This window comes from Pseudomonas sp. SWRI77 (genome assembly GCF_014269105.1).
Taxonomy (GTDB): domain Bacteria; phylum Pseudomonadota; class Gammaproteobacteria; order Pseudomonadales; family Pseudomonadaceae; genus Aquipseudomonas; species Aquipseudomonas capeferrum.
The window spans coordinates 1-115,343 of the sequence record NZ_JABWRV010000018.1 but is presented as its reverse complement, the minus strand read 5'-3'; the positions used below and the strand labels follow the sequence as shown (position 1 = coordinate 115,343).

Below are 115,343 nucleotides of genomic sequence, written 5' to 3'. Positions count from 1 at the left end.
TCAGCGCGTCGAACTCTTCGACTTCCAGCAGACGCAGCACAGCCGGGATCTTCTGGTCGGCATGCACCATCAGGTGAGCCTGGTCGATCGCGGTAACGGTCTGGGTCTTGCTCTGGATCTTGACGTGCTTGGGTTCACGCAGGTGACGCTCGGCGATCGAACGGATCGACGACGGCAGGGTTGCGGAGAACAGTACGGTCTGACGGCTGGCCGGGATGGCATCGAAGATCACTTCGAGGTCGTCCATGAAGCCCAGCTTGAGCATCTCGTCGGCTTCGTCCAGTACCAGGTACTGTACGGTCGACAGGACTTTTTCGTCACGACGCAGGTGGTCGCACAGACGGCCCGGGGTAGCAACGACGATTTGTGCGCCGTTACGGATGGCACGCAGCTGTGGGCCCATCGGGGCACCACCGTAAACAGCGACCACGTTAACGCCCGGCATCTGCTTGGCGTAGGTTTCGAAAGCGGTAGCAACTTGCAGCGCCAACTCACGGGTTGGCGCCAGGATCAGGGCTTGCGGTTCGCGCTTGCTCACGTCGATCTTGTTGAGGATCGGCAGGGCGAAGGCAGCGGTCTTGCCGGTGCCAGTCTGCGCCTGGCCGATCATGTCGTGACCGGCGAGGATGATCGGGATCGACTGATGCTGGATGGCGGACGGCTCTTCATAGCCGGTAGCCAGCACAGCAGCAACAATATTCGGATTGAGTTCGAGAGCGGCGAATCCGCCGGTTTCCTGGGTCATGGGTCTGCCTCTAGGTGCATCCGCAAAGACCCATGCTCCAAAGCTGCACATGCCTTGAAAGACCAGAAGGTCACCCAGGCAGCTTTGGCGGCGGGGATTTGCGAAAACGATTGAAAAAGAAAAACTTGGGAAGGTCCGCCTAGCGGACGAACAGCCGAAGCTGGACTCGGAGGATTTGCACCACCTGATTTTGAGGTCCGCTAAAAGACCGGCGCGTACTATACCCGAATTAACGGGTTACGTGAGGAAAATTTTCGGGGGCAAGGGCCAGTATCGCGCCATCAGCCAACCGCAGGCTGAATCGATTCCTGCCTACCCTACGCTACCGGCCTTCAGGTCGCCGGCCGGATCTCACGGATCAGGCTGGCCAGGCTATACCCCAACTGCGGCGCCAGCGCCTCGGCCCGCGCCCGCAAACCGTCCAGGTCCAGCATCTGTTCCAAGTCCGCCGGCACCAGCAGGATCACATTACCCTCCTTCACCGGCAGCTCCCAGTAATGGCGGTGGTACAACCCGCGCAACAGCGCCGCGCCCAGCGGCTTGCCGTCATCGCTGGCCCATTGGTTGATCACCAGCCAACCGCCTGGGTTGAGCTGCTTCTGGCAGTTTTCCAGGAATGTCCAGGCCAGGTGCCCGACACCCGGGCCGTGGTCGGTATAGAGGTCGACGAAAACCAGGTCGGCCTTTTCGGCGCTGGGCAGCAGTTCGAGGGCATCTCCCACCCGCACGTAAAGGCGCGGGTCATCGTCCAGGCCCAGGTATTCCATGGCCAGGCGCGGCACGTCCGCGCGCAGCTCGATGGCCTCGATGTCCTCCAGCGGCAGGAACTTCATGCACGCCTGCGTCAGCGTACCCGCGCCAAGGCCCAGAAACAGCGCACTCTCTGGCTGCTCGTGGCACAGCGCACCGACCAGCATGGCGCGGGTGTAGTCATATTCCAGCCAGCTCGGGTCGGCGGTGAACACGCAGCTCTGCTCGATGGCATCGCCGAACTCGAGAAAACGGTAGTCGTCCACCTCGTACACGCTGATGACGCCAAAGGCATCTTCGACCCGTGCCAGTAGCCGCTCTTCCCGTTCCGCCGTCATGTTCGCCACTCGCCCGTGCAAAAACGCGCATTGTCCGCCAACACCCCCGATGCAACAAGCACGACGGCAGCTGTTACCATGGCCAAAAGCCTATAACCGACAACATCGAGCCCGAGATGAACGCACCGTGGAGCCCTGACAGCTGGCGTGCCCTGCCGATCCAGCAGCAACCGACCTACCCCGACGCCGCGCACTTGCTCAAGGTCGAGCAGACCCTGGCCAGCTACCCGCCACTGGTGTTCGCAGGCGAGGCCCGCGAGCTGCGCCGGCAGTTCGCCGAGGTGACCGAAGGCCGCGCCTTCCTGCTGCAGGGCGGCGACTGCGCCGAGAGCTTTGCCGAGTTTTCGGCGGCGAAGATCCGCGACACCTTCAAGGTGCTGCTGCAGATGGCCATTGTCATGACCTTTGCTGCCGGCTGCCCGGTAGTCAAGGTCGGGCGCATGGCCGGGCAATTTGCCAAGCCACGCTCATCGGGCGACGAAACCATTGGCAACGTCACCCTGCCCGCCTACCGTGGCGACATCGTCAACGGCATCGGTTTCGACGAAAAAAGCCGCATCCCCGACCCGGACCGCCTGCTGCAGGCCTACCACCAGGCCACCGCCAGCCTCAACCTGTTACGCGCCTTTGCCCAGGGCGGCTTTGCCGACCTGCACCAGGTGCACAAATGGAACCTGGACTTCATCGCCAACTCGGCGCTGGCCGACAAGTACCATCAGCTGGCCAACCGCATCGACGAGACCCTGGCCTTCATGCGGGCCTGCGGGCTGGACAGCGCGCCGCAACTGCGCGAGACCAGCTTCTTCACCGCCCACGAAGCGTTGCTGCTCAATTATGAGGAAGCGTTCGTGCGTCAGGACAGCCTGACCGGCGACTACTACGACTGCTCGGCGCACATGCTGTGGATCGGCGACCGCACGCGCCAGCTCGATGGCGCCCATGTGGAGTTCCTGCGTGGCGTGCATAACCCGATCGGGGTCAAGGTTGGCCCAAGCATGAACCCCGAGGAGTTGATCCGCCTGATCGACACCCTCAACCCAAGCAATGACCCTGGCCGCCTGAACCTGATCGTGCGCATGGGGGCCAACAAGGTTGGCGACCATCTGCCAGGGCTGATCCGCACCGTCGAGCGCGAAGGCCGCAAGGTGCTGTGGAGCTCCGACCCGATGCACGGCAACACCATCAAGGCCAGCAGCGGCTACAAGACTCGCGACTTTGCGCAGATTCTCGATGAGGTGAAGCAGTTCTTCCAGGTGCACCAGGCCGAAGGCAGCCATGCCGGCGGTATCCATATCGAAATGACCGGGCAGAACGTCACCGAGTGCATCGGTGGTGCCCGGCCGATTACCGAGGATGGCTTGTCGGACCGCTACCATACCCATTGCGATCCGCGGATGAACGCCGACCAGTCGTTGGAATTGGCGTTTCTGATTGCCGAAACCCTCAAGCAGGTTCGGCGCTGAGGTTCGGGCGCCGTCATTTACGCAGCGGATCATCCCAGAAATGCCGTTCGGCCTCTTGCTGGATATCCGCCCGGCTCAACCCCAGATCGTGCAATGTCGCATCGCTGAGCCGGGCCAGTTCCCGACGCTGACGGTACAGCTCGAACCAGCGCGCCGGGCGCTGCAGCGCTGCATGCCACAGGTGGTTCAGTGAGACGACTGGTTGCTGAATGCTGCTGACATGACCTTTCATCGTGAAGCCCTCCGTGTTGATGGCTCCAGTCTCACGCCGGGCTTAAGATCAATCCAACGAATGTTTCTGATGCCATGCATCTCGGAGATTGATGCTATGTCCCAGTATCAAAGTCTCGATGCCGACGTGTTGCGCACTTTCGTCGCCATTGCCGAACAAGGCGGCTTCACGCGCGCCGGCGAGGTGGTCAACCGCACCCAGTCGGCGGTGAGCATGCAGATGAAACGCCTGGAGGAAGATATCCTGCAGCGCCAGCTGTTCGAGCGCGATGGTCGCCAGGTGCGCCTTACCGCCGAGGGGCAGGTACTGCTCGGCTACGCCAGGCGCATCCTCAAGCTGCACGGGGAAGTGTTCAATACCTTGCGCATGCCGCACATGGTCGGGGTAGTGCGCATCGGCACGCCGGACGACTACGCCATGCGCTTTCTGCCGACCATCCTGTCGAGTTTTGCCCAGGCCTACCCGCTGGTGCAGGTGGAGGTGCATTGCGACTCGTCGAAGCAGTTGATGCTGCGCCAGGACCTGGACCTGACCATCGTCACCCGCGAGCCGGGCAACGAAGTTGGCCAGTTGCTGCGCCAGGAGCGCCTGGTGTGGGCTGCGGCCGAAGGTTTTTGCCCACAGGAGCAACGGCCCATGCCGGTGGCGCTGTTCAATACCGACTGCTTTTGCCGCGCCTGGACCTGCAATGCGCTGGAGGCACAGGGCATCGACTACCGCATTGCCTATACCAGCCCCAGCCTGGCGGCGATCTTTGCCATCGTCACGGCCGGGCTGGCAGTAACGGCGCAGTTGCAGAGCCTGGTGGGCGGCAATATCCGGATTCTCGGCGATAACGATGGGTTGCCGCAGTTACCGGTGGCCAATGTGATGTTGGTGCGCAGTACGCAGAACCCTTCGCCGATCACCGATTGCATGGCCGACTACATCGTCGAAGGCTTCAAGTAGGAGCGGCCTTGCGTCGCGAAAGGGCCGCACCGCGGCCCCCAAAGCTCAAAGCTCAAAGCTCAAAGCTCAAAGCTCAAAGCTCAAACCCCAGCATCACCGCACACACCACCAGAAACACACAAAACATCGCCCGCAACACTTTCTCTGGCAAGGCATGCGCCAACCTCACGCCCCAGCTGATGCTGAGCAACCCACCCACCGCCAAGGGTATTCCCACCGCCCAATCGACACTCTGGTGCACGCCATACGTCAGCAGAGTCACCGCCGTACTGGGCGCCGCCAATGCCAGCGAGAGCCCTTGCGCCACCACCTGCGTGGTGCCGAACACACTGGTCAGTATCGGCGTCGCAACCACCGCGCCCCCCACCCCGAACAGCCCACCCATGGTTCCGGCAAAGCTGCCCAGCACCCCCAGCCATGGCCAGGCATAGCGCATTTCAGGGCTTGGCGGCGCAACCCTCAAGAACATCCGCGCCACGTTCCAGATGGCCAGCGCCACCAGAAAACCGACAAACCCCAGGCGCATGGCCTGGGCATCGATGCCCACCGCCCAGATCGAACCCAGCCAGGCGCACAGCAAACTGCACAACGCCAACGGCAGCGCATGGCGCAGTTCGATGCGATTGCGCTGGTGGTAGCGCCACAGCGCCAGCAACACATTCGGTACCACCATGACCAACGCAGTGCCCTGCGCCAGCTGTTGGTCCAGCCCGAACAACACGCCCAGCGCCGGGATGGCAATCAGCCCACCGCCGATGCCGAACAAACCGCCCATGGTGCCCAGGGCTGCGCCCAGCACGCTATACAACAACCACTCGATCATCAGGGCCTCTTGTGCCGTTCTTTAGCAATGGGCGCATGCTACCGAGTCGGGGCTGGTGGGGAAACGCACAGCAGCGCACAATGGCTGTGCGTTTTCTGCAAAGCCGAGCCGCCATGAGCCCTGACATCCTTACCGACCAACTCAGCCTGTTCCTCGATGTGCTGGAAACCGGCAGTTTTTCCGCCGCCGCTCGGCGCCACCCGCTGACGCCCTCGGCCGTGGCCCGGCGCATCGACAACCTGGAAAACGCGGTGGGCAGCCGCCTGTTCACCCGCAGCACTCACGCGGTGCGTGCCACACCGGCAGGCAATGCCTTTGCCGAGCGCGCACGGCGTATCATCGAGGAACTACGCCTGGCCCGCGCCGAAGCCGTGTCATTGAGCAGCGCCCCGGAAGGCTTGATCCGCATCGACGCCCCCGCCGCGTTCGGCCGCCGCCACCTGGCCCCGGCCATCGCCGACTTTCTGGTGGCGTACCCGGGGCTGGACGTGCACCTGCGTCTGATCGACAGCTTCGTCGACCTGCACGGCAGCCACCTGGGCGAGGTCGACCTGGTGTTGCGCGCAGGTCCCCTGGCCGACACCCGCCTGGTGGCCACGCCGCTGGCGTACATGGTGCGCATCGCCTGCGCCAGCCCAGCCTACTTGGCCAGCCGTGGCGTACCGGCGTGCCCCAGCGAACTGCCTGAACATGACGGCCTGGACTGGGACGGCCTGGCACCGCCTTTCGCCTGGCGCTTCAACGTGGCGGGCCAGGCCCGACTGTATCGGCCAACACGCATGCGCATGGCCGCCAACAACGCCGAAACCTTGCTGTTTGGCGCCCTGGCCGGTTTAGGCGTCGCCCACCTGCCCACCTGGCTGATCAGCGAATACCTGCTGCGCGGCGAACTGATTGCGCTGTTCTGCGACGGCGGCCTGCCGGCAGCAGAGAGCAGCGGTATTTATGCGCTGCGCCTTGCACATGAAACGAACTCTCGCAGCCGTTTGCTGCTCGAATTTCTCAAGAGCCGTTTCAGCCCCATTCCACCCTGGGACCTGGCGCTGCGCAGTGAACTGCGCTGGCAGTGAACGCACTGATGATCAGCGTGCTAGATTTTCCCATTGATGATTCCAAGGACCTGCATGAACGCCGACACCCAAGCCTCCTGTGACGAGCTGCTGCTGGACAACCAGGTCTGCTTCGCCCTGCATTCAACCTCGTTGCTGATGACCAAGGTCTACAAACCGCTGCTGCAGGCGCTGGGCCTGACCTACCCGCAATACTTGGCGATGCTGGTGCTATGGGAGCGGGACGGCCTGACCGTGGGCGAGATCAGCCAGCACCTGCTCACCGACCCTGGCTCGCTGACCCCGCTGCTCAAGCGCCTGGAAAGCGAAGGCCTGCTCAAGCGCACCCGCAGCCGCGAGGACGAACGGGTGGTATTGGTGCAGTTGACCGACAAGGGCCGCGACCTGCAGCAACAGGCCAAACAGGTGCCACCGTGCATCCTCAAGGCCAGCGGGCGCAGCTTGCAGCGCCTGCAACAGCTGCAAGCCGACCTGCTGGACCTGCGCGAAAACCTGCAGAAAAACCTCTGAGCGCTATGCTGTGAGATGGCCGTTCGGATGAGCGGTGAATATTTATCTTGCGCGCAAACTAATTGCGCGCTAATTTAAATCCCACACCCACCCAGCGCCACCTCACCCCAGGTCGCGCACAGCACGTTAGCGAGGCTCAAGATGCAAAAGGTCACTCCGCTGTACATCGCCGAAGCCACCTCCACCGGCGGGCGCGACGGCAAATCCCGCTCCAGCGACGGCAAGCTGGAGGTCAAGCTGAGCACCCCCAAGGAATTGGGCGGCGCGGGGGGTGAAGGCACCAACCCAGAGCAGATGTTCGCTGCCGGCTACTCGGCCTGCTTCATCGGTGCCCTGAAGTTTGTTGCCGGGCAAGAGAAGAAAGCCCTGCCAGCAGATGCCTCGATCACTGCCAAGGTGGGCATTGGCCAGATTGAGGGTGGTTTCGGCCTGGACATCGACCTGCACATCAACCTGCCAGGCCTGGCCCAGGCCGATGCCGAAGGGCTGGTGGAGAAGGCGCACAAGGTCTGCCCTTACTCCAATGCCACCCGCGGCAATGTGGATGTAAGGCTGCATGTGACGGTCTGAACACAGGTATAAAAAAACCCGGCCGAGGCCGGGTTTTTTGCTGCATCTCAAGAACACTTACTTCTTGGCGCGGCCTTTGTACGAACCGCCTTCGCGGGTATCGATCTCGATCAGGTCGCCGATTTCGATGAAGTCAGCAACGCTGAGCTCAGTACCGTTCTTCAGCTTGGCAGGTTTCATGACCTTGCCCGAAGTGTCGCCGCGAGCGGAACCTTCGGTGTAGTCAACCTGGCGCACGATGGTGGTCGGCAGTTCTACCGACACCAGGCGGCCTTCGAAGAAGACGGCTTCGCAGATGTCTTCCATGCCTTCTTCGATGAACGGCAGAACGGCTTCGATATCCTCGGCGTTCAGCTCGTACATGGAATAGTCGGTGGTGTCCATGAAGGTGTACGTGTCACCGCTGATGAACGACAGGGTCGCTTCTTTGCGATCCAGGATCACATCGTCCAGCTTGTCGTCCGCACCGTATACGGTTTCGGTCTTGTAGCCGGTCAGCAGGTTCTTCAGCTTGGTCTTCATGATCGCGCTGTTACGGCCCGATTTGGTGAACTCAGCTTTTTGCACCAGCCACGGGTCGTTGTCGATCCGCAGTACGGTACCGGGTTTCAGTTCTTTACCAGTTTTCATTGCGAAGTATCCGAATCTGGATGGATTTATAAAAATCGAGGCCGCATATCATAGCCAATTTCGGTAAAACTGTACCAGCGCCATGGCAAGGTCTGGCCGAGTGGCCTGACGGGCCGCCCAATCACGGGCATGCTGTTGCAGTTCTGGCCAGTGTTGCTGGGCCGCTTGCCACGCCTGGCCGACGTCACGGTCCATGTTCCAGGCACGCCACAATGCCACCAGGGCGGCAGAGGCATCGGCTGACAGGCCGTGTCGATAATGCTCAAGGAACGCTTCGAGCTTTTCCCAATGGGCGTTCTCGTCCTGCACGTAGATGTGCCACAGCATCGGGCGACCGGCCCATTGCGCGCGCACGAAGGAGTCTTCGCCGCGCACGGCATTGAAATCGCAGCTCCACAGCAACCGATCATAATCGTCCTGGCTGACGAACGGCAAAATCTGCACGGTCAGCGCCCCACGGACGCGCACATCACCCACCTCCAGCCGGACCAGGCCCAACCAGCTGCCGACGTCAGCCAGAATGCGCCCTTGCGGCACCAGCAGGTGGGTCGGCTGGCTATCTGCCGCCAACGCATCCAGCCAATTGCCCAGCTGGGTGTTTTCATAGGCGAACAGCGAGATCAGCCGCGTCTGCACCTCGGGGTACACACCAAGCCGTTGCAAGAACGCCTGGCGGGCCTCGGCGGACTGTTCGAAGGCCTGGCGCCGCGCCAGCAGCGTGGCCTCGCGCAACAGGCCGCCGGTCTTCTCGGTAAAGCCGGGGAAGAAGAACACCTTGCGCAAGCCGTTGGCCTGGGGGGACGGCAAGCCGTGGCAGCCTTCCACCCAGTGCTCGGCGCTGAGGTATTCGAGGTTCAGCCACAGCGGCGGCTTCGCCCGGGCGCGCATGGCCTCGACATAGTGCGCCGGCAACTGGCAGGCGAAGGCGCCGATCACCACATCTGCGGGCTCAATCGGCACCCATTCGGCCGGCCACTGGCGCACATCGACGCCCTGCTGCCACTGCTGCAACGCTGCGGCATCGGCCCCGGGGCACATCGGCACGAAGGCATTCAGGTCGTCCACCCACAGGCGCACTGCGATTTCGTGCTCGTCCACCAGTTGCCGCGCCAGGCGCCAGGTCACGCCGATATCGCCATAATTGTCGACGACGGTGCAAAAGATGTCCCAGGTGGCCTTCATGTGCCCTCCCCCTCATGGTGCGGAAAACCGCGGATTCTGCGGATAAATTGTCGTCGACAAAAGCACCTGCGGGTAAAATTCGCCAGCAGCGTGCGACAATGCACGCCGCCCCACCCTGCCAGGAGGCCGCCATGCCCCGCCACCGCGAACTGAAGATCACCCTCAAGCCTTTGCAGCTGACCCTGTGCGTGGCCATTGGCCTGTGGCTGGGCGCCGTGGCCATCGCCGTGAGCCTATGGCTGGCAGTGCAACTGTGGCCCGAGCAGGTGCAGCCGGTTGCCCAGGCCCTGGCCCCTGCCCTCGGCCAACCCGCCGCGCCCCCGGTGGATGCGCAGGGTGAGATGTTCGAGCGCTACAAGGGCATCCTGCAACAACAGGAACGGCAACAGGCCGCCGAGGCCGCCCAGGGTAACCCGCGCAACCTCAACAGCCCCAAGTGCCAGTTCTGGCTGCAGCAGAACCGCACCGCACCTACCGATAAAAGCCAGGCCAATGTGCTGGAGTTCTGTTACTGAAGATGGACAAGCCCCTGCTTCTCACGCGCATCGTCGCGACCCTCGAACATGACGTGGACGTGCTGAGCCGCGCGGCGCAGACCGCGTACGAAGCTGCCACCGCCGAAGAGAACATCGCCGAGAACAAGTACGACACGCTAGGCCTGGAAGCCTCGTACCTCGCCACCGGCCAGGCGCGCCGCACGGCCGAGATCCGCCAGGCGCTGCAGATCTACCAGCAACTGCTGCTGCGCGACTACGACCCGCTGCGGGGTATACAAGTGAGCAATCTGGTGACCCTTGAGGATGAGGATGGCCAGCAGCGCCGGCTGTTTCTCGGGCCCGAGGCGGCGGGGTTGAAGATTGGCGACGGCGACGAGCTGGTGACGGTGATTACACCACGCTCGCCGCTGGGGCAACAGCTGATGGGCAAGCGGGTCGATGATGAGGTGAGCCTGGGGGCACAGGTACTGTTCATTAGTGAGGTCGTCTGAGCTGGCCTCTTCGCGGGGCAAGCCCGCTCCCACAAGATCATCTTCACTTAACCCAAGACTTGTGCGGTACCTGTGGGCGCGGGCTTGCCCCGCGAAAAGGCCGGGCTAGGCAACATTCATCTAAAGGCGCTGCAACGCATCGAATTGCCCCGCCAACCCCTGCTGCGCAAACTGCTCCACGACAAAATCGATGAACGCCCGCGTCTTCCTCGGCAAGAGTTTGTGCTCGGCGTAATACAAGCTGATATGCCCATCGTCCACATACCAGTCCGGCAACACCCGCTGCAGTCGCCCTGCCTGCAGGTAAGGTACCGCAAACGGCAAACTGACCAATGCGATGCCCAAACCCTGCTGCGCAACCGCACAAGCCGCATCCGAATCACTCATGGTCATCGCCTGACGCAGCAGCAACGGCTGCTGCTCCTGCCAGCGGCTGGTCAGCGGCCAGGAGCGCACCCGTCCGGTCTGGGGTGAGCGAATCAGGATTCCGTCATGGCGCTGCAACGCCTGCGGGCCATCGATGGGTGGGCGCTGGTCCAGATAGCCAGGCGCCGCCACCAGCACCCGATGGGCGGGGGTCAACTTGCGCGCCACCACGCCCAGTGGCAGCTCGAAACCACCCCCAATGGCCGCATCGAAACCCTGGCCGATCAAATCGACCTGGCGATTGTCGAAATGCCAGTCTGGGGTAATAGCGGGGTAACGACGCAAAAACTCCCCCAGCAGCGGCAACACATAGAGCCGCCCGAACACCGTGCCCATGCTCACCCGCAGCAACCCGGCCGGCTGGCCTTCGGCACTGGCCAGGTTGGCCACGGCATACTGGATGGTGCGAAAGCTGTCACTCACCTCCCCCAGAAAGCGCTGGCCCGCTTCGGTCAGGGTCAGCTTGCGGGTACTACGCTGGAACAGGCGCACGCCCAACCGGGCCTCCAGTTGGGCCACATGCTTGCCGACTGCGGCAGGCGTGAGGCTCAGACGGCGGGCAGCCTCGGCAAAACTGCCAACCTCGGCGCTACGGATAAAGCACTCGAGGGCGTTGAAAGACTCCATGGCCATGATTCACAACCAAAGGTTTACTCTGCTGATAGTGATTGCCATCTTATCAGCAGGTAATTAGCCACCGATACTGCGCCCATCCAAGGCATTCGGCCTTGCTTCCCAGCAGGAGATCAGCATGTCCAAACAACTTCCCCTCGACGGTAAAGTAGCCCTGGTCCAAGGCGGTTCCCGTGGCATTGGCGCGGCCATCGTCCGCCGCCTGGCCCGCGAAGGCGCTCGGGTTGCCTTCACCTACGTGAGCTCGGCCGGCCCGGCCGAACAGCTGGCCCAGGAAATCATCGGCAATGGCGGCCAGGCCCTGGCCCTGCGGGCCGACAGCGCCGACGCGGCAGCCGTGCAGTTGGCGGTGGATGACACCGCCAAGGCCTTCGGTGGGCTCGACATCCTGGTCAACAACGCCGGTGTGCTGACCGTGGCCCCGATTGCCGAGTTCGACCTGGCCGATTTCGACCGCATGCTGGCGGTGAACGTGCGCAGTGTGTTCGTCGCCAGCCAGGCAGCCGTGCGCTACATGGGCCAGGGTGGGCGCATCATCAATATCGGTAGCACCAACGCCGAGCGGATGCCGTTTGCCGGTGGCGCACCCTATGCCATGAGCAAGTCGGCACTGGTGGGGCTGACCCGGGGCATGGCCCGCGACCTTGGCCCGCAGGGCATTACCGTCAACAACGTGCAGCCCGGCCCGGTGGACACCGACATGAACCCGGCCAGCGGCGAGTTTGCCGAAAGCCTGATACCGCTGATGGCGATCGGGCGTTATGGGCAGGTGGATGAGATTGCCAGTTTTGTGGCTTACCTGGCGGGGCCGGAGGCGGGGTATATCACCGGGGCCAGTTTGACGGCCGATGGTGGCTTTGCGGCTTGATGTGGTGAAGGCGGCGGGGTGCAGGGCACTAAAACTCAACTGCCCTACCCCTACCGGCCCTAGAATAAAGCCCCCTGCCCTCGAGATCCCCATGAACACCCCAACCCTCAGTCGCGCCCTGATTCTGCTGATGGCCACCGCCACCGGCCTGGCCGTGGCCAGCAACTACTATGCCCAGCCGTTGCTGCACAGCATCGCCCAGCAATTCGGGCTGAGTACCGCCAGCGCCGGCAGCATCGTCATCGCCGCCCAGCTCAGCTACGGCGCCGGCCTGCTGTTGCTGGCACCGCTGGGCGACCTGTTCGAACAGCGCCGCCTGATCACTGTGATGACCGCCATCGCCACCCTCGGCCTGGTCATCAGCGCCTGCGCGCCGAACCTGCCGTGGTTGCTGCTAGGCACCGCGCTGACCGGCCTGTTCTCGGTGGTGGCGCAGATCCTGGTACCCATGGCCGCGACCTTGAGTGAGCCGCATCAGCGCGGGCGAGCGATCGGCACCCTGATGAGCGGCTTGTTGCTGGGTATCCTGCTGGCCCGCACGGCGGCCGGCTTCATGGCTGAACTGGGGGGCTGGCGCAGTATCTACGTACTGGCCGCCGTGCTGATGGCCATCACTGCCTTTGCCCTGTACCGCAGCTTGCCGCAGCATCACAACCCTGCCGGGCTGAAATACCCGGCGCTGATCGGCTCGGTATTCCGCCTGTTCTTCGAAGAACCGGTGCTGCGCCTGCGGGCGTTGCTCGGCCTGTTGGCGTTCAGCCTGTTCGCGCTGTTCTGGACACCGCTGGCATTTTTGCTGGCACAAGAGCCTTACTTTTACTCGGATGCGGTAATCGGCCTGTTCGGCCTGGCCGGCGCGGCGGGGGCACTGTCGGCCAACTGGGCCGGGCGCCTGGCTGACCGCGGCAAGGGCTCGCTGGGCACCACGGTGGGGTTGGTGGTACTGCTGCTGTCGTGGGTGCCGCTGGGCTTTGCCGAATACTCGCTGCCGGCCCTGCTGCTGGGGGTGCTGATGCTCGACCTGGCAGTGCAACTGGTGCACGTCAGCAACCAGAATGCGGTGATCGCGCTGCGGCCTGAGGCACGCACGCGGCTCAATGCCGGCTACATCACCTGTTACTTCATCGGCGGTGCGCTGGGGTCGCTGCTGGGCACGCAACTGTTCCAGCGCCAAGGCTGGATCGGCATCGTCGTTGCCGGACTGGTGATCGGTACAGTGGCGCTGCTGGCCTGGGCGCTGGCCGAGCGCAAGCGCTTGGGCCGCGACACTGCAACGCACTACCCTCCGTCGCTTGGCCGTTGACTTGCCAGGGCGGGCAGCGCTCAGTAGGCGCTGGACAATGCCCTTCTGACAGGAAGACCCAATGACAAGACTCACGGTGCAATCCGGCGATTTCTTGCAAGGTGAAGGCGAGTATCGCAACGGATCGCTCACACTCAAGACCCCGCGCAGCCCTTCGCCGGGCGAGCGGATCTCCCTCACGCGCATCAGCGACCTCAGGTTGGCCAGCCTGGAGTCCAGCCGCAGCCTGGGCACTGCCCTCGGCTGGGGTGTGGCGGGCGCCCTGGTGGCCGGCCCGGTGGGGTTGCTGGCCGGGCTCTGGCTGGGCGGCAAGGAGCAAGAAGCCACCTTCCTTGCCACCTTCAAGGATGGGCGCAAACTGTTGGCCGTCACCGATGGCAAGACCTGGTCGAAGATCGACGACAGTTGGCGCCAGCACAAGCGCCCGGCCAGCAACCACTGAATATCGCGAGGCCCTGATCGTTTCAGGGTGAAGGCGGCTGTTAAGATGCCGCCTTTTTCACGGCCCGTACCGGCCTTCAGGAGCCCCGCATGCCCCCGCTTCGCCCCCGCCTGCCCCTGAGCTTGCTCAGCCTGGGCCTAGCCTTGCATTGCCCTCATGGTCTTGCCGAAGACAGCGTCATGCTGGAGCCACTGCGGGTTTCCGACCGCTATGGCGACGACGGCTACCAGGTACGCGAAGCGTCGGTAGCAGGCTTGCAGGCCGCGCCACTGCTCGACACCCCGGCCTCGGTCAGCGTGTTCAGCCAGCAACTGCTGGAGGACCGCCAGGTGCGCAAGCTCAGCGAAGTGCTGCAAAGCGATGCCTCGGTGGGTGAAAGCTACGCGCCCATCGGCTATTACGAAAACTTCAACGTACGTGGCTTCGCGCTCAATGCCGCCAGCAGCTACCGGATCAATGGCCAGACCCTCGCTGGCGAGCAGAACGTGGCCCTGGAAAACAAGCAGCAAGTGGAGCTGCTCAAGGGCTTGTCCGGCCTGCAGAGTGGCGTTTCGGAGCCTGGCGGGCTGATCAACTACGTGACCAAGCGCGCCGAAGACGTGCGTAGCGTGACGGTGTCGACCAACGAACAGGGCGAGCGCTACCTGGCCACCGACCTGGGCGGCTGGTTCGGCAGTGAGCGGCAGTTCGGCCTGCGCGCCAACCTGGCCCATGAGGACATCCGCAGCTATGTCGACCATGCCGACGGCAAGCGCGACTTCGCCTCGCTGGCCTTTGACTGGCAGATCAACCCGGATGCTACCTTGCAGCTGGACGCCGAGTACCAGCACCGGGAGCAACGCTCGGTTCCCGGTTACCAGTTGCTCGGCGGCACGCAGGTGCCCCACGGTATCGACCCGGATGATCGCCTGGCCTACCAACAGTGGGCCAAGCCGGTGCAGAACGATTCGCTGAACCTGGGCGGGCGCTTCGAATACCGCTTCAGCGAGGCATGGACCGGGACGTTGAGCGCGTCGCGCAGCAAGGTGGTGATCGACGATTACAGCGCGTTTGCGTGGGGCTCGAGCGAGGGCGCGTTCTTCGCCAGCAATGGCGACTACGACATCTATGACTACCGCAGCCCGGATGACACGCGCCGCACCGATGAGGCACAAGCCACGCTCAATGGCCGCTTCGATGCCTTGGGCGTGGGGCACGACCTGACAGTCGGTAGCAGCGCCCAACGCCGTACCGTGGATCAACGGCCCTATTACAACGAGTGGCTGGGCACCGGCAACATCTACACCGGCGCGCCAGCCCTCGCCCCCTCCGACAAGCCGATCGGCTCAAGCGAGCGACGCCTGGACAGCCGCCAGTACGGTCTGTTCGTCAATGATCGCATCAGCTTCAACGAGCAGTGGCAGACCGTGATCGGCGCTCGCGAAGTGCGCCTGGACGAAAAAACCTGGGACGAAACCGGTGTTGCCGGGCGCCATACCCGTCAGTACCAATTGCTTCCTAACGCTGCGCTCATCTACAAACCAAGCCCGGACACCACGCTGTACGCAAGCTACTCAAAAGGCTTGTCGGCCGGTGGCACCGCCCCCTGGTTTGCCAGCAACGCTGCCGAAATCCTCGCCCCGACCTTGTCTCGCCAACTGGAGCTGGGCATCAAGCGTGACTGGCAGGGCTTAAGCTTCACTGCCGCGCTGTTCCAGATCCGCCAGGCGTACCAATACGCACGCCCGGATGGCGAGGGTAACTTCACCTACGTCCAGCAAGGCCAACAGAAGAACACCGGCCTGGAGCTGGGTGCCAGCGGTTGGGTGACCTCGAACCTGCAGGTTCAGACCAGCGCCGCCGCCATCCGCGCGCGGGTAAAAAACAGCGGGACCGATGCTTACGAAGGCCACCAGGCCATCAACGTGCCCAAGCTGCGTGCGGCCCTGCAGGCCGAATACAGCCTGCCGGTACCGGGCCTGGCGTTACTCGGAGGTGCGCGCTACAGCGCCAGCAAATATGCCAGCCAGGCGGGCAATGTCGAGGTGGGAGGTTATACCGTCTTTGATGTGGGTAGCCGTTACCGCACGCGCATCGGGGGGTATGACACGGTGCTGCGGTTGACTGTGGATAACGTGTTCGACAAACGCTACTGGCGCGATGTGGGGGATTACCTGGGGGACAACTACCTGTTCCAGGGCGCGCCGCGCACGGCACGCTTGTCGGCATCCGTGAGCTTCTGATCAACCGCCTGTGGGGGTGGGGTTACTCGCCCCCACAGGGTGGCAAGGGGCCACGCAGCAGCGCCATTAGCGCTGTGAAAACAAAAAGCCCCCGCGCTTTTCAGCGCGGGGGCTTTTTGTAGAATGTGGCGGTGAAGAAGGGATTTGAACCCTTGATACGATTTCTCGTATACACACTTTCCAGGCGTGCTCCTTCGACCACTCGGACACTTCACCGTTTCTCTTCAAGCCTTTCAGCCTGTCGAGGCGCGCTAATTTAGTGGAAGAGCTTTTCTTTGGCAAGCATTTTTTTCAGAAATTTCATGCGTTTATGCAAATTCACTGAAAACCCGAGGCCGCCAGGGCAATGCTGCCATTCTCGCCTGTGCTTTTACCGCCTGCACACACCCTGCCCCGGCGCGCCAAGGCATGCCGGGCAAACGCTGACCAGCCAGTCAGCCTTGCTGCTTTACCTGGCAGGCAGTGCTGGGTAACGTCGCAAGCACGCCACCCAAAGGACTCTGCCATGAGCGAGCTGATTACCTACCACGCCGAAGACGGCATCGCCACCCTGACCCTGAGCAACGGCAAGGTCAACGCCATCTCGCCGGATGTCATCATCGCCTTCAACGCCGCCCTCGACCGCGCCGAGCAGGAACGTGCAGTGGTCATCATCACCGGGCAACCGGGCATACTCTCTGGGGGCTACGACCTCAAGGTCATGACCGCCGGCCCCAAAGAAGCGATCAGCCTGGTCACCGCCGGCTCCACCCTCGCCCGCCGCCTGTTGTCGCACCCGTTCCCGGTGATCGTCGCCTGCCCTGGCAATGCCGTGGCCAAAGGTGCCTTCCTGCTGCTGTCGGCCGACTACCGCATCGGCGTCGAAGGGCCGTACAAGGTGTGCCTGAACGAAGTGCAGATCGGCATGACCATGCACCATGCCGGCATCGAGCTGGCCCGTGACCGCCTGCGCCGCTCGGCCTTCCACCGCTCGGTGATCAATGCCGAGATCTTCGACCCGCAAGGGGCGCTGGACGCCGGCTTCCTCGACAAGGTGGTGCCGGCCGAGCAACTGCACGAAGCGGCGCTGGCCGCTGCCCGTGAATTGAAGAAGCTGAACATGCTGGCGCACAAGAACACCAAGCTCAAGGTGCGCAAGGGCCTGCTCGATGCCCTGGATAAAGCCATCGAGCTGGACCAGAACCCGATGGGTTAAGCCAAAGACCCACCCCGACATTTGCCTCTTCCAGTGTACAGTCGTACACTGGAATTCGACTGTCTGGTGTGAGTCTCGTCATGCTTTATTCGTTGCGCATGCTCCTGTTAGGCCTGCATTTTCTGCTGGTGGGCGGCATAGGCCTGGTGATCGGCCTGTGCCGCCCCTTCAACCCCGACAACAGCCGGCTCTTTGCCCGGCTCTATAGCGTGCCGGCCACCTGGCTGATGCGTATCCGGCTAAAGGCCGAAGTCGGCCCGCTGTTCGATCACCCTCCCGGGTGCGTCATCGTCGCCAACCACCAGTCCAATTTCGACCTGTTCGTCATTGGCCAGGTGGTGCCGAAGCGCACCGTGGCCATCGGCAAGAAGAGCCTGGGCTGGATCCCGTTGTTCGGCCAGCTGTTCTGGCTGGGCGGCAACGTATTGGTCGACCGCAAGAACCCCTACCAGGCGCGCAAGGCACTGCAAAAGACCACCCACGTTCTGCACAACGACACCTCGATCTGGATCTTCCCGGAGGGCACCCGCAACCCGGACGAACACCTGCTGGCGTTCAAGAAAGGCGCCTTTCACATGGCCATCGAAGCCGGCGTGCCGATCGTGCCAGTGTGCGTCAGCCGTTATGCCCGGCGCCTGAGCCTGAACAGCTGGCGGCGGCGAACGGTGATCGTGCGCTCGCTGCCACCGATTGCCACGGCAGGCTTGAGCCAGCGGGACATCCCCGCACTGATCGAGCAGTGCCGCAGCCAGATGCAGCAGTGCATCGACCGCATGGAAGCTGAACTGGCGAGCCACTAGGTTGCCCTCAAGCGCCTTACAGCCCAAGCTGTAAACCGTGTTCAACCGAATAAGTGGACAACCATGGGTCGAGTCGTGGCATCGGCGGTGTACAGCGCCGGCAGAAAAGTCACCAATATCAGCATCGACGAAGGCAGCGAATGGGCGTGCAAGCCTGGCCACTTCGTCTGGATCGGCCTGGAGGAGCCCAACGCCGAGGAGTTGGCCACCCTGCAGCGCCAGTTCAACCTGCACGAGCTGGCCATCGAAGATGCCCTGGAAAAACACAGCCGGCCCAAGCTTGAAACTTTTGGCGACGCGCTGTTCATCGTCACTTATTCGCCGGTGCGTCATGAGGGCAAGCTGGAGTTCATCGAAACCCATATCTTCGCCGGCAATGGCTACATCATCACCTGCCGCAACGGCCACTCCAAATCCTATGCCCTGGTGCGCCAACGCTGCGAGGCGCGGCCTTTGCTGCTGGAACACGGCGAGGACTTCGTGCTGTACGCGCTATTGGATTTTGTGACCGAGAACTACCAACCGGTCAGCGAAGCCATTCATGGCGAGATCGAGGAGTTGGAGCAGAGCGTGCTCGGTGGCTCGCTGCAGGAGGATGACATCCGCCGCCTGCACAGCCTGCGCCGCGATATTCTGCGCTTACGCCGCTACGTGGCGCCGATGGTGGAGGTGAGCGAGGAACTGCAGCGTTTGAGCTTCCCGTTCATCGACAAGAACATGCGCCCGTACTTTCGCGACGTACAGATTCACGTTACGCGACAGATGGAAGACTTGGCCGGCATTCGCGATATCGCCAGCCAGACCATCGAGATCGGCATGTTGCTGGAGTCGTCGCGCCAGAGCATCGTGCAGCGCAAGTTCGCGGCCTGGGCAGCGATACTGGCCTTCCCCACGGCGATTGCCGGGATCTATGGGATGAACTTTCAGAACATGCCAGAACTGGGGTGGCAGTACGGGTATTTTGGCGTGCTGGGGGTGATTGGGCTGGGCTGCACGGGGTTGTATGCCAGCTTCAAGAAATCGGGTTGGTTGTGAGGTTGCCGGGGCCGCTTGGCGACCCCAAACCCTCACGCCAGATTACCCTTGTTCACCGGCTGCTCAATAAACCGCAACATCCACTCCCCCACCAGGTCGCCCTGATGCTCGGTGGCCAGGCTGGCCACGGCCTTGTGGTAAACCTCATCACCCAGATACGCCTGGCGCGCATCCAGTAACGCTTTGGAGTAGTCGTGCACGAACTCCGGATGCCCCTGGAAGCACAGCACCTGGTCACCAATGTGGTAGGCGGCGTTCGGGCAGAAGTCGCTGGAGGCAATTACGGTAGCGCCTTCCGGCAACTCGGTCACCTGGTCCTGGTGGCTGATCAGCAAGGTCAGCTCGGACACCTGCGGGTCCATCCACGGCGCATGTGCCGCCAGTGAGTAACGGTGGATACCCACCCCCCAGCCCTGCTCCGCCCGTTCAGCCTTGCCACCCAGGGTCAGCGCCAGCAGTTGATGGCCGAAACAGACGCCCAGCAGCTTCTCGCCGCGTGCGTAAAGCTTCAACAGGTAGGCCTTGAGTTGCTGGATCCACGGATCGGCACCGAACGAATCGGCCTTGCTGCCGGTCACCAGATAGGCATCGAACACTTCATCGTCGGCGGGGTAGTCGCCGTTCATCACGTTGTACACACGAAACTCGGCGGCGATCGACTGACGCGAGAACAACTGCTCGAACATCCTGCCATAGCCGTGGTACTGCGCCGTCAACTCCGGTCGCAGGACATCGGTTTCCAGGATGCAGATGCGTAACGACATAGGGATAGTCCTGAACGACATGGGTGGGAATCTGCTGTAGAGACTGCCGCGAAAGGCACGTACAAGCAAGTAGGCCGCACTGACGAACGGTCATATTTTGCCGGCGTATCGTTGGCGCCAACGCAGCGGTCTAGTGAGAGCATGCCAGCCAGCTGGCAATTGGCCTCATAACGCAATGAAATTAACTGACCTTACAATTAGAACAAAGGGTTCTCAAACATGGATGCCACACACCCTACTGTTGGTTGTATATGCACGTTCAAGAGGCAAGCAGACCAGGCGACAACAGACGCCACTGTGATCGACCCGAGACGCGACAAGGAAGCCAACGGGTATTCAGGAATAACAACAAGAAGGCGGTCCGCCATGTTCAGACAATCAAAAATACGCCAAGCGGGGCTCATTGTCTTTGCCACGACTTTACTGCTGATCCTGCCGAACCTGACACGTTTGTTCGGCTGACGGCGGCTGTGGCGCCAACAGGCAACGCACAGGTAACCTGCCGGCCTTGATGGTCGGAGATTAACCATGCGCCAATGCCTTGCCCTACTCGCCTTGCTACTCAGCCTGCCACTGTCGGCGGCGCAGCTGCACCTGGAGCTGGGTGCACACTCGCGCCAGTGGAGCAGCGCTGAACTGCTTGGCCACCCGCTGGCCCAGGACATCCGCATCGAGCAGGACGTTTCCTATAAGCGCCCCATGCACTATCGGGCCGTCCCCCTGTCTGCGCTGCTGCAGGGGGTAGCTGCCAGGGACCACCTGCAAGCCGTGGCCTTGGATGGTTTTGCTGCCGAAATGCCCGCAGCCCCGCTGCTGCAGGAAGGGCCGGCACGTGCCTGGCTGGCGATCGAAGACCCCGCCAAACCGTGGCCAGGGCTAGGCAAAGGCAAACCGAGTGCCGGGCCGTTCTACCTGGTATGGACGGCACCGCAAGCCAGTGGCATACGCCCGGAACAGTGGCCGTTTCAGATCGCCACCATCCGCCGCCTGGCCTCGGTTGAACAGCGTTTCCCCGCGCTATTGCCAGACCCGAAGCTGCCAGCCGAGCACCCGGTGCGCCAGGGCTTTGCGCTGTTTCAGCAAAATTGCCTGGCCTGCCACCGCCTCAATGGTGCAGGTGACGCCCAGCTGGGGCCGGACCTGAACCTGCCGCACAACCCTACCGAGTACTTCCAACCGGCGTTTCTGCGCCAGCTGATACGTGACCCACAGAGCCTGCGGCGCTGGCCACAGGCGAAGATGCCGGGGTTTACAGAGGGTGTGCTGAGCGACCAGGAGCTGGATGCGCTATTGGCTTATCTGGGGCATATGGCTGGGCGCAAGCCCTGAGATGCTGGGGCTGCTTGGCAGCCCCCGGTCCATGAGTGTCAGGCGCACAACCGCTCGTGCTTGACACCCCACCCTTCGACTTCGCCGCCGTAGGGTGACACGAGCTGCTCGAACGTATCTTCGAAGTCGCCAATCCCTCCATAAGTGGCATACATGACCTTGCTCAGTTCAAGGTGCCAGGCGCCGTCTTTCATTTCGCGCACCTGGGCGTTGAGGGACTCGCCACGAAATTGCCCGGCTGCACGACGTGCGCCGGCTTCGTCTGGGAATACTGCGTAGAACTCGATGGGATGGATACGGGTGAAATCGAAACCGCCAGCTTTCATCTGGCGCAGGACATTGCTGCTGATATCGTCGTTCTGGCTGCTCATGAATCGTCCTCCTGCAAAGCAATGGATAGACTTTCCGGGCACTACGTACCTGCCGGCGGTGCCGGGCAGATCGAGTTGTATAGAGCTGATGCAAGACACGAATTGAAAGGTGCCGGCCCGCAGAAAAGGCTGACACCTGGCTCCAGCGTAGTGCCTGGGCAGGCACCACGTCAACGCACGGATCAGGGCGCTTCGTGAATATCGGTGATGGTCACGCCAGTTTGCTCTTTGAGCCAGCGTGCCGTGGGGGATACTGCGCGGTCCTGGAAGTCGTTGAGGTCCAGCTCATCCATGACCGGAAACAGCTGCGAGCGAATAGCACGGGCCGCGTCTTCTTCGCTGGGGCACTGCTCGGCCCGCAGCTTCAATGACGTCGGTTCGCCTTTCTGGTCGGCAAAGATGACTTCCCACTCTTTCATTGGACGAGCCCTCTCAATCAAACAACGCCGGGTGTGTGACGTCTGTATAGCTTGACCTTGGGCGGGGGCAATTGTTCAGTTGGCAGGATTCTGTGGTGGCGTTCGGGCCGCTTCCACACTGGCCGACGAGGGGCCGCACGGCGGCCCCTGTTGCAGCGTTACTTCGGTGTGCCGTGCACGACACCTGCGGTGTTGTCCAACAGGCTCTTGGTTGCGGTCTGGATGTACGCTTCCAGCTTTTTCAGCATTTCCGGCTGGTCCGGGCTTTCGATCAGCTCGGCCTTGAACTCGCTGCCCAGCTGGTAGCGGTACATGCGCGGGCTCATGTCCTTGGACTCGATGAGGATGCGGTCACCCTGCACCAGGCCAACGATCTGCTCGCTGCCCGACGGCTTGATCATGCCAACGCCCTGGTCGCCCTCAGGCAGGTTGAGCAGGTCGCGGCCCCAGCACTGATGGCGGGTCTGGCCACCCAGGCGGCCCATGATGGTCGGCACGATGTCGACCTGGGTACCGACCGTGTGGTCGACCGCACCGAACTTCTCCTGGATGCCCGGGGCAATCAGCAGCAGCGGCACGTTGAAGCGGCCTAGGTCCAGTTCGGTGACCTGCTGGTGGTTGCCGAAGCCGTGGTCACCGACGATGACGAACAGCGTCTCCTTGAAGTACGGCTGTTTGCGCGCCTTCTCGAAGAACTGGCCCAGGGCCCAGTCGGAGTAACGCATGGCGGTCAGGTGCTCGTCCAGGCGGCCCTGGCCGGTGACCGGCTCTACCGGCAGGTCCTTGGGCAGCGCGTACGGGGTGTGGTTGGACAGGGTCTGCAGCAGCGCATAGATCGGCTTCTTGCCGTCGTGCTTGGCCAGTTCTTCGGCGCCACGGTCGAACATGTCCTGGTCGGACACACCCCAGGTCGGGTCGGAGAACACCGGGTTGACGAAGTCGTTACGGCCAATGAAGGTGGTCATGCCCTGGTTGCCGAAGAAACCGGACTGGTTGTCCCAGGCGAAGTCACCGTTGTAGACGTACACATCGTCGTAGTCGCGGGCGCTGAGCAGTGCCGGCAGGCCAGACAGCTTGTGGCCGCCTTCCGGGGTCTGCATCAGGTATTCGAAGCCTGGCAGGTTGGGGAAGCAAGCCATGGTGGCGAACATGCCCTGGTGGGTATGGGTGCCGTTGGAGAAGAAGCGGTCGAACAACAACCCTTCTTTGGCCAGCTTGTCAAAGTACGGGGTGATGTTGTTGGGGCTGCCCAGGGCGCCTACCGAGTGGCCGGCGAAGCTCTCCATGAGGATCACCACGACGTTCTTGATCGGCAGGGTGCGCTCGGCTGGCGGTACGAAGTCACGGCGGATCGCAGCCTCGTCGGCGTCGACCAGGGTATCGTGGGCGGTCAGCAGTTGCTCGCGCACGGTCTGCGTGGCCAGCGGCTGGTCCAGCACAGGCTTCCAGATATTGGCGCGGTCTTCGCCGAAGCGGCTTTTGGCTGCGTCGATCAGGGTCAGGGTGCCGTTCAGGCCAAGCTGGTTGACGAAGTTGGAGTCGGTGGTAAAGGCATCACCCCAACGCATCGGCGGGCCCTGGCGCAGGGTGCCACGGGCAGCAACCACGGCCACCAGCAGGATCACCATGAACACCGCCAGGCGGTTGTACCACTTTGCTGCAGGGCGCTGCAGGGTAGCGCCGGCCGACTGGCCGCCACGGGTCATGCGGTCGACGCCCTTGAACAGCAGGCTCAGCAGCCAGGTACCAACGAGCCAGGCCAGCAGGTAGCGGACCACCGGGAAGCCGTACCAGAGCATGCTCATGACGGTCTTGGGGTCTTCCTTGATGTACTGGAACACCAGCCCGTTGAGGCGCTGGTGGAACTCGCGGTAGAAGTCCAGCTCCATCAGGCCGAGGAACATCACCACGCTCGAGGCGATGGTCAGCCACAGCCGGAACACGCCACGGCGGGCCATGGCCCAGGGGCTGAGAATGGCCAGCAGCAGCGGAATGCTGATGTACACCACCACCCGCAGGTCGAAGCGCAACCCGTTGAGGAAGCCTTCGGCGACGGTCGCATAGGGCGTATCGCCGATCATGTCGCTGTTGTAGACCAACAGCGCCAGGCGCACGAGGCTGAGCATCAGCATGATGACCAGGGCGCTGAGCAGCGTGTAGGCCAGGTGGGATTTCAGGGTCGGCGCGAACGACGCTCGCGCGCCCTGTCTCAAGGCATCCGTGTTAGCCATGAATGGGAAGGTCCTAGGATTGCGGGTTTGCGGAGATGGCGCTGGCTTATACCAACGCAGCATTGTGCGGGTGCGGATTCTGTTTAAACCAATGTGAAAATTTTGTCACGGCCGCATTTCTGCTTATTTCACAACCGTTGCCTGTGTGTGTGTGTGTGTGTAGGAGCGGCCTTGTGTCGCGAACGGGCTGCGCAGCGGCCCCTCGATTTCGGCGGTGCCGCACATATCAGGGGCCGCTGCGCGACCCGTTCGCGACGCAAGGCCGCTCCTACACACAGGGCGTCAGATGCGTATATTGCCCCTGGGCCCGGCAATCGCCCAGATCACCAGCCCGATCACCGGCAGCAGCGCGATCAGCAAAATCCACAGCACCTTGACCCCCACTTCGCTGCCGCTCTTGATCACATTGAGGATCGCCCAGATATCCAGCGCCAGAATGATCAGCCCAACCAGGCCATTGAATGTGGACCCCATGCCCGTTACTCCCCTGCAAAGACGTTGCAGCACAGCATAGCCAGCTATCACGTCGATAGAAGGGAATCCTTGGCCGATTGCGCGGGTCCTTGCTTAGACTGCCTGTATTCACTGATTCGAGGTTCGCATGCCACCCGCCCATACCGAAACGGCCACGTCCCCTTCGTTGCTGAGCGCCTGGCGACAACAGGTGGTGAACACCCCCTGGCTCAGCGCCGGCCTGGGCTTGAGCCTGCTAGCGGTCGTCGTGCTGCTGGCGGCGAGCCTGTGGAACGCGGTCAGCGGTGACCATGCCGACAACCTGCACCTGGCGTTGCTGGGCGGCCTGTCCGGTTTTGCTGCCACCGCCCTGGGGGCAGTCCTGGCCGTGGTGCTGCGCGATGTCAGCGCGCGCACCCAGGATGTGATGCTCGGTTTTGCTGCGGGCATGATGCTGGCAGCCAGTTCATTCTCGCTGATTCTGCCGGGCCTGGACGCCGCCCGCGAGATCACCGGCAACGGCCCGGCGGCGGCCTTCACCGTGGTACTGGGCATGGGCCTGGGCGTGCTGCTGATGCTGGGCCTGGACCGCTTCACCCCGCACGAACATGAAAGCACCGGCCGATGCGGCCCAGAGGCAGAACGCATCAACCGGGTGTGGCTGTTCGTGCTGGCGATTACCCTGCACAACCTGCCCGAAGGCATGGCCATTGGTGTGAGCTTCGCCAATGGCGACATGAACATCGGCCTGCCGCTGACCAGCGCAATCGCCATCCAGGACATCCCAGAAGGCCTGGCCGTGGCGTTGGCGCTGCGTGCCACGGGGCTGTCGAACATGAAGGCGGCGCTGGTGGCGATCGGTTCGGGCTTGATGGAGCCGCTGGGCGCAGTCATCGGCCTGGGCATTTCCACCGGCTTCGCCTTGGCCTACCCGATTAGCATGGGGTTGGCGGCGGGGGCGATGATCTTCGTGGTGTCCCACGAGGTGATTCCAGAAACCCACCGCAACGGCCACCAGACGGCGGCGACCCTGGGGTTGATGGGCGGGTTCGGGGTGATGATGTTCCTGGATACCGCGCTGGGCTAAAGAGGCCAGTGCAGCAACCGATCAGGTCAAACGTGAACCGCGACCTTCAGGGCTTCCAAAGCCGGCTCAACCTTGATCCCGACGTCGGCACCCAGCTCCAGCACCCGCGCCAGGTCGTGCTGGCCCACCATCACCATCTGCAACTCATCATCCAGCAACTGGCTGAAATTGAGCAGCACATAACCCCCAGCCTCCTTGTTCAAGGCCCCCATCTGCACCTGGATACGATTGAGTGCGGTCAACGGCTCGGTGCGCGCCAGCTGCTTGGCTTTGAGGGTGAATGGCACGCTCTTGTCGAACGAATCGGTGATGTTCTGGAACAGCTCTTGGTAGCTGTCTGCTTGGAACAACACGGTGTCCGGCAGGCTGCCGAGCACGACCCACTCACCCAAGGCAATGGGGAAGCTGTCGTCATAGTTGATGTCCGGATTGGCCGCCAGGAAGGCGGCTGGGTCGGCGTAGGCCTGGGCGGCCTCGTCGGCGATGCGCTCGATGTCTTCCTCGCGCATGCAACCGGCGCCAATGAGGGTGATGAGTTCGAGCAACTGGTTTTTCATGTAGGGGGCCTGCGGCGGGTGAAAAGTCGCCAAGGATAGCCGCAAACGCCCCCTCAGGGTTAGCCGGCCAGCGTTTGCAAGCGCGCTACCGCATCGACTGCGCCCATGGTTTGCGCGGCCATCAGCGCGGTGGCGCCACGGGCATCCTGGCGCGCCGGGTCGGCACCTTGGGCCAGCAAGTAGTCGATGATCTCGCGGCGGTTGAACATGGCCGCCAGCATCAACGCGGTGCGCCCGTCCTGGGCGGCGGCATCCACCGGCACGCCGTGCTCCAGCAGCAGACGGATCATCGCCAGGTCGCCTTTGAACGCAGCGCCGGCAATCGGCAGTTGCCCATTGTCATTGGCAAGCAGCGGGTCGGCGCTGTGTTCCAGCAGCACGCGAACCGCGTCGAGGTGGCCGTGATAGCTGGCCAACATCAGCAGGGTGTCACCCTTGTGATTGCGCAGGTTGGCCGGCAGACCGCTGGCAAGCAAGCGCCCGAGCATGTCGGCATCGCCTTGGCGGGCACGCTCGAAGACCTGCTCGGCAAAGGCCGCTGTTTCGTCATCGGTCATGGCGGCGGGCGCGGGTTGGGTGGACATGTTGAACCTCCTGGCAGAAATGATTGCCTAATTTTTTGTCAGGCAAGCCCGGCGGGTCAAAGGTTCAGATTCTATCGAGCCGATAGTTAACTCAGGGCTCGTGCAAAATGCACTGTGCAAAATGCACGACCATGCAGGTTGCACGAGACAGCCCTGGCGAAATAATCTCAAAACATTGATTTTAAAGGACTTTTAGGTAGAAAGTTTTTTGGCACGGTCGCTGCAACCATCAACTCACGTCTGCCACACAACAGTCAGGAGTTGATATGGACCTCATCCAGGAAAAGTTCGTCTCGGTGTTTTCGGCCTACCAGGTCGCTACCCAGCCCCGCCCCGATGGTGGTGTCTTGCTGACCCTGCGTGCCGCTGATGGCAAGGTTACCCGCCGCGTGTTGACCTACGGGCAACTGCACAGCGCCGAGCAGCTGTCCTGGGCGATCAGCGCCATTCGCCGTGACCTGGCTGAACAGGCGAGCGAACTGCCCGTCATTACCATGCTGCAGAGCCAGCAACGGTTTGCATTGCCGACCTATCGCTGATTCTTTTGCCGGTTTCTTCGCGGGGCAGACTTGCTCCGCGAAGAAACCGGCACACGTATCACAGCTCGTCGATGCCCAAGAACGCTCGGGCAGTCTCGTCCCCGGTAAGCCTCGCCTGCATCCCCTGCTCACTGCCAAACAACCGCAACGCCACGCAGAACGGCGTCTCCCCCAGCTCTACCCAGCGCCGCGTGCCGGCCGGGACCACCAGCTGGTCACCCTTCTCGCACAGCACCGAATACACGAACCCACCCAGGCGCAAGCCCACCTGCGCCCGCCCGCTGACGACCGCAAACACCTCTTCGGCGTCATGCACGTGTTCATCACGCACATCGGCCTGCAGCGGGTCTGCGCCGTCACGGTTGAGTACCGCGAAGACCGTACTGCCATGGCCGGTCATCAGTTGATCGAGGTAGTCGCCGCACGCGGCCATGACCTCGTCTGCGGCGCTGCCGGGGCGAACCCGTAGCTCAAGCGGGCGGTGGACGAAACGCACGCCCTGCTCGGCCAGCGTGGCCTGTATATCATCGTGGTGGGTCAGCAGCTTGTTCGGCAGCTCCGGGCTGGACGGGTGGAAAACGCTGAGGATACTCATCAGTGGCGGGTCCTGGTCGATTGCGAACAAAGGGCAATGATAACGGCTGCGGCCAAGGCTGCGGCACTGGCCATACCAAAGGTGAAGGCTGGCCCCAGCAGGTTCCAGCTGTAGCCCGAGTACAAGGCGCCGAGCGCACCGCCGGTGCCCGACAGCGCCGCGTATAACGCCTGGCCCTGGCCTTGCTGGCGCGCGCCGAAGCTGGCCTGGACGAACGCAATGCAAGCGGCATGAAAGCAACCGAAAGTAGCCGCGTGCATCACCTGGGCCAGCACCAGCACTGCCGGGTCATCCGCCAGGTTGCCAAGCAACAGCCAGCGCACGGCGGCCAACAGGAAGCTGGCCAGCAGCACCCGCTGCACGGAAAACCGCGCGAAGAGCCGGCTCATGGCCATGAACACCAGCACCTCGGCCACCACCCCCAGCGCCCACAACAGGCCGATGGCGCCACGGCTGTAGCCCAGGTGCTCCAGGTGCAGGGTGAGGAAGGTGTAGTACGGCCCGTGGCTGAGCTGCATCAGCGCCACGCATACATAGAACGCGATAACCCCAGGCGCCCGTAGCTGCTGCACGAAGCCCCCCGCGCCGCTGCGCTCGCCCTGCTCTACCGGCTGGGCATTGGGCACCCACAGGCTGGCGGCGACGATGCCGGCCATGATCGTGACGAGGGCTACCGGGTAGATGTCCAGGCTCAGCCACTCGAACAACCGGCCCAAGCCGACCACGGTCAGGATGAAACCGATCGAGCCCCACAGGCGTACCTGGCTGTAGCGGGACGTTTGCCCGTGCAGGTGGGCCAGGGTGATGACCTCGAACTGCGGCAGCACCGCGTGCCAGAAAAACGCATGCAAGGCCATGACCAGCGCCAGCCAGGCGTAGCTCTTGCCGAAGAAGATCAGGGCAAAGCTGGCCAGGGTGGACAACGCCCCCAGGCGCACGATCAGCAGGCGCTGGCCGGTACGGTCGCCCAGCCAGCCCCACAGGTTGGGGGCGATGCAGCGCATCAGCATGGGGATGGCCACCAGCTCGCCGATGCGCGCCGGGGAGAAACCCAGGTGGTCGAAGTACAACGCCAGGAAGGGGGCGGTGGAGCCCAGCAGGGCGAAGTAGAAGAGGTAGAAGCTGGACAGGCGCCAGTAGGGAATCGGGGGCATGGTGGCTCAGCCAGTTTTGTTGTTGCCTTTACCAGCCTCTTCGCGGCTAAACCCGCGAAGAGGCTGGTACCGACGAATCAGAGCTGGCCCAGCACCGGGGTACTGACCTTCACCTCGGCATTCTGCGCACGGTGACGCAGCAGGTGGTCCATCAGCGCAATGGCCATCATCGCCTCGGCGATCGGCGTGGCGCGGATGCCGACACACGGGTCATGACGCCCCTTGGTGATCACTTCGACCGGATTACCATTCACATCGATCGAGCGGCCCGGCACCGTGATGCTCGACGTCGGTTTCAGCGCCAGGTGCGCAACGATAGGCTGCCCCGAGGAAATACCGCCAAGAATGCCGCCAGCGTTGTTGCTGAGGAAACCTTCCGGGGTCATTTCATCACGGTGCTCGGTACCGCGCTGGGCGACACTGGCAAAGCCCGCGCCGATTTCCACACCCTTGACCGCGTTGATGCTCATCAGCGCATGGGCAAGTTCCGCGTCGAGGCGGTCGAAGATGGGCTCGCCCAGGCCCGGCATCACCCCTTCGGCGACCACGGTGATCTTGGCCCCAACCGAATCCTGGTCGCGGCGCAGCTGGTCCATGTAGGCCTCGAGCTCCGGCACCTTGTCCGGGTCGGGGCTGAAGAAGGCGTTCTGCTCTACCGATGCCCAGGTCTTGAACGGGATCTCGATCGGGCCGAGCTGGCTCATGTAGCCGCGCACGGTGATGCCCTGGGTGGCCAGGTACTTCTTGGCGATGGCCCCCGCCGCCACGCGCATGGCGGTTTCGCGGGCCGAGCTGCGCCCGCCGCCGCGGTAATCACGTTCACCGTACTTGTGGTGGTAGGTGTAATCGGCGTGCGCCGGGCGGAACAGGTCCTTGATCGCCGAATAGTCCTTGGACTTCTGGTCGGTGTTACGGATCAGCAGGCCGATCGAGCAGCCCGTGGTGCGCCCTTCGAACACGCCGGAGAGGATTTCCACCTCGTCCGGCTCTTGGCGCTGGGTGGTGTGCCGGCTGGTGCCGGGCTTGCGCCGGTCGAGGTCATGCTGCAGGTCGGCCAGGGAGATCTCCAGGCCCGGTGGGCATCCATCGACAATGGCGACCAACGCCGGGCCATGGCTTTCGCCAGCGGTGGTGACAGTGAACAGCTTGCCGTAGGTATTGCCGGACATGGACGCTCCGCGAGTCTGCCTGAGATGAACGAAAGCGGCAGTATACGGAAAATTTCAACAGGAATGGTCGTCTGTACTGGCCTTGCGAACCTTCACGCAAACATTAGGTCATATTCATCACCTCCCCACCGTAGTACCCCATGATGCCGCGCCTCGTCGCCTTGCTTTTCATGCTCTGCGCCAGCCTCGCCCAGGCCGCCTCCCCCACCGTCCTGCAACGCCCCATCGACCTGGACACCGGCCAGGGGGTGCTGCACGGCAGCCTGCTGTTGCCGCAGCAGGCCACCCCACCCCCCGTGGTGTTGATCATCGCTGGTTCCGGCCCGACGGACCGCGACGGCAACAACCCGGCCTCGGGGCGTATCGACAACCTCAAGCGGCTGGCCCTGTTGCTGGCTGGCGACCACATTGCCAGCGTGCGCTTCGACAAACGTGGCGTGGCCGCCAGCCAACCGGCCACGCCCGATGAACGTGACCTCAGCGTCGAGCGCTATGTCGCCGATGTGGTGGCCTGGAGCCGCAAGCTCAAGGCCGACCCGCGCTTCGGCCCACTGATTCTGGTCGGCCACAGCGAAGGCGCGCTGATCGCCAGCCTGGCTGCCGAGCAGGCCGGCGCCAGCGCGGTGATCACCCTGGCCGGCAGCGGCCGGCCGCTGGCTGAGGTGCTGCGCGAACAGCTGGCCCAGCGCCTGCCGCCCGCCCAACTGGCCCGTGGCAGTGCCTTGCTCGACCGCCTGCAGGCTGGGCAGACCAGCCTGGACGTACCCGCTCCGCTGCGCCAGGTGTTCCGTCCCAGCGTGCAGCCCTACCTGATTTCGCTGTTCCGGCAGAACCCGGCGGCGGCGTTCGCGCAACTGCCGATGCCGGCGCTGATTGTCCAGGGCCGTAATGACGTGCAGGTAGACGTGACCGATGCCGAGCGCCTGAAGGCAGCTAAACCTGATGCGCAACTGGTCTTGATCGATGGCATGAACCACATGCTGCGCATCAGCCCCAAGGGCATGAGCCAGCAACGTGACAGCTACCTCAACCCAGAGCTGCCTCTGGCTCGCGAACTGGGAGAGCGAATCGTGACGTTCATCCAGCATTTGCCATCGGCCTGACCCTCAGGTCTTGAACGCCGCTGCCGATAACGTGGGTGGTGGCGAGAATCCGGGGCCGCTGCGCAGCCCTTTCGCGACGCAAGGCCGCTCCTACAAAAAAGCACGCGATGCCCTGTAGGGGTGGCCTTGCGTCGCGAAAGGGGCACGCAGTGCCCCCTCAGGCTGCCAGCACGTACATAAGGACAGCCCTGATGACCATTGCCCCTACCGCCGTAGACCCGGCCGAACAGCCACAACCCGAGGACGGCGCCACGCTGCCTTGGGCAGACCTTGCCGTCGAACACTTCCAGCTGTTGCGCCTGGCGCCCCTGCCCACCGACCGCGCCACGGGCGCCCGCCCGCTACGGTTCGTGCAGTTCGGCTATGCCGAGCGCCACGACAAGGCGCACAGCCTGCTGCGTATGGAAATCCAGCTGCCTGGGCAAAAAGTGCGCAAGGAGCAGAACCACCTGGATATCCGCGTCGACCACGCCGAGCGCCGGGTGCGCATTGGCAGCGAACAGGGCCTGCAACTGGAACCGCTGAACCGCGGCATCGGCCGCTTCATGCTGGCCCAGGCCGTGCAATGGTTGCAGCGCAAGTGGTCGCATTACCAGGTCGAAGGCATGGCACTGCCGAACAAGGATGCCCTGAGCGAGGATTCACGCCTGCGCCGCGACCAGTTCCTGCATGGGGTTGGCATCAAGGTCGAATATGAAGACCCTCAGCACCTGAAAGGCCGCACCGTGGAAATCACGGTGGGCCAGCTCAAGGCCGCCTGGAGCAACGAGCGGCTGCAGCGGGTCGAGATTCTCGACGCGGCCAACCTGCTGCAGCAGGCCGACCAGCAGTTGCAAGAGAAGGAAGGCCAACTGCGTGAGCGGGATGAGCGGGTGGCCAAGTACCGGCGCGAAGACGGCGGGTTGCGCTTTACCATCACCTGCCTGGTGGCCTTTGCGGTATTTCAGGCCGGGTTGCTGATCTGGATTGCAACCCGCTGAAAGGGTGGCTGCGGCCCCAAGTCAAACGCGGGCTTTGAACAGCTCCTGATGCTGGCGGCACTGCTCGGCCGTCAGCATGAACACCCCATGCCCGCCACGCTCGAACTCCAGCCAGGCAAAATCCACCTCGGGGTACAGCGACTCGACGTGCACCTGGCTGTTACCCACTTCGACGATCAGCAAACCCTTGTCGTTGAGGTGGTCTGCCGCCTCGGCAAGCATGCGCCGCACCAGGTCCAGGCCATCGTTACCGCAGGCCAGGCCCAGCTCGGGCTCGTGGTGATACTCGGCCGGCATGTCATCGAAGTCTTCGGCGTCGACGTACGGCGGGTTGGACAGAATCAGGTCGAAACGCTGCCCTGGCAGGCCATCGAAGCCGTCGCCCTGCACGGTGTAGACGCGCATGTCCAGGCCATGCCGTTCGATGTTCTGGTTCGCCACCTCAAGGGCATCGAACGACAGGTCACCCAGCACCACTTCGGCCTCGGGGAACACTTCGGCCGCCACGATGCCGATGCAACCGGAGCCTGTGCACAGGTCGAGAATGCGCGCAGGCTCTGACGCCAGCCACGGCTCGAAACGTTTTTCAATCAGCTCGCCAATGGGCGAACGGGGCACCAGCACCCGCTCGTCGACGATGAACGACATGCCGCAGAACCACGCCTCGCCCAACAAGTAGGCGGTGGGCACACGCTCTTCGATGCGCCGCTTCAACAGGTGCTGCAGGCGCACGCGCTCGTCGTCCTCGAGCATGCAGTCCAGGTAGCTGTCGGCCACCTCCCATGGCAGGTGCACGGCGCCCAGCACCAGCAAACGGGCTTCGTCCCAGGCGTTGTCGGCACCGTGGCCGAAGAACAGCTCGCGCTCGTGGAAGCGGCTGACCGCCCAGCGGATGTAGTCGCGCAGCGTGCGCAGACGGGATGTGATCACGGGGTACTCCTAATTCAGACCGTACAAAAGTCTAACAGCCCAACCCGCACAAATGTTCCTTCGGGTCGCTCAAAGGCTAGCCACAGGCCAGTAACTACGCCGCTTGTGATGTCAACCATTCCCATTGACGCCAAGGCAAGGGACAATAGGTATACAAAAGCCCTTCCAAGGAGCCCTTGATGTCCGTTCCAACCACGATGTTCCGCCTCACTGGCCGCGACTACCCGCCGGCCAAGTTGAGCCACGCCAGCCTGATCATCATCGATGCGCAGAAGGAGTACCTGAGTGGTCCCCTGGCGCTGTCGGGCATGGACGAGGCCGTGGCCAACATCGCCCGGTTGCTCGACGCTGCGCGCAAGAGCGGCCGCCCGATCATCCACGTCCGCCACCTGGGCACTGTCGGTGGCCGCTTCGACCCACAAGGCAGCGGCGGCCAGTTCATCCCCGGGCTGGAGCCGCACGATGGCGAAATCGTCATTGAAAAGCGCATGCCCAACGCGTTCAAGAACACCAAGCTGCACGACACTTTGCAGGAGCTTGGCCACCTGGACCTGATCGTCTGCGGTTTCATGAGCCATTCCAGCGTCAGCACCACCGTGCGCCGCGCCAAGGACTATGGTTATCGGTGCACCCTGGTGGAAGACGCCTCGGCGACCCGCGACTTGGCGTTCAAGGACGGGGTGATCCCGGCCGCGCAGATCCACCAGTGTGAAATGGCCGTGATGGCCGACAACTTCGCCTGTGTCGCCCCTACCACCAGCCTGATCTGATCCAATGGCCGGTAATTACCGCCCGGCAGCCGGGCGGAACCCAACGGGCGAGCGCAGGTCGAATTCCGGATATCCACAGAGGAAATCGGAATGAAGCTCAAAGGCAGTTTCGACGCCAAGCGCCTGCGCCCGCGCGAACCACGCAACTGGGGCGCTCGCCTGGCCGCCGGCCTGTCGGCCCTGCTGGCAACGCTGGGTGTACTGCTGGCCATGGCCGGCATCGCCGGCCTGCTGGGCAATTACCCGGCCCTGGCCGAACTCAATGCCAACCGGCCGCTGTCGGCCACCTTCACGGCAGGGGGGTTGTTATTGCTGTGGCTGGGCGTGAGGTTTTGGCGGCGTAGCCGCATTCGCCTGCGCCGTGGGCGTGAGTTGAACCTGTCGCCGCACTTGATGAAAAAGCACGACTGACGTTTCCACTGATGCCGCGAAGAAACCCGCGCAGACTACACATGGCTGCACAGCCGCCCACAGTCGCGTAAACTACGCCGCCCACGTGGAGGCATCATGCAAGACAACGACTTTTCCCTGTTCCATGCCGAAGTGCGCGGCGTCAAGCCGATCAAGCACGACCGTGCCGAGGTCGGCAAACCCAAGGCCGACCGCAAGCAACTGGCCGGCCTGCGGCAGGCGGCCACCGTGCGCAGCGACAAGGCACTGGTGATCGATGGCATGTCCGACCAGTTCGTCATCGACGTCGGCGCCGAGGACGAGTTGATGTGGCGCCGTGACGGCGTGCAGGAAACCCAGCTGCGCAAACTCAAGCTCGGCCAGATCGCCTTCGAGGGCAGCCTCGACCTGCACGGCATGACCGTCGAGAAAGCCCGTGAGACCCTCTGGGACTTCATCGCCGAGGCCACCAAGCTGGAAGTGCGCTGCGTGCGCGTCACCCACGGCAAGGCCGCACGCCTCGACGGCAAGCGCCCGATGATCAAAAGTCACGTCAACACCTGGCTGCGCCAGCACCCGCAAGTGCTCGGTTTTGCCTCGTGCAATGCGCGCCATGGGGGCACCGGCGCAGTCTACGTGATGCTCAAACGAACCATGCTTGAAGGACGCGACGAGTAACGCCGCGCTTGCAGCGCCGCCCTTGCCGCCGTACCCTTCGTTTTTGCGATTTTTCCCACAGGTAGATACATGTCCCTGGAACAGAACTACACCGAGATTCTCAGCCAGATCGGCGAGGACGTCTCCCGTGAGGGCCTGCTCGACACGCCCAAGCGGGCTGCAAAGGCCATGAAGTACCTTTGCCGCGGTTATGAGCAGACGCTGGAAGAAGTCACCAACGGCGCGCTGTTCACCTCCGATAACAGCGAGATGGTGCTGGTCCGGGACATCGAGCTGTACTCGATGTGCGAGCACCACATGCTGCCTTTCATCGGCAAGGCTCACGTTGCCTACCTGCCCAAGGGCAAGGTTCTGGGCCTGTCGAAAGTTGCCCGCATCGTCGACATGTACGCCCGTCGCCTGCAGATTCAGGAAAACCTCAGCCGCCAGGTTGCCGAAGCTGTCGAGAAGGTGACCGGCGCCGCTGGCGTGGCCGTGGTGATCGAAGCCAAGCACATGTGCATGATGATGCGCGGTGTCGAGAAGCAGAACTCGAGCATGATCACCTCGGTGATGCTGGGCGAGTTCCGCGAAAACGCGGCCACCCGCAGCGAGTTCCTCAGCCTGATCAAGTGATCGGCTGGTGATCCCGAGCCGACCCTGCGGGGTCGGCTTTTTCTTTTCAGGAGTTGCCCATGATCGTCAAAGCCCTGCGGGTTGGCCTCGGCCAGCTCATCGTGTTCGGCGACTGGATCAGCCGCCCGGCCAAGCGCAAGCGCGATGCCGCCGCCCAGGCGCGCGTCGAGCAAGCGGCCAGTAGCCTTACGCTGTACCAGTTTCATGCCTGCCCATTCTGCGTCAAGACTCGCCGCACCCTGCACCGCCTGAATGTGCCGGTGGCGCTGCGTGACGCCAAAAACGACCCGGTGCATCGCCAGGCGCTGCTCGAAGGCGGAGGCAGGGTCAAGGTGCCGTGCCTGCGCATCGAGGAAGACGGCAAGGTGAGCTGGATGTACGAGTCCAAGGCGATCATTGCCTACCTGGACAAGCGCTTCGCCTGACCTCTAGGCACGGGCCGGCTCAGCCCACCATCGGCACATGCCGAGGGTGGCTGGCCACCCGTTCCAGCCAGGCCCTGACCGCCGGGTAGTCCGCCAGGTCGAACCCACCCTGCTGGGCCACATGGGTATAGGCATACAGCGCCACATCGGCAATCGAATAGCGGTCGCCGACCAGGTACGGCGTCATCTGCAACTGCCGCTCCATGACCTTGAGCGCCTTGTAGCCACCTTTATGCAGCTTGCGGTATTCCGCCAGCCGGTCATCCGGCAGCCCCAGGTAGAACTGAATGAACCGCGCCACGGCAATATAAGGCTCATGGCTGTACTGCTCGAAGAACTGCCACTGCAACACCTGCGTGCGCAAGCGCGGCTCGGTAGGCAGGAAGTCACTGCCGTCGGCAAGGAAGTTGAGGATGGCGTTGGACTCCCACAGGTACGTGCCGTCTTCCAGCTCCAGCACCGGCACCTTGCCATTGGGGTTCATCGCCAGGAACTCGGGGGTCTCGGTCTCCCCCTTGAGAATATCCACCGGGTGCCACTCATACGGCCGACCCAGCAGGCTCAACATCAGCTTGACCTTGTAGCAGTTGCCCGACTGGTAGTCCCCATAGACCTTGTACATCGCCCTCCCCTCCCATGCAGTTGTGCATTCGTGCCCAATAGTTGGCGACTGTACGGCTAAAAGCAATGGCCGCTGTATGGCAAGGATCAACCTTGCTCGCGTTAGTCTGAAAAAACTGCTTACATCTTTACAAGGATTTTTTCATGACCGATGCCACCTCCGCCCGCCTGCGGCCCCTGGCAGACAGCTCCCCGTCGGCGGTTGTCGCCGGCTTCATTGCCATGCTCACCGGCTATACCAGCTCACTGGTGCTGATGTTCCAGGCCGGCCAGGCGGCCGGGCTGACCAGCGCGCAGATTTCGTCCTGGATCTGGGCGCTGTCGATCGGCATGGCGGTGTGCAGCATTGGCCTGTCGCTGCGCTATCGCACGCCGATCACCGTGGCCTGGTCGACCCCCGGTGCCGCACTGCTGATCACAAGCCTGGGCGGGGTGAGTTATGGTGAGGCCATCGGCGCCTACATCACCTGCGCCGTGTTGGTGCTGATCTGCGGCCTGACTGGCAGTTTCGAGCGACTGGTCAAGCGTATTCCGGCCTCGTTGGCCTCGGCGCTGCTGGCCGGCATCCTGTTCAAGATCGGCAGCGAGATCTTCGTCGCTGCCCAGCACCGCACGCTGCTGGTGCTTGGCATGTTCTTCAGCTACCTGCTGGTCAAACGCCTGTCACCGCGCTACTGCGTGCTGGCTGCGCTGCTGGTCGGCACCGCGCTGTCCGGCGCCCTTGGCCTGCTGGACTTCAGCGGGTTCAGCCTGGAAGTGGCAACGCCGGTATGGACAACGCCGAGCTTCTCGCTGGCGGCGACCATCAGCATCGGTATTCCGCTGTTCGTGGTGGCCATGACCTCGCAGAACATGCCCGGCGTGGCCGTGCTGCGTGCCGACGGCTACCAGGTGCCCGCCTCGCCGCTGATCTCGGCTACCGGGTTTGCCTCGTTGCTGCTGGCACCGTTCGGCTCGCACGGGGTCAACCTGGCGGCGATCAGCGCGGCGATCTGCACCGGGCCGCACGCCCATGAAGACCCGAGCAAGCGCTATACCGCGGCAGTGTGGTGCGGGATTTTCTATGGCATTGCCGGGGTATTCGGGGCGACCTTAGCGGCATTGTTTGCCGCGCTGCCGAAAGAGCTGGTGCTGTCGATTGCGGCCTTGGCGTTGTTCGGCTCGATCATGAACGGGTTGACCGTGGCCATGGGTGAGGCGCGTGAGCGTGAGGCGGCATTGATCACCTTCATGGTCACGGCTTCAGGGTTTACGCTGTTCTCCATTGGCTCGGCGTTCTGGGGGATCGTGGCGGGGGTGTTGACCTTGCTGATCCTCAACCCACGTAGAGCCTGACGGTTTTTGTAGCTTGCCCCGCGAAGAGGCCAGTACAGGCAACAGAGATAGGGGCCAGGCTCACAACCTGAAATGCCCCACCATCCCTTTCAAATCAGTGCCCAACTGCGCCAGCTCGACACTCGACCTGGCGTTGTCCTGCATCGCCAACGCCGCCTGATCGGCACTGCCGCGGATCTGCGTGACGCTGCGGCTGATCTCTTCGGCTACCGAGCTCTGCTGCTCGGCCGCCGCCGCAATCTGCTGGTTCATCTGCTGAATCAATGAAACCGCCACGGCGATGCTGCCCAGCGCGCTTTCGGTCTGCAACGCATCGGCCACCGCCAGGCGCACCAGCTCGGTGCTGCCGCGGATCTGTGCCACCGACTGCTGGGCATTGCCGCGCAGGCTGGCGACCAGGGTTTCGATCTGCTCGGTCGATTGCCGGGTACGTCGGGCCAGCGCCCGTACCTCGTCAGCCACTACCGCGAACCCACGCCCCTGCTCGCCGGCACGGGCCGCCTCGATCGCGGCATTGAGCGCCAGCAGGTTGGTCTGCTCAGCGACGCTCTTGATCACTTCGAGCACATCACCAATGGTGTGGATCTCTGCGCTGAGGCTGTCGATGCCGGCACTGGCCGCCTCTGCGGCTGTCGCCAACTGTTCGATGCGCTGCATGCTCTGACGCACCACCTGCTGCCCGGACTCGACCTTGTCGTCGGCCGACTGGGCCGCCTGCGCTGCCTCCTCGGCATTGCGCGCCACATCGTGCACAGTGGCAGTCATCTGCTGCATGGCGGTCGCCACCTGCTCGGTCTCCTCCTTCTGGCTGCCCACCTCGCGGTTGGTCTGCTCGGTCACCGCTGACAACGCCTGGGCGCTGCCGGCCAGTTGCTCGATGCCCTGCTGCAACCCGCTGACAATGCCCGACAGGCCGGCCGCCATCTGCTGCATGGCCTGCAGCAACTGCCCAACCTCATCGCTGCGCGGCGCTTCTGCCTCCAGGCCTAACTCGCCCGCAGCAATGCGCTGGGCGCGGGCGATGACGCGCTTGAGCGGGCCAACCACCGCGCGAGTGATCAGCCAGGCAGCCAGCACGCCGGCCAACAGTGCAAGCCCCGTGGCCAGGGCAATGGCCAGGGCATTGCGGGACAATTCGCCCTGCAAGACCTGCTCCTGTCCCAGGTAGGCCTGGTCGACCCGGCCGGTGACCTGCTCGGCCCGCGCCTGTAACTCGGCCTTGAGCCCTTGCTCCTTGGCCAGCAGGTCGGTGTATTCGTTGAGCTTGTCGGAGAAGCTGCCGATGTGCCCGGCCACTTCACCCAGCACACTCTGGTAGCCGGCATCGCTGACGGCGCCCTTAAGCTGTTCGACCAGGTTCGCCGCTTCGAGGGTCTGGGCGATGCGCGCCTGGCCGACGCCCTCTTCACCCTTGCGGCTCTTTTCCAGGCGCACGCGGGCTTCGTCCATCGCCTGCAGCATCAACCGTGAAACCTGCGCCACTTGCCCAGCCTGCTCAAGAAACTCACCGCCCTGCTGGCCCTGGGATTGTTTGAGGGTGTAGGTGCCGTCATCGGCCAGCCCGGCCTGCAGCACATCAAGGTTGTTGGCCACGCTGGACACTGACCAACTGGCCATGTCCAGCGCCAGCTCCTTGGCCTGCACCGCCTCGACAAAGGCCTCGAACGCCTGCCCGTAAGCGCCCAGCTCAGCCTCGGCCGCCGCCAGCGCCGGCAAGCCACGGGCGCGCTCGGCCAACCCCTGCAAACCGCTGCGCAACGCCTCGGCCTGCTTGATATCAGAGCTCAGGGCAAAGGTTTGTTCGTGCTGGCGCAACCTGAGCAGGTCGGTATTGAACTGGGCCAGCTGGCGCAAGCCGTCAAAGCGCTGGCCCACACTGTGCAACGCGGCGATGCCAATGGCCGCCACCGCCAGGGTCAGCAACAGCACCAGGGTAAAGCCCAGGCCCAGTTTGCGGGCCATGCCCAGGTTGGCCAGAACACCGTGCTTGGTCGCACCCATCGCCGATTCCCCTTCACCTTGTCAGGTTTGCCGAAGGCCAAGCGTGGCAACGATGCCAGTCCACTCACAAGGGCCTGACGCCAGAATAGTGTCAAATAGCTATGAGCGTGTCGCTATCAGTGTGCTGGGGGTCGCCCTGCGTATTTCAAGAAGGCCTGGGCGCGAGAATCCTGCCCGTAAGCGACATTGATGCGCAGCCAGGCGCTGGCGGCGCCCTGGCAATCGAAGGCGCTGCCAGGGGTGAGCAGCACCGAATGCTCCAGGGCCAGTTGCTCGAGGCTGGCGAAGTCACGCCCCGGTACCCTGGCCCAGACGAACATGCCGCCATAGGGTTCACAGAACACCTCCCAGCCTGTTTGCTCCAGTTGCCCAAGCAACTTGGCCATGTGCTGACCCAGGCGCAACCGCAGGCGTTGCACGCTTTTTCGGTAACTGCCGTTGGCCAGCATCTGCCCGACCACCTGCTCGGCAAACCGCGACGTGCCGATGCCGCTGACCATTTTCAGTTCAGCCAGCCGCGCCAGCAACAAGGGCTCGGCAACCAGGTAGCCGACCCGCAACGAGCTGCTCAGGGTCTTGGAGAAACTGGCCATGTAGATCACCCGCTGTTCGCTGTCCAGTGTAGCCAGGCGCGTTGCCGGGCCCTCCTGGAAGTCGGCGTAGATGTCGTCTTCGATGATGCGCAGGTCGTGCTCGCGGGCCAGTTCCAGCAGGCGGTAGGCCACTTTGGGGGTGAGACTGGTGCCCGTCGGGTTGTGGTACAGGCTGTTGATGAACAGGCATCGTGGGCGATGCTCCGCAAGCAAGCGCTCCAGCGCAGCCAGGTCTGGGCCCTCGGCCAGGCGCGGCACGGGCAACATGCGCACCTGGTGCTGGCGCAGCAGGTTGAACAGGTTGTAGTAACCGGGGTTTTCCACCAGCACCGTATCGCCTGGGCGCAGCAGCGTGCGTACCAACAGGTCGAGGCCATGGCTGGCGCCCTGGGTAGTGAGGATGCGCTCCGGGCCGGCGGCGATATCCAGGCGCGCCAGGCGCTTGTGCAGTTGCTGGCGCAAGCTGGCCAGGCCCAGGGGTGGGCAGTAGTCGAGCAGGTCTTGCGGGTTGCCGCGGCTGACCAGGCGTACGGCCTGGGCCAGCTCGGTGGTGGCACGCCAGCTGTTGGGCAACCAGCCACAACCGAGCTTGAGCAGTTCGTCATGGCCCTCGCGAAATTGCCGCCAGTGACCATCGCCGGCCTCGCCCCAGGGCTGGCCATCGTCGGCCCCGCCCCCTGGTTTGCGCTCGGCGACGAAGAAACCGGTGCCGTGCCGCGCCTCCAGCCAGCCGCTGGCGACCAGGCGATCATAGGCCTCGATCACACAAGACGCGCTGACCGCCTGGCTATGCGCCAGTGCACGGATCGACGGCAGGCGCGCCCCGGGGCGCAGGCGCTGCTGGTCGATCCAGGTTTGCAGGTGGTCGGTGAGTTGCTGCACCAGGGGGGTGCTGCTGGAGCGGTCCAGGGAGAAGTGCATGGTAAGTGTTCGCGGATTTTGAGCGAACAGTTAAGCATAAATGGGTGGTGGGTGTGTCTAGTTGCGGCGGCGGATAAAGGTCAGTGTGGGCAGGGCCTCTTCGCGGGGCAGATACCTAAACTTCAGGATCCCACCCATGCCCTGCGCCTCTACCCGATTAGCCTTCGCCCTGTGCCTGATCACTCTGGCGGTCAACCTACAGGCCCCGCTCTATATCACCTACGCCGACCTCTCCGGGCAAGGCGCCGCCGCCACCGCAGTGGCCTTCTCCGGCTACGTGCTGGGCGTGCTGCCAGTGCTGCTGGCCCTGGGCGGGCTGGCCGACCGGGTCGGGCGCCGGCCGATGATAATCGCCGCGCTGCTGCTGTCGATGGTCGCCACCGTGCTCATGCTGCTGGCCCCCAGCCTGCAAACCCTCGGCATGGCGCGGCTGTTCCTGGGCCTGGGCACCGGCCTGGCCTCGGCCACGGCCACGGCCTACATGAGCGAGCTGATGGGCAGCGACGGCAGCGGCCGCGCTGCCAACTGGGTTACCGCCAGTACCTCGCTGGGCTTTGGCCTGGGCGCGGCGCTTACCAGCCTGTTCCTGCTGCGCGGCCCAAGCCTGACCCCTGGCAGCTTCCACCTGCAACTGCTGCTGGCCGTCGTTGCCCTGGTGCTGGTGTGGCGCCTGCCCGACCCACGCCCGGCACAACGCAGCGCCATGCTGCGCCTGCCGTACTACCCGCGTGGCAGCGTTGCCTATGGCCTGGCCATTCTGCTGGCCTGGGCCTGCGTGGGCCTGGTCATCGCCCTGCTGCCGGGGATCCTGCGCCAGCATGGCCTGAGCGCGTGGTCAGGGTTCTCGACCTTCTGTGTGATCAGTTGCGGCTTGTTGTTCCAGCCGATGGCCCGTCGCCTTTCGAGCCTGAAGGCCACACTGCTGGGGCTGGTGATTTTGCCGTGCAGCTACGCGGTGCTGGCCTGGGGTGCCGACAGCGGGCAACTGGCTGCGGTCTTGCTGGGCGCCGTGGCGGCCAGCAGTGCGTGTTATGGGTTTATCTACCTGGGCGGCCTGGCCGCGGTGAACCAACTGGCCGGCAGCGAGAAAACCCGGGCCAGTGCCGGGTTCTTCTTGCTGGCGTACCTGGGGTTCAGCTTGCCGGTGATCTTTACCGGGTTGCTCAGCGACCGGTTGGGCGCGCGGGTGGCCTTGCTGGTGTTTGGTGGGGTGCTGGTGCTGGGGTGTGTGCTGGTTAGCCTGGCACTGGTGGTGTCTGCCCGAGCAGCTTTGCCAGAAAAGCCGCTGGTGCAGGTACGCCACTGATTGTAGGAGCGGCCTTGTGTCGCGAAAGGGGCGCGTAGCGGCCCCAGCAATCTATGCGGCGAAGCTGAGATCATGGGGCCGCTACGCGCCCCTTTCGCGACGCAAGGCCGCTCCTACACACACGCACACACCGCAAGTCAGATCGCCGTCGCTCCGCCGTCCACAGTCAGGCTATGCCCGGTGGTGAAAGCCGCGCCATCGCTGCACAGGTACAGCACCGCACTGGCAACTTCCTCGACCTTGCCGATGCGCCCCACCGGGTGCATCGCCGCTGCGAACTCGGCCTTGCGCGGGTCCGCCTCATACGCACGGCGGAACATGTCGGTGTCGATCACCGCCGGGCACACCGCGTTCACCCGGATGCCTTTCTTGGCGTATTCGATGGCCGCCGACTTGGTCAAGCCGATCACCGCGTGCTTTGACGCACTGTAGATGCTCATCTTCGGCGCCGCGCCCAACCCTGCCACCGATGCGGTATTGACGATCGCCCCACCGCCCTGGGCCAGCAGCAGCGGCAGTTGGTACTTCATGCACAGCCACACACCCTTGACGTTGACGCCCATGATGGCGTCGAACTGCGCCTCGCTACCCTCAGCCAAACGGCCCTGCTCGATCTCGATGCCGGCATTGTTGTAGGCGTAGTCCAGCCGGCCATAGGCGGCTATCAGCCGTTCATGCAGCTGGCGCACATCGGCCTCCCGGGTCACGTCGCTGGCGATGAACATCGCATCGCCGCCCGCATCGTGGATCAGGCCCACCGTGGCTTCGCCGCCGACCGGGTCGAGGTCGGCCACCACCACTTTCAAGCCTTCATGGGCAAAAGCCAACGCCGTCGCCCGGCCAATACCCGCAGCGCCGCCGGTGACCAGGGCTACCTGGCCGGAAAAGGTCATGCTCATCGTTTGCTCCTGACGCGGCCATTTGTGATATCGCAGCCAAGCATAGTCAGCGCCCAGCCAAGCTGGGCAGCATCATCAGGCCAACGGTTGGTCTACCATGCTTACCAGTGATGTTACCCACCTGGTTGCATCAGCAAGGTAGATTGAATGCACTTCACCCTTCACTGCCCACAAGGACCCGACATGACCCAGACCAACCGCCGCTTCCTGCTCGCCAAACGCCCCGTCGGCGCCGTGCGCCGTGACGACTTCAGCTTCGAGCAAGTGCCCGCCGAACAGCCCGGCGAAGGCCAGGTCCTGGTGCACAACCTGTACCTGTCCCTCGACCCCGCCATGCGCGGCTGGATGAACGAAGGCAAGTCCTACATTCCCCCAGTGGGCCTCGGCCAGGTAATGCGCGCCCTCGGCGTTGGCGAAGTGGTGGTCTCGAACCATCCCGACTACAAGCCCGGCGACCACGTCAGCGGCGCGCTCGGCGTACAGGACTACTTCACCGGCGAGCCCCAAGGCCTGCACAAGATTGACCCCAGCCTCGCGCCCCTGCCCCGCTACCTCTCGGCCTTGGGCATGACCGGCATGACCGCCTACTTCGCCCTGCTCGAAGTCGGCCAGCCCAAGGCTGGTGACACCGTGGTCATCTCGGGCGCCGCCGGTGCGGTGGGCAGCATCGTCGGGCAGATCGCCAAGCTCAAAGGCTGCCACGTAATCGGCATCGCCGGCGGCGCCGAAAAATGCCAATACCTCAAGGACGAGCTGGGCTTCGATGGTGTCATCGACTACAAGGCCGAAGACGTGCTCGCCGGCCTCAAGCGCGAATGCCCCAAAGGCGTAGACGTTTACTTCGACAACGTCGGTGGCGAGATCCTCGATGCCGTGCTCACCCGCATCAACCTCAAGGCCCGCATCGTCATCTGTGGCGCCATCAGCCAGTACAACAACAAGGAAGCCGTCAAAGGCCCGGCCAACTACCTGTCGCTGCTGGTGAACCGTGCACGCATGGAAGGCTTTGTGGTGTTCGACCATGCCAAGGACTATGGCAAGGCCGCGCAGGAGATCGCCGGCTGGCTGGCCAGTGGCAAGGTGAAGAGCAAGGAAGATGTGGTGGAAGGGTTGGATACCTTCCCAGAGACGCTGCTCAAGCTGTTCAGCGGGGAGAATTTTGGCAAGCTGGTGTTGAAGGTCTAACCCCTGTAGGCGGGGCCTTGCCGGGGCGCCGGACCGGTCGGAAAGGGCTGCGCAGCAGCCCCGGTACTCTCGGCATCAGCCGGAAATGAAAAAGGCCAACACGCTCGTGTTGGCCTTTTTATCAACGCGGGCGTTTACCCTCGAATCTCCGCCACCACCGCAGCCAGCGCCTGCGCCGGGTCTGCGGCCTGGCTGATCGGCCGGCCAATCACCAGATAGTCCGAACCTGCATCCAGTGCCTGGCGCGGGGTGAGGATACGGCGCTGATCATCCTGGGCGCTGCCGGCCGGGCGGATACCCGGGGTCACCAGTTGCAGCAGCGGGTGCGCAGCCTTCAGCGCCGGCGCTTCCAGCGCGGAGCACACCAGGCCGTCCATACCCGCCTTCTCGGCCAGCGCCGCCAGGCGCAGTACCTGCTCTTGCGGGTCGACATCCAGGCCAATACCGGCCAGATCTTCACGTTCCATGCTGGTCAGCACGGTCACGCCAATCAGCAATGGCTGGGTGCCACTGCGCTTGGCCAACTCTTCACGGCAAGCCGACATCATGCGCAGGCCACCGGAGCAATGTACGTTGACCATCCACACCCCCATCTCGGCGGCGGCCTTGACCGCCATGGCCGTGGTGTTGGGGATATCGTGGAACTTGAGGTCGAGAAACACTTCGAAGCCCTTGGCACACAAGGTCTCGACGATGCCGGAGGCACTGCTGGTGAACAGTTCCTTGCCCACCTTTACCCGGCACAGCGCAGGGTCGAGCTGGTCAGCCAGCTTCAGAGCGGCCTCACGGGTAGGGAAATCGAGGGCGACGATCAGGGGCGTCTGGCAGGCGGACATGGTCAGGGTCTCTTGGCAAGTCGAAAACGGCGCGCATTGTAAACGAAGTGGCGCAGGCTTTGGGGGCCGCAGGTCATGGAATTGGCCCTGCGGTGCACGGCTCCTATAATTGAACCAAAGGATCCGCCAATTGCTCAACATGCGTACAAGCGCCGCCCACTGACGATCAAAGGAGAACGACAATGCCCTGGTATGCCTGGCTGATACTCATCTTAGCCCTCGGCTCGATTGTCGGTGGCTTGATGATGCTGCGAGATACAGCGAAAAAACTGCCGCTGACCGACGACCAGCTGCGCAAGGTGCACGAGCGCAATGCCGAGGCGGATGCCAAGGATTCCCAGGACCGCTAGCCACTGTTGCCAGCCCCAGCCCTCCCCTGGCGTGAGCACCTTGCTTGCCCCGCAATTAAGCAGGGCAAGCCCCCCTTCGCTTACTCCACCATCACCTTGTCGCGATTACGCTCCAACAACGCGCTACCGACACCCCTGATCTCCAAAAGCTCATCCACCGAAGCGAACGGACCATGGGTTTCCCGGTAGGCAACGATGGCCTCAGCCTTGGCCTTGCCAATCCCGTTGAGCTCTTTTTGCAGGGTAGCGGCATCAGCCTTGTTCAGATCCACCCGCAACGGCTGCGCCGCCACATGGCTGACCACTGGCACTGGGTCGGGTACCGCAGTGGTAGTCGCGGGAGCGGCGCTGAGGGTAAAGGACAGGCTGGCGAACAGCGGCAGCAGCAGGTAGGACAGTACGGTATTACGCATCATGAATATTCCTTGGGTTGGTCTAATCGAACAGCCGTTTTCCTGTGGCTGCGCAATCAACCCTAGCGGTTCGCCTGATTTCGCAACAGGCACTCACCCCGGCGAATCGTTACCGAATCGAACAGCAAGAAAACCAACTTCACGCCCCCAAAAATAATGGCGCAATGCCATATTTCGCGCTAACTTCATGAACTAGTTGAGATAGACGATGGCGTTTAGGTGAATTCCCGTTTAACCTGCGTTTCATTCAGACCAAACGCTGTTGCTTTTCCTACAAGCCTTGCCGGATATGGTCCCCACCCGCTCGTCGCAAACTCTCGCTACATCGTCTCTATTGGCATGATGCCTGAATAACATCAAACAATCGTTTTTGTTGATTGCTCCGAGAAAAATCGGATCCGATATTTCGATGTCAATAAGCATTTTCCCTGAATCAGGGGAAAAAAACGTGCCAGACGGGATGCCATTCTGATGACTAAGTGATAAATTTGCGGCCATTGGACAACCGCTGTGCTTGAAGGATCCGAGCAAGATGAATTTTTTTTCACACCCCCCACTGGAACCGCTCGCTTCCTCGTACGCGGTGCCAGCCAGGCCAACCCCCCCGGCCGACTTGCATAACCCCTGAGTTTCACAGCCCTAGCCCAGTAACAACCGCCTTCACTCAACACAAAGAAGACCGTCGCCGTGTCCCTCAAGACCCTCATCGTATTTGGCACCCGCCCAGAAGCCATCAAAATGGCACCTCTGGCCCTCAACCTTGACCAGGACGACCGTTTCGAGTCCCGTGTCTGCGTTACTGGCCAGCACCGCCAGATGCTTGACCAGGTACTGGAGCTGTTCGAGATCACGCCCGATTACGACCTGAACATCATGAAGCCAGGCCAGGACCTGACAGACGTGACCACGGCCATCCTGCAGGGCCTCAAGCCCGTACTGGCCGAGTTCAAGCCGGATGTGGTACTGGTCCACGGCGACACCGCAACGACCCTGGCGACCAGCCTGGCGGCTTACTACCAGCAAATTCCGATCGCCCACGTCGAAGCTGGCCTGCGCACCAACAACCTGTATTCGCCGTGGCCTGAAGAGGGCAACCGTCGCCTGACCGGCACGCTGGCAGCGCTGCACTTCGCGCCGACCTCGACCTCGCGTGACAACCTGCTCAAGGAAGGCACCGACGCCGCGACCATCTACACCACCGGCAACACCGTGATCGACGCGCTGCTGGAAGTGGTACGCAAGCTGGAAAGCCCAGCGCTGAAGAGCCACTTCGAAAGCCAGTTCGACTTCCTCGACGCCAACCGCCGCATGGTGCTGGTCACCGGCCACCGCCGCGAAAACTTCGGCGATGGCTTCGAGCGCATCTGCCAGGCCCTGGTGCAGACCGCTCGCCAGTTCCCGGATGTGGACGTGGTGTACCCGGTGCACCTCAACCCCAACGTGCGCGAGCCGGTGAACCGCCTGCTGGCCGGGGTCAGCAACATCCACCTGATCGAGCCGCTCGACTACCTGCCGTTCGTCTACCTGATGAGCCGCTCGTACCTGATCCTCACCGACTCCGGTGGCATCCAGGAAGAAGCCCCAGCCCTCGGCAAGCCGGTACTGGTCATGCGTGACACCACCGAGCGCCCGGAAGCGGTCGCGGCTGGCACCGTCAAACTGGTTGGCACCGACGTCGACTCGATCCAGCAACACCTGGTGCAACTGCTCACCGATGAAGCGACCTATCGCGAGATGAGCGTGGCCCACAACCCCTACGGCGACGGAAAAGCGTGCGCGCGAATCCTCGATGCCCTTTCCGTATTCTCTAACTCCAAGGACGCAGCATGAGCTTCAACAAGATTTCTGTCGTAGGTCTGGGCTATATCGGCCTGCCAACTGCCGCCGTTTTCGCCGCCCGCAAGAAGCAGGTCATCGGCATCGACGTCAACCAGCACGCGGTCGACACCATCAACCGCGGCGAAATCCACATCGTCGAGCCTGAGCTGGACATGGTCGTTCACGCTGCCGTGACCGAAGGTTTCCTGCGTGCCTCCACCGTTCCGGAAGCTGCCGACGCCTTCCTGATCGCCGTGCCGACCCCGTTCATGGACGACCACGAGCCGGACCTGAGCTACATCGAGTCCGCCAGCAAGGCCATCGCCCCTGTACTGAAAAAGGGCGACCTGGTCATTCTGGAATCGACCTCCCCGGTCGGCGCCACCGAGCAGATGGCCTTCTGGCTGGCCCAGGCGCGCCCGGACCTGAGCTTCCCGCAGACCCACGGTGAAGACTCCGACATCCGCATCGCCCACTGCCCTGAGCGCGTCCTGCCAGGCCACGTACTGCGTGAGCTGGTCGAAAACGACCGGATCATCGGCGGCATGACCAAGAAGTGCTCGGACGCTGCCGTACGCCTGTACCGCACCTTCGTCGAAGGCGAGTGCATCGTCACCAACGCCCGCACCGCCGAAATGTGCAAGCTGACCGAAAACAGCTTCCGTGACGTGAACATCGCGTTCGCCAACGAACTGTCGATCATCTGCGACAAGCTGGACATCGACGTCTGGGAACTGATCCGCCTGGCCAACCACCACCCGCGCGTCAACATCCTGCAGCCTGGCCCAGGCGTAGGCGGCCACTGCATCGCCGTCGACCCATGGTTCATCGTCAGCCAGACCCCAGAGCAGGCGCGCCTGATCCGTACCGCCCGTGTGGTCAACGACAGCAAGCCTGAGTGGGTGATCGACAAGGTCAAGATGGCCCTGGCCAACTTCCTGATCAAGAACCCGGGCAAATCGGCCCAGCAAGTCAAGATCGCCTGCTACGGCCTGGCCTTCAAAGCCGACATCGACGACCTGCGCGAAAGCCCGGCCCTGAGCATTGCCGAGCGCCTGGGCAACGAGCTGGAAGCCACCCTGCAACTGGTCGAGCCGAACATCGAAGCCCTGCCGCAGCGCCTGTCGCGCCACGAGCACGTGGAATTCGACTTCGCCCAGGACAGCGCCGACATTCACGTACTGCTGGTCAAGCACCGTGAATTCCGCGGCACCTTCACCGTCCGCGATGCTGCATTCGTGATCGACGCCGCAGGCGTTACCCAGGGTTGATGGAACAGTCCGCATGAACAACACCACGCTTGAGAAACCTACCGTGAACAATGAGCTGCCGTCACCTTTGGCCGATATTCATGACCGTGTGATGGAAGCCTATTACGGCAAGCTGGGTGATCAGTTCATGCGGGAAACCCAAGCCCGCATCCACTGGATCTGCGCCCAGGTCAAAGGGCGCCGGATCCTGGATGTCGGCTGCTCGCAGGGCATCGTGCCCCTGCTGCTGGCACGTGAAGGCTGCCAGGTCACCGGTGTGGACACCAGCCCGCAGGCCATCGAAGAGGCCAAGGGTTACCTGTCGACCGAGCCGGCCCACATCCAGCAAAACGTCACGTATATCAATTCTGACTTCCTCGCGCTGGACACGCTCGAGGTCGAACCCGACACCGTCGTCATCAGCGAAGTACTCGAACACCTGGTCCGCCCGGAGCTGTTCGTCGAAAAGGCCAACGAACTGCTCAAGCAGGGTGGCCGCCTGGTGATCACCGTGCCGTTCGGGGTCAATGACTTCATTGACCACAAGCACACGTTCTACCTGATGGAACCTTTCCGGCTGCTGGCCGAGCACTTGCAGATCATCGAGATCAAGATGCTGGGCAAGTGGCTGGGCATTGTCGCCGTTAAAAGCGAAACGCATAAACCCGGCATCATCGACTCGCTGACGGTCGAGCGCGTACGTGAGCTGGAAAAGGCGTTTGAGTCCATCGAGCGCACCCTGCGCGAGAACATCGGCGCGATCAGCAAACGTCTGGAAGAGGCGAACAAGAAGTATCGCGGCGCCACCGAGCAGATCGCCCAACTCAAGCCTGAGGCCCAGAAGGCCGAGGCATTGTCCAAGCAGTTGCAAACGCGCGACGCGGACATTGCAACCCTGCAGAAATCCAACCGTGAAATCCTCGATGCCAAGGCCCAGCGGGTCCAGGAGCTTGAGGAAATCAAACAGCGGCTGGAAGAAGCCAACAGGAAGTATCGCGTAGCGACCGAGCAGCTAGCCCTGCTTAAACCTGAAGCACAGAAGGCCGAGGCCCTCTCCCGTCAGCTCAAGGAACGTGAAGCGGATATCGCCTCGCTTGAACAGTCGAGCCGGGAGTCCCTTGAAGCCAGCGTTCGCAACGTTCAACAACTGAGCGAAGAACTCGACGCCGTCAAAGCGCAACTGGCCGAGGCAAACCAGAAGTGCATTACGGCTGCGGAGCAGTACGCCCTTCTGGAGCAACAGTTTGCAGCGCTCGAAGAAGCCAGCGTGCAGAGCCTTGCAGACGCAGAGCAACGATATGACACGCTGCTGAGCCAGCATGAAGACGCGCGCAAGCAATTGAGCGAAGCAAGCGACGAACTCGCTCAGCTGGCTCAAAGCAATCGCGCACTGCATGACAACCTGGCCACCTCGGCAGAGCAGCAGCGGGCCTTGGAAGAGCAACTGCAAAGCACTCAGGCTCAGTTGCAAGAGGCCCAGCAAAGTACCGACGCAAAAGCCGGCCACATCAGCCAGCTCAGCTCGGAACTCAGCCAGCGGGAAGCAGCGCTGGAGTCCTTGCAGCAGTTGCATCAATCCATCGAAGAGCAACTGCAGGCAACGGCACAGCAGCGAACTGCCGCTGAAGAGCGGGCAGCGCACAAGGCCGCAAGACTCGAAACATTGAGGGCGGAGCACGATGCGCTCGCAGCCCAGCTCGAACAGATGTCTGCACTGCGCGCCGAGGACCAGCGAGCAAACGCTACCTTGGGCGATAGCATCAGCGCGCTTCGTGAGCAGCACAGTGACCTGGAAAACCAGTTCCGCTCGGTAGCCGGACAACTGGCCGAGGCACAGCAGGTCAACGAGGGCCACGTTGCCACCATCACCGACTTGCGCGCCCACCAGACGGCACTGGAAGCCGAGCTGGAAAACCAACGGCAACAGTCGAACGACCTGTTGGCGCAGGCACAACAGACCAATGTCGAGCATATAGACACCATTACGGCGTTGCGCGCACATCAAGCGGCAGTCCAGGCCAAGCTTGAAGACCAGGCGCAAGCCATGAGCGAGTACCAAACTCAGGCTCAAGAGCAGGAAGCCGCCCACCTCGACACCATCGCTGCATTGCAGTCTGGCCATGCCGACCTGCAAGCCCATCTGCAGCAGGCAGCCGAGCTACAGGGCCAGACCGACCTGGCCAACGCTGCCCACCTCGACACCATTGCAGCGTTGCAGTCGGGCCATGCCGACCTCGAAAGCCAACTGCAACAGGCCGCCGAATTGCAGGACCTGGCCAATCAGGCCAACGCAATGCACCTCGACACCATTGCAGCGCTGCAGTCGAGCCATGAACAGCTGGAAAACCAGCTGCTGGAGGCTGCCGAGCTACAGGAGAGAACCCATCAGGCCAATACAGCCCACATGGAAGACATTACTGCCTTGCAAGCACACCAGGCAGCACTGGAAGCCGAGCTGGAAAACCAGATTCAGGCAATGACCCGTCTGCAAACCCAAAGCAATCAGGATATTGCCGAGAAAGACGACACGATCACTACGCTGCGCATGCGCCAAGCGGAACTGGAAGCCGAACTTGAAAGCGAGTTGGAGTATATGAACGAATTGCAGGCCCAAACCCAACGGGCCGACGCTGCTCAGGCTGAGACCATCGCTCTGTTGAAAGCCCGTCAAGCTGAACTGGAAACAGAGCTGGCCGATCAGCGCCAGACCATGAACGAACTGCAGGCTCAGAACCAGCAGGCCAATGCCGTAAACGCGACCACGATTACCGCATTGCAGAACCGTCAGACTGAGCTGGAAGTCCAGTTGCAGGTGATGAACGACGTTCAGGCACAAAGCCAGCGCGAGCATGCAGCACAAGTCAACTCCATCAATGCTTTGGTTGAACAACGTGCCGTGCTGGAAGACCGCTTGCAGGCGCTGACGCTCGCCAACACCCAGTCCGAAGAAGCCCGGGCCTCGCTGGCAGAGACCATTGCGTCGCTGAATCAAGCCAAAGACATGCTCGAAGAGCAACTCCAGCTGGAAAGCGTCAGCCGCCAAGCTGCCGAAGCCAGTCTCGCCGCCACCAACGAAGAATGGCAGGGCCTGCGTCAGCAACTGGAAGCCGAACTCAACTCGTCCAAGGCAGGCCTTGGCGCGGCAAACATGAAGTACCGCGCCCTCACCGGCGAACAGATTCCGCAGTTGAAGGCCAGCCTCAATCAGCTGCTGGAACGCAGCTCAGCTCAGCAACGCAAGATCGACGAGCTCAACGAAAACCTGGGCCGAGCCAACACCCAGCGTCACCTGGCAGAACAGCGCCTGGTCAAGACGCGTTCCAGCATGACCTACCAGCTCGGCTACCAGATCAAGAACAGCGCCAGCTCCCTGGGCGGCCTGGTCAAGTTGCCGGTGCGCCTGCTGCGGCTGTACCGCAAGGCCAACCAGCAACGCCAGCAAAACGAACAGAAACTGCTGGCCAACGAACCGCTCAAGGCACTGTTGCCGCCGCCACCTGTGGTGCAGGACGAGAACTACCTCAAGCTCCCAGCTGCCCTGGCAACCAGCGAGCAGAGCCGCACCACCCTGCTGCGCCAGGCCGACCAGCCCGTCAGCCGCCTGAAAGTGGCGTGCGTGATGGATGAGTTCACCTTCGGCTCGTACCGCTACGAATGCGACCTGATGCCACTCACGCCAGCCAACTGGAAAGTGGAAATCGAAGGCTTCGGTCCAGAACTGCTGTTCATCGAGTCCGCCTGGCGCGGCAAGGATGACCTGTGGGGCAGCAAGGTTGGCCACAACGGCCAGGAGCTGCAAGACATTCTCGCCTGGTGCCGCCAGAACAAAGTGCCGACCGTCTTCTGGAACAAGGAAGACCCGGTCCACTTCGAGACCTTCCTGACCACGGCCAAGCAGTTCGACCACGTGTTCACCACCGATATCGACTGCATCCACCGCTACAAGGGCGCACTCGGTCACGACCGCGTCTACCTGCTGCCGTTCGCTTGCCAGCCTGCGCTGCACAACCCGATCGAACTGTACGAACGCAAGGATGCCTTCTGCTTCGCCGGTGCCTACTACGCCCGTTACCCTGAGCGCACCCGCGACCTGGGCAACTTCGTCACCGAGCTGCCGAAGTTCCGCCCACTGGAAATCTTCGACCGTAACTTCGGCAAGAACGATGTCAACTATCAGTTCCCCGAGGAATACCAGCCGTACATCGTCGGCACCCTGCCCTTCGAGAAAATCGATACGGCATACAAAGGTTACCGCTACGCGATCAACCTCAACTCGATCAAACAGTCGCAATCGATGTTTGCCCGACGCGTCTTCGAACTGCTCGGCTGCAACACCCTGACCGTGAGCAACTTCTCGCGCGGTGTGCGCCTGCTGTTCGGCGACCTGGTCGTGACCACCGACAATGGCGAAGAGATGCTCCGTCGCCTGCAACTGCTGGCAGAAGACCCGCTGAACAGCGACAAGCTGAGGCTGGCCGCCCTGCGTAAAGTGATGCAGGAGCACACCTATACCCAGCGTCTGGAATACGTCATGAGCAAGGTCACCGGCACCTCGAAGGCCCAGCGCCTGCCGGAGATCGTGGTTGTCTGTGAGGCTCAGGATCGCCAGCAATTCGACATGCTGCGCGCTCACCTGAACCGTCAGACCTACAGCCAGGTGCGCATGGTCATCATCAGCGATGCCTACCAGAGCAGCATCGTGACTGACGACCCGCGAATCCTGGTGCTCAAGCCTGCCCAACTGAAGAAGAGTTCTCTCGGTGAGCTGGTCGGCAATACCCCTTGGGTTGCCGCCTTCGTGCCTGGCGACTACTACGGCCCCAACTACCTGCTCGACCTGGCACTGGCAACCCGCTACAGTCGGGCCCAGGTGATTGGTAAAGCTGCACACTTCACCTGCAAAGGCCAGCAAGCCGAACTGCTGTCCAACGAACAGGCCTACCGCCCGACGCAAACACTTGCCGCCCGCCGTTCGCTGGTGGCAACCGAGATCGTCGCCGCCCAACCCCTGCGCAGCTGGCTGAAGAACCTGCCATCACTGCAGTACACCCATGCTCAAGGGTTGGCCATTGATCCGTTCAACTACTGCGAGAACGGCGCGGCACAGCACGAGGCTGTCAGCACCAAGGTCAACGACCTCGAGCTGAACCTGGGCATGACCATCGATCAGCTGCAAGCCCGGGCACAGTCGATCGCGCCGCTGCAGGTCAGCCACGATGCGCCTGAGATCACTGGCCGCGGTTTGGCCGACATGTTTGGCGTCATTCGCAACAAGTTCGTGGACCTGATCGTCGACGGCGATAACTGGCGCGTGCACTCCAAGCTCGCAGACGGCAAGCACGAATACATCTACGCCCAACAGGAAGTCCGTGTGGATGAACTGGGTTGCGAAGAGGGCCGCCTGAAGCTGTTCCTCGACTGCACACCCGGCTTGAACCTGCAGTTGGTCGTGCTGTTCCTGGATGCCGACAAACAGCGCATCAGCCACGTCATGCAGTATCCGAACCGCAACCAGACCGCCGATGTTCCGCCAGAAGCTGTGTTCGTGCGTTTTGGCCTGCGCGCCTACGCGGCGGGCAGCACCGACCTGAAAGCACTGGTGCTGGGGCATCGCAACCTGCAGCCCTCTGAAATGATGGGCCGTGGCGAGCACCTGCTGCTGACCAATCACTACCCGACCTACTCCGACTTGTACCGCAACAAGTTCGTGCACACCCGGGTAACGGCCTATCAGGAACACGGTATCGATGTAGACGTGTTCCGTTTGCGCCCCAATGAGACCGTGAGCTACCACGAGTTCCAGAACATCGATGTAGTCACAGGTTGCACATCGACCTTGACGAAGATGCTCGAGAAGAATCGCTACAAATCGATCCTCGTGCATTTCCTCGACGAGCAGATGTGGAATGTGCTGCGTCCGTTCCTGAACAGCACACGCATCACTGTCTGGGTACACGGCGCGGATATTCAGCCTTGGTGGCGTCGTGAGTTCAACTTCGCGACCGACGAACAACTGCACCTGGGCAAGCTCGCCAGCGAAAAACGCATGACCTTCTGGCGTGGGCTGCTGCAACCCATGCACCCGAACCTCAAGCTGGTGTTCGTGTCTCGCTACTTCGCCGAAGAAGTCATGGAAGACCTGGGATTCCGCCTGCCGGAAGCTCAGTACGAGATCATTCACAACCCGATCAACACCGACTTGTTCGACCATCGGGAAAAGTCGGCCGAGCAGCGCAAGAAGGTGCTCTCGATTCGTCCTTACACCTCGAAGACCTACGCCAACGACCTGACTGTCAAGGCAATCCAGAGCCTGACGAGCAAGCCCTGGTTCAATGACATGGAGTTCTGCCTGATCGGTGATGGCCCTCTGTTTGAAGAAACGCTGGCTCCGCTGCGCAGCTACGCCAACGTGAAAATCCAGCAGGGCTTCCTCAACCACACGGAGATCGCTCAAACCCATAAGGACTACGGCATTTTCCTGTGCCCGAGCCGCATGGACACCCAAGGCGTATCCCGTGATGAGGCCATGTCGTCAGGCCTGGTACCGGTGACTACCGCCGTCGCGGCAGTACCCGAGTTCGTCGACAACCAATCCGGCTACGTGGTCGAGCCCGAAAGCCACGAGCAACTGGCGAAAGCGATCGAGGACATGTACCTCAATGGCAGCACCTTCGTCGTGAAGTCCAAAGCTGCAGCCAAGCGTGTTCGCGAGCAAAGCGCCAGCGTCAAGATGGCCGAGCGGGAAGTTGCTGTGATACAGAATCATTGAAGACGATGATGAAACCCGCTTTGAAGCATTTCGTTTTTACCAATTTTGGTATCGGCATCAAGGATGAACTGTGGCTGTCCTACAGGCTGGAGGTCTTTAGCAATACTGCCCTCCCGTCTTTGGCCAACCAGAGCAATCAGGGTTTCGAATGGATCATCTTCGTTGATGAAGCACTGCCGACACTGCACCGGACGCGACTGGAGACGTTGCTGCGTGGTTCTGGCCTGAATGCGCGCACGCTTCGGGTCAGCGACTATTCTATGGTCAGTCGCGAAATCCTGCGCCTGATCAAGGACGTTGACGAGGCGGTCCTGGTAACTTCGCGCATGGATGATGACGACTGCATTGATGAGCACGTCATCGACCTGATCCAGGCCGAGGCCACCTCCGAGCACAACATCTCGGAGGTGCTGCTGATATCGCTGAAAAACGGTATCGAATTCCTGCCTTCGGATGAGTGCTATCGCCCGGTCGAATACGACACGCTGGCACTTGCACTGACCCTGGTGGACAAGACAGCAGGCCCCAAGTCGCACGCCATTACTCAGTATGCGCACCACCTGGTCGTCTCGACGCTGGAACAGCATCGGATTTCCGCCGAGCACATTCATCTGAGCAGAGCGGAACCGCTTTATCTGTATACCAAGCACCCGCTCAGCGATTCGTACTTCTTTGGCGCGCGCGCACGCATACTCAGCTCGCCCGAGTGCGTGAAAGGGTTTGATCCGGCGCTGTTTGCGCGGTTCGGCCTACAGACTACCCAGCTTGAATACCTGACCCAGCTGCTGCGAGAGTCTCCGCTGGGCATGCCGCACAAATACCTTGAGAAGCTAAATACGGTCCGTCAGCAAATCAAGGCTGAACAACAGAACGTCTTTGGTGCCGACCAAGAAGTATTGAACAAACTCCTGTCGCAAAAAGCTCGCCTTGAAGTGAAGGCCTCGCGCCCGAACCCCGTGAAAGCGAAGGCAGGGAAGATTCGCGTTGCCATTCTCGGTTCAAGTGCTTCGCACAATTTGTTCACGTTTCAACAAGAAGCCCTCGAACGCTTCGAGGTGTGTTTTTACATGTCTCAATCGTCGGTCATCTCTTACATGGCACCGCCCTGCCTTGATGCCCGGTTCAAGGTCGATACCGAAGGCGCCGAGGCTAAACGTGTTCAGTGGGACGCCTCCAAAGACCACTGGAAACAGCTTGAGCAAGCTCGGCCCGACATCGTCATTGTCGATTTCTTTGACGAAAGCATCGGCATCGCAACGCTTGGAAGTTCCATCGTTTCGGCCAGCCCGCTCATGCTCAAAACCCTGTCGCGTTGCGGTATCGAGTTCAAGTTGCAGGCCCCCTGGAGTGAGGAGGCCAAGCAATTGCGCACCTGGGCGCTGCCCATGTTCCTTGAGCGCCTGGCTAGCCTGTGCCCGAACATTTTCGTGCACCAGGCCAACTGGGCGAGCCAGTACAAAAGCAAGGAAACCGTTGCAAGCTTCGCCGGGAGCACCTTCGAGAACCTCATCGACCTCAACAATGCAATCATTGACCCGATGCTGGAAGGCCTGGAGAACTCGACGATCCCAGTCGAGAGAATCGGCGGCAAGGACGCTGGCTTGATTGCAGGGGGGGCGCCTCGCTGGGCCTATTGCCCGTATCACTATGACAGCCCGTACTACAGAACCATCGCCAAACAAGTATTTGCCAAGATGGTGCAACACGTCTCAAAAAACGAGCACAAATGGGCGTTTTGCCCGTATTACTACCACGGCACCTATTACAGAACCCTCGCCAAACAATTGCTGGCGCGGATCATCAATTGAAGTGATCAGATCATGAAACCGTACCTCTTCCTTATTGCACTCCTGACGATGTTGGCCGGTTGCGATCAACAACCGACAGGCGAGGTGATGCCAGCGGAAAAATCGGCCAACACCCTGCGCCTGAGTGACGCTACCTATGTGCTCCTCCGGGGTACACATCAGAAGTCGTATAAGAAACCGAACAGCGCGGGCTTCATGAGCATGCATGAGTTCGTCTATGCCGGCGTTGACAAAATCGCTGAAAACGACGTTTACGCTGTCCTGAAAAACAACGGCTACACGCGCAAGATTATCGGCAATGATGCAACCCAGTTCAAAGTGCAGTATTACAAAAAGTCCCAGCCACCGATCGGCGCTATTTTTGTGACGCGCGCCAAAGAAGGTGGGCATGAGACCCTCGCCAATATTTATTGGCAGGAAAAATAATGCACGCGCACCTCACATTTGCTTATACGGTTTCACGTTAGCATGAAACTTCAGCAGCAGATAAAAGCCACCATCGGCTGGTGTATTTCCCTGGGCGTGAAATTCGTCAAGGTGGTGCCGATCATTACCGGCCTGGTGCAAATCAGTACTTTGGCGAGCCAGATATTTCTTTTACTGGCTTTCTTCCTGCCCCTCAAAGTCATCATTCTCCTGGGCTCAGAAAAAACGCCTGCCTATTTTCCTTCGATCCTGCATACGCTCGAGAAGGATCATTTGATCTATGCATTGACGGCAGCGGCGGCCCTTTCCTATATCGCCTATCTGCTGGCGGAACTGGCGACCGCACTGCTGTGCCGTAAAGGCACCCAGACCCTCCTCGCTCGCACGTCCAAGCTCAATTTGTTCGAGAACCAGGAAAAAATTGCCACCAACGCCTACTCTCGCTTCAACCGAGCGATGGCAGGGGGGGCTTTTTTCGGCTTGAGCACGGTGGCGCTTGCCTTTGTATACCCGAGCCTGCTGCTGGCGATTTTCGCGTATCTGGCCGTAGCATCGACCGTTTGCGTGCTGGCCTACAACCACAGCAAGCGCATTCGCGATAGCTTCCACCAGCACTACAGCCCTATTCTGAATGCCTTGGCGGCAACAGGGTTCCTGCTGAGTTTCTTCGTCCTGGTGACTGACTTCCTGTATTTCCAGCACACCAAGATTTTCAACGCCGTCATCGCCGTTCTGATCATGCGCCAGGGCTTGCAGCGGCTGTCGAGCATGATGCTGGACGTTATCGGCCTGCGCATTCAGCATCGGCAGGTCAATGCGCTGTTTTATCAGTCTCAGCCGCTCATCGAACTGCGCCCGCAAAGCAATGGCTTGGACTATATCCTGCAGGCAGAAAACAGAGACAAATGGGTGCGCGAGCTGCTTCAAAAACTGAATGCTGAGGCGGTCGACAGCTATCAGATGCAATGGCATCAGGTGGGCTTTACCGATATCTACGCCTTCACCCTGCAGTTCGCCGATGACGCCGTTGAGCACAGCCTGCTGGTCAAAGTGTTTGGCAACAACATCTCATCCTCGGCGCTGCAGGAACGGGCGCTGCTGACGACGCAACGCGGCTTGCCAGTCTTGCCCTTTGTGGGTCATTACAAGGTCAGCAATATAGATTGCCATGTCTATCGATTTGAAGCGTCTGACAAGCTGGCCGGCCGGCAGATTGGCGAAGGCATACTTGGCGTGGCAAAGAGGCTGATACTGCTGGAGCCCGCTGCAGAGCTGATTGCCCAATTCACCCGCACGCGCTTGTACCTCGAACAACGTCTTGATGAAGCCACGATCAGCTCGCTCCGTCTGGCCTGTATCAATGATGACGACACTCAACGTGTCGAGCGCATCATCAACACCCTGCCGTGCATTACCCGGCAACTGGCCGAGCTTCCTCGCCAGATCGTGCCCCTGGATGTCACCAACAACACACTACTGGCGTCCCCCTCCTCCGGCTTTGTCCTCAGCCACTGGAGTAACTGGCGCATTGAAGCGATTGGCTGCAGTTGGCCAATCGCGCAAAAAGATGCGCTTTTCGAAACGCTCGGCTCTAGCGACCAGCGCCCGGCACTTGCTAACGCCGAGCAGCAAAAGGTCTGGCTGGCTGCACTGATGTACATGCTGGAAAGACATATTGTGCGTAAAGACTATTCGGCAGCCCTTGCATTGACACCTGACATCGTCAGCTGCATCGAGATTTTTGATACACCCACAGCTGTAGAGGGCGCGACGCAATGACGAAAGTCTCGATGATTGTATGGAATGAATTCCTCAACGACGCGCGCGTGATGAAGGAAGCTCAAACGCTGCAACGGGCCGGATATCAAGTTCGCGTGTTCGCACTGCACACGCCAGGCGTCACCCAACAGCAGGCGGTGCTCGACGATGGCATAGAAGTAGTTCGAGTAGCCCGCTCGCCGCTTTGGAAACTGCGTAAGAAGAACCTGCAGCCTGCGGTGAAAGCCGGTGGCGAGTCTCAGCAGTCCGCGCCGGTGAAGCCCAGCCTGAAATTGCTCGTTCTAAGAGCTGTATCACGCGGGTGGACGCACCTCGCGCTGCTGTTCAAGATGCTTGAGTACCGGGCGACGGTCGTGCACTCGCATGACGTCAATACCCTGCCCACCGCCTGGCTGGCAGCAAAATTGTCACGCGCCAGGCTGGTGTACGACGCACACGAAATCAGTACCAGCCGAGAAGGCTACAAGAGCCTGCGGAAGGTCGTCGGGTTTGTAGAAAAACAGCTGATGCCCTCGGCAAATGGCACGATCACCACAACCGATGCACGGGCCAAGTACTTTGCTCGCGCCTATGGCGTGGAGCGGCCATTGGTTCTACAAAACCGACCTAGGCTGATTGAAAGCCCACCCTCGAACCGCATTCGAGAAGAGCTCGGCCTGGTCGAGCCGTGGCCGATCGTTCTTTATCAAGGTGGTTTACAGCAAGGCCGCGGGCTGGAAAAACTGGTCCGCACGGCGCAGCACGTGCCTGATTGTTACTTTGTGCTGATCGGCGGAGGCCGGTTGACCCAACCGCTCACGCAGTTGGCGCAAGAACTGAACCTGCAGCACAAAGTGCATTTCATTCCAACGGTGGCCCTGGCCGAACTGCCAAGCTATACGGCCTCTGCCGACGTGGGTGTGCAGCCTATTGAAAACACCTGCCTCAATCATTACACCACGGATTCGAACAAACTCTTCGAGTATGTAATCGCCGGGCTACCGGTGATTGCCACTGACTTCCCTGAAATCCGCCGAATTGTCAGAAGCAATGACATCGGCCTGCTGGTACCGGCCAATAACGAGCAAGCCCTCAGCCGCACAATCATTCAATTGCTGGAAGACCCCGCGCTGCGCGCACGGTTCGCCAGCAACGCCAGGAAGACGGCGCAAAACTTGAATTGGGAAAGCCAGGAAAAGTGTTTAGTTGATCTCTACGAGCGGGTGCTGCTCACCCACGCTCACACCAGGTAACCCGGCCGTGAAGACACGCATTCTCTTTTTGAGTTTTTACTACCCGCCGGACCTGTCGGCAGGCTCCTTCCGTGCCGAGGCATTGGTAAAAGCACTCTTGGATAATGTCGGCGACCATGTGGAAATTGATGTCGTTACCACACAGCCCAACCGGTACCATACCTTCAAGACCACGGCCTCGAGCTTTGAGCAGTCGCCAAGCCTGACCGTAAGGCGACTGGCGGTGCCTGCCCATAAAAGTGGTTTCATTGACCAGGCGTTTTCATTCGGTTCGTTTGCCTACCAAGTATGCAAAGTAGCCAACAGCAAACAGTACGACCTGATCTTTGCCACCTCTTCGCGCTTGATGACAGCCTCGCTGGGCGCTTACATCTCCCGAAAAACAGGTACCAAGCTGTATCTGGACATTCGAGATATTTTTGTCGACACCTTGCAAGGGGTACTGCCACCTACCCTCGGCAAACTAGCTTCTGTTGTCTTTTCATCCATTGAAGCTAGCACGATCCGACAGGCTGACAAAGTTAATCTTATTTCACCTGGGTTTACGCCCTATTTTAACAAGCGCTACCCCGACAAGGTATTCACCTTGCATACCAACGGGATTGATGAGCTCTTCCTCACGCCGCCGCCGTTGCCGCCGGCACCGGTCGTCACGCAATACCTGCCTGCGCTACCACGCCGATTGAAAATTGTGTACGCAGGCAATATTGGTACCGGGCAAGGCCTGCACCTCATTGTGCCGCAATTGGCCAAGCACCTCGAGGATGAAGCCGACTTTCATCTGATCGGATCTGGCGGGGCCATCGAGCGCTTGAAGAAAGCACTGGCTCGCGAGCAGGTGACGAACGTCTATCTCGCGCCCCCGATGAAACGTGACTCTTTATTGAAGCTTTATCGTGAAGCCGATGTACTGTTCTTGCACTTGAATGACATGAAGGCGTTCCGTCGAGTATTGCCCTCCAAGCTGTTCGAGTACGCAGCAACTCAGAAACCTATTTTGGCAGGTTTGTCCGGGTACCCAGGTCGATTTGCAAGCAGACGCATTCACAATACGGCCGTATTCAGCCCCTGTGATCTCGAAGCCGCTATCAGATCATTCAGGAGCCTGGAACTGGGCCCCACAGCTCGAAATGATTTCATACAAAAATACTCGCGAACAGCTATCAAAAGGAGGATGGCCTTCGACTTGCTGACCACATCACCCAAGCATTCGGAGTTCGAGCAAACTGAATAGTCAAGGGTCGACAAGTTTGCTAGAATTCAGAGTTTAAATTTAAATTAACAAACCCAAGGTCTAACGCTTAACATGAAAAAAATCACCTACGTCGCGGTTTTGTCCTGCCTGCTCGCTTTGGGCGGCTGCAATGAAGAAAAAGGGACTGACATCCAACTTCCTTCCGGCGAAAAGCTGACGCTCGAAGGTAACATGACAAAAAATGTTACCAAACCTATCGAAAACGGTACTTTCAAGACTTTCGAAATCCAGTACAACCTGGCTCAAGCTGAAACCAAGGCTAAAGTCGACGAGCGCTTCCGCGCACTGGGGTATGTTGCTGCCGAGCAGCCAAACGCTGAATCCGCGGCAGTTAAAGTCCATTACATGAAGAAAAACTCGCCAACCATTGGTGTTTTGATCAATGATAAAAACCCAGCACTGGTGAGCATCTACTGGCAAGAAAAGCAGCAATAAGCTGCTCCGGCACCCGCGCATCGAAAGACGAATATTCCCACTGCCGAGCACTCACAGTGGGAATATCTTTCAGTATCAATCACTGACCTGCATTGCGCTCCGCCCCCCTGGGTCTGTGCCCCCCAACAGACTTATACCTGCATAAACGATCAATCAATCCTCACACAATCAGCGCCCAGCGCATCAATAATAATCAATCTGTCAGCGCCCCACACTCAGGTTAGGCTACCTATGCACATTAACTACGAAGCGCTCACTACCGACTGGTTCGACAGAGCCATGGGAACGGGCCCACAAGGCGGCAAGTGGAAACCAAAGCATCACCTCGACCTATACAGGCAATGGCCAGAGCAGTATGTGGTTGATTTCAATCAACCCTTCAACCCTTTCGCCTTCGCTATTAATGCCTGCGCATTGGCGAGCGCCTGCAAGATTCAGGGCCCGTCAAAAGTAATACTCGACCAGATCGACTACCTGGACCTGGCGGCCTCTATCTACACTGACACACTGGGCAATCACAACTACATCAGAAACGATTTTTCATTCCCAATGTATTGGGCCACCATGAAAAAACCTTTCTATGGCGCCTTCATGAATGCGTACACCGCCTACGGCTACATGCGCATATTTGAAGCCACCCATGATGAGAAACATTTAAACAAAGCATTGAAGCTCATTTCGACGATAACATCCAAAGACACCAACCTCAAGCTATCCGAGAAAGACTCGCGTGGCGACCTCTGGCTTTACGAATATGTCTTCACCCCCCTGGAGACAGACGCAGAGCATTTCAAGAAGTTAGGCACTGAAACCCAGCCGGACGGCACCATGCGCTTCCGGATTTATAACGGCCACATCGGCGCCTTGATTGCACTGCTAAAATTCAGAAAACTGACAAACATGGGATTTGTCGATGAAACCATCGAACAAGCCCTTTTAACAATGTCGAAAAATCTGGGCAGCCAGCTTTTAGATAATCAGTTTTTTTCCTACTCGATTGAAGCCCCACAACTTCCGGATTACGGGCAAGCGAGAGCAGTCCATCTTGCCAAGCAACTGTCCGAAGCCACGGATGATGAGCAACTAAAACTCACGTATCAAGCTTTTGATAAGTTCTACCGTGAGTCAATCAAGGACCGCGAGAAAGAGGTTTATGCCGCGGGAAGAGCAACTGCACGCGAGTTGTACACCCCGCTCAAATCGATATGATCGATAGCGACGTGCAGTGCAGCAGGAACCCAAGCGAGGCCAAAGGCGCGTCATTGGGTTCCCCCCATCTCGACCCCCTCATCGCGGGACATCCCGAGCGTTAACTGAATGCTTGTTAAGAGTACGCATGTACTCCAGCCCGAGAGCGCGACTGCGTTGCATTCCTACTGGAGCCTAGGGATAATGGATTGTCCGAGACGTACGCAGCATGCCCGCTTATGGATTGCTGTTTGAAACATCACCACATGAGGCTGACAGGAACAGTGATCAAGAACTTACTGATTTACGGTAGCTGTGTATCCAGAGATATATTCAACTTAGAGGATAGCCGGGTCTTTAAGTTAACCGATTACTTTGCCAGGTCTTCAATGGCGTCACTGTCGAGCTCGCCCTATGCCAATGATGCGGCATTAGACCGTATACCCTCAGCTTTCCGACGACGCATGGTCGGGTATGACTTTTCCAAAGAGCTGATCCTGCAGCCTGAACGACTGTCCAGCGCCGACATCATATTGATCGACTTGATTGACGAGCGGTTCGACCTCGTCGCCCTGCCGACAGGCCAAGTCATCACCCACTCAAGCGAGCTTACCGAAAGCGGCCTGCTGGCTGACAGCGACATACAAGGGTTTCGATTAATTCAGCAAGGCACTGAAGAACGCAGAGCGCTGTGGCTTGAAGGCATGCAAAAGTTCATTGAGCTGCTGAAGCAGCACAACAAGCTGGACAGCGTACTTGTCAATAAAGTCTACTGGGCTTCCCAGTTTGAAACACCGAGCGATTCAAACTTCCCAGTTACCCTTACTGCAGTAAACAAGGCCAACCAGGAGCTGGAATGGATGTATGCTGCGCTTCATAGCCAGCTGGAAGACAACCAATTCCTCACCTTCCCGCCCGAACTTCTAACCGCCGATGAGTCTCATCGCTGGGGCGCATCGCCCTTCCATTATTGTGAGGGCTATTACAAAGAAGCACTCTCGCAGTTAACCTCCAAGCAAAAGTCGATTGGTGGTGATAACCCCGCGATCAACGACGCGTCAGGCAAAGCCCCCCTGGTGTCCGACGGCGCCAAAATCACGGTGGCGGCTTACAGAACAGAAAGTGAAATTTTCGCGCATTGCTCATTGGTCATGGACGGCAAGATCTATGAAAATGGAAATTTTGCTTTCTATTTGCTGATTGATGGCGTTCGCCATGATGTACGCTGGTACGAGCCGTCACCGCGCGCACGATTCCCTATCCCTGATACACCTGGCGAACTCGTAGTGGTGGCATTTTACAAGGACCCGCAAGATCAACAAACTTCCAGTAAACGAAGCGTCAGTTGCCTGACACGTTAACCAGGCAAGGCAAACCCAACGCTGATATCTGACCTTCAAGCAGTGGCCGCCATTAGAGCAACCACTGCATGCCACTCATCGAATACCCGGACAGCCCTACGTCTTGCCTTTCACGCCGGCGAGGATATTGGGCATTTTCTGGTACAGTTTTACCGAACCTGTAATGCTCAGGTGCCCATTGTCACGATAGATGGGGACCCCATCAATGATGGTTTTACACGCCTTTTCGTCACACAAGACATCAGACAAGTACACCACCTTGGCACCCAGGGCCGTTTCAGCGTATTTCATCAGGTCATTCATCTTTTTATTCGCCCGGTCAAAGGCTGACCTTGCCAGCATGCATTTAGCCGACGGATCAGAGAATGAGGGCTTGGCCACTTCATTCTGAATGCACGAAACAAGCGCGTTATCAATACGTGGTGGAGGCGAGATAATCACCACGTCCTTTCCAAGCGATTTAAGCTTTTCGACAACATTGTGCATATCTTGCTTCGCACGTTCGGGTGTCGATTTAGCGATTTGCATCGCACCGCCCCCGTCAAAAGAAATCGTCTCGAATGTATCCTGCACATACTGCCCGTACGACCCTGCCAAAATAACGGTCGTAATCGATGGGTGCTCACTAATAAATTTGAAAGCACTGTCATTGAACCCTACACACTGCCGCGCCTGCACCTCGAAGTCGCTACGCTTTGTATTGGGCGCTGCGTTCAAGAAGGGCGCGCATGCGCTGCGGGTAGCCTGGCGAATGTCGATTTTCTGCGACTGTAACATCCCTGGAATGTTGTGCATGGCAAAAGAGTCACCCCAAACAATAATCTTGGGGTTTGCCGAAGTCCGGCACTGCTCAGTATCTTTATAAATATTGGCACCGCAGGACCTGTCAAGCCCATAGTTTGGAGCGAACAGTTCGTTTATCTTCTCAGCAGACTGGCCCTTCAGGAACGTATGCGAAAGACCGAACAACGCTAGGGTCAGCGCAGGGAAAACGACCATCGACGGCTTGAAGCCATAAGGCATCTTCCTGAACGGCTCTTCTATCCACCTGTGCAACGCAATAGCCGACAAGAGCGATGCCGCGAGTAATGTACCTTTGACAACCAGGCTATCAGTATCGATCGAGGCATTAGCCAACGCGATTATTGGCCAGTGAACGAGGTACAGCGAATACGAAAGATCGCCAAGCTTATTGACGAACAGCATCCGCGCCTGACCATTCAATAAACGGTGATTGGCCAGCAGTATAATCGCCGTTGCAAAGCAAACCACCACGGCATCGAGGCCCGGATGCGAAAGGCCCGAGTTAACAAATGGCGACGCCAACAGAACCGCAAAAGCAGGTACTGCCAGTTTTAACGAGACGCTTTTGACAATGCCGTTATTAACGACCATCGACGCGACACTACCAATGAGTAGCTCCCATGCTCGAGTGGGGAGCAAGTAGAACGCCGCTGACGGGTTGCTTGCAGAAAGGTAGAGGCAACCCATGAAGCTTGCAATGGCAAGCACAATGAGGATCTTTTTCCAATGCTTGGCGGGCGTGAAAGCCAGGAGCGCAGGAACGACGAAGTAGAACTGCTCCTCTACCGCCAGCGACCACATGTGCAGCAGTGGCTTGGTGGCGGATTCGATATCGAAATATCCAGCTTGGCTAAGCAATACAAAGTTCGTGGAGAACGTCAACGCGCCAATGACTTGCTGCTTCATCGATTCGATCTGCATCGGTGGCAGGAAGAATTTAGCTGCAATGATTGTCGCCAGGAGGGTAACGAAAGACGCCGGTAGCAGGCGCTTTGCTCGACGGAGGTAGAACTGCTTGAATGAAAAGTTATCGCGCGCCAGTCCCTTGGACACAATCGATGTGATCAAGAAGCCTGAGATCACGAAGAAAATATCTACACCCAGGTATCCATACTGAAATCCAGGGATCGCCAAGTGTTCAAGCACCACAAATGCAACGGCAAGTCCCCTTAGGACTTGTATATCAACCCTGATTGTAGACATCGACATCCCGGCTCGTTTCGTTCGACAGCCGCGAATTGTATATCTAAATATTGAGGGCACCAAGGACGACAAAGGCTGCCGCGTGGTGCTCACGAGCGGGTGCCGACAACCTCACAAGCACACCGCGCAGAGTGAAAGCGTCATTCTTCATCCGGGCACGCCACGCACTTACATCTGCAAACCGCATTGAAGTACCCGGCGCACACCCGAACACCTACCCTTAGCTCATTACCTCAAGGCTCCAACCGCCGCTGCTGATAAATCCAGTCCACAATCTCGCCATCCGGCGCATACCCGATCACCGTCTCCCGCAACAGTTGCCGAACCCGCACAAAGTCGTCATGCGCCACCGCCGCCAACAGCTCCCGCAACGCATCCTTGAGCACGTCCCACGACATGAAATCTTCATTGGCACTCATGATCATTGGATGCCGGGTGGCAATCACGTTGTCACCAATCAGCAGCTCCTCGTAGAGCTTCTCCCCTGGCCGCAGGCCGGTGAACTGAATGGCGATGTCGCCCATCGGGTTTCGTTCGGAACGGACGCTGAACCCGGACAGGTGAATCATCTTCTCTGCCAGCTCGACAATCCGCACCGGCTCGCCCATGTCGAGGACGAACACGTCACCGCCCTTGCCCATGGAGCCGGCCTGGATCACCAGCTGCGCGGCTTCGGGGATGGTCATGAAGTAGCGGGTGATTTTCGGGTGGGTAACGGTCAGTGGGCCGCCGGCCTTGATCTGTTTGTGGAACAGCGGGATCACAGAGCCCGAAGAACCCAGCACATTGCCGAAACGCACCATGGTGAAACGGGTCTTGTTGACCTGCGAGACTTTGCCGCTATCACCGAACAGCACCGGTGCCACTTCGCGGCTCAGGGCTTGCAGGGTCATTTCGGCAAGGCGTTTGGTGCTGCCCATCACATTGGTCGGGCGTACGGCCTTGTCGGTGGAGATCAGCACGAAGTTGGCTACCCCAGCCTGCAAGGCGGCCTGGGCTGTGTGCAAGGTGCCGATGACGTTGTTCAGCAAGCCTTCGGCAATATTGTGCTCGACCATCGGCACGTGCTTGTAGGCCGCGGCGTGGTAGACAGTTTCGACCCGCCAAGTCTTCATGATGTCGAGCAGTTGCGCCTGGTTGCGCACCGAACCGAGGATCGGGATCAGGCACACAGACAACGATTCGCGCGCAATGCGCTGCTCCAGCTCGGAGAGGATGCTGTAGAGATTGAACTCGCTGTGGTCGAACAGCAGCAGGGTTTTCGGCGACTGGCCGAGAATCTGCCGGCAAAGCTCAGAGCCGATCGAACCACCGGCGCCGGTGACCATGACAGTCTGTTCGACGATGCAGCGTTCCAGCAGGTCGGCCTGCGCCGGCACGGTGTCACGGCCCAGCAGGTCGGCAATGTCCACTTCCTGGATGTCGTCGACTTTGACCTTGCCGCTGGCCAGGTCGACGAAGCTCGGAATACTGCGCACGTGCAGCGGATAACCTTCAAGGAAGTTGAGGATTTCGCGGCGTCGGGTGCGGGTGGATGACGGGATGGCCAGGAGGATTTCCTGGGCGCCGGTGGCGTCGATCATTTCCTGCAATTGTTCGGGGCGGTAAACCTGCAGGCCGGCGATTACCCGATCGGTGATGCTGGTGTCATCGTCGATGAACGCTACTGGGCGTAATGTCTTGTCGGTGCGCAAGGCGGCGACCAGCTGGTTGCCGGCACCGCCAGCACCATAAATGGCAACCCTGGGCAGGCCGTTGTCACGACTGGCGAAAGGCACGTGCTGCACGGCGGCTGCAAACCAGTCGCCGAGGAAGTACTGGCGCATGGCCAGGCGCAGCCCGCCGATCATGATCAGGCTCAGCCACCAGTAGTTGAAGGTGATGGACCGGGGTACGACGTTCTGATGGTTGCTGGCCCAGTAGATGATAAAGCCCAGGATCAGCGACGACAGGGTCACGGCCTTGATGATGGCAATCAGCGCGTCGTTGCCGAAGTAGCGCATCACCGCGCGGTACAGGCCAAAGCGGATGAACAGGGGGATGGCTACCACCGGTGCGGTGAGGAACAGCCAGCCGTGGTCGATGATGGGGTTGGCCAGCTCATCGATGCCAAGGCGAACCACAAAGGCCAGCCACAGGGCGGCCCAGATCAGCACGATGTCGGTCAACACCTGCAGCAAGCGTTTATGCCTACGAGGTAGAGCAAGCAGTTTAGCGCGCACCTTATCCATCGCTCCTCTGAAACGTTTCCAGAAATTCCCTGACATCGAGTTGCTCACATTACCTTAGTGTCAATCTTCACATTCGCCTGCGTGGAAGCGGACCGCCAACACAATCAATGGGATATAGGCCAGCACCACGCCCACGGCGCCATCCAGGCCAAGCTTTGCAACACAGAACGCGATCGGCAGCAGCCAGCACAGGTTCAGCACGGCAACCGCGAGTGTGACCGGCAGATGCTTGCCGAATTCCCTGGAAGCAAACTGATAGGCATGGCTGCGATGAGCCTCATAGACCTTGTCGCCGCGCAACAAGCGCCTGACGAGGGTGTAGGTCGCATCGACAATGAACACGCCGAGCAGAATCAGCCAGCACCAGAGCATCGGCGGTGAAACCCAGGCAGCTTGCAGCGACAGGCCGCCGAGGACGATACCGAGGAAACCGCTGCCTGCGTCGCCCATGAAAATTTTTGCTGGGGGGAAGTTCCAGAACAGGAACCCGGCGACAGCAGCGGCCAGCAGCAAGGGCAGGACGGCATGGCTGCCCAGGCCCGTCAGAGAGTATAGCGACGCCGCGCCCAGGCACACGGTAATGGCCTCGATACTGGCGATGCCGTCGATGCCGTCCATGAAATTGTAGAGGTTGAGCAACCAGACCAGGTATACGGCAGCGAGCACACCGCCCAGCCACCCCAGGTCCAGCACCCAGCCGAACAGTGTCAGCGGTGGCAACCCGCCCATCCATGCCAGCATCCAGGTTGCGGCGACGAAATGCCCGAGCAGGCGCCAGCGTGCGGCAATGTGGCCGTGGTCATCCATGAAGCCGATGATCGCGATCAGGGCACCCCCACCACCCAGCGCGACGAGCGAGTGGATGCCCTCGGCGCCGGTCAGCATAAGCCCGACGATGGCCAGCAGGAAGGTCAGGACAATGGCGACACCACCGCCACGGGGCGTCGGTACGGTATGCGAGCTGCGGGCATTGGGCACGTCGATGACGCTGCGTGCCAAGGCGTAGCGGCGCAGGCCTGCGGTCATCAACAAGGACAGCACCAGTACAGCGGGCAGAGACCACAAAAGCATCATTTCTTGTCGTTTTCCTGATAGTGCCTGGCAGTTGCCAGAAGTGCCGCATCCACGCTCACAGGTGGTTGCCAACCGAGTAATTCGCGGGTCTTGCCGATGTCCACCTGCAATGAGCCACACAGGCGCTGCGACAACGCGGCCTTGCCCAACGCTTTGGCAGCGCTGCTCAGCACCCAGGCCGGCACCGGCAGCAAACGTGCCGGCTTGCCCAACGCGTGGGCCATGCGCCCGAGCAGTTGGGTGGTGGACAGGTCTTCGCCGTCGCTCACCAGAAACACTTGGTCAGCGGCTGCCGGGTGGTCGATGCAGGTCAGCACCAGGTCGACCAGGTTGCCCAGCGCCACCAGGCTGCGGCGGTTGTGGATGGCACCAAAGGGCAAGGGCACACCACGGTCGAGCCAGCGCATCATGCTGAGGAAATTGGCCTTCACGCCCGGGCCATACACCAGCACAGGGCGAATGATGACGATCTGCATGCCGGTCTGTGCGCCGAGCGCCAGCAAGCCCTGCTCTGCCTCGTGCTTGGAGACGCCATATGGGTCGACCGGGCGTGGCAGGTCGTCTGCGGTGTACGCCTTGCCGGGTTCGGTCTGCTCGCCATTGACCTTGATCGAACTGACGAAGACGAAACGTCGGGCACCAGCAGCACTCGCCGCACGGGCTAACGCCAGGGTGCCGTTGACGTTGATCCGGCGAAATTCGGCCAACGGATCGACGGCGGTATCCGACATGACATGCACCCGCGATGCGCAATGCACGACAACCTCGGGCTTGTGCGCCTGCAATTCGGCTGTCTGGTCGTCTGTGAGATCGCCAATGGGGTAAGTGATGACCCCGGCAGGCACATGGCGCAGGGGTGAACGCAAAGGTACGACGGTTTCGACATTTGCGTTGCGACTGAGCGCCTGCAGCACCGCTGCGCCCACAAAGCCGGACGCGCCAGTCAAAAGTACTCTCATTCTCACCTGATCGCTTTTTTTGGTTTATTGGCTATTACTATCGGATAGATCGCATGACAACGGAAGGCATCTGCATCACGCGATGAAATTTCCGACAAAAACCAGCCTTGAACGACGACACAATAGCCTATTGCGCGTCATCAAACTGACTCAATGCACACGACCCTAAAGAATCTGAAAGAAAACTACAAATCGGCTAATCGATATCAAAGTGCCCTAAGCTCGCTGCTTGCAGACCATGGACAGGGTTTGCAAAACAAAACAGAATCCCTGCTCCCATTCAAGTGCCAATAAGAACTCATGTCCAAAGGGAAAGTCACCAACGCGCTCTCCTCCCCGATTGCCGCGAGTATTGCCGCTATATTTGGCCGTTTTCTGCTTCTTGGGGCGGGAGCCCTGACCGGCATCATCATTCCGCTGACCATGCCGCAGGCTTCGGTAGGCGTGTTTTTTCTGGCCCAATCGCTGATCGCTGCCCTCGCCACCGTGGGGCAACTGGGCTTGAGCATCACCGCACCAGCCTGTATTTCCGCAGCCCAAGGGCACCGCGATAGCGGGCAGGTGAAGCAGGTAATCCGCCGTACACTGCTGATTGCCGTACTCTCCACCCTGGCACTGGCGATCGGCTTCAACCTCTTCATGCAGGTGTTTTCGCGCTATGAAGGCGCCGACTTGCTGCGTCTGCTTCACGCCATTGCCCCCCTGGTCTCGATCAGCATGGTCCTGGCCGCGATGACCACCATCCTGTCCGAGCAGCACCGGGCGCTTGGCCATTTCGTACAGGCCAGCTTCCTCACCACCGGGGCTAGTGTGGCCAGTGCGGCGACCGTCATCCTTGCCTGGCGGGGCGAACTGCAACTCAACCTCGACATGCTGGTCCTGGCGGGCGCAGTGGGGGCCAGTTGTACCGCGCTGCTGGGTGCCTACAGCCTCAGGCGCTGGTATCGGGCGCAAGCCGCCAGCAAGCCCGCGACAGACATCGGTTATGCCACCCTGCTACGGGAAACCCGTCCCAACCTCACCACCACCGTGGTGCTGTTCGTGATGTCGCAGGCCGACTTGTGGATCATCGCCTGGTTTGGCGATGCCGAAGGGCTGGCCATCTATGGCCTGGCCACGCGCCTGGCGGCGCTGGTACTGATACCGCTGGCAGTGATCAACACCGTGGTAGCACCATCGATCGGGCGCATCTGGGTGCGTGGCAAGAAGCGCTACCTGCAACGCGTGCTGGGGGTCGGTGCCGGCGCTGCGACGCTGCTCGGCCTGGTGGGTTATCTGCTGTTCATTGCGTGCGGCCAGTTCTTGCTGACCCACGTATGGTCCAGCGACTATGCCGATGCTTACTATATTTTCGCCATATTGGGCATGTCGCAACTGGCGCAGACCTACGCAGGCACTGCCGGATTCGTACTGATGATGCTGCAGAAGCAACATGTCGCCATGCGCATTTCGGTAGTCAGTGGCGCGTGCATGATCGCCGCCGGGCTACTGGCGATGTGGCTGTATGGAATCATCGGATTAGCCGTGGTATACAGCCTCGGCGGGGTCTGCCAGTCACTGGCGCAAATCTATTGCGTCAAGCGGATATTCAATCTGAACACCACTGCGGATTACACTTCATTGCGCCGCTTCGTGCGCCTTTATTACCGTCGAAAGGTCTCTCATGGTCGCCAGTAACATACAGCCCAAGGTTTCGATCGTCATTCCTACCTACAATACTGGGCGTTATGTGCTGGATGCGATCGACAGTGTGCTTGCGCAGACCTATCCGCATGTCGAGCTGATCGTCGTCGACGACGGTTCGAGCGACGAGACCCCTGCCCTGCTTGAGCAGCACCCGGGCAATTTCATTCGTTATCGGCAGGCCAACGCCGGGCAGAGCGCAGCGATGAACTTTGGCTGGCAACAGAGCAGCGGTGAGCTGCTGGGCTACCTCAGCGCTGATGATCGGCTGCATCCGGGCGCGGTCGAGGCCATTGTCGCCGCCATGGCCAAAGCGCCCGAGGCGGTGCTGGCCTACCCGGACTTCTGCGTCATAGACGAAGACTCCAAACCTGTACGCACCGTGCACACCCCTGATTATGAAGAGCGCCTGCTGATCGCCAACTTCCAGTGCCTGCCTGGGCCGGGGGCGTTGTTCCGCCGTTCGGTATGGGAGCAAGTGGGCGGCTGGAACACTGGCCTGCGCAACATCCCCGACATGGACTTCTTCCTGCGTCTTTGCCAACACGGGCCTTTTACCCGCGTGCCGACACCGCTTGCAGATTTTCGCATCCATTCCGGCTCGACCACTTACAACCCTTGCAACGCCGAACGCTCCGACGAGCCGCTGCGGGTAATCAACAGCCTGTACCAGACGCGCGGGCTGTCGCCCTCCATCCTGGGCTGGAAGCGCAAGGCGCTGGCCAATGCCCTGATGCTGTCTGGCTTCATGCACGGCTTCTCTGGCCGCTATACGCTGTTCCTGGCGCGCATGGGCAAGGCGGCCCTGCTCGACCCTTCTTCGCTCCTGTCGCGCAAGATGGTCAGCTATGTATTGACTATCGTCAGGCCTAAATCCAAAGCCTGAACCTTGGCCAGGGCAGCGTCAGCGCAACACTCAACTGAACAGCAACACCGGGGTGCGTCAATGATTCAAGCTGTCCAAGGGCACTTGCTGGGCAATCGCTACCTGCAAGTCACGGCGATGATGGTCGTGGCCATCGCCACGGTCGCAGCAGCCTTGAATTATCCAGCCTCGCTGCTGCCGCTGTTGCTCAATGGCGCGCTGGCAGCGCTGCTGGTGCGCAGCGTGCTGAACAACCGCACCAGCTTCTTTTCGTTCTTCCTGCTGGCCTTTCTGATCCTTGGCTGCTGGGCAAAGCTGGTGCTGCACTTCATCCTGGATACCCAGTTCATCGAACCGATAGGCGCCTTCGACGACTCACCGCAGTTGTGGGACGCCGCGCTGATGGCGCTGAACATCACCTTCGCCACACTGCTGGTCTGCCAAACCATCGCCTCACGCCAACGGCCCCCGGTGGCCATCTCTGTCGACAAGCCCCGGGCACTGCTGGTGCCCGCCCTGTGGCTGGCGTTGGCGCTGACTGGCCTGCTGCTGGCACTCAACTTCAAGTACGCCATTCTCAAGGTAGGCACCGAACCCGCCCTCAAGCTGCCCAGCGTCGTTTATGTGCTGGTATCGTTCATGATCGCCTGGGGCAACCTGATCCTCCTGGCCACCCTGGGTTACTGGCTGGTGCAGGCACGCAGGATGAAGCTGGAGGTGCTGTTCTACATCCTCATTCTGGAAGGCGCGATAACGGCGGTGTCCATGGGCAGCCGGGCGCAGATGATCCTCCACGTCGCGGCTCCGTTCGTGGTCTACCTTACCCACAGCCGTGAGCTGGTCACGGCGTTACGCGTGGTCCAGTGGGCCAGGATCCTGGCCGTCACCGCAGCGCTGTTCGTGGCCTCGCTGCTGCTGGTTTCCGCCGATCGCCTGCATTCGTTCGCCCAGGCCAGGCCGGTCGGGGCACCGGTTGCCGTCAGCAGCCAGCTACTGGCCAGCGCCGCCAACCAAACCAGCGCCCAACCGAACCTCGCGCTTGGCGGCATGACCCTGGTCCCCGCCGACGCCGCCCAAGCCGTCACGGCCATGCTCGCCCCCGCCATGCCGTTGTTGCGCATCGCCACCCAGGCAGTACCGCTGCCCGTGATGCCACCCGAAGAAACAGCACAGATCAAGCGCGAACGCTGGAAAGGCATGCTCATGGAACTGAGCAAGCTGGTGGTGGACCGTTGGGTAGGCCTGGAAGGCGTACTGGCGGTCGTCAGCCACGAGGACACCGGCTGGCCGCTGTTTGTCCGCAGCCTCGCCGAGCGCCCGGAAAGCGGCACCCAGGCAATTTACCAGCGGATGTCGGATGCGCAGTACCAAACCTTCGAAAACTTCACCTTCATGACCATTCCGGGCCCGATTGCCATCCTGCTCTACAGCGGTAATCTTGCCTTGCTGGCAGGAGGCCTGGCGTTGTTGTTCCTGGTCGGCACCCTGGCCGAACGGCTGGCCAGCCAGTTGGTCGGCAATATCTTCACCCAAGCCACCATAGGCGTAGCGTTGGCGTATCTGGTGGTGCAAACCAACTTCCCTCGCGTGCAGTTCTTCTTCCTGATCGAACTGCTGGGTTTCATCGCAGGGTTATATCTGGCACGCATCCTGGTGACTGCGCCACGGCCAGGTCAGGCATCCCTCATACCGACCCCTTAGCCCCTGTCGCAGTTGTAAGAAAATTCCGACGAACGTCGTGTTTTGTAGCGCACACTTTCGCTCAACTTTTGTCACAGTTAGGTCAACCCTCATTATTACAGACCAGGCACATGCCGCTGCTGAACCCAGCAAGCGGCATGCCCAGGTGTGATCAGGCAGATCCCCTACGATGACAGCAGCTATCAGGACTTACAGCGCGACCCCGTCCCTCGATGCATGCGTAGCGCCGCTTTTTGCGCTGTGTGCGTGGGTGACGCTGAACCCGTATTTTCTCTGGTATTCGTTGCGCCATATGGCGGTTGCAGGGCTGCTCTCGGGTTGCCTGGCCGTCGCTGCATTCCTGCTCGGTGATCGGCCACGCCGGCGCGAGCTGCCAGGGTTCATCCTGATCTGCCTGTTCGTGGTCTATATCAGCATGCTACCCAAGATCGACGGCACCACCACGCGCTGGTATTTCGTACTCCCAACGCTGATGGCATTGTGTGTATTTTCCGACCAGCGACGCGGCAAGGTGCTGCAGTGGTTTGGCTGGATCTTCGCTATCAGCCTGATCCCTGGCATCGTTGTATCCCTGTGTGCCATCGCCAACATCCCCATTACGCTGGACCGCGTGCCCCTGCTCAACCCGACAATGGCCGAAGCGGGCGGGTACTACTTGCATGCCCCGGGCGCGTTGCTGTTGTCGGGCAACAACCTGTCGCTTCCCTGGGGAGGCGAACTGTACCGGCTGTGCGCGATGTACGATGAACCTGGCATGGTCGGCACCCTCGCCGCCTTCCTGTTGGCGGGCAACCGGTTCCGCCTAAAGCCCTTCCCGTTTCTGATCATCTTCGTCGGCGGCGTACTGTCGTTCTCGCTGGCATTTATCGTCATGGCATCGCTGGGCTTCCTGTTCCGCCTGGTACAGGCCCGTTCACCGATCACGTTGCTGCCCTTGGCCGTGCTTGGCCTGTTCGGCCTGCTGGTGCTGGGCATCATCAAGCCCAGCGCACCGCCGCCACCACCTGTCGCGCAGGCAGCCGCGCAGGCAGCGGATGAAAAAGCAGTAACTCAGAGTGGGGATCTACTGTTCTCACCCGCCGCCGACTCCGCCAACGGGTCAGCCAGTGATGCTGCGACAACGCCGCAAGTGCCGGCAACCCAGCAGCCAGAGCAGCACCTTCGCCAGACTCAGTACCTCAATAACCGGTCGCTGCCGGAAATGGACAAACTGTTGGCGCGCTATTTCGATGCTGACACCAAAACCTTGCTGTTCGGCATGGGCGCTGACTCCAGCGTGGTGTATGGCGGGGTGTCCCAGGTTGTCACGCGATTGCTCACGGACTTCGGCCTGATAGGGGCGCTGTTGTTCGCCCTGAGCATGATCAGCCTGACCTTGGCCATTACGCATAATGCCAAGCGCCGGTTGTGGGTGCTGCTGTTCTTCGCGCTGTTCGCACTGAGTATTTACCAGCGGCCCATCGTCTGGATGCCCTATGCCTTCACCATGTTCATCTGCAGCTCGACGCTGGCCGGGCGCCGCAAGTCTGCATCGAACCTCCAGCAGCCAGCTACCTGAAGCCGCTGGCGCCGTGCACGTAGCCCATGCTACGGGCACGGCGCCACCTCAATCCTTCATCGACCCACTGCGCAGCAGTTGGGTGAAGCGACGCAGCATGACCTGAACCGTCGCCGACCAGGTGTAATGCCCAAGGATGAAGGCTTTGAGCCGCGCGCCCTTGGCCTTGAGCTCAGCCTCATCTTCCAGCATCCGTTGCAGCCCCGAAGCGATGCCGTCAGCGCTGGCTGGAACCACCATGCCGCCCTGTACATCCTCGACCTGGTTGAACCCGCAGGTGTCGGTCAGCAGTACCGGCAGCCCGACCACGCCTGCCTCCAGTGCAACCAGCGACATGGCTTCCGAGCGCGACGGAATGACCAGCAGCATCGCCTGGCGATAGACCTGGGTGCGTTGCGCCTCATTCAGAAAACCGATGAAGTGGATCCGCTCGGCCAACCCTGACGCGCCCACCTGTGCCTGCAGTGCTTGTTGCATGCCAAAATCCGGCCCGGCCATCACCAGCGGGTACCGCTGCGCGGCTGGCGTATCGAGGTAGGCCTGAATCAGATAATCCGGCCCCTTGACCGGGGCTAGCCGCCCCATGAACAGAATGAAGGGTTCGTCGGGAACAACGACGGTGGGTGCCTGTTGCTGCTCGCCTGGCTCGGCCACGGCATTGCCGATCACCGGCACACTGGCCTGAGGGACGTCAGCTACCTGCGCAATCACGCCCTGCTCCAGGTCGGTAATCGCGATGAAGCCCGAGGCGCCTTTGATCAGCCAGCGCCCGACGCTCAAGTGGAAGGCTTTCTTGATCGTTGATGGCGCCCCTACCGAAGCGAATTCCCCTGCCGGGCACAAAACGTAGGGGCGCCTTGCGAACAGCGCGAGCAGGCCCATGGCCACGCTCAGCAGGTTCCAGTAACCCATGATGTGCAGCACATCGGCATTGCGCACCAGGCGCCATGCACGCCAGGGGTTGAGCAACGGGATGGGAAAGTGCTGGCCGATGCGGCCGGTGATGTAGCTTTGCACGCCGTGCTCATCGAACTCGCGCTGCCAGGAGTTGCCGGTCATGGCGATGGCTGCACAACCGCTCCCCGCCTTTGCCAGATGGGTGGCCAGGTGGCGGGTACGCTCGGCCGTGCCACCGCCCAGCTTGGCATCGAGTGAAATGTTGACCAGCAGTACCTTCATGCCGACTCCTTGAGCACTGCAATGTAGCGGTGCAGTTGTTGCTTGAAGTCTGCCGTCGGGGGCTGCCGCCATTCGGCAAGCCGGGCTTCGCTGAACCGTCGCATGGGGTTGGCATTGCTGACATTGCGCAGGCGTAGCAGCAGCCGTAACAGGGCCTGGGGCACATGCGGCAGGTAGCTGATCGATGGCCGCCCGAATGCCTTCAGCAGGGCATCCTGCAGGTAGCCGAAGTTGTTCTCGGCCGCCGCATCATCGGTCACCAGCACCACCTCGCCTTGACGTATCTCGGGCACTTGCGCCACGAACACCAACGTCTGCACCACCTTTTCGACACTGACCAGGTGCATACGCCGCGGCCCGTACAGCACCCGGCGCAAGCCCAGCTTCCAGGCCGGGGCACTGGAAACTTCACGCACGAACGACACGATGTTCAACCCACCATCGCCGAACACCGCACCCAGGCGCAGCACCAGTACTTCAAAACGGCTGGCCGCCACCGCCCGCACCAAGGCCTCGGCAGCGGCATGCTCGCGCTCGTAGGGGGTTCGGGGCTGGATCGGGGTAGCGGCATCGACCACCGGGTCCGGGGCAGCGCCGAAGACATCGATACTGGATACATGCACATAGCGCTTCACCGGCACTTGCTCACAGGCTTTCAGCACATTGACGATGGCAGGTTCGAACCAGCCGCTGCCATCTGGCCTTAGCAGGTTGATCACGGTACAACCGGGCGCCAGGATGACCGCCAGCGATTCGGGGTCATTCACATCGAACCGTTCGATGCGCACGTTGGCGGCGCGCAACCAGTCAGGTTCGGTACGGTGAATCGCATAGACGACTTCGGTGTCACGAAGTGCACTGCATAAATCCAGGAAGTGCCGGCCGACAAAGCCGCTTCCCCCAATAACCACCAGCTTGTTCATGTGCTGTTCAATCCTCCATGCGGCCTGTTTCGGCAGTCGCCTTTGCCCCACTCGGTCGCACCACCGGGCCTCGCGTAACAGAGGGGCAGGCATTGCTGGGGTCGGTGGGCGGCACGCCGGGGCATGCCGGTGCTGGGCACGGTAGAGATGCAGGGCTGCCCGAGATCAACCGACGGGCAGCCTTGGCGAGGTGCTTTACTTGGACCAGACCGTGCGGTTGATGTAGTCCGTGTAGCTGTAGACGATACGCACGACCTGCTTGGACACCGGGCCGCCGAGGTAGTCCTGCACCACCGGTATCACCCGATGGGTGCGGTCATGCTGGCTGATCACCACGCGAACGGCATCCAGTACGCGATCCGGCGTGAGGCCGCACATAATCAGCGTACCTTCGTCCATGCCTTCGGGCCGCTCATGGGCATTACGAATGGTCACTGCTGGAAGATTGAGCAGCGAAGCCTCTTCGGTAATGGTCCCGCTGTCGGAGAGCACGCACAACGCACCCATTTGCAGACGGATGTAGTCCAGCAGGCCGTAAGGTTTGACGAAGCGGATCAGCGGGTGATCGAGGCTCTCGCCCAGGTCTTCGAGGCGTTTGCGGGTGCGTGGGTGGGTCGAGACGATGATCGGATGGCCATAGGCATCGGCAAGCGCGCGCAACGAGGCAAGCAGGTCGCGCAAGTTCTGCGGCGTATCGACGTTCTCTTCGCGGTGCGTGCTGACGATGAAGTACTTGCCCTCCTCCAGCGCCTCACGCTCCAGCACCGTCGAGGCATCGATTCGCGGCCGGTAGTAGTCGAGCACTTCCTGCATGTGCGAGCCGGTCTTGATGATGGTTTCCGGGCGAATACCTTCATCCAACAGGTAACGCCGGGCATGCTCGGTCAGTACCATGTTGATGTCGCTGAGGTGGTCGAGCACCTTGCGGTTGAGCTCCTCCGGCACGCGCTGATCGAAACAGCGGTTACCCGCTTCCATATGGAAAACAGGAATCTTGCGACGCTTGGCGGCGATCACCGCCAGGCAGGTATTGGTATCGCCGTAAAGCAGCAGCGCATCGGGCTTTTCCAGCTCGAAGATTTCATCCGACTTGGCAATCACTTCGGCGATCGTACCGGCCGCCGTCGTACCCACGGCGCCCAGGAAGTGGTCCGGCTTGCGAATACCCAGGTCGTCGAAGAACACCTGGTTGAGCTCGTAATCGTAGTTCTGCCCGGAGTGCACCAGGATGTGGTTAGCCTGCTCATCGAGTTCAGCGATGACGCGGCTCATCTTGATCAGTTCGGGCCGAGTACCGACCAGGGTCATGACCTTAAGCATTGAGTTCTTCCTGGATGTAGTCGAGTTTCAGCAGCAGGGCCTTGATGCCCTCGATATCAAGCCGCTCGGTATTGTGAGAGGTGTAGTCATCCAGCTCGGATATATGCTGCTCGCCTTCGACAAAGTACTTCTTGTAGTTCAGGTCGCGGTTATCGGCAGGGATACGGTAGTAACGGCCCATGTCATCGGCCTTGGCCATCTCTTCTCTGGAAATCAGCGACTCATAGAGCTTCTCGCCATGGCGGGTGCCGATCACTTTTACCGGGTTTTCCCGCTTGAACAGCTGCTTGAGTGCTTCTGCCAGGTCTGCGACGGTCGACGCTGGCGCTTTCTGCACGAAGATATCGCCCTGCTCGGCATTTTCGAATGCGTGCAGCACCAGGTCGACGGAGTCTTCCAGCGACATGAGGAAGCGCGTCATGTTCGGGTCGGTCACCGTCAGCTCGTTACCGGCCTTGAGCTGGTCGACGAACAGCGGTATCACCGAGCCACGCGAAGCCATCACGTTGCCGTAACGGGTCGCACAAATCACCGGGCCTTGCTGAGGGATCATCCGCGACTTGGCGACCATGAGCTTTTCGGCCATGGCCTTGGAAATGCCCATTGCATTGATCGGGTACACCGCCTTGTCGGTACTGAGTACCACCACGCGCTTCACGCCGTTGGCAATGGCCGCGTTCAACACGTTCTCGGTGCCGATGACATTGGTCTTGACCGCTTCCATGGGGTAGAACTCGCAGGACGGTACTTGCTTGAGCGCTGCAGCATGGAAGATGTAGTCGACCCCGACCATCGCCTCGGCAACACTTTGATAGTCGCGCACGTCGCCGATGTAGAACTTCACCTTGTCATTACCCAGGGCGATACGCATGTCTTCCTGCTTCTTCTCGTCACGGCTGAAGACGCGGATTTCCTTGACCCTGGTGTTTAAAAAACGCTTGAGTACCGTATTGCCGAAAGAGCCGGTACCACCGGTGATCATTAGAATTTTGTTATCGAACACGTGTGCGCTCCTTGTAATACGTTATTGACGCTGTGCGTGCATGAATTCTATGAGCGCCGGCCAGGTTGGCGGCTGGTAGCCGGCATCGGCGCGAAAGCGCGAGGAGTCCAGCGAGCGGTCGATCACCAGCTTGTCATCCGGCACGATCTGGATGTCCTTGCCGTATACCTGAGCCACTTGCTTGAGCAGCTCATATTTGTCGATAGGCTCGGCCGAGACGTGATAAAGCCCCTTCAAGGTGGGGTTTGGAATCACGTACTCCAGCATGACCCGGGCCAGCTCGGCAGTCGGCAGCCCAGAGAAGATCGCTTTGTTGAAACCTTTGACACTGCCTTGCTGGGACAGGAACCAGTCAACCAGCGAGGCGTTGCTCTGCAACTCATGGCCGATAATCGAAGTGCGCAGCGTCACCGCATCGTCCAGGTCATGCAGTTCGCCGATGAACTTGGATTTACCGTACAGGTCGGTGCAATCAGACTCATCCTGCTCACGGTACATGCCCTTGGTACCTGAAAACACACAGTCGGTGCTGACATGGATCAGGCGCGCGCCCGCTACCCGGCACAAGGTTGCCAGCCGATGAGGCAGCATGGCGTTGATGGGCAAGGCGGTCAGCGGGTCCTTGGCATCGGCCAGTTGCTTGATCAGGCCCACGCAGTTGATCACCACGTCGGGGCGCGCTTTGGCAAACGCCGCCATCAGCGCGTCGGCATCGAGCACGTCGACCCCGGTCAACAGGCACTCTGACTGTTGCGGCGTGAAATACCTGAGCGCGGACGAGGACCGCAGGGTGCCCAATACACGATGTTGCGAATTCGCCGAGAAATACCGGAAGACGGCGCTCCCCAACATGCCCGAGACACCCAATACCAATATGTTCATCGCGTCGTCTTGTCCTGTTCAATCCGTTGTTCGAACATTCGCACCAGTGTCTTGCACTGCGCCCTGAGTTCGAAATGTTTCAAGAAGTAGGCACGTGCCTTGGCGCCCATCTGCTCGCGCCGCTCCATGGGCATCGTCTGCATCGACTGTATGCAGGCTGCGAGCCCGGCACCGTCTTGCGCCGGGCAGGTTATACCGGCGCCAGCGTCGTTGATCACGCGGGCACCCTCACCGTCCAGGCAACCAATGATCGGCCGGCCGGCTGCCAGATAAGCCTGCACCTTGCTTGGAATTGTAAAACTGAAAATCTCATCACGCTTGAGTGTAACCAGCAACGCCGAACTGAGCGCGAAGAGCTCCGCCATTGCCGACCGCGGGTAGGCCCCGGTGATGATCAGATTATCCAGCCCCCACTTGTGTTTTTCTTCGCTCAGCCATACGGCCTTGCTACCCGTGCCTACCATCACGATTCTGGCTTGCGACTGCTCGGCCTGCAGGGTACGTGCGGCTTCGATGACGGTTGACAACCCCTGGGCACTGCCCAGGTTGCCGGCAAAGACGACGCAGAAATGCGCTCGCAGCAGCGCCGTCAGCGATTCGGGCAAGGGGCTGACTTCGCCAGACTCGTCTTGCTGCAGGTAAGAATTGGGGTAATAGTTGATCTTGTCTGCCCGCGCATAGCGCTTGACCGGCTCGATGAACGCCCGCGACTGCACTAATAACACATCGACCGCCCAGTACAGCCCGCGCACCAGCAGCCCGACAATGGACAGCAGGAACCTGTTACGCACGAAGCCGGTAGCTTCCAGGCTTTCTGGCCACAGATCCTGAACCCACAGAAAAACCGGCGCGCGGTGTACGCGTTTCATGGCGAGGGCAGGGATGACGGAAATGATCGGTGACGGCGCAAAGACGAAATAGATATCGAACTTGCTCCGCTTTGCGTGGCGTCTGAAATACTTGACACCATTGGCAACAAACGACAGGTAATTAAGGATGAGGTTTTTCGCGCCACCGTGCTTGCGCGGCCGCAGGGGCGCACGGTGAACTGTAACCGTGTCGGCGAAGCGATCTTCGACAGGATCATTGGCGGTATAACCTGGGAAAACCTCTCCACCTGGATAGTTAGGTTTGCCCGTGAACACTTCGACATGCACGCCCAGCGCACTCAACTCCCGAACGATATCATTGATGATGAAGTTCTCAGGGTAGAAATACTGGCTGACCACAGCAATTTTCAAAGGGGCTTGCGTCACACTGACTTATCCTTCTGGGCGTGGCGGTATCGGTGCTGCATGAAGTGCCCTGAACCCTCGCGGTAGCGGGCGCGAAAGCTATCAGATGGCAAGCGCTGGCCTGCGGAATACAGTCATTGCGCCATCACCACTAATCCACTGCCATTCCACGACCGCCGGAATACCAGAAGACAAGCAACCCACTACTATTGCCCTAGCCACTTCCCGATGTTGACGCATGTTATTGTAGTTACCCAAGGATCGCCATCCTTTGGCCATCAATTAATAAACTGTAGCTTGCTAATGTTTTGCTGCAACCCATGCCAACACACGGCCATCAAGCTACTACCCTGCGCCAGCGGCTTCAACCCCTTGGCGCAACACCCACGGTAAGTCTCTCATTTGCGATTGCAAGTTCCACACACACGCGAAAAAAAGCCGCCATCCATCGGATAGTACGTAGCATTTCATCGCATAGCGTGGAGATAGATCCCCATTTGGCGAAATTGCCAACCAGCCTCTGCATGGATCGGCCGCTCAAGGAACGCTGACCGTTACCATATATCCCTGCTGTTTGAATTGCGCTTCAATAGCCTTGCCCAAGGTTTTTTTTGCCGCCTGCTCACCGTGAACCAGCACCACATGGCTGGCCGGCTGCGCGCCTTGCGAAGCGAACCGCACCAGCCCCGCCTGGTCGGCATGCCCCGAGTAGCCTTCGACGGTCATCACCTTCGCACGTATCTCATACCCCTGCCCGTCCAGATCAATCTGCACCAAGCCCTGTTTGCCTTCGCTTGCCTGTATGGCGGCGCCAGGCGTGCCTTTTGCTTGATAGCCTACAAAAAGCACCTCATGCCGCGGGTCTTCCAGCATCGCCTTCAGGTAGTTGACGATACGGCCGCCCGAGCACATGCCATTACCCGCAAGCACGATCGCTGGACGGCCCGTACTTTTGAGGTAATTGACCACCTGTTGGTGCCGGGCATGGGTATCAACGGCAACGAGTTGGTCGAACCCCAGCGGATTGCGCCCCTCACCCACTCGCCCCCTGGCCTCGGCGCTCCAGTAATCGTGCAGTTCACGGTAGGCACTGGTGATGCGCTGCGCCAGGGGCGAATCGAGAATGACGGGCAACTGTGACCAATCGAGGCCATCGCGCACGGATGCTGCCGTATCAGACAGCAATGACTTGTGATGCAGGATGTCCTCGATTTCGTACAGCAATTCCTGGGTCCGGCCGAGACTGAATGCGGGGATAAGCAGGGTTCCGCGGTCTGCCAGCGCATGATCGATGGCGGCTTCCAACTGGCGCCGGCGATTGCTGCGCTGCGGGTGCAGACGGTCACCATAGGTGCTTTCGAGTACGAGCACGTCGGCACGTTCTGGCGGCTGCACAGGGCGCAACATGGGATTACGACCGCTGCCCAGATCCCCCGAGAACACCCAACGACTATCACCCTCAACCAAGCGCACATCGCACTCTACATAGGCAGAGCCCAGCAGGTGGCCAGCACGCTGCAAGCGGATGCGGCATTCGACACCAGCGCGAACGGCAACATCATGCCAATGCCCGAACGGCACCGATATGATCAGCTCATCGAGGATGTCGAGATAATGTGCCACGTGTACCGGTTCACGACTGATGCTCAATTTGTACGCATCCTCCAATACCAGCGGAAGAAGCTTTGCAGAAGGTTCGCTACAGAGAATGGGGCCTCGGTAGCCGGCTGCCAGTAGCGCCGGAATACGGCCAACATGATCGATGTGCACGTGGGTGAGGATCAGCGCCTGAACGCTACCCACGTCGAAACCAAGGGGTGCGGACTCTGCGCCCGGCGATGCATCGGCACCTTGCTCCAGACCACAATCGATCAGCAGGCTGACACTGTGGTCAAGGTGAAGCTGGTGACAAGACCCGGTGACACCTCGGGTGCCGCCATGATGAGAAAGGACGGGGAATTCCATGCTGCCGCGTACTCGCCTGGGCCGACAATGAAGTCCGCTATTACTTCACGACAGCCGTTTCAGGCATAGAGGAAACGCCCCAAGTATGCGTAAGAGATTTCCTTAGTTACCGCTTAGCGCCGCCTCACGGGCAGAAGCGCGAATCTTGCGCTTGCTGCGCTGTACGCCGTAGGCGCCCAGCAATGGCCCAACCGCCAAACCAATGACAAGGGCCGCCAGCACCAGCACCGCAACCGGTACGGCCGGTGCCGCCCAGCCGAACAGGACCAGCGAGACCGCCTGCTGATTCTCCAGCACGAAGAACAGCACCACAGCCGCCAACAACAGCACGAACACCGCCGCGAGGGCGCGCTTGAGGTTCCGCATCAGATTGCTCCTTGGTTGATCAGGCTTCAGCCTCGTCTTCTTCATTGACCCGATCACGCAGCTCTTTGCCGGGCTTGAAGTGCGGCACGAATTTGCCTTCGAGGCTGACCGACTGGCCGGTCTTGGGGTTGCGGCCGACACGGGGCGCACGATAGTGCAGCGAGAAGCTGCCGAATCCGCGAATCTCGATGCGATCGCCTGTGGCCAGGCATTGTGACATCTGCTCAAGCATGGTCTTGATGGCTAGCTCCACATCCTTCGAGGAGAGCAGCCCCTGATGGGTGACAATACGTTCGATCAGCTCCGACTTCGTCATATTTTTCCCTTCGTTATCAAGCAGCTAGATCATTGCTTAACCAGTTTGTAGCACGCCGGGAAGGATTTGAACAGGGTGGTTATTGACTTAATAAAAAAAATCAAGATTGAAGTTTTACAAGAATGGTCTAGCCGGCAAGGGCCTATGGGTGTTCTGCGGTGGATTTACGGTGACGCGGCACTCGATCGTCCAGGCGCCCCAAAACTAAAGGCGAACACCAAAAACCCCACGCAAACACAAAAAAAAGGGCGACCCGAGGGCCGCCCTTTTTACCGATCAAACAGAACTTAGTTCTGCTTGGCCATTGCTTCGCGCAGCAGCGCAGCCATGGTGGTGTCGGCAGCCGCTTCCGGAGCGTTTTTCAGGCTCTGGATGGCTTCACGCTCTTCAGCGTCGTCTTTCGATTTGATCGACAGGCTGATAACGCGGGACTTACGGTCAACGCTGATGATCTTGGCTTCGATCTCTTCGCCTTCTTTCAGAACGTTACGCGCGTCTTCAACGCGGTCACGGCTGATTTCGGAAGCTTTCAGAGTGGCTTCGATGTCGTCGGCCAGGGTGACGATGGCGCCTTTGGCGTCAACTTCTTTCACGATGCCCTTGACGATAGCGCCCTTGTCATTGACAGCAACGAAGTTGGAGAACGGATCGTCTTCCAGCTGCTTGATGCCCAGGGAGATGCGCTCGCGCTCTGGGTCGACCGACAGGATGACGGTTTCCAGCTCGTCGCCCTTCTTGAAACGACGTACGGCTTCTTCGCCGGTTTCGTTCCAGGAGATGTCGGACAGGTGAACCAGGCCGTCGATGCCGCCGTCCAGACCAATGAAGATACCGAAGTCGGTGATCGACTTGATGGTACCGGTGATCTTGTCACCCTTGTTGAACTGGCCGGAGAAGTCTTCCCATGGGTTGGACTTGCACTGCTTGATGCCCAGGGAGATACGACGACGCTCTTCGTCGATGTCCAGAACCATGACTTCCACTTCGTCGCCAACCTGAACGACTTTCGACGGGTGGATGTTCTTGTTGGTCCAGTCCATTTCGGAAACGTGTACCAGACCTTCAACGCCTTCTTCCAGCTCAGCGAAGCAGCCGTAGTCGGTCAGGTTGGTAACGCGAGCTTGTACGCGAGTACCTTCTGGGTAGCGGGCAGTGATAGCAACCCACGGATCTTCGCCCATCTGCTTCAGACCCAGCGAAACGCGATTGCGCTCACGGTCGAACTTCAGAACGCGAACGTCGACTTCGTCGCCAACGTTAACGATTTCGGAAGGATGCTTGATGCGCTTCCAGGCCATGTCGGTGATGTGCAGCAGGCCGTCGATACCGCCCAGGTCCACGAAGGCGCCGTAGTCGGTGAGGTTCTTGACGATACCTTTGACTTGTTGGCCTTCCTGCAGGGTCTCCAGCAGGGCTTCGCGCTCGGCGCTGTTCTCGGCTTCCAGCACGCTGCGACGGGAAACGACAACGTTGTTGCGCTTCTGGTCCAGCTTGATGACCTTGAATTCCAGCTCTTTGCCTTCCAGGTGGGTGGTGTCGCGCACAGGGCGGACATCAACCAGGGAGCCCGGCAGGAACGCACGGATGCCGTTAACGTCGACAGTGAAGCCGCCCTTAACCTTACCGTTGATAACGCCCTTGACCACTTCTTCGGCGGCGAAAGCTGCTTCCAGAACAATCCAGCACTCGGCGCGCTTGGCTTTTTCACGGGACAGTTTGGTTTCGCCAAAGCCGTCTTCGACCGCGTCCAGCGCAACGTGAACTTCGTCACCGACCTTGATGGTCAGCTCGCCAGCTTCGTTGTAGAACTGCTCGAGCGGGATGACGCCCTCGGACTTCAGGCCAGCGTGTACGGTAACCCAGTCGCCGTCGATGTCGACAACGATACCGGTGATGATCGCACCCGGCTGAAGATTGAGGGTTTTCAGGCTTTCTTCAAAGAGTTCTGCAAAGCTTTCGCTCATTTTAATTCCTGTAGATTCGGGCGAAACAGACGCCCATCGCCACATTCCAGACAATGTGGGTTTCGTTATTTAAAAGGAAAGCGGGCAGGACGTTGACTGGTGCACCTGCCTGCTCTCCTGGCTATCAGTGAAGGTCGCGTAGTGCGATCTCACTCCTGATACGTTGCAACACCTGCTCGATGGACAACTCGGTGGAGTCCAACTGAATGGCATCGGCCGCTGGTTTCAGCGGGGCCACTGCACGTTGGGTGTCACGCTCATCGCGTGCACGAATCTCATCCAGCAGACTCGACAGACTAACATCTTCGCCCTTGCCCTTCAACTGCAGGTAACGGCGACGTGCCCTCTCCTCCGCGCTAGCGGTGAGAAAGACCTTCAATGGCGCATCCGGGAACACCACGGTGCCCATGTCACGCCCGTCGGCAATCAGGCCCGGAGCCTCCTGGAATGCGCGCTGGCGCATCAGCAAGGCATCGCGCACGGCGGACAGCGAAGCCACCATCGAGGCGCCCGCACCGACGGTTTCGGTGCGGATGACGTTACTGACGTCCTCACCCTCGAGGATGATCTGTTGCAGCTTACCGGGCTCGGCCGCGATGAACTGCACATCCAGATGGGCGGCAAGCTGCTTGAGCAGCTCTTCGTTGGTCAGGTCGACACCGTGGTTGCTGGCGTTGAAGGCCAGCAGACGGTACAGCGCGCCGGAGTCCAGCAGCCGCCAGCCCAGCTCGCGGGCCAGCAGCCCGGCAACTGTGCCTTTCCCCGAACCGCTTGGCCCGTCGATGGTGATGACTGGCGCCTGGGTGTTCACGACTTGCCCTCTTCGGCCACACGAATGCCGACTTCGGCACACAGCGCCAGGAAGTTGGGGAACGAGGTGGCGACGTTGGCGCAGTCATGGATACGGATCGGCGCACTGGCGCGCAGCGAGGCAACACTGAAGGCCATGGCGATACGGTGGTCACCGTGGCCGTGCACTTCACCGCCGCCAATCAGGCCGCCGTCGATGATGATGCCATCCGGGGTCGGCTCGCACTTCACGCCCAGGCTGATCAGGCCGTCGGCCATCACTTGGATGCGGTCGGATTCCTTGACCCGCAGCTCTTCGGCACCGCGCAGCACAGTGCGCCCTTCGGCGCAGGCAGCGGCAACGAACAACACCGGGAACTCGTCGATGGCCAATGGCACCAGGTTTTCAGGGATGTCGATACCTTTCAGCTGGGCGCCGCGCACGCGCAGGTCGGCCACCGGCTCGCCGCCGACTTCACGCTGGTTCTCCAGGGTGATATCGCCGCCCATCAGGCGCAGGATGTCGATTACACCGGTACGGGTCGGGTTGATGCCGACATGCTCGAGCACCAGCTCCGAGCCCTGGGCGATCGAGGCCGCGACCAGGAAGAACGCCGCCGACGAGATATCGGCAGGCACTTCGATGCGGGTTGCAGTGAGCTTGCCGCCGGACTGCAGCGACGCCACCGGGCCATTGGTCTGCACCGCATAACCAAAGCCACGCAGCATGCGCTCGGTGTGGTCACGGGTCGGCGCAGGCTCGGTGACGGTGGTCTTGCCTTCGGCGTACAAGCCGGCCAGCAGCAGGCACGATTTAACCTGCGCACTTGCCATCGGCAGCGTGTAGGTGAGCGCCTTGAGCTTGTGGCCACCACGAATGGTCAGCGGTGGGCGGCCTTCGGGGCCGGTCTCGACCACTGCGCCCATTTCACGCAGGGGGTTGGCCACCCGGTTCATCGGGCGCTTGGACAGCGAGGCGTCACCGGTCATGGTCACGTCGAACGCCTGGCCGGCCAGCAGGCCGGACAACAGGCGCATCGAGGTGCCGGAGTTGCCCACGTAGATTGGCCCAGGTGGCGCCTTGAGGCCGTGCAGGCCGACGCCGTGGATGGTCACGCGACCCTGGTTCGGGCCTTCGATGACCACACCCATGTCACGGAAGGCCTGCAAGGTCGCCAGCGCATCCTCACCTTCGAGGAAGCCTTCGACCTCGGTCGTGCCTTCGGCCAGCGAGCCGAGCATGATCGAGCGGTGGGAAATCGACTTGTCGCCCGGTACGCGGATTCGCCCGGACAGGCGGCCACCCGGTTGGGCCAGGAAAATCAGATCGTTGGCGTTCATAGCGTCCACATAGGCCCGGCGGGCCAGGATTTTACTGAAATGCTCGCGGGCAACACGTGCGCGGGTGAATACACCCAGCAACTGATGCCCGTCCCCTGCATCGATCGCGTCGCGCAAGGCGTCGAGATCGCTGCGATATGTATCAAGCGTGCGCAGGACAGCTTCGCGGTTGGCGAGGAAGATGTCGTGCCACATGGTCGGGTCGCTGCCTGCGATTCTCGTGAAATCGCGAAAGCCCCCTGCAGCGTACCGGAAGATCTCGAGGTTTTCATTGCGCTTGGCCAGCGAATCGACCAGGCCGAAGGCCAGCAGGTGCGGCAGATGGCTGGTGGCAGCCAGCACTTCGTCATGGCGCTCGACCGGCATGTGTTCGACATCGGCATCCAGTGCGCGCCACAGGCGGTCGACCTTGGCCAGGGCGTCCGGGTCGGTTTCCGGCAGCGGCGTGAGGATGACTTTGTGGCGGCGGAACAGGGTGGCATTGGAGGCCTCTACCCCGCTTTGCTCGGACCCAGCGATCGGGTGGCCGGGGACGAAGCGCGACAGCCGCCCACCCAGCACCTGGCGCGCGGCGCGAACCACATTGCCCTTGGCGCTGCCGACGTCAGTGATCACCGCGTTGCCAAGGTCGAGCGGGGCCAGGCGCGCGAGGAGCTTTTCCATGGCCAGGATGGGGACTGCCAACTGGATGACGTCGGCGCCGACACAAGCGGCGGCGAGGTCTTCTTCGCAGCGGTCGACCACGCCCAGGGCCACGGCCTGCTTGCGCGAGGGGGCATCCAGGTCGACGCCGACCACTTCGCGACACAGGCCGCTTTCGCGCAGGCCCTTGGCGAAGGAGCCGCCGATCAGGCCCAGGCCTACGACGACCAGGCGCCCGATGATTGGCGCGGGTTTGTTTGTTACGGCATCTACCACGAGTGCGAACCCTGTTTAGAAATCAAGACAGTCTGCGGGGCCAATGGGGCTGCACAGCAGCCCCCAAGGCCATCAATCAAAGCACCGCCTTCGGATACGACCCCAGCACCTTCAGCCCCACAGCCTCCTGGCTGATCTGCTCCAGCACCGCCTTGATCAGCGGGTCACGGTGGTGGCCGACGAAGTCGATGAAGAACACGTAGGTCCACTTGCCGCTGCGCGACGGACGAGTCTCGATGCGGGTCAGGTCGATACCGTTCTGATGGAACGGCACCAGCAGCTCGTGCAGGGCACCTGGCTTGTTGCTCATCGAAACGATGATCGAGGTCTTGTCGTCGCCGGTCGGCGGCACTTCCTGGTTGCCGATCATCAGGAAGCGCGTCGAGTTGTCCGGACGGTCTTCGATCTTCTCGGCCAGGCGGGTCAGGCCATACAGGTTCGCCGCCATGTCGCCGGCGATCGCTGCCGAATTCCACTCACCCTTGACCCGCTTGGCTGCCTCGGCATTGCTCGAGACCGCCACGCGCTCAACGTTCGGGTAATGCGCATCCAGCCACTTGCGGCACTGGGCCAGGGACTGGGCGTGGGAGTAGATGCGGGTGATGCTGTCGGTCTTCGTGCTCTCGCCCACCAGCAAGTGGTGGTGGATGCGCAGCTCGACCTCACCACAGATCACCATGTCGTGCTCGAGGAAGCTGTCCAGGGTATGGCTGACCGCACCCTCGGTGGAGTTTTCCACCGGCACCACGCCGAAGTTGACGGCGCCAGCCGCCACTTCGCGGAACACTTCGTCGATGGCCGCCATCGGGCGGCTGATCACGGCATGGCCGAAGTGCTTCATCGCCGCGGCCTGAGTGAAGGTGCCTTCAGGGCCCAGGTAGGCGATTTTCAGCGGCTCTTCCAGGGCCAGGCAGGACGACATGATCTCGCGGAACAGCCGCGCCATCTCTTCATTGCCCAGCGGCCCCTTGTTGCGTTCCATGACCCGCTTGAGCACAGCTGCTTCGCGCTCAGGGCGGTAGAACACCGGCTTTTCGCCCTCGGCGAGCGTGGCGGTCTTGACCCTGGCCACTTCCTGGGCACAACGGGCGCGCTCACTGATCAGCTCGAGGATCTTCTCGTCGAGGCTGTCGATGCGAACACGCAGCGCCTTCAACTCGTGTTCGGACATCAGCCGTGCTCCTTCTCGAATTCGGCCATGTAGCCAACCAGCGCTTCTACCGCTTCCAGGCCCAGGGCGTTGTAGATCGAGGCGCGCATGCCGCCGACCGAACGATGGCCCTTGAGGTTGAGCAGGCCACGGGCGTCGGCACCGGCCAGGAACGCTTTATCCAGGCGCTCGTCGGCCAGACGGAACGGCACGTTCATCCACGAACGGGCATTGATGCTGATCGGGTTGGTGTAGAAGTCGCTGGCGTCGATGAAGCCGTACAGGCGGTCTTTCTTGGCGCGGTTGCGCTGCTCCATCGCTTCGACACCACCCTGCTCCTTGAGCCACTCGAAGACCAGGCCCGAGAGGTACCAGGAATACGTGGCCGGGGTGTTGTACATCGAGCCGTTGTCGGCCGAGACCTTGTAGTCGAGCATGGTCGGGCAGCTGCTGCGGGCCCGGCCCAGCAAGTCTTCGCGAACGATCACCACCACCAGGCCGCTTGGGCCGATGTTTTTCTGCGCGCCGGCGTAGATCAGGCCGAACTGCGACACATCGATCGGGCGGGAGAGGATATCGGACGACATGTCGACCACCAGCGGAACGTCGCCGGTCTCGGGAACCCAGTCAAACTGCAGGCCACCAATGGTCTCGTTGGACGCATAGTGGACGTAAGCTGCGTTCTTGGTCAGGCTCCAGTCGTTCTGCCCCGGGATAGCCAGGTAATCGTAGGGCTTGGCGCTGGCGGCGACATTGATGTTGCCGAAACGGCGCCCTTCCTCGATGGCCTTCTTCGACCAGATGCCGGTTTCAACATAGTCGGCGGTACCGTTTTCCGGCAGCAGGTTCAGTGGGATTTCGGCGAACTGCTGGCTGGCACCACCCTGCAGGAACAGGACCTTGTAGTTGGAGGGGATGGACAGCAGGTCACGCAGGTCCTGCTCGGCCTTCTCGGCGATGGCCACGTAATCGTCGCTGCGATGGCTCATTTCCATCACCGACAAGCCCTTGCCATGCCAGTCCAGCATTTCGGCCTGGGCGCGCTGCAGGACAGCGTCAGGAAGCGCAGCAGGGCCTGCGCAGAAGTTAAAGGCTCGTTTGCTCACATCCACTCTCGCTCTGCCAAAATAGAACAAATCGTCACTTGCTGGCCCCGCCCCTGTAGGAGCGGCCTGCTCAATCAGTCAAACGGGGCGACCTTGGTCGCCCCGTTCGGGTTGTTGCGTGTGCTTACTCTTGCGGTGCCTCTTCGGCGCCCGCGCCGTCATCATCGACAGCCTCCGGCGCGTCACCTTCCGGGCCCGCCTCGACCAACTCGTCGAGCTCTTCCTCGGATGGCTCCTGGATACGCTCCAGGCCGACCAGCGTTTCGTCCGCCGCCAGCTTGATCAGCGTCACACCCTGGGTGTTACGGCTCAGGCTGGACACCTCGCCAACCCGTGTCCGCACCAAGGTGCCCTGGTCGGAGATGAGCATGATCTCTTCGCCTTCCTGAACCTGAATGGCACCGATCAACAGACCGTTGCGCCCCTTGGTGCCCATGGCGATCACGCCCTGGCCACCACGGCCGCGACGCGGGAACTTGGACAACGGCGTACGCTTGCCGAAGCCACGCTCGGAGGCGGTGAGGATCTGCGCGCCGGACTCAGGGATCAGCATCGAAATGATCTGCTGCCCCTTGCCCAGCTTCATGCCGCGCACACCACGGGCGGTACGGCCCATTTCGCGCACCACGCTCTCGGCGAAGCGGATCACCTTGCCGGCGTCGGAGAACATCATGACTTCCTTGGCACCATCGGTGATGGCCGCGGCAATCAGGGTGTCGCCTTCTTTAAGCTTCAGGGCGATCAGGCCGTTGGAGCGCGGACGGGCGAACTGCACCAGCGGGGTTTTCTTGACGGTACCCGAAGCGGTTGCCATGAAGATGTACGCGCCCGTCGGCTCAGCCACCCACTCAAGGGTGTCGCCGTCTTCTTCGTCGATTTCTTCCGCTTCGACCACTTCGCCTTCGATCACGCTGTCGTCGCCGTCTTCCAGCTCTTCATCCGGATCGGCGCTTTGCTGCAGGGCTTCGAGGTCGATCTGCAGCATGGCGGTGATGCGCTCACCTTCTTCCAACGGCAGCAGGTTGACCAGCGGGCGGCCACGGGCAGCGCGGGAGGCCTCCGGGATCTCGTAGGTCTTCTTCCAGTACACCTTGCCCTTGCTGGAGAACAGCAACAGGGTGGCATGGCTGTTGGCGACCAACAGGTGCTCGATGTAGTCCTCGTCCTTCACACCGGTCGCCGACTTGCCTTTGCCGCCACGGCGCTGGGCCTGGTAGGCGGACAGCGGCTGGGTCTTGGCATAGCCACCGTGGGAGATGGTCACCACGCGCTCTTCTTCCGGGATCATGTCGCCGTAGTTGAGGTCGTGGCTGGCGTTGAGAATTTCGGTGCGGCGGGCATCGCCGTATTCGGCACGGATCGCTTCCAGCTCTTCGCGGATCACTTCCATCAGGCGCTCGGCGCTGCTGAGGATGCGGATCAGTTCGCCGATCTGCTCGAGGATTTCCTGGTACTCGGCCAGCAGCTTCTCGTGCTCGAGGCCAGTCAGGCGGTGCAGGCGCAGGTCGAGGATCGCCTGGGCCTGTTCCGGCGACAGGTAATACTTGCCTTCGCGCAGGCCGAATTGCTCTGGCAGGTCTTCAGGGCGGCAGGAGTCGGCGCCGGCGCGCTCGACCATCACCTGCACCGCGCTGGACTCCCAGGCAGTGGCAATCAGCGCTTCCTTGGCTTCCGACGGCGTCGGCGAAGCCTTGATCAGGGCGATGACCGGGTCGATGTTGGACAGCGCAACCGCCTGGCCTTCAAGGATGTGGCCACGCTCGCGAGCCTTGCGCAGCTCGAACACGGTACGGCGCGTGACCACTTCACGGCGGTGACGGACGAACGCTTCGAGCAGGTCCTTGAGGTTGAGCAGGCGCGGGCGACCGTCGATCAATGCCACGACGTTGATGCCGAACACGCTCTGCAGCTGGGTCTGCTGATAGAGGTTGTTGAGCACTACCTCCGGCACCTCGCCGCGACGCAGCTCGATGACGATGCGCATGCCGTCCTTGTCGGACTCGTCGCGCAGCTCGGTGATGCCTTCGATCTTCTTCTCTTTGACCAGCTCGGCGATCTTCTCGATCAGGCGCGCCTTGTTCAGCTGGTACGGCAGCTCGGTGACGACGATCTGCTGGCGGCCACCGACCTTGTCGATGTCCTCGACCTCGGAGCGGGCACGCATGTAGATGCGGCCACGGCCGGTGCGGTAGGCCTCGATGATGCCCTGACGGCCGTTGATGATGCCGGCAGTCGGGAAGTCCGGGCCCGGGATGAACTGCATCAGCTCATCGATGGTGATTTCCGCGTTGTCGATCAGCGCCAGGCAGCCGTCGATGACCTCGCCGAGGTTGTGCGGCGGGATGTTGGTCGCCATGCCCACGGCGATACCGCTGGAGCCGTTGACCAGCAGGTTGGGGATCCGGGTCGGCATGACCGCAGGGATCTGCTCGGTGCCGTCATAGTTGGGCACCCAGTCGACAGTCTCTTTGTGCAGGTCGGCCAGCAGCTCGTGGGCCAGCTTGGCCATGCGCACTTCGGTGTATCGCATGGCTGCAGCGTTGTCGCCGTCCACCGAACCGAAGTTGCCCTGGCCGTCGACCAGCAGATAGCGCAGCGAGAACGGCTGGGCCATACGCACGATGGTGTCGTAGACCGCAGTGTCGCCGTGCGGGTGGTACTTACCGATCACGTCACCGACCACACGGGCGGACTTCTTGTACGGTTTGTTCCAGTCGTTGCCCAGTTCGCTCATCGCATAGAGAACGCGACGATGCACGGGCTTCAAGCCGTCACGTGCATCGGGCAGCGCTCGCCCGACAATCACGCTCATCGCGTAGTCGAGGTAAGACTGTCTCAGTTCGTCTTCGATATTGACCGGGAGGATTTCTTTGGCCAGTTCGCCCATGAGAAGCCTGATTCCTTTTTCTGGTGAAACTTCGCAGCTCCATCAAGGGCCGAACGAAGCTCGCCGCCGCGACGCGCAGTGGTGCGACGACTTACGACAAATCAATGAGTTGTGCCATGGATCTGCGCAAATTTGGCCGCCGTGATGGGCGGTCTTGGAAACTGCCGGATGTTATCACAAAGGCGGTGCTGGTGGGGAGATGTGTAGCCGTGACGTTGCGTCGCGAAAGGGGCTTGCAGCGGCCCTAGTTTTTTTGTGATGCGGCAGGGATGGCCGGGGCTGCTGCGCAGCCCCCACCCGGATCAGTGCAGGCGCTTGCGGCACATCAATTGAGCCAGCTTGACGGTATCCGGGCGCTCGACCATGCCACGCTCGGTCACGATCACGTCGATCAGGTCCGCCGGGGTCACATCAAATACCGGGTTGAACACCTCGACATCCGGTGCTACGCGGGTGCCAGCGTAATCCAGCAACTCGTCGGCATCGCGCTCTTCGAGCGGGATATCCTCGCCCGTGGCCAGGTTCAGGTCGATGCTGGTGCTCGGCGCCACCACCATGAAGCGCACACCGTGGTGCATGGCACTGACCGCCAATTGATAGGTGCCGATCTTGCTCGCCACATCGCCATTGGCGGCAATGCAGTCGGCACCGACCACCACCCAGGTAATGCCCTTGGTCTTCATCAGGTGGGCCAGGGCCGAATCGGCGCACAACGTGACCGGGATGCCTTCGTTGGCCAGCTCCCAGGCAGTCAGGCGCGAGCCTTGCAGCCAGGGGCGGGTCTCGCCGGCGTAGACCCGCTCGACCATGCCTTCCAGGTACCCCGCACGGATCACCCCCAGCGCGGTGCCGAAACCACCGCTGGCCAGGGCGCCGGCATTGCCGTAGGTGAGCAGGGTCTGGGCATTGCCCTGATGACGGCGAATCAGCTCGATGCCGTGCTGGGCCATGGTCAGGTTGGCTTCGCGATCGCTTTCATGGATCGCCACTGCTTCGGCCTCCAGCACCGCCAGCACGTCGTCTTCCGGGCGCAGGCGCTGCAGGCGCTCGCGCATGCGGTTCAGCGCCCAGAACAGGTTGGCAGCGGTGGGGCGCGCTTCAGCCAGGCTGAGGAAGTCCTCTTCCAGGTCGAGCTCCCAGTCGCCGCCCTCGGCCAGCCGCTCTTCCAGGGCCAGGACCAGGCCGTAGGCCGCAGCAATACCGATGGCCGATGCGCCGCGCACGGCCATGTCACGGATCGCTGCCACCACCTGCGCGACATTGTCGCAGGCCAGCCAGCATTCCTGCGACGGCAGCAAGCGCTGGTCGAGCAGATGCAGAACGCCGCCTTGCCAGCGGATCGCGGTCACCTTCTCCGCCGCCAAAAGTCGCTCGCGCATCGCCTCTCCCCGTCGTTCGGATATCAAAAGCCGGCGATTATAGCGACCCTCGGCCTTGAGCGCTCGGGTATACTCCGGCCCAATTTAGCGAAGTTTCAGAGGACTCTTAAATGAGCAACGTCGACCACGCCGAAATTGCCAAGTTCGAAGCCTTGGCCCACCGCTGGTGGGACCGTGAAAGCGAGTTCAAGCCGCTGCATGAAATCAACCCGTTGCGCGTCAACTGGATCGACGAGCGGGTCGGCCTGGCTGGCAAGAAGGTGCTGGACGTGGGCTGCGGTGGCGGCATTCTCAGCGAATCCATGGCCCTGCGTGGCGCCAAGGTAACCGGCATCGACATGGGCGAGGCACCGTTGGCGGTGGCCCAACTGCACCAGCTGGAATCCGGTGTCGAGGTGGAGTATCGGCAGATCACCGCCGAGGCGCTGGCCGAAGAAATGCCAGAGCAGTTCGACGTGGTCACCTGCCTGGAGATGCTCGAGCACGTCCCCGACCCTTCGTCGGTGATCCGCGCCTGCTACCGCATGGTCAAGCCCGGCGGCCAGGTGTTCTTCTCCACCATCAACCGCAACCCCAAGGCCTACCTGCTGGCCATCGTCGGCGCCGAGTACGTGCTGAAGATGCTGCCGCGCGGCACCCACGACTTCAAGAAGTTCATCCGCCCCTCGGAGCTTGGCGCCTGGAGCCGCGCTGCCGGCCTTGAGGTCAAGGACATCATCGGCCTGACCTACAACCCGCTGACCAAGCACTACAAGCTGTGCGGCGATGTGGACGTCAACTACATGATCCAGACCCTGCGCGAGGAATGAGCATGCGTTTGCGAGCGGTACTCTTCGACATGGACGGCACCCTGCTCGACACGGCGCCGGACTTCATCGCCATCTGCCAGGCCATGCTCGCCGAACGCGGTTTGCCGGCGGTGGACGACAACCTGATCCGCGGGGTGATTTCCGGTGGCGCCCGCGCCATGGTCGCCACCACCTTCGCCATGGACCCGGAGGCCGAAGGTTTCGAGGCACTGCGCCTGGAATTCCTCGAGCGCTACCAGCGCGACTGCGCGGTGCACAGCAAGCTGTTCGACGGCATGAGCGAGCTGCTGGCCGACATCGAAAAAGGCAACCTGCTGTGGGGCGTGGTCACCAACAAACCGGTGCGCTTCGCCGAACCGATCATGCAACGCCTGGGCCTGGCCGAGCGCTCGGCGCTGCTGATCTGCCCGGACCACGTGAAAAACAGCAAGCCCGACCCCGAACCGCTGATCCTGGCCTGCAAGACCCTGAACCTGGACCCGGCCAGCGTTCTGTTCGTCGGCGATGACCTGCGCGATATCGAGTCTGGCCGCGATGCCGGCACCCGCACGGCGGCGGTGCGCTACGGCTATATTCATCCAGAAGACAACCCCAACAACTGGGGTGCCGACGTGGTGGTGGACCACCCGCTGGAACTGCGCAAGGTGATCGACAGCGCGCTGTGCGGCTGCTGAGCGTCAAGCGCCAGCACCGCCCATAGAAATAGGGAATAGACAATGTTCGACTACACCGCCCGCCCCGACCTGCTCAAAGGCCGGGTCATCCTGGTTACCGGTGCCGGCCGCGGCATCGGCGCCGCTGCCGCCAAGGCTTATGCCGCACTGGGCGCCACCACGCTGCTGCTGGGCAAGACCGAAGCCAACCTCAACGAGGTCTACGACCAGATCGAGGCCGCCGGGCACCCGCAACCGGTGGTGATTCCGTTCAACCTGGAAACCGCCCTGCCCCACCAGTACGACGAGCTGGCGGTCATGATCGAAGACCAGTTCGGGCGCCTCGACGGCCTGCTCAACAACGCCTCGATCATCGGCCCGCGCACGCCACTGGAGCAGTTGTCGGGTGACAACTTCATGCGCGTGATGCACATCAACGTCGATGCCACCTTCATGCTCACCAGCACCCTGTTGCCACTGCTCAAGCTGTCGGAGGACGCCTCGGTGGTGTTCACCTCCAGCAGCGTCGGGCGCAAAGGCCGGGCTTACTGGGGCGCTTACGGGGTGTCGAAGTTCGCCACCGAAGGCCTGATGCAGACCTTGGCCGACGAACTGGAAGGGGTTGCACCCGTGCGCTCCAACAGCATCAACCCAGGCGCCACGCGCACGGCGATGCGGGCCCAGGCCTACCCGAGCGAGAACCCGCAGAACAACCCGCTGCCGGAAGAGATCATGCCGGTGTACCTGTACCTGATGGGGCCGGACAGCACCGGGGTGAATGGGCAGGCGTTCAACGCCCAGTGATTTGTGGGCTGTCTGTGCTGGCCTCTTTGTCGGTAAGCCCGCGAAGAGGCCAGCACAGGCAGACGATCAGCCTGCCGCCAAGGCCGGCCGCACCCGCCCCTGCTGACGCCCTTCCAGCTGCATGCAGTGCTCCAGGAACAGGTGCATGCAGTCGTAGCTCTTGCAGATCGCCCGGCGCAATTCGGTACGCAACCCCAGCGTCGGGTTCTCCCCCGCCAAGGTGCAGATGATTTCCAGCGCTTCCCACGGGTGCGCATCGTCGTACTGCGCATGCATCTTCAGCCACTTCATGGCGCGCTTGCGCTGGTCCTCGGGGAAGCCCATGGCATAGGTGTCATTGGCGCACACCACCGCTGACCACTCCCCGGTCGCGCCTTCGATGGCATAGTTGGTCGCCGCCATGGAAATCGCCAGGTTTTCGGTGGCACACACCCGCCAGCACCAGTCGTTTAGCCCGTTCAATTCAGGCGGTACTTCCTGGGCCTGCAGCTCATGCAGGTGAATGCCATGGGCATGGCACCAGTGCACCCAATAGTCGGCATGGTTGAGTTCGACCCGGATGTTGCGCATCAACCAGCGCCGCGCCATGTCTTCGCCAGGGTGGCGGCCATAGCGGGTCTTGGTCAGGTTATGGGCCATGTACAGCGAAAACTGCTCGACCACCGGCCAGCCGCCGATCAGGTACTGACGGATGGTCGATGGCTTCAGCCGACCATCGCGCAGGCGCTCGTACAGTTCATGCTCGACCACCCGGCGCTTGCTTTCGCGGCACTCTTCTATGAGTTGCTGAGCCCATTGGGGGTAACTGGCGGGGTCCATCAGTGGCCCGATACGAACGAATGCATCAATCACTTTCAGCTCCTTGATCCATGTGATTTTTCGGACGTCTTGTGTCAGCGAAAGCCGCTGTCTAGCTAGCGAAATGTGCCAGGTGCCCGCTGCAACAGAGTCCTGGCGGCGATCCGTTGGCGTTGCAGACTGTCACAGGTGAACACCTGGGGGCGTTCGATCAGGTAGCCCTGGGCGTAATCCACGCCGATTTCCTGCAGGGCCTGCTCGATCAAGGGGGTTTCGACGAACTCGGCAATGGTCCGCTTGCCCATCACATGACCGATGTGGTTGATGACCTCCACCATGGCTCGATTGACCGGGTCGTCGAGCATGTCTTTGACGAAACTGCCGTCTATCTTCAGAAAATCCACGGGCAAATGCTTCAAATAGGCGAACGACGACATCCCGGCACAGAAGTCGTCGAGCGAGAACCTGCAGCCTAGCCCTTTCAGTTCGTTGATGAAGCGAATGGCACTGCCAAGGTTGGCAATCGCACTGGTTTCGGTGATCTCGAAGCAGATCATGCGCGGCGGAATGGCGTACTCGACGAACAACCGCTGCAGGTACTCGAGAAACTTGTCGTCACCAATGCTCGACCCCGACAAGTTGATCGCGCAGATGGACAATGGCCCTTCGCGGCCTTCATCCAGGCACTGGCGGATGACCTGAAACACATTACGCACCACCCAGCGGTCAAGAGCGGTCATCAGGCCGTAACGTTCGGCCGCCGGGATGAAGCTGCTGGGCAGGATGGTACGGCCACTCTCATCATGCAGGCGCAGCAGGATCTCGATATGCCCAGGGCCATCGATGGCCTTCAACGCGGCGATTTCCTGGGCATACAGGCAGAAGCGGTTTTCTTCAAGGGCCACGTGCAAGCGCTGTATCCAGGCCATCTCGCCAAAGCGCATGGACAGCTCGCTGTCGTCGGCGTGGTACACCTGGACCCGGTTGCGACCCTTTTCCTTAGCCATGTAGCAGGCCATGTCGGCGGCGCGCAGCAAGGTTTCCAGGGTGCCGGGTGCCTGCGCCATGTTCACCAGGCCAATGCTCACCGTGGTGACGAACGGCCGCCCCTTCCACACAAAATGCAGGCTCTGGACCATCTGGCGCAACTGCTCGGCAATGCGCTCGGCCTGGTCTGGCGGGCAGTTTTCCAGCAGCACGCCGAACTCGTCACCGCCCAGCCGGGCCAGGGTGTCGCCTTCACGCAGGCCGGACTGCAACACGGCGCAGATATGCCGCAACAGCTCGTCACCCGCAGCATGGCCACAGGTATCGTTGACCAGCTTGAACTGGTCCAGGTCGAGGAACATCAGCGAATGCCGCCCCGCCTGGCGCGCCAGGCCGTTGAGCGCCAGCTCCAGGCGGTATTCGAACTCGCGGCGGTTGGCCAGGCCGGTCAAGGCGTCATGGGTCGCCTGCCAGGACAGGTTGGCGATGTACTGGCGCTCCTGGGTCATGTCGTGCAGTACCAGCACGATGCCACTGACCTGCCCGTCGCTGACAATGGGCGAACCCACCAGGTTGATCGACACGGTGCTGCCATCCAGGCGCTGGATCAGCCTGGCATGCTCGGCGCCACCCCTGAGGCTGCCGCTGAGTACCTGCTCGACCAGGCTGCGGCCATCTTCCTCGGCCTGTTCGTCCACCAGGCTGAACAACGCCGAAAGCGGCAAGCCCTGAGCCTGCCCGGCCTGCCAGTGGGTAAGCTGTTCGGCGGCGGGGTTCATGTAGCCGATGCTGCCTTCGACGTCGGTGGTAATGACTGCATCGCCAATGGCCTGCAGGGTAATCTGCGCCCGCTCCTTTTCTGCTTGCAAGGCACTGGCGAATGCCTGGCGCTGGGCCAGCAACTTGCTGGAACGGCGCCAGGCGATGGTGATGAGGACCAGCGCGGTGAGCAAGTTGGTGATCAGCAACACATGCAGCAGCATGCGCGACCCCTCCCCCAGCGCGTCGCTGAAGGCCCTGGCGGCCGGGGTGACCCCTTCGTTGATGGCGACGATACGGGCCTTCCAGTCGCTGATGGTGCGGGCATCGACCGGGCCGTCGGCAAACCCTTTGCGCATTTCGCTGGCAAGCACGTCCAGCTGGCCCAGGTAGCGGTCGCCGATGTCCCAGTAGTCGATGGCCGTCTGCATGTAGCTGATGTTGCGGAAGTTGCGATAGAACCAGATGATGCGCTCGACATCGTTGGCGTGGTTGCCACCCTGCAGCACAGCTTGGCGCGCAGCGTTCAGGTCTGGGTTGGGCTGATCGAGTACCTTACGCAGTTGGTGGTCGCCTTGGGGCACCGTGATGGCCTGGCGATAGCGCTGGTACGTGCCCTCATCCCGGTTGTCCGCATACAGGTTGAGGTAATAGATGGCGTCTTTCTGAGCCTTGGACCACAAGCTCTCGCCCGCTACATAGGCGCGCACCGCCGAGAGCGTGTAAAGGCTGATACTGCCCAGCGCCGCCTGGAAAACCACGACGGCGATGAAGGGCCAGATGATACCGAGCAACTTCGGCGCTTCTAGAGTGCGATGTCCCTTCATGGAGTCCCTGTCACAGAGCAGATAAGGCTCGAATCAACCCAGACAAGCACAGCGTAGGCCATTTGCCATCTGCGTGGAGGGGATTTTTATGCCAGCCTGGCAGCCTATTCAGCCTGTTGGGGGGGCTCAGGTTTGCTGAAGGTGCCCGTATAGCTTGGCGTACAACCCACCGTCGGCAATCAGTTGCTGATGGTCGCCATCTTCAGCCACATGCCCGCCATCGAACACCAGCACCCGATCAGCCTGCTTCACTGCCGACAGGCGGTGGGCGATGATCAGTGTGGTACGGCCATCGAGGAAACGTGCCAGGGCCTGGTGCAGGTTGTACTCGGTGGCGGCATCCAGCGCCGAGGTGGCTTCGTCGAGGATCACCACCTTGGGTTCGGCCAGCACCATCCGGGCAATGGCCAGCCGTTGCCGCTGCCCCCCGGACAGGCGCACGCCAGAGCGCCCGACCACGCTATCCAGGCCTTGCGGCAAAGCCGCGATGGTGGCGTCGAGCTGGGCAATGCGCAGCGCCTGCCAGCAGGCGTCGTCGCTGCAGTCGCGACCCATGGTCAGGTTGGCGCGTACGCTGTCGTTGAACAGCGAAGGGTGCTGCAGCACCACCGCGACGTTTTCGCGCAGGGTCTCCAGGCCGATCTCCTGCAGGCTGGCACCGCCAAAGCGGATGGTCCCCGCCTGGGCGCTGTACAGGCCAAGCAGCAGTTGCACCAAGGTGCTCTTGCCGCCGCCACTGGCCCCCACGATGGCCACCTTCTCGCCCGGGGCGATGGACAGGTCGAGGTGGTCGAGCACTGGCTCCTCGGCATAGGCAAAGCGCAGGTCGCGAACCTCGATGCCCACCGTCTCGCGACCCGCAAACGGGTCAGTGGCGGCCGGGTACTGCGGCTCGTCGGCACGCGCCAGCAACTCGTTGAGCCGGCTCAGGGCACCGCCAGCGGCATAGTAGGCGTATTGCAGGTTGAGCAGTTGCTCCACCGGGCCGATCATGAACCACAGGTAGCTGAACACGGCCAGCATCTGGCCGATCGACAGGTCGGAAAACAGCACCGTTAGCATCGCCGCAGCGCGGAAGATGTCGATGCCGAACTGGAACAACAAACCACTGGCGCGGCCACTGGCGTCGCTTTTCCATTGCGAGTCCACGGCGTAGTCGCGCACTTCCCGCGCACGCAGGCCAAGCCGACCGAGGAAGTAGCCCTGGCGGTTGCCGGCACGGATCTCCTGGATGGCGTCGAGGGTTTCCGACAGCGCCTGGGTAAAGCGCGCGGTGCTGTCGTTTTCAAGCTTCTTCAGGTGCTTGACCCGTTTGCCCAGCTGCACGGTGAAGTAGATCACCAGGGGGTTGAACAACAGGATCAGCAGCGCCAGCTGCCAGTGCATCCAGATCAGTATCGCCGCCGTACCGGTCAGGGTCAGCATGGCCACCAGGAAGCGGCTGAGGGTCTCGCCGACGAACTTGTCGAGGGTGTCCAGGTCGGTGACCAAGTGAGTGGTCACAGTGCCACTGCCCAGGCTTTCGTATTCCTTGAGGGAAATCCGCTTGAGCCGCTCGATCAGGCGGATGCGCAGGCGGTAGACGATGTCCTTGGCCAACCCGGCGAACAGCTTGGCCTGCACCACGTTGAAGGCCAGGGCCGCCAGGCGCAGGCAAAGCGTCAGCGCCAGCATCAGGCCGATATAGCCAGCGGCCACCTGCCAGTTGGCCGGCAGCACCTGGTTCATCCACTTCAGCGCAGCATCGCCGTTGCCAAGCAGCACTTCGTCCACCAGCAGCGGTAGCAGCAAAGGGATCGGCACGCTGCAACAGGCCGCCAGTACGGCAATCAGGTTGGCGGACCAGAGGTTTTTCTTGTGATGCAGGGCCAGGCGGCGGATTTCCGCCCAGCTCAGGCGATCGGCCGCACTGTGAGGCTTCCCAGGCACAGGGTCGGGTGACCCAGGCACATCAAGCACAGGCAGCCTGCTGCAGCCAGCGGCCGAGCAAGGGTTGCAGGCGCTCCAGCGGCTGGTAGCCGTTGGTCAGCAACGCCAGCTGGCCGTTGCGCTCGGCCAGCAGGGTGGGGAAACCGGCGATACCCAGGTCCTGCGCCCAGGTGAAATCAGCGGCGGTGGCCACACGGGTGTCGGCGCGGGCGAAGGCCTCGGCGAACGCCGCACGGTCAAAGCCTGCCTGTTCGGCCAGTTCGACCAGTTGCGGCGCGGTGGTGACGTCGACGCCGGCCGCGTAGAACGAGCCCTGGATCAGCGCCAGCAGTGGCCAGACGCGCTCGGCGTCCAGCTCGCGGGCAGTGACCAGGGCGCGGCAGGCAGGCTCGGTGTCGTAGACGAACCCATCGGGCATGGCGCCCTCGAAACGAAACGGCTGACCGGTGGCTTCGGCCACCGCCTGCCAATGTTCGAGGATGTACTTGCGGGTCGAGGCATCCAGGGCGCTGCCGCCCGTGCGCAGGCCGCCTGGCACCACGCGGGTCGGCACGCCGGCATCACGTGCCTGGGCGATCAGGGCCGCAGCCACCGGCGCGAAGCCCCAGCACCAGGAGCACATCGGGTCCATCACATAAAGCAGGCGTGCAGACATGCATCAGGCCTCGGCTTTGTAGTTGTAACCGATCGGGTGCGGCAGGTTGCGCGCCTTGGCCAGCTCGATCTGCTTCTGCCGGTCGATGGCGCTGCGGCGAGTCTTCTCGCTCAGGCTGTCCCAGCAGTGCGGGCAGCTCACACCTGGCGAGTAGTGCTCGGACGCGCGTTCCTCTGCATTGATCGGATGGCGGCAGGCATGGCACTGGTCATATTCGCCCTCGCTCAGGTCATGACGCACCGTGACGCGGTTGTCGAAGACGAAGCAATCGCCGTCCCACAGGCTTTCTTCCTGAGGCACTTCTTCGAAGTACTTCAGGACGCCACCTTTAAGATGATAGACCGCCTCGAAGCCTTCACCGAGCATGTAGCTGGAGGCTTTTTCGCAACGGATGCCACCGGTGCAGAACATCGCCACCTTCTTGTGCTTGCTCGGGTCGAAGTTGGCCTTGATGTAGTCGGGGAACTCGCGGAAGGTTTCGGTCTTGGGGTCGACGGCGCCCTTGAACGTGCCAATGGCCACTTCGTAGTCGTTGCGGGTATCGATCAGCAGCACTTCAGGGTCGCTGATCAGGGCGTTCCAGTCCTTGGGCTCGACGTAGGTCCCCACCTGCTGGTTGGGGTCAACGCCCGGTACGCCGAGGGTGACGATCTCTTTCTTGAGCTTGACCTTGGTGCGGTAGAACGGCTGCTCGTCGCAGTACGATTCCTTGTGGTCGACATCCACCAGACGCGGGTCATTGCGCAGCCAGGCGAGCAGGCCGTCGATGCCTTCGCGGGTGGCCGACACGGTGCCGTTGATGCCTTCGTTGGCCAGCAGCAGGGTGCCTTTGACGTCATTGTCGAGCATGGCCTTGAGCAGTGGCTCGCGCAGTTCGACGTAGTCTTGCAGGGTGACGAACTTGTACAGCGCCGCGACGACGATCGGTTGTGACATGAAACTGAATCTCCTGGTGGTTGCCCTCGTAAGGGGCGGACCGGGTTGGACAAAAAGCAGGGGGCCGCAAAGCGGCCCCCGGATGGTGCAGATTCTACCAGATCAACAAAAAGGATTCAGTGCCCACCGCCTGCACACACCGGCGAGGCCGGTGCAACACCCACCTTGGCCCACTCCTCGGCAGTGTACGTGTGGATGGCCAGGGCATGAATCTCGCCCATCAGCTCACCCATGGTGGCGTAGACCTTTTGGTGGCGCTTGACGCTATTCAGCCCGGCAAACTGCTCGCTGACGATCACTGCCTTGTAGTGGGTCTCCTGACCACGACTGTGCATGTGACTTTCATTGAGCACTTCCAGGTGTTGCGGCGCCAGCGTTGCCAGTTGTTGCTCGATGCGGTGCTGCATGCTCATCACGCGTTACTCACTTCTTGGCGGGGACGGCAGCCTTGCCAGCGTTCGGGTCAAGCTCTTTGGTCATGTCTTCGAGCAGCTTGTTGACCACCGGCACTGCTGGTTCCAGGCTCTGCTGGGTGAGCTGCGCCGACTGCTGGGTAACCTTTGGCATTTCGCGCAACACTTTCTTGCCCAGCGGCGACTCGTAGAACTTGACCAGGTCCTTGAGCTCGGTCTCGGTGAAGGTCGCGGTGTACAAGTCGACCATTTTCGGCTTCAGCTTGTTCCAGCCGATGGCGTTGTCCAGGGCGGCATTGGCCTTGGCCTGGTAGCTTTCCAGTACCGGCTGCTTCGACGAAGGCGCTTTGGTCTGGGCAAAGCGCTGGGCGAACATCTGTTGGACCTGCATATAGACCGGAGTGCCCAGCTTGTCGGCGTTGGCCAGGGTCAGGAATTTCTCGGCGGCAGCGTTGTGACTGGCGGTGGCAGCGAGTACCTGGCCGCTGGCACAGGCCAGGGCGACGGCGGCACAGAGGACACGGAGACGGGTCATTGCATTTCCTTCAAAAGAGGGAGGCGGGTACCTCAGAGATGAGCATTCTGCGCTGTGGTGGCGATGTGCTCAAGTGGGGACGACGAGCGATGGAACCGCTCTGTCGAATCAGGGCCTAAACTGCGATTTCGAACCACAAAGGAGTGAGCGCAGAATGAGCCGTATCGAGACAGACAGCCTGGGCCCGGTCGAAGTTCCTGAGGACGCCTACTGGGGTGCGCAGACCCAGCGTTCGCTGATCAACTTCGCCATTGGCAAGGAACGCATGCCCCTCGCGGTGCTGCACGCCCTGGCGCTGATCAAGAAGGCTGCGGCACGGGTCAACGATCGCAACGGTGACCTGCCGGCCGAAATCGCCCGGCTGATCGAGCAAGCCGCCGACGAAGTGCTCGACGGTCAGCATGACGATCAGTTCCCGCTGGTGGTCTGGCAGACCGGCAGCGGCACCCAGAGCAACATGAACGTCAACGAAGTCATCGCCGGCCGTGCTAACGAACTGGCCGGCAAGGGCCGCGGCGGCAAGACGCCGGTGCACCCCAACGACCACGTCAACCGCTCGCAGAGTTCCAACGACTGCTTCCCCACGGCCATGCACATTGCCGCAGCCCAGGCGGTGCATGAGCAGTTGCTGCCGGCGATCGCCGAGCTGTCGGCAGGGCTGGCCGAGCTGTCGGCGCGCCACCAGAAGCTGGTCAAGACCGGCCGCACGCACATGATGGACGCCACGCCGATCACCTTCGGCCAGGAGGTTTCCGCCTTCGTCGCCCAGCTCGACTATGCCCAGCGCGCCATCCGCGCCACCCTGCCCCCGGTCTGTGAGCTGGCCCAGGGCGGCACGGCCGTGGGAACAGGCCTGAACGCGCCACACGGCTTCGCCGAAGCCATCGCCGCAGAGCTGGCCGCGCTGTCCGGCTTGCCGTTCGTCACCGCGCCCAACAAGTTTGCGGCGCTGGCCGGCCATGAACCGCTGACCAGCCTGGCCGGGGCCTTGAAGACCCTGGCCGTGGCATTGATGAAAATCGCCAACGACCTGCGCCTGCTCGGCTCCGGCCCGCGTGCAGGGCTTGCCGAAGTGCGCCTGCCAGCCAACGAGCCGGGCAGCTCGATCATGCCTGGCAAGGTCAATCCGACCCAGTGCGAGGCGCTGTCGATGCTGGCCTGCCAGGTGCTGGGCAACGACGCGGCGATCGGTTTTGCCGCCAGTCAGGGCCACTTGCAGTTGAACGTGTTCAAACCGGTGATCATCCACAACCTGCTGCAGTCGGTGGAACTGCTGGCCGACGGCTGCCGCAACTTCCAGCGACACTGCGTGGCCGGCATCGAGCCCGACGCCGAGCAGATGGCGGCGCACCTAGAGCGCGGTTTGATGCTGGTGACCGCGCTGAACCCGCACATCGGCTATGACAAGGCAGCGGAGATTGCCAAGAAGGCGTATGGCGAGGGCAAGACCTTGCGCGAGGCGGCACTGGAGTTGAAGTACCTGACCAATGAGCAGTTCGATCAGTGGGTGCGGCCGGAGAACATGCTGGCACCGGGCGGCAAGGGCTGATTCAGCGGCTGCCGCTACTGGCCCTTAGCGGCGCAGGTTATAGATGCACCTGCGCCAGGCGGGCCTTTCTCGCCCGCCAGCCAGCGACCAACGAAGGCCCCAGCGCCACCATCGCCGACCCCAGCACCACCGTCACCGCGCCCAGATACCCCAGGGCATTGATGTCCTCGGCATGCACATACGCCGGCCACATCCAGGCCGCAATAGCCACTGCCACAAAAGTCACCAGCGGCGTCAACGCCAACGTCGCACTCACCCGCGAAGCCTCCCAATGCGCCAGGGCTTCGGCGAAGGCACCATACGCCACCAGGGTATTCAGGCAGCAGGCCAGCAACAGCCAGCCCTGCAGCGGCGACAGTTGCAACGCTTCCAGCGGATGCACCCAAGGCGTGAGCAGCGCGGCGCAAAACAGGTAGATCACCATCATCACCTGCTGTGAGTGCCATACCGTCAGCAGCTGCTTCTGGCTCAGGGCGTAAAACACCCAGATGCTGGTCGCCAGCAAAATGGTCAACACGCCTGTGGTGTATGCGCCGAGCGAGGTCAGCAGTTCTTCCAGGCGCTGGTTGAAGAACAGGCCGAACCCCCCGATCAGAATCAGCAGGCCCACCCCCTGCCCCAGGCTGAACCGCTCTTTGAACACGAACACGCTGGCCACCAGCAACAGTACCGGGCCGACCTGTACAACCAGTTGTGCGGTGCCAGGGCTGAGCAGCTTGAGGCCGATCAGGTACAGCACGTAGTTGCCCATCAGGCCGAGCACGGCCACAGCCACCAGCCCTTTGCCCTTGCGCCCGAGCTTGCCGAACGCTGGCAGCCGGCGATTGGCCCCCAGCCAGGCGAACAACAGCCCACCGGAAACCAGCAGGCGGTACCAGGTGACGGTGACCGGGTCCATCACCAGCAGCACCTGCTTGAGCTTGATCGGCAGGATGCCCCACAGCAGCGCGGTCAGAAGTGCCAGGAACAGGCCATAGACCCTGCGTCCGGAAGTGGTGTGCATAAAACCCTCGTTCAAGCCCGTGGTGGGGGTGGTTGGATTCTACGGGCTTGACGGGTGGCAGCGGGGCAAACAGCCGTGAAAAGAATTCATCAGGTCATTCCGCCGCGGCATGGCTGAACCCCCACTGGGGCTATTTTTTGTCTTTGGCAAATGCCGCTTCCAGCGCCTCGTTGATAGTGCGCAATACCTTCACCCGTGCCCAGCGTTTGTCGTTGGCTTCGACTAGCGTCCACGGTGCGATCTCGCTGCTGGTGCGGTCTACCATGTCGCCCACCGCCTCGGTATACAGGTCCCACTTTTCGCGGTTGCGCCAGTCGTCCTCGGTGATCTTGTAGCGCTTGAACGGGATCTGCTCGCGTTCCTCGAAGCGCTCCAGCTGGGTCTGCTGGTCGATCGCCAGCCAGAACTTGACCACCACCACGCCCGCATTCACCAACTGCTCTTCGAAATCATTGATCTCGCTGTAGGCGCGCATCCAGTCGGCCGGGGTGCAGAAACCCTCGACCCGCTCCACCAGCACCCGGCCATACCAGGACCGGTCGAAGATGGTGAACTTGCCCCGCGCCGGAATCTGCCGCCAGAACCGCCACAGGTACGGCTGCGCCCGCTCGTCTTCGCTGGGCGCGGCAATCGGCACGATACGGTACTGGCGTGGGTCCAGCGCGGCTGCCACCCGGCGGATCGCGCCGCCCTTGCCGGCCGCATCGTTACCTTCGAACACCGCCACCAAGGCATGCCGGCGCATGTGTTTGTGGCGCAGCAGGCCGGCCAGGCGCGCCTGCTCGGTCACCAGTTGCTCCTGGTAATCCTGCTTGTCCAGGCGCAGGGTCATGTCCAGGGCGCCGATCAGGCTGCGCTGGTCGATGCTGCGGCCCAACGGCGCGACGTTGCCGTGGTGCTTGCCCTTGGGGTTGTTGGCCAGTGCGGCTTGCAGGCTCTCCAGTAGAATGCGCCCCACCGCCAGGCTGCGATAGTAAGGGTCGACCCCCTCGACCACGTGCCAGGGCGCGTAGTCACGGCTGGTACGGCGCAGTACGCGCTCGCCAAACCGCACGAAGCGGTCGTAGGTCTCGGATTGCTGCCAGTCCAGCGGGCTGATCCGCCAGCTGTGCAGCGGATCGTCCTTGAGCGCCTTGAGGCGGGCTTTCATCTGTTTCTTGGAGAGGTGGAACCAGAACTTGATGATCAGCGCGCCTTCGTCGCACAGCATCTGTTCCAGCCGTTCGGCGCCGGTGATGGCCTGGTCGAGTACCGCGTCCTTGAATACCCCGTGCACACGCCCCTGAAGCATCTGGCTGTACCAGTTGCCAAAGAACACCCCCATCCGCCCTTTCGGTGGCAGCGCCCGCCAGTAGCGCCAGGCCGGTGGCCGGGCCAGTTCCTCGTCGGTCTGCTGGTCGAAGGTGAGCACATCGATCATGCGCGGGTCCATCCACTCGTTGAGCAGCTTGACCGTCTCGCCCTTGCCAGCCCCTTCGATGCCGTTGATCAGCACAATCACCGGGAACCGCGCCTGCTGCTTGAGCTCGTACTGGGCTTCGAGCAGCGCTTCGCGCAGGGCAGGCACTTCGGCGTCGTAGGTTTCCTTGTCGATGCTGTGACCGATTTCGGCGGATTCGAACATGCAGTGGCTCCTTCAATGGATAAACAAGACTAGCGGATTTGTGCTGTGGCTGTGCCGCTGCAACCTGCGCAAAGAGCGTAGATGGCATAAAATCCCGGCATCCGCTGCAACCGAGCCCACCATGTCCACCCTCCTCCAGCATGCCCAGATCGACTGGGACGACCAGGGCCGCCCCCATTCGCGGCAGTACGACGATGTGTACTTCGCGGTCAACGAAGGCATCGAAGAAACCAAACATGTCTTCCTCGGCCAGACGCGCCTGGGCGAACGCTTCGCCGACCTGGCGCCGCACGCCTGCCTGGTGATCGGCGAAACCGGGTTTGGCACCGGCATGAATTTTTTCTGCGCCTGGCAGTTGTTTGACGAACACGCCCATGCCGACGCCCGCCTGCATTTCGTCAGTGTCGAAAAGTACCCGCTCGGCCACGCCGACATGGCCAGGGCAGTACGCCTATGGCCAGAGCTGGCTGCTTTTACCGAGCCATTGCTTGAGCAGTACGTGGCGGTGCACCCGGGGTTCCAGCAGTTCACCTTCGACAACGGTCGGGTCACCCTGACGCTGTTGATCGGTGATGTGCTCGAACAACTGCCGCAGCTCGATGCACACATCGATGTGTGGTTCCTCGATGGCTTCGCCCCGGCCAAGAACCCCGACATGTGGACCCCTGAACTGTTCGCGCAACTGGCGCGGCTGTCACACGCGGGCACCGTACTGGGCACCTTCACCACCACTGGCTGGGTGCGGCGCAGCTTGGTCGAAGCCGGCTTCGCCATGAAGAAAGTGCCGGGGATCGGCAAGAAGTGGGAGGTGATGAGCGGCGCCTACACTGGGCCGACAGCCACCCGTCAGTACGTGCCCTGGTATGGCCGCCCGCACAGTGTCGAAGGGCCGCGCGAAGCCTTGGTGATCGGGGCCGGGCTGGCGGGCAGTGCCACTGCCGCCAGCCTGGCCAGGCGTGGCTGGCAGGTTACGGTACTGGAACGTCACGACGCCCCCGCCCGGGAAGCGTCCGGCAACCCGCAAGGGGTGCTGTACCTCAAGCTGTCCGCCCATGGCACCGCCCTTTCGCAGATGATCCTGGCCGGTTTCGGCTATACCAGGCGCCAGCTCGAAAGCCTGCAGCGTGGCCGCGATTGGGATGCCTGTGGGGTGCTGCAGCTGGCGTTCGACAACAAGGAAGCCGAACGCCAGGGCAAGCTGGCCGCAGCCTTCGACCCTGACCTGTTGCGCGCGCTGGGCCGTGAAGAAGCCGAGGCGCTTGCCGGGGTGGCCCTGCCGGCAGGCGGCCTGTTCTACCCGCAAGGCGGCTGGGTACACCCGCCGGCCCTGTGCCTGGCGCAGTTGCAGCACCCCGGGGTTCGGCTGCTGGTGCACCATGAGGCGGTCGCGCTGCGCAAGGTCGATGACCTGTGGCAGGCCTGGGATGGCGAGCGCCTGCTGGCCAGCGCCCCCCTGGTGGTGCTGGCAGGTGCCGCCGATGTACGGCGTTTCGAGCCCTGCGCACAGTTGCCGCTCAAGCGCATCCGCGGGCAGATCACCCGCCTGCCGGCGACCGACAGCAGCCGTGCCCTGCGCACGGTGGTGTGCGCAGACGGCTATGTAGCGCCCCCGTGGGAGGGCGAACATACGCTGGGCGCCAGCTTCGACTTCCACAGTGAAGACTTGGCGCCGACCGTTGCCGAACATAAAGGCAACCTGGCATTGCTGGATGAGATCTCCGCCGACCTGGCACAGCGACTGGATATTGCCTCGCTCGACGCCGAGCAGTTGCAGGGCCGTGCAGCGTTCAGGTGCACCAGCCCCGATTACCTGCCGATCGTCGGGCCGATGGCCGACCCGCAGGTGTTCGCCGAAACCTTTGCCGTGCTGGCCAGGGATGCGCGGCAGGTGCCGGAAGTGGACTGCCCCTGGCTCGACGGGCTGTATGTGAACAGTGGGCACGGGTCACGGGGGTTGATCACCGCGCCGCTGTCGGGCGAATTGATTGCTGCATGGGTGTGTAGCGAGCCGTTGCCGGTGCCTCGTGCTGTGGCTGAAGCGTGCCATCCGAACCGGTTTGCCTTGCGCAGGTTGATTCGCGGTAAGTGAAAGGGTTGGGGCATGGCTGGAGATCAGTTGCGCCTGTGAGATCGAGCGCCGCGCGGGCGGCGCTCGATCTCACAG

General features: G+C 61.4%; 100 protein-coding genes, 1 tRNA gene and 1 pseudogene (1 of these 102 running past the window's edge). 48 read left to right on the top strand and 54 right to left on the bottom strand.

Annotated elements, in window-relative coordinates:
- Positions 1–779 (bottom strand): annotated as a pseudogene (locus tag HU766_RS17850) (DEAD/DEAH box helicase); it reaches 938 nt to the left of the window's first position.
- A gap of 298 nt (positions 780–1,077) precedes the next feature.
- Complete coding sequence (locus HU766_RS17845; RefSeq protein WP_186659396.1) at positions 1,078–1,833, bottom strand: spermidine synthase; 756 nt, start codon at positions 1,831–1,833, stop codon at positions 1,078–1,080.
- Between the two features lie 116 nt (positions 1,834–1,949).
- Between HU766_RS17845 and HU766_RS17840 the strand changes: the two genes are divergently transcribed.
- A complete protein-coding gene (locus tag HU766_RS17840; RefSeq protein WP_033700615.1) occupies positions 1,950–3,296 on the top strand; it encodes a 3-deoxy-7-phosphoheptulonate synthase class II in 1,347 nt (448 codons plus the stop codon).
- 13 nt (positions 3,297–3,309) lie between these two features.
- Here the strand turns inward: HU766_RS17840 and HU766_RS17835 are convergent, their stop codons facing one another.
- A complete protein-coding gene (locus HU766_RS17835) occupies positions 3,310–3,528 on the bottom strand; it encodes a DUF1127 domain-containing protein (RefSeq protein WP_186659395.1) in 219 nt (72 codons plus the stop codon).
- 96 nt (positions 3,529–3,624) lie between these two features.
- On the opposite strand from HU766_RS17835, the gene HU766_RS17830 reads away from it, so the two are divergent.
- The gene (locus tag HU766_RS17830) at positions 3,625–4,476 is read left to right on the top strand and encodes a LysR substrate-binding domain-containing protein (RefSeq protein ID WP_186659394.1); all 852 of its coding nucleotides are present in this window, start codon (positions 3,625–3,627) and stop codon (positions 4,474–4,476) included.
- A 73-nt stretch (positions 4,477–4,549) separates the two neighbouring features.
- Here HU766_RS17830 and HU766_RS17825 read toward each other — a convergent pair whose 3' ends face one another.
- Complete coding sequence (locus tag HU766_RS17825; RefSeq protein WP_186659388.1) at positions 4,550–5,299, bottom strand: sulfite exporter TauE/SafE family protein; 750 nt, start codon at positions 5,297–5,299, stop codon at positions 4,550–4,552.
- Between the two features lie 113 nt (positions 5,300–5,412).
- Here HU766_RS17825 and HU766_RS17820 point away from each other — a divergent pair, with 113 nt between their 5' ends.
- The 3 genes from HU766_RS17820 to HU766_RS17810 all read left to right on the top strand — a co-directional run bounded on the left by HU766_RS17820 (position 5,413) and on the right by HU766_RS17810 (position 7,449).
- The gene (locus HU766_RS17820; RefSeq protein ID WP_033700619.1) at positions 5,413–6,369 is read left to right on the top strand and encodes a LysR family transcriptional regulator; all 957 of its coding nucleotides are present in this window, start codon (positions 5,413–5,415) and stop codon (positions 6,367–6,369) included.
- Positions 6,370–6,423: 54 nt separating this feature from the next.
- On the top strand, positions 6,424–6,879 hold the full coding sequence (locus HU766_RS17815) for a MarR family transcriptional regulator (protein ID WP_033700620.1): 456 nt from the start codon (positions 6,424–6,426) through the stop codon (positions 6,877–6,879).
- Positions 6,880–7,020: 141 nt separating this feature from the next.
- Positions 7,021–7,449, top strand: coding sequence for an organic hydroperoxide resistance protein (locus tag HU766_RS17810; RefSeq protein ID WP_033700621.1), 429 nt, complete (start codon positions 7,021–7,023; stop codon positions 7,447–7,449).
- Between the two features lie 57 nt (positions 7,450–7,506).
- On the opposite strand, the gene HU766_RS17805 is transcribed toward HU766_RS17810, so the two are convergent.
- Together HU766_RS17805 and earP are read right to left on the bottom strand one after the other, a co-directional pair.
- Positions 7,507–8,079 carry an elongation factor P gene (locus HU766_RS17805; protein WP_033700622.1) on the bottom strand — a complete coding sequence of 191 codons (573 nt, stop codon included), beginning with the start codon at positions 8,077–8,079 and terminating at the stop codon, positions 7,507–7,509.
- Positions 8,080–8,127: 48 nt separating this feature from the next.
- Positions 8,128–9,261, bottom strand: a complete 1,134-nt coding sequence (gene earP, locus HU766_RS17800) for an elongation factor P maturation arginine rhamnosyltransferase EarP (protein WP_186659385.1) — start codon at positions 9,259–9,261, stop codon at positions 8,128–8,130.
- A gap of 131 nt (positions 9,262–9,392) precedes the next feature.
- Here earP and HU766_RS17795 point away from each other — a divergent pair, with 131 nt between their 5' ends.
- Positions 9,393–9,776, top strand: a complete 384-nt coding sequence (locus HU766_RS17795) for a hypothetical protein (RefSeq protein WP_033700624.1) — start codon at positions 9,393–9,395, stop codon at positions 9,774–9,776.
- Positions 9,777–9,778: 2 nt separating this feature from the next.
- Complete coding sequence (locus tag HU766_RS17790; protein WP_095064146.1) at positions 9,779–10,249, top strand: GreA/GreB family elongation factor; 471 nt, start codon at positions 9,779–9,781, stop codon at positions 10,247–10,249.
- 120 nt (positions 10,250–10,369) lie between these two features.
- Here the strand turns inward: HU766_RS17790 and HU766_RS17785 are convergent, their stop codons facing one another.
- Entirely contained in the window at positions 10,370–11,308 is a 939-nt protein-coding gene (locus HU766_RS17785) for a LysR family transcriptional regulator (protein ID WP_047583830.1), read from the bottom strand.
- 118 nt (positions 11,309–11,426) lie between these two features.
- Between HU766_RS17785 and HU766_RS17780 the strand changes: the two genes are divergently transcribed.
- The 4 genes from HU766_RS17780 to HU766_RS17765 all read left to right on the top strand — a co-directional run bounded on the left by HU766_RS17780 (position 11,427) and on the right by HU766_RS17765 (position 16,143).
- Entirely contained in the window at positions 11,427–12,176 is a 750-nt protein-coding gene (locus HU766_RS17780; protein WP_033700627.1) for a 3-oxoacyl-ACP reductase family protein, read from the top strand.
- 91 nt (positions 12,177–12,267) lie between these two features.
- Positions 12,268–13,479 (top strand): MFS transporter, encoded by a 1,212-nt coding sequence (locus tag HU766_RS17775; RefSeq protein ID WP_186659378.1) that lies wholly within the window; start codon positions 12,268–12,270, stop codon positions 13,477–13,479.
- A 61-nt stretch (positions 13,480–13,540) separates the two neighbouring features.
- Positions 13,541–13,921, top strand: coding sequence for a hypothetical protein (locus tag HU766_RS17770; protein ID WP_033700629.1), 381 nt, complete (start codon positions 13,541–13,543; stop codon positions 13,919–13,921).
- Between the two features lie 89 nt (positions 13,922–14,010).
- Positions 14,011–16,143, top strand: coding sequence for a TonB-dependent siderophore receptor (locus HU766_RS17765; protein WP_186659376.1), 2,133 nt, complete (start codon positions 14,011–14,013; stop codon positions 16,141–16,143).
- Positions 16,144–16,269: 126 nt separating this feature from the next.
- Here HU766_RS17765 and HU766_RS17760 read toward each other — a convergent pair.
- Positions 16,270–16,359, bottom strand: a tRNA-Ser gene (locus tag HU766_RS17760).
- 289 nt (positions 16,360–16,648) lie between these two features.
- On the opposite strand from HU766_RS17760, the gene HU766_RS17755 reads away from it, so the two are divergent.
- The 3 genes from HU766_RS17755 (at position 16,649) to HU766_RS17745 (ending at position 19,173) form a co-directional block, all read left to right on the top strand.
- Positions 16,649–17,338 carry a crotonase/enoyl-CoA hydratase family protein gene (locus HU766_RS17755; RefSeq protein WP_186659374.1) on the top strand — a complete coding sequence of 230 codons (690 nt, stop codon included), beginning with the start codon at positions 16,649–16,651 and terminating at the stop codon, positions 17,336–17,338.
- 80 nt (positions 17,339–17,418) lie between these two features.
- On the top strand, positions 17,419–18,138 hold the full coding sequence (locus tag HU766_RS17750; RefSeq protein ID WP_033700632.1) for a lysophospholipid acyltransferase family protein: 720 nt from the start codon (positions 17,419–17,421) through the stop codon (positions 18,136–18,138).
- Between the two features lie 63 nt (positions 18,139–18,201).
- Positions 18,202–19,173, top strand: coding sequence for a magnesium and cobalt transport protein CorA (locus tag HU766_RS17745; RefSeq protein WP_033700634.1), 972 nt, complete (start codon positions 18,202–18,204; stop codon positions 19,171–19,173).
- Positions 19,174–19,205: 32 nt separating this feature from the next.
- Here the strand turns inward: HU766_RS17745 and HU766_RS17740 are convergent, their stop codons facing one another.
- Positions 19,206–19,937 (bottom strand): amidotransferase, encoded by a 732-nt coding sequence (locus HU766_RS17740; protein ID WP_186659372.1) that lies wholly within the window; start codon positions 19,935–19,937, stop codon positions 19,206–19,208.
- 528 nt (positions 19,938–20,465) lie between these two features.
- On the opposite strand from HU766_RS17740, the gene HU766_RS17735 reads away from it, so the two are divergent.
- Positions 20,466–21,266 carry a c-type cytochrome gene (locus tag HU766_RS17735; RefSeq protein WP_186659370.1) on the top strand — a complete coding sequence of 267 codons (801 nt, stop codon included), beginning with the start codon at positions 20,466–20,468 and terminating at the stop codon, positions 21,264–21,266.
- A 38-nt stretch (positions 21,267–21,304) separates the two neighbouring features.
- On the opposite strand, the gene HU766_RS17730 is transcribed toward HU766_RS17735, so the two are convergent.
- The 4 genes from HU766_RS17730 to HU766_RS17715 all read right to left on the bottom strand — a co-directional run bounded on the left by HU766_RS17730 (position 21,305) and on the right by HU766_RS17715 (position 24,761).
- Entirely contained in the window at positions 21,305–21,637 is a 333-nt protein-coding gene (locus HU766_RS17730) for a ribonuclease E inhibitor RraB (RefSeq protein WP_186659368.1), read from the bottom strand.
- A gap of 182 nt (positions 21,638–21,819) precedes the next feature.
- A complete protein-coding gene (locus HU766_RS17725; protein ID WP_186659366.1) occupies positions 21,820–22,056 on the bottom strand; it encodes a hypothetical protein in 237 nt (78 codons plus the stop codon).
- A 158-nt stretch (positions 22,057–22,214) separates the two neighbouring features.
- Positions 22,215–24,287: an LTA synthase family protein gene (locus HU766_RS17720; RefSeq protein WP_186659364.1), complete on the bottom strand. Its 2,073-nt coding sequence runs from the start codon at positions 24,285–24,287 to the stop codon at positions 22,215–22,217.
- 282 nt (positions 24,288–24,569) lie between these two features.
- Complete coding sequence (locus tag HU766_RS17715) at positions 24,570–24,761, bottom strand: PLD nuclease N-terminal domain-containing protein (protein ID WP_033700642.1); 192 nt, start codon at positions 24,759–24,761, stop codon at positions 24,570–24,572.
- A 127-nt stretch (positions 24,762–24,888) separates the two neighbouring features.
- On the opposite strand from HU766_RS17715, the gene HU766_RS17710 reads away from it, so the two are divergent.
- The gene (locus tag HU766_RS17710; protein WP_033700643.1) at positions 24,889–25,827 is read left to right on the top strand and encodes a ZIP family metal transporter; all 939 of its coding nucleotides are present in this window, start codon (positions 24,889–24,891) and stop codon (positions 25,825–25,827) included.
- 26 nt (positions 25,828–25,853) lie between these two features.
- On the opposite strand, the gene HU766_RS17705 is transcribed toward HU766_RS17710, so the two are convergent.
- Positions 25,854–26,384, bottom strand: a complete 531-nt coding sequence (locus HU766_RS17705; protein ID WP_186659362.1) for a hypothetical protein — start codon at positions 26,382–26,384, stop codon at positions 25,854–25,856.
- 59 nt (positions 26,385–26,443) lie between these two features.
- The gene (locus HU766_RS17700) at positions 26,444–26,968 is read right to left on the bottom strand and encodes an ankyrin repeat domain-containing protein (protein WP_186659360.1); all 525 of its coding nucleotides are present in this window, start codon (positions 26,966–26,968) and stop codon (positions 26,444–26,446) included.
- A 266-nt stretch (positions 26,969–27,234) separates the two neighbouring features.
- On the opposite strand from HU766_RS17700, the gene HU766_RS17695 reads away from it, so the two are divergent.
- Positions 27,235–27,507: a DUF3509 domain-containing protein gene (locus HU766_RS17695; RefSeq protein ID WP_033700646.1), complete on the top strand. Its 273-nt coding sequence runs from the start codon at positions 27,235–27,237 to the stop codon at positions 27,505–27,507.
- Positions 27,508–27,565: 58 nt separating this feature from the next.
- Here HU766_RS17695 and HU766_RS17690 read toward each other — a convergent pair whose 3' ends face one another.
- The 3 genes from HU766_RS17690 to aroC all read right to left on the bottom strand — a co-directional run bounded on the left by HU766_RS17690 (position 27,566) and on the right by aroC (position 30,425).
- Positions 27,566–28,102 carry an oxidase gene (locus HU766_RS17690; protein WP_186659358.1) on the bottom strand — a complete coding sequence of 179 codons (537 nt, stop codon included), beginning with the start codon at positions 28,100–28,102 and terminating at the stop codon, positions 27,566–27,568.
- Complete coding sequence (locus tag HU766_RS17685) at positions 28,102–29,256, bottom strand: MFS transporter (RefSeq protein ID WP_186659356.1); 1,155 nt, start codon at positions 29,254–29,256, stop codon at positions 28,102–28,104. The genes HU766_RS17690 and HU766_RS17685 overlap by 1 nt, the downstream gene beginning before the upstream one ends.
- Positions 29,257–29,333: 77 nt before the next feature.
- Positions 29,334–30,425 carry a chorismate synthase gene (gene aroC / locus HU766_RS17680; RefSeq protein WP_033700649.1) on the bottom strand — a complete coding sequence of 364 codons (1,092 nt, stop codon included), beginning with the start codon at positions 30,423–30,425 and terminating at the stop codon, positions 29,334–29,336.
- A gap of 140 nt (positions 30,426–30,565) precedes the next feature.
- Here aroC and HU766_RS17675 point away from each other — a divergent pair, with 140 nt between their 5' ends.
- Together HU766_RS17675 and HU766_RS17670 are read left to right on the top strand one after the other, a co-directional pair.
- Positions 30,566–31,528, top strand: a complete 963-nt coding sequence (locus HU766_RS17675) for an alpha/beta fold hydrolase (RefSeq protein ID WP_033700650.1) — start codon at positions 30,566–30,568, stop codon at positions 31,526–31,528.
- Positions 31,529–31,719: 191 nt separating this feature from the next.
- Positions 31,720–32,508 (top strand): hypothetical protein, encoded by a 789-nt coding sequence (locus tag HU766_RS17670; protein WP_186659354.1) that lies wholly within the window; start codon positions 31,720–31,722, stop codon positions 32,506–32,508.
- Positions 32,509–32,529: 21 nt separating this feature from the next.
- Here HU766_RS17670 and prmB read toward each other — a convergent pair whose 3' ends face one another.
- Positions 32,530–33,438 (bottom strand): 50S ribosomal protein L3 N(5)-glutamine methyltransferase, encoded by a 909-nt coding sequence (gene prmB, locus HU766_RS17665; protein WP_033700652.1) that lies wholly within the window; start codon positions 33,436–33,438, stop codon positions 32,530–32,532.
- A 179-nt stretch (positions 33,439–33,617) separates the two neighbouring features.
- Between prmB and HU766_RS17660 the strand changes: the two genes are divergently transcribed.
- From HU766_RS17660 to HU766_RS17640, 5 genes are all read left to right on the top strand, one after another.
- Entirely contained in the window at positions 33,618–34,208 is a 591-nt protein-coding gene (locus tag HU766_RS17660; RefSeq protein ID WP_186659352.1) for a cysteine hydrolase family protein, read from the top strand.
- 90 nt (positions 34,209–34,298) lie between these two features.
- A complete protein-coding gene (locus HU766_RS17655; protein WP_186659350.1) occupies positions 34,299–34,619 on the top strand; it encodes a hypothetical protein in 321 nt (106 codons plus the stop codon).
- 96 nt (positions 34,620–34,715) lie between these two features.
- Positions 34,716–35,276 carry a Smr/MutS family protein gene (locus HU766_RS17650; RefSeq protein WP_033700655.1) on the top strand — a complete coding sequence of 187 codons (561 nt, stop codon included), beginning with the start codon at positions 34,716–34,718 and terminating at the stop codon, positions 35,274–35,276.
- Positions 35,277–35,345: 69 nt separating this feature from the next.
- Positions 35,346–35,891 (top strand): GTP cyclohydrolase I FolE, encoded by a 546-nt coding sequence (folE, locus tag HU766_RS17645; RefSeq protein ID WP_033700657.1) that lies wholly within the window; start codon positions 35,346–35,348, stop codon positions 35,889–35,891.
- Positions 35,892–35,950: 59 nt separating this feature from the next.
- Positions 35,951–36,316: a glutaredoxin domain-containing protein gene (locus tag HU766_RS17640; protein WP_186659348.1), complete on the top strand. Its 366-nt coding sequence runs from the start codon at positions 35,951–35,953 to the stop codon at positions 36,314–36,316.
- 19 nt (positions 36,317–36,335) lie between these two features.
- On the opposite strand, the gene HU766_RS17635 is transcribed toward HU766_RS17640, so the two are convergent.
- Positions 36,336–36,938 carry a glutathione S-transferase family protein gene (locus tag HU766_RS17635; protein WP_186659346.1) on the bottom strand — a complete coding sequence of 201 codons (603 nt, stop codon included), beginning with the start codon at positions 36,936–36,938 and terminating at the stop codon, positions 36,336–36,338.
- 143 nt (positions 36,939–37,081) lie between these two features.
- Here HU766_RS17635 and HU766_RS17630 point away from each other — a divergent pair, with 143 nt between their 5' ends.
- Positions 37,082–38,272 carry a benzoate/H(+) symporter BenE family transporter gene (locus HU766_RS17630; protein ID WP_186659344.1) on the top strand — a complete coding sequence of 397 codons (1,191 nt, stop codon included), beginning with the start codon at positions 37,082–37,084 and terminating at the stop codon, positions 38,270–38,272.
- 60 nt (positions 38,273–38,332) lie between these two features.
- Here the strand turns inward: HU766_RS17630 and HU766_RS17625 are convergent, their stop codons facing one another.
- A complete protein-coding gene (locus HU766_RS17625; RefSeq protein WP_186659342.1) occupies positions 38,333–40,273 on the bottom strand; it encodes a methyl-accepting chemotaxis protein in 1,941 nt (646 codons plus the stop codon).
- A 116-nt stretch (positions 40,274–40,389) separates the two neighbouring features.
- The gene (locus HU766_RS17620; RefSeq protein ID WP_186659340.1) at positions 40,390–41,787 is read right to left on the bottom strand and encodes a PLP-dependent aminotransferase family protein; all 1,398 of its coding nucleotides are present in this window, start codon (positions 41,785–41,787) and stop codon (positions 40,390–40,392) included.
- A gap of 136 nt (positions 41,788–41,923) precedes the next feature.
- Here HU766_RS17620 and HU766_RS17615 point away from each other — a divergent pair, with 136 nt between their 5' ends.
- The gene (locus HU766_RS17615) at positions 41,924–43,093 is read left to right on the top strand and encodes an MFS transporter (RefSeq protein ID WP_186659338.1); all 1,170 of its coding nucleotides are present in this window, start codon (positions 41,924–41,926) and stop codon (positions 43,091–43,093) included.
- A 137-nt stretch (positions 43,094–43,230) separates the two neighbouring features.
- On the opposite strand, the gene HU766_RS17610 is transcribed toward HU766_RS17615, so the two are convergent.
- Complete coding sequence (locus tag HU766_RS17610; RefSeq protein WP_186659336.1) at positions 43,231–43,992, bottom strand: SDR family oxidoreductase; 762 nt, start codon at positions 43,990–43,992, stop codon at positions 43,231–43,233.
- Between the two features lie 183 nt (positions 43,993–44,175).
- On the opposite strand from HU766_RS17610, the gene HU766_RS17605 reads away from it, so the two are divergent.
- Positions 44,176–45,177: an NADP-dependent oxidoreductase gene (locus tag HU766_RS17605; protein ID WP_047581796.1), complete on the top strand. Its 1,002-nt coding sequence runs from the start codon at positions 44,176–44,178 to the stop codon at positions 45,175–45,177.
- 134 nt (positions 45,178–45,311) lie between these two features.
- Here HU766_RS17605 and pyrF read toward each other — a convergent pair whose 3' ends face one another.
- Entirely contained in the window at positions 45,312–46,013 is a 702-nt protein-coding gene (gene pyrF, locus HU766_RS17600) for an orotidine-5'-phosphate decarboxylase (protein ID WP_047581794.1), read from the bottom strand.
- 182 nt (positions 46,014–46,195) lie between these two features.
- Here pyrF and HU766_RS17595 point away from each other — a divergent pair, with 182 nt between their 5' ends.
- Positions 46,196–46,363 (top strand): DUF2897 family protein, encoded by a 168-nt coding sequence (locus HU766_RS17595; protein ID WP_077068581.1) that lies wholly within the window; start codon positions 46,196–46,198, stop codon positions 46,361–46,363.
- Between the two features lie 80 nt (positions 46,364–46,443).
- Here the strand turns inward: HU766_RS17595 and HU766_RS17590 are convergent, their stop codons facing one another.
- Positions 46,444–46,776 carry a ComEA family DNA-binding protein gene (locus HU766_RS17590; protein ID WP_033701499.1) on the bottom strand — a complete coding sequence of 111 codons (333 nt, stop codon included), beginning with the start codon at positions 46,774–46,776 and terminating at the stop codon, positions 46,444–46,446.
- 687 nt (positions 46,777–47,463) lie between these two features.
- Here HU766_RS17590 and wecB (HU766_RS17585) point away from each other — a divergent pair.
- The 11 genes from wecB (HU766_RS17585) to HU766_RS17535 all read left to right on the top strand — a co-directional run bounded on the left by wecB (HU766_RS17585) (position 47,464) and on the right by HU766_RS17535 (position 66,097).
- Complete coding sequence (wecB, locus tag HU766_RS17585; protein ID WP_033700669.1) at positions 47,464–48,606, top strand: UDP-N-acetylglucosamine 2-epimerase (non-hydrolyzing); 1,143 nt, start codon at positions 47,464–47,466, stop codon at positions 48,604–48,606.
- Positions 48,603–49,865, top strand: coding sequence for a UDP-N-acetyl-D-mannosamine dehydrogenase (gene wecC / locus HU766_RS17580; RefSeq protein WP_033700671.1), 1,263 nt, complete (start codon positions 48,603–48,605; stop codon positions 49,863–49,865). Before wecB (HU766_RS17585) ends, wecC begins: the two co-directional genes overlap by 4 nt.
- 13 nt (positions 49,866–49,878) lie before the next feature.
- Complete coding sequence (locus HU766_RS17575; protein ID WP_186659334.1) at positions 49,879–56,613, top strand: methyltransferase domain-containing protein; 6,735 nt, start codon at positions 49,879–49,881, stop codon at positions 56,611–56,613.
- 8 nt (positions 56,614–56,621) lie between these two features.
- Positions 56,622–58,421 carry a glycosyltransferase gene (locus tag HU766_RS17570; protein WP_186659332.1) on the top strand — a complete coding sequence of 600 codons (1,800 nt, stop codon included), beginning with the start codon at positions 56,622–56,624 and terminating at the stop codon, positions 58,419–58,421.
- A gap of 12 nt (positions 58,422–58,433) precedes the next feature.
- Positions 58,434–58,847, top strand: a complete 414-nt coding sequence (locus HU766_RS17565) for a hypothetical protein (protein ID WP_095064132.1) — start codon at positions 58,434–58,436, stop codon at positions 58,845–58,847.
- A 42-nt stretch (positions 58,848–58,889) separates the two neighbouring features.
- A complete protein-coding gene (locus HU766_RS17560) occupies positions 58,890–60,626 on the top strand; it encodes a hypothetical protein (protein ID WP_095064131.1) in 1,737 nt (578 codons plus the stop codon).
- On the top strand, positions 60,623–61,858 hold the full coding sequence (locus HU766_RS17555) for a glycosyltransferase family 4 protein (RefSeq protein ID WP_095064130.1): 1,236 nt from the start codon (positions 60,623–60,625) through the stop codon (positions 61,856–61,858). Before HU766_RS17560 ends, HU766_RS17555 begins: the two co-directional genes overlap by 4 nt.
- A 7-nt stretch (positions 61,859–61,865) precedes the next feature.
- On the top strand, positions 61,866–63,092 hold the full coding sequence (locus HU766_RS17550; protein ID WP_033700675.1) for a glycosyltransferase family 4 protein: 1,227 nt from the start codon (positions 61,866–61,868) through the stop codon (positions 63,090–63,092).
- Between the two features lie 72 nt (positions 63,093–63,164).
- A complete protein-coding gene (locus tag HU766_RS17545; RefSeq protein WP_186659330.1) occupies positions 63,165–63,548 on the top strand; it encodes a hypothetical protein in 384 nt (127 codons plus the stop codon).
- Between the two features lie 231 nt (positions 63,549–63,779).
- Positions 63,780–64,757, top strand: coding sequence for a D-glucuronyl C5-epimerase family protein (locus tag HU766_RS17540; protein WP_186659328.1), 978 nt, complete (start codon positions 63,780–63,782; stop codon positions 64,755–64,757).
- 230 nt (positions 64,758–64,987) lie between these two features.
- Positions 64,988–66,097 (top strand): DUF6270 domain-containing protein, encoded by a 1,110-nt coding sequence (locus HU766_RS17535; protein WP_238338627.1) that lies wholly within the window; start codon positions 64,988–64,990, stop codon positions 66,095–66,097.
- 96 nt (positions 66,098–66,193) lie between these two features.
- Here the strand turns inward: HU766_RS17535 and HU766_RS17530 are convergent, their stop codons facing one another.
- The 4 genes from HU766_RS17530 to HU766_RS17515 form a co-directional block, all read right to left on the bottom strand.
- The gene (locus HU766_RS17530) at positions 66,194–68,110 is read right to left on the bottom strand and encodes an acyltransferase family protein (RefSeq protein ID WP_186659324.1); all 1,917 of its coding nucleotides are present in this window, start codon (positions 68,108–68,110) and stop codon (positions 66,194–66,196) included.
- A 227-nt stretch (positions 68,111–68,337) separates the two neighbouring features.
- Positions 68,338–70,335, bottom strand: coding sequence for a nucleoside-diphosphate sugar epimerase/dehydratase (locus HU766_RS17525; protein ID WP_033700679.1), 1,998 nt, complete (start codon positions 70,333–70,335; stop codon positions 68,338–68,340).
- 60 nt (positions 70,336–70,395) lie between these two features.
- On the bottom strand, positions 70,396–71,409 hold the full coding sequence (locus HU766_RS17520; RefSeq protein ID WP_033700680.1) for a glycosyltransferase family 4 protein: 1,014 nt from the start codon (positions 71,407–71,409) through the stop codon (positions 70,396–70,398).
- The gene (locus HU766_RS17515; protein WP_346656684.1) at positions 71,406–72,374 is read right to left on the bottom strand and encodes an NAD-dependent epimerase/dehydratase family protein; all 969 of its coding nucleotides are present in this window, start codon (positions 72,372–72,374) and stop codon (positions 71,406–71,408) included. Before HU766_RS17515 ends, HU766_RS17520 begins: the two co-directional genes overlap by 4 nt.
- A gap of 294 nt (positions 72,375–72,668) precedes the next feature.
- On the opposite strand from HU766_RS17515, the gene HU766_RS17510 reads away from it, so the two are divergent.
- From HU766_RS17510 to HU766_RS17495, 4 genes are all read left to right on the top strand, one after another.
- On the top strand, positions 72,669–74,045 hold the full coding sequence (locus HU766_RS17510; RefSeq protein ID WP_186659318.1) for an MATE family efflux transporter: 1,377 nt from the start codon (positions 72,669–72,671) through the stop codon (positions 74,043–74,045).
- Positions 74,032–74,937, top strand: coding sequence for a glycosyltransferase (locus HU766_RS17505; RefSeq protein WP_186659316.1), 906 nt, complete (start codon positions 74,032–74,034; stop codon positions 74,935–74,937). Before HU766_RS17510 ends, HU766_RS17505 begins: the two co-directional genes overlap by 14 nt.
- A gap of 60 nt (positions 74,938–74,997) precedes the next feature.
- Positions 74,998–76,617 carry a hypothetical protein gene (locus HU766_RS17500; protein ID WP_186659314.1) on the top strand — a complete coding sequence of 540 codons (1,620 nt, stop codon included), beginning with the start codon at positions 74,998–75,000 and terminating at the stop codon, positions 76,615–76,617.
- A gap of 169 nt (positions 76,618–76,786) precedes the next feature.
- Entirely contained in the window at positions 76,787–78,175 is a 1,389-nt protein-coding gene (locus HU766_RS17495) for a hypothetical protein (protein WP_186659312.1), read from the top strand.
- A 48-nt stretch (positions 78,176–78,223) separates the two neighbouring features.
- On the opposite strand, the gene HU766_RS17490 is transcribed toward HU766_RS17495, so the two are convergent.
- From HU766_RS17490 to mtnA, 16 genes are all read right to left on the bottom strand, one after another.
- A complete protein-coding gene (locus HU766_RS17490; RefSeq protein ID WP_186659310.1) occupies positions 78,224–79,354 on the bottom strand; it encodes a glycosyltransferase family 4 protein in 1,131 nt (376 codons plus the stop codon).
- Entirely contained in the window at positions 79,351–80,277 is a 927-nt protein-coding gene (locus HU766_RS17485) for an NAD(P)-dependent oxidoreductase (RefSeq protein ID WP_186659307.1), read from the bottom strand. Before HU766_RS17485 ends, HU766_RS17490 begins: the two co-directional genes overlap by 4 nt.
- A gap of 195 nt (positions 80,278–80,472) precedes the next feature.
- Positions 80,473–81,597, bottom strand: a complete 1,125-nt coding sequence (wecB, locus tag HU766_RS17480; RefSeq protein WP_156310840.1) for a UDP-N-acetylglucosamine 2-epimerase (non-hydrolyzing) — start codon at positions 81,595–81,597, stop codon at positions 80,473–80,475.
- Positions 81,590–82,600 carry a polysaccharide biosynthesis protein gene (locus HU766_RS17475; RefSeq protein ID WP_033700690.1) on the bottom strand — a complete coding sequence of 337 codons (1,011 nt, stop codon included), beginning with the start codon at positions 82,598–82,600 and terminating at the stop codon, positions 81,590–81,592. The genes wecB (HU766_RS17480) and HU766_RS17475 overlap by 8 nt, the downstream gene beginning before the upstream one ends.
- Before the next feature lie 21 nt (positions 82,601–82,621).
- Positions 82,622–83,482, bottom strand: a complete 861-nt coding sequence (locus tag HU766_RS17470; protein ID WP_186659305.1) for an SDR family oxidoreductase — start codon at positions 83,480–83,482, stop codon at positions 82,622–82,624.
- Positions 83,479–84,738, bottom strand: coding sequence for a glycosyltransferase family 4 protein (locus HU766_RS17465; protein WP_258714496.1), 1,260 nt, complete (start codon positions 84,736–84,738; stop codon positions 83,479–83,481). Before HU766_RS17465 ends, HU766_RS17470 begins: the two co-directional genes overlap by 4 nt.
- Before the next feature lie 516 nt (positions 84,739–85,254).
- Positions 85,255–86,682, bottom strand: coding sequence for an MBL fold metallo-hydrolase (locus tag HU766_RS17460; RefSeq protein WP_186659302.1), 1,428 nt, complete (start codon positions 86,680–86,682; stop codon positions 85,255–85,257).
- A 102-nt stretch (positions 86,683–86,784) separates the two neighbouring features.
- Complete coding sequence (locus HU766_RS17455) at positions 86,785–87,048, bottom strand: lipopolysaccharide assembly protein LapA domain-containing protein (protein ID WP_033700693.1); 264 nt, start codon at positions 87,046–87,048, stop codon at positions 86,785–86,787.
- Between the two features lie 19 nt (positions 87,049–87,067).
- Positions 87,068–87,364 carry an integration host factor subunit beta gene (ihfB, locus tag HU766_RS17450; RefSeq protein WP_003252675.1) on the bottom strand — a complete coding sequence of 99 codons (297 nt, stop codon included), beginning with the start codon at positions 87,362–87,364 and terminating at the stop codon, positions 87,068–87,070.
- A gap of 287 nt (positions 87,365–87,651) precedes the next feature.
- A complete protein-coding gene (rpsA, locus tag HU766_RS17445) occupies positions 87,652–89,328 on the bottom strand; it encodes a 30S ribosomal protein S1 (protein WP_003252673.1) in 1,677 nt (558 codons plus the stop codon).
- A 124-nt stretch (positions 89,329–89,452) separates the two neighbouring features.
- Positions 89,453–90,139 (bottom strand): (d)CMP kinase, encoded by a 687-nt coding sequence (gene cmk / locus HU766_RS17440; protein WP_186659300.1) that lies wholly within the window; start codon positions 90,137–90,139, stop codon positions 89,453–89,455.
- Positions 90,136–92,343: a bifunctional prephenate dehydrogenase/3-phosphoshikimate 1-carboxyvinyltransferase gene (locus tag HU766_RS17435; protein WP_346656688.1), complete on the bottom strand. Its 2,208-nt coding sequence runs from the start codon at positions 92,341–92,343 to the stop codon at positions 90,136–90,138. Before HU766_RS17435 ends, cmk begins: the two co-directional genes overlap by 4 nt.
- A 109-nt stretch (positions 92,344–92,452) precedes the next feature.
- Positions 92,453–93,547: a prephenate dehydratase gene (gene pheA / locus HU766_RS17430; protein ID WP_033700696.1), complete on the bottom strand. Its 1,095-nt coding sequence runs from the start codon at positions 93,545–93,547 to the stop codon at positions 92,453–92,455.
- The gene (gene serC / locus HU766_RS17425) at positions 93,547–94,632 is read right to left on the bottom strand and encodes a 3-phosphoserine/phosphohydroxythreonine transaminase (RefSeq protein WP_186659296.1); all 1,086 of its coding nucleotides are present in this window, start codon (positions 94,630–94,632) and stop codon (positions 93,547–93,549) included. The genes pheA and serC overlap by 1 nt, the downstream gene beginning before the upstream one ends.
- Positions 94,633–94,756: 124 nt before the next feature.
- Complete coding sequence (gene gyrA, locus HU766_RS17420; protein ID WP_186659293.1) at positions 94,757–97,519, bottom strand: DNA gyrase subunit A; 2,763 nt, start codon at positions 97,517–97,519, stop codon at positions 94,757–94,759.
- A 302-nt stretch (positions 97,520–97,821) separates the two neighbouring features.
- Positions 97,822–98,898, bottom strand: a complete 1,077-nt coding sequence (gene mtnA, locus HU766_RS17415) for an S-methyl-5-thioribose-1-phosphate isomerase (protein ID WP_186659291.1) — start codon at positions 98,896–98,898, stop codon at positions 97,822–97,824.
- 110 nt (positions 98,899–99,008) lie between these two features.
- Between mtnA and ubiG the strand changes: the two genes are divergently transcribed.
- The 3 genes from ubiG to HU766_RS17400 are packed head-to-tail and all read left to right on the top strand — an operon-like array spanning position 99,009 to position 101,164.
- Entirely contained in the window at positions 99,009–99,707 is a 699-nt protein-coding gene (gene ubiG / locus HU766_RS17410; RefSeq protein WP_033700701.1) for a bifunctional 2-polyprenyl-6-hydroxyphenol methylase/3-demethylubiquinol 3-O-methyltransferase UbiG, read from the top strand.
- Between the two features lie 2 nt (positions 99,708–99,709).
- Positions 99,710–100,381, top strand: coding sequence for an N-acetylmuramic acid 6-phosphate phosphatase MupP (gene mupP / locus HU766_RS17405; protein WP_186659278.1), 672 nt, complete (start codon positions 99,710–99,712; stop codon positions 100,379–100,381).
- Between the two features lie 42 nt (positions 100,382–100,423).
- On the top strand, positions 100,424–101,164 hold the full coding sequence (locus HU766_RS17400) for a YciK family oxidoreductase (protein ID WP_186659275.1): 741 nt from the start codon (positions 100,424–100,426) through the stop codon (positions 101,162–101,164).
- Positions 101,165–101,230: 66 nt separating this feature from the next.
- Here HU766_RS17400 and HU766_RS17395 read toward each other — a convergent pair whose 3' ends face one another.
- The 7 genes from HU766_RS17395 to HU766_RS17365 form a co-directional block, all read right to left on the bottom strand.
- Positions 101,231–102,016 carry an iron-containing redox enzyme family protein gene (locus HU766_RS17395; RefSeq protein ID WP_186659273.1) on the bottom strand — a complete coding sequence of 262 codons (786 nt, stop codon included), beginning with the start codon at positions 102,014–102,016 and terminating at the stop codon, positions 101,231–101,233.
- Positions 102,017–102,078: 62 nt separating this feature from the next.
- Positions 102,079–104,535 carry an EAL domain-containing protein gene (locus HU766_RS17390; RefSeq protein WP_186659272.1) on the bottom strand — a complete coding sequence of 819 codons (2,457 nt, stop codon included), beginning with the start codon at positions 104,533–104,535 and terminating at the stop codon, positions 102,079–102,081.
- A gap of 126 nt (positions 104,536–104,661) precedes the next feature.
- On the bottom strand, positions 104,662–106,494 hold the full coding sequence (locus HU766_RS17385; RefSeq protein ID WP_033700706.1) for an ABC transporter ATP-binding protein: 1,833 nt from the start codon (positions 106,492–106,494) through the stop codon (positions 104,662–104,664).
- Positions 106,487–107,119, bottom strand: a complete 633-nt coding sequence (locus HU766_RS17380) for a DsbA family protein (protein WP_033700707.1) — start codon at positions 107,117–107,119, stop codon at positions 106,487–106,489. Before HU766_RS17380 ends, HU766_RS17385 begins: the two co-directional genes overlap by 8 nt.
- Positions 107,120–107,122: 3 nt before the next feature.
- Positions 107,123–108,055, bottom strand: a complete 933-nt coding sequence (locus tag HU766_RS17375) for a rhodanese-related sulfurtransferase (RefSeq protein WP_186659271.1) — start codon at positions 108,053–108,055, stop codon at positions 107,123–107,125.
- Positions 108,056–108,171: 116 nt separating this feature from the next.
- Entirely contained in the window at positions 108,172–108,468 is a 297-nt protein-coding gene (locus HU766_RS17370) for a BolA family protein (protein ID WP_033700710.1), read from the bottom strand.
- A gap of 10 nt (positions 108,469–108,478) precedes the next feature.
- Complete coding sequence (locus HU766_RS17365; RefSeq protein ID WP_033700711.1) at positions 108,479–109,003, bottom strand: DUF2059 domain-containing protein; 525 nt, start codon at positions 109,001–109,003, stop codon at positions 108,479–108,481.
- 154 nt (positions 109,004–109,157) lie between these two features.
- On the opposite strand from HU766_RS17365, the gene HU766_RS17360 reads away from it, so the two are divergent.
- Positions 109,158–110,552 (top strand): class II fumarate hydratase, encoded by a 1,395-nt coding sequence (locus HU766_RS17360; RefSeq protein WP_186659270.1) that lies wholly within the window; start codon positions 109,158–109,160, stop codon positions 110,550–110,552.
- 37 nt (positions 110,553–110,589) lie between these two features.
- On the opposite strand, the gene HU766_RS17355 is transcribed toward HU766_RS17360, so the two are convergent.
- Positions 110,590–111,555: a DMT family transporter gene (locus HU766_RS17355; protein WP_186659267.1), complete on the bottom strand. Its 966-nt coding sequence runs from the start codon at positions 111,553–111,555 to the stop codon at positions 110,590–110,592.
- 130 nt (positions 111,556–111,685) lie between these two features.
- On the bottom strand, positions 111,686–113,179 hold the full coding sequence (gene pap, locus HU766_RS17350) for a polyphosphate:AMP phosphotransferase (RefSeq protein ID WP_047581747.1): 1,494 nt from the start codon (positions 113,177–113,179) through the stop codon (positions 111,686–111,688).
- A gap of 121 nt (positions 113,180–113,300) precedes the next feature.
- Here pap and mnmC point away from each other — a divergent pair, with 121 nt between their 5' ends.
- Positions 113,301–115,268, top strand: coding sequence for a bifunctional tRNA (5-methylaminomethyl-2-thiouridine)(34)-methyltransferase MnmD/FAD-dependent 5-carboxymethylaminomethyl-2-thiouridine(34) oxidoreductase MnmC (mnmC, locus tag HU766_RS17345; RefSeq protein WP_186659265.1), 1,968 nt, complete (start codon positions 113,301–113,303; stop codon positions 115,266–115,268).
- The last annotated feature ends 75 nt before the right edge of the window (positions 115,269–115,343 follow it).

What these genes read in the sequence shown, in the direction of transcription:
- mnmC (WP_186659265.1), top strand. Translation starts at nt 113,301, where the DNA reads ATGTCCACCCTCCTCCAGCATGCCCAGATCGACTGGGACGACCAGGGC.
- folE (WP_033700657.1), top strand. Translation starts at nt 35,346, where the DNA reads ATGTCCCTGGAACAGAACTACACCGAGATTCTCAGCCAGATCGGCGAG.
- wecB (WP_156310840.1), bottom strand. Translation starts at nt 81,597, where the DNA reads ATGCTTAAGGTCATGACCCTGGTCGGTACTCGGCCCGAACTGATCAAG.
- ubiG (WP_033700701.1), top strand. Translation starts at nt 99,009, where the DNA reads ATGAGCAACGTCGACCACGCCGAAATTGCCAAGTTCGAAGCCTTGGCC.
- aroC (WP_033700649.1), bottom strand. Translation starts at nt 30,425, where the DNA reads ATGTCCGGCAATACCTACGGCAAGCTGTTCACTGTCACCACCGCTGGC.
- HU766_RS17365 (WP_033700711.1), bottom strand. Translation starts at nt 109,003, where the DNA reads ATGACCCGTCTCCGTGTCCTCTGTGCCGCCGTCGCCCTGGCCTGTGCC.
- HU766_RS17720 (WP_186659364.1), bottom strand. Translation starts at nt 24,287, where the DNA reads ATGGCTAACACGGATGCCTTGAGACAGGGCGCGCGAGCGTCGTTCGCG.
- HU766_RS17735 (WP_186659370.1), top strand. Translation starts at nt 20,466, where the DNA reads ATGCGCCAATGCCTTGCCCTACTCGCCTTGCTACTCAGCCTGCCACTG.
- pap (WP_047581747.1), bottom strand. Translation starts at nt 113,179, where the DNA reads ATGTTCGAATCCGCCGAAATCGGTCACAGCATCGACAAGGAAACCTAC.
- mtnA (WP_186659291.1), bottom strand. Translation starts at nt 98,898, where the DNA reads ATGCGCGAGCGACTTTTGGCGGCGGAGAAGGTGACCGCGATCCGCTGG.
- HU766_RS17640 (WP_186659348.1), top strand. Translation starts at nt 35,951, where the DNA reads ATGATCGTCAAAGCCCTGCGGGTTGGCCTCGGCCAGCTCATCGTGTTC.
- HU766_RS17570 (WP_186659332.1), top strand. Translation starts at nt 56,622, where the DNA reads ATGAAACCCGCTTTGAAGCATTTCGTTTTTACCAATTTTGGTATCGGC.
- HU766_RS17355 (WP_186659267.1), bottom strand. Translation starts at nt 111,555, where the DNA reads ATGCACACCACTTCCGGACGCAGGGTCTATGGCCTGTTCCTGGCACTT.
- HU766_RS17675 (WP_033700650.1), top strand. Translation starts at nt 30,566, where the DNA reads ATGATGCCGCGCCTCGTCGCCTTGCTTTTCATGCTCTGCGCCAGCCTC.
- HU766_RS17520 (WP_033700680.1), bottom strand. Translation starts at nt 71,409, where the DNA reads ATGATGCTTTTGTGGTCTCTGCCCGCTGTACTGGTGCTGTCCTTGTTG.
- HU766_RS17695 (WP_033700646.1), top strand. Translation starts at nt 27,235, where the DNA reads ATGGACCTCATCCAGGAAAAGTTCGTCTCGGTGTTTTCGGCCTACCAG.
- HU766_RS17670 (WP_186659354.1), top strand. Translation starts at nt 31,720, where the DNA reads ATGACCATTGCCCCTACCGCCGTAGACCCGGCCGAACAGCCACAACCC.
- earP (WP_186659385.1), bottom strand. Translation starts at nt 9,261, where the DNA reads ATGAAGGCCACCTGGGACATCTTTTGCACCGTCGTCGACAATTATGGC.
- HU766_RS17825 (WP_186659388.1), bottom strand. Translation starts at nt 5,299, where the DNA reads ATGATCGAGTGGTTGTTGTATAGCGTGCTGGGCGCAGCCCTGGGCACC.
- HU766_RS17790 (WP_095064146.1), top strand. Translation starts at nt 9,779, where the DNA reads ATGGACAAGCCCCTGCTTCTCACGCGCATCGTCGCGACCCTCGAACAT.
- gyrA (WP_186659293.1), bottom strand. Translation starts at nt 97,519, where the DNA reads ATGGGCGAACTGGCCAAAGAAATCCTCCCGGTCAATATCGAAGACGAA.
- HU766_RS17595 (WP_077068581.1), top strand. Translation starts at nt 46,196, where the DNA reads ATGCCCTGGTATGCCTGGCTGATACTCATCTTAGCCCTCGGCTCGATT.
- HU766_RS17390 (WP_186659272.1), bottom strand. Translation starts at nt 104,535, where the DNA reads ATGAAGGGACATCGCACTCTAGAAGCGCCGAAGTTGCTCGGTATCATC.
- HU766_RS17530 (WP_186659324.1), bottom strand. Translation starts at nt 68,110, where the DNA reads ATGTCGATGTCTACAATCAGGGTTGATATACAAGTCCTAAGGGGACTT.
- HU766_RS17805 (WP_033700622.1), bottom strand. Translation starts at nt 8,079, where the DNA reads ATGAAAACTGGTAAAGAACTGAAACCCGGTACCGTACTGCGGATCGAC.
- HU766_RS17555 (WP_095064130.1), top strand. Translation starts at nt 60,623, where the DNA reads ATGACGAAAGTCTCGATGATTGTATGGAATGAATTCCTCAACGACGCG.
- HU766_RS17625 (WP_186659342.1), bottom strand. Translation starts at nt 40,273, where the DNA reads ATGGGTGCGACCAAGCACGGTGTTCTGGCCAACCTGGGCATGGCCCGC.
- HU766_RS17495 (WP_186659312.1), top strand. Translation starts at nt 76,787, where the DNA reads ATGACAGCAGCTATCAGGACTTACAGCGCGACCCCGTCCCTCGATGCA.
- HU766_RS17700 (WP_186659360.1), bottom strand. Translation starts at nt 26,968, where the DNA reads ATGTCCACCCAACCCGCGCCCGCCGCCATGACCGATGACGAAACAGCG.
- HU766_RS17780 (WP_033700627.1), top strand. Translation starts at nt 11,427, where the DNA reads ATGTCCAAACAACTTCCCCTCGACGGTAAAGTAGCCCTGGTCCAAGGC.
- HU766_RS17540 (WP_186659328.1), top strand. Translation starts at nt 63,780, where the DNA reads ATGCACATTAACTACGAAGCGCTCACTACCGACTGGTTCGACAGAGCC.
- HU766_RS17505 (WP_186659316.1), top strand. Translation starts at nt 74,032, where the DNA reads ATGGTCGCCAGTAACATACAGCCCAAGGTTTCGATCGTCATTCCTACC.
- HU766_RS17775 (WP_186659378.1), top strand. Translation starts at nt 12,268, where the DNA reads ATGAACACCCCAACCCTCAGTCGCGCCCTGATTCTGCTGATGGCCACC.
- HU766_RS17810 (WP_033700621.1), top strand. Translation starts at nt 7,021, where the DNA reads ATGCAAAAGGTCACTCCGCTGTACATCGCCGAAGCCACCTCCACCGGC.
- HU766_RS17615 (WP_186659338.1), top strand. Translation starts at nt 41,924, where the DNA reads ATGCCCTGCGCCTCTACCCGATTAGCCTTCGCCCTGTGCCTGATCACT.
- HU766_RS17740 (WP_186659372.1), bottom strand. Translation starts at nt 19,937, where the DNA reads ATGTCGTTACGCATCTGCATCCTGGAAACCGATGTCCTGCGACCGGAG.
- HU766_RS17650 (WP_033700655.1), top strand. Translation starts at nt 34,716, where the DNA reads ATGCAAGACAACGACTTTTCCCTGTTCCATGCCGAAGTGCGCGGCGTC.
- HU766_RS17630 (WP_186659344.1), top strand. Translation starts at nt 37,082, where the DNA reads ATGACCGATGCCACCTCCGCCCGCCTGCGGCCCCTGGCAGACAGCTCC.
- ihfB (WP_003252675.1), bottom strand. Translation starts at nt 87,364, where the DNA reads ATGACGAAGTCGGAGCTGATCGAACGTATTGTCACCCATCAGGGGCTG.
- HU766_RS17400 (WP_186659275.1), top strand. Translation starts at nt 100,424, where the DNA reads ATGTTCGACTACACCGCCCGCCCCGACCTGCTCAAAGGCCGGGTCATC.
- HU766_RS17815 (WP_033700620.1), top strand. Translation starts at nt 6,424, where the DNA reads ATGAACGCCGACACCCAAGCCTCCTGTGACGAGCTGCTGCTGGACAAC.
- HU766_RS17490 (WP_186659310.1), bottom strand. Translation starts at nt 79,354, where the DNA reads ATGAAGGTACTGCTGGTCAACATTTCACTCGATGCCAAGCTGGGCGGT.
- HU766_RS17660 (WP_186659352.1), top strand. Translation starts at nt 33,618, where the DNA reads ATGTCCGTTCCAACCACGATGTTCCGCCTCACTGGCCGCGACTACCCG.
- HU766_RS17845 (WP_186659396.1), bottom strand. Translation starts at nt 1,833, where the DNA reads ATGACGGCGGAACGGGAAGAGCGGCTACTGGCACGGGTCGAAGATGCC.
- HU766_RS17770 (WP_033700629.1), top strand. Translation starts at nt 13,541, where the DNA reads ATGACAAGACTCACGGTGCAATCCGGCGATTTCTTGCAAGGTGAAGGC.
- HU766_RS17565 (WP_095064132.1), top strand. Translation starts at nt 58,434, where the DNA reads ATGAAACCGTACCTCTTCCTTATTGCACTCCTGACGATGTTGGCCGGT.
- HU766_RS17710 (WP_033700643.1), top strand. Translation starts at nt 24,889, where the DNA reads ATGCCACCCGCCCATACCGAAACGGCCACGTCCCCTTCGTTGCTGAGC.
- HU766_RS17460 (WP_186659302.1), bottom strand. Translation starts at nt 86,682, where the DNA reads ATGGAATTCCCCGTCCTTTCTCATCATGGCGGCACCCGAGGTGTCACC.
- HU766_RS17620 (WP_186659340.1), bottom strand. Translation starts at nt 41,787, where the DNA reads ATGCACTTCTCCCTGGACCGCTCCAGCAGCACCCCCCTGGTGCAGCAA.
- HU766_RS17525 (WP_033700679.1), bottom strand. Translation starts at nt 70,335, where the DNA reads ATGGATAAGGTGCGCGCTAAACTGCTTGCTCTACCTCGTAGGCATAAA.
- pyrF (WP_047581794.1), bottom strand. Translation starts at nt 46,013, where the DNA reads ATGTCCGCCTGCCAGACGCCCCTGATCGTCGCCCTCGATTTCCCTACC.
- HU766_RS17730 (WP_186659368.1), bottom strand. Translation starts at nt 21,637, where the DNA reads ATGAGCAGCCAGAACGACGATATCAGCAGCAATGTCCTGCGCCAGATG.
- HU766_RS17655 (WP_186659350.1), top strand. Translation starts at nt 34,299, where the DNA reads ATGAAGCTCAAAGGCAGTTTCGACGCCAAGCGCCTGCGCCCGCGCGAA.
- HU766_RS17750 (WP_033700632.1), top strand. Translation starts at nt 17,419, where the DNA reads ATGCTTTATTCGTTGCGCATGCTCCTGTTAGGCCTGCATTTTCTGCTG.
- HU766_RS17745 (WP_033700634.1), top strand. Translation starts at nt 18,202, where the DNA reads ATGGGTCGAGTCGTGGCATCGGCGGTGTACAGCGCCGGCAGAAAAGTC.
- HU766_RS17690 (WP_186659358.1), bottom strand. Translation starts at nt 28,102, where the DNA reads ATGAGTATCCTCAGCGTTTTCCACCCGTCCAGCCCGGAGCTGCCGAAC.
- HU766_RS17575 (WP_186659334.1), top strand. Translation starts at nt 49,879, where the DNA reads ATGAACAACACCACGCTTGAGAAACCTACCGTGAACAATGAGCTGCCG.
- HU766_RS17485 (WP_186659307.1), bottom strand. Translation starts at nt 80,277, where the DNA reads ATGAACAAGCTGGTGGTTATTGGGGGAAGCGGCTTTGTCGGCCGGCAC.
- HU766_RS17795 (WP_033700624.1), top strand. Translation starts at nt 9,393, where the DNA reads ATGCCCCGCCACCGCGAACTGAAGATCACCCTCAAGCCTTTGCAGCTG.
- HU766_RS17545 (WP_186659330.1), top strand. Translation starts at nt 63,165, where the DNA reads ATGAAAAAAATCACCTACGTCGCGGTTTTGTCCTGCCTGCTCGCTTTG.
- HU766_RS17370 (WP_033700710.1), bottom strand. Translation starts at nt 108,468, where the DNA reads ATGAGCATGCAGCACCGCATCGAGCAACAACTGGCAACGCTGGCGCCG.
- HU766_RS17725 (WP_186659366.1), bottom strand. Translation starts at nt 22,056, where the DNA reads ATGAAAGAGTGGGAAGTCATCTTTGCCGACCAGAAAGGCGAACCGACG.
- HU766_RS17835 (WP_186659395.1), bottom strand. Translation starts at nt 3,528, where the DNA reads ATGAAAGGTCATGTCAGCAGCATTCAGCAACCAGTCGTCTCACTGAAC.
- HU766_RS17830 (WP_186659394.1), top strand. Translation starts at nt 3,625, where the DNA reads ATGTCCCAGTATCAAAGTCTCGATGCCGACGTGTTGCGCACTTTCGTC.
- HU766_RS17455 (WP_033700693.1), bottom strand. Translation starts at nt 87,048, where the DNA reads ATGCGGAACCTCAAGCGCGCCCTCGCGGCGGTGTTCGTGCTGTTGTTG.
- HU766_RS17755 (WP_186659374.1), top strand. Translation starts at nt 16,649, where the DNA reads ATGAGCGAGCTGATTACCTACCACGCCGAAGACGGCATCGCCACCCTG.
- HU766_RS17685 (WP_186659356.1), bottom strand. Translation starts at nt 29,256, where the DNA reads ATGCCCCCGATTCCCTACTGGCGCCTGTCCAGCTTCTACCTCTTCTAC.
- HU766_RS17590 (WP_033701499.1), bottom strand. Translation starts at nt 46,776, where the DNA reads ATGCGTAATACCGTACTGTCCTACCTGCTGCTGCCGCTGTTCGCCAGC.
- HU766_RS17500 (WP_186659314.1), top strand. Translation starts at nt 74,998, where the DNA reads ATGATTCAAGCTGTCCAAGGGCACTTGCTGGGCAATCGCTACCTGCAA.
- HU766_RS17785 (WP_047583830.1), bottom strand. Translation starts at nt 11,308, where the DNA reads ATGGCCATGGAGTCTTTCAACGCCCTCGAGTGCTTTATCCGTAGCGCC.
- HU766_RS17380 (WP_033700707.1), bottom strand. Translation starts at nt 107,119, where the DNA reads ATGTCTGCACGCCTGCTTTATGTGATGGACCCGATGTGCTCCTGGTGC.
- rpsA (WP_003252673.1), bottom strand. Translation starts at nt 89,328, where the DNA reads ATGAGCGAAAGCTTTGCAGAACTCTTTGAAGAAAGCCTGAAAACCCTC.
- HU766_RS17635 (WP_186659346.1), bottom strand. Translation starts at nt 36,938, where the DNA reads ATGTACAAGGTCTATGGGGACTACCAGTCGGGCAACTGCTACAAGGTC.
- HU766_RS17510 (WP_186659318.1), top strand. Translation starts at nt 72,669, where the DNA reads ATGTCCAAAGGGAAAGTCACCAACGCGCTCTCCTCCCCGATTGCCGCG.
- HU766_RS17610 (WP_186659336.1), bottom strand. Translation starts at nt 43,992, where the DNA reads ATGAGCATGACCTTTTCCGGCCAGGTAGCCCTGGTCACCGGCGGCGCT.
- HU766_RS17360 (WP_186659270.1), top strand. Translation starts at nt 109,158, where the DNA reads ATGAGCCGTATCGAGACAGACAGCCTGGGCCCGGTCGAAGTTCCTGAG.
- wecC (WP_033700671.1), top strand. Translation starts at nt 48,603, where the DNA reads ATGAGCTTCAACAAGATTTCTGTCGTAGGTCTGGGCTATATCGGCCTG.
- HU766_RS17375 (WP_186659271.1), bottom strand. Translation starts at nt 108,055, where the DNA reads ATGTCACAACCGATCGTCGTCGCGGCGCTGTACAAGTTCGTCACCCTG.
- mupP (WP_186659278.1), top strand. Translation starts at nt 99,710, where the DNA reads ATGCGTTTGCGAGCGGTACTCTTCGACATGGACGGCACCCTGCTCGAC.
- HU766_RS17820 (WP_033700619.1), top strand. Translation starts at nt 5,413, where the DNA reads ATGAGCCCTGACATCCTTACCGACCAACTCAGCCTGTTCCTCGATGTG.
- pheA (WP_033700696.1), bottom strand. Translation starts at nt 93,547, where the DNA reads ATGTCCGAACACGAGTTGAAGGCGCTGCGTGTTCGCATCGACAGCCTC.
- HU766_RS17560 (WP_095064131.1), top strand. Translation starts at nt 58,890, where the DNA reads ATGAAACTTCAGCAGCAGATAAAAGCCACCATCGGCTGGTGTATTTCC.
- HU766_RS17470 (WP_186659305.1), bottom strand. Translation starts at nt 83,482, where the DNA reads ATGAACATATTGGTATTGGGTGTCTCGGGCATGTTGGGGAGCGCCGTC.
- HU766_RS17605 (WP_047581796.1), top strand. Translation starts at nt 44,176, where the DNA reads ATGACCCAGACCAACCGCCGCTTCCTGCTCGCCAAACGCCCCGTCGGC.
- HU766_RS17840 (WP_033700615.1), top strand. Translation starts at nt 1,950, where the DNA reads ATGAACGCACCGTGGAGCCCTGACAGCTGGCGTGCCCTGCCGATCCAG.
- HU766_RS17715 (WP_033700642.1), bottom strand. Translation starts at nt 24,761, where the DNA reads ATGGGGTCCACATTCAATGGCCTGGTTGGGCTGATCATTCTGGCGCTG.
- HU766_RS17765 (WP_186659376.1), top strand. Translation starts at nt 14,011, where the DNA reads ATGCCCCCGCTTCGCCCCCGCCTGCCCCTGAGCTTGCTCAGCCTGGGC.
- HU766_RS17705 (WP_186659362.1), bottom strand. Translation starts at nt 26,384, where the DNA reads ATGAAAAACCAGTTGCTCGAACTCATCACCCTCATTGGCGCCGGTTGC.